This is a genomic window from Kumtagia ephedrae, assembly GCF_003012745.1.
Taxonomy (GTDB): Bacteria; Pseudomonadota; Alphaproteobacteria; order Rhizobiales; family Rhizobiaceae; genus Kumtagia; species Kumtagia ephedrae.
The window spans coordinates 55,190-168,108 of sequence record NZ_PXYK01000012.1 but is presented as its reverse complement, the minus strand read 5'-3'; the positions used below and the strand labels follow the sequence as shown (position 1 = coordinate 168,108).

Annotated in this window: 106 protein-coding genes (2 of these 106 running past the window's edge); 57 read left to right on the top strand and 49 right to left on the bottom strand. The window is 66.5% G+C overall.

From position 1 onward, the window contains the following. Positions 1-77 carry the 5' end (the start) of a TIGR02300 family protein gene (locus C7I84_RS14260; protein ID WP_106772858.1) on the bottom strand. It extends 304 nt beyond the left edge of the window, so 77 of the gene's 381 nt are visible here — the first part of the coding sequence; it begins with the start codon at positions 75-77; its stop codon lies off the left edge, out of view. A 208-nt stretch (positions 78-285) separates the two neighbouring features. On the opposite strand from C7I84_RS14260, the gene aroA reads away from it, so the two are divergent. After that, positions 286-1,635: a 3-phosphoshikimate 1-carboxyvinyltransferase gene (aroA, locus tag C7I84_RS14255; protein ID WP_106772857.1), complete on the top strand. Its 1,350-nt coding sequence runs from the start codon at positions 286-288 to the stop codon at positions 1,633-1,635. Positions 1,636-1,679: 44 nt separating this feature from the next. Here aroA and C7I84_RS14250 read toward each other — a convergent pair whose 3' ends face one another. Further along, positions 1,680-2,189 (bottom strand): hypothetical protein, encoded by a 510-nt coding sequence (locus C7I84_RS14250; RefSeq protein ID WP_106772856.1) that lies wholly within the window; start codon positions 2,187-2,189, stop codon positions 1,680-1,682. Between the two features lie 100 nt (positions 2,190-2,289). Between C7I84_RS14250 and C7I84_RS14245 the strand changes: the two genes are divergently transcribed. Further along, positions 2,290-3,810 (top strand): protein adenylyltransferase SelO, encoded by a 1,521-nt coding sequence (locus C7I84_RS14245; RefSeq protein WP_245428440.1) that lies wholly within the window; start codon positions 2,290-2,292, stop codon positions 3,808-3,810. A 92-nt stretch (positions 3,811-3,902) separates the two neighbouring features. Here the strand turns inward: C7I84_RS14245 and C7I84_RS30355 are convergent, their stop codons facing one another. Genes C7I84_RS30355 through C7I84_RS29695 form a run of 3 tightly spaced genes read right to left on the bottom strand, consistent with a single transcriptional unit; the run spans position 3,903 to position 5,064 of the window. Further along, positions 3,903-4,478: an alpha-ketoglutarate-dependent dioxygenase AlkB gene (locus C7I84_RS30355; RefSeq protein WP_207771003.1), complete on the bottom strand. Its 576-nt coding sequence runs from the start codon at positions 4,476-4,478 to the stop codon at positions 3,903-3,905. A 14-nt stretch (positions 4,479-4,492) separates the two neighbouring features. Then, positions 4,493-4,786, bottom strand: a complete 294-nt coding sequence (locus tag C7I84_RS30350; protein ID WP_207771002.1) for a hypothetical protein — start codon at positions 4,784-4,786, stop codon at positions 4,493-4,495. After that, a complete protein-coding gene (locus tag C7I84_RS29695; RefSeq protein WP_133170098.1) occupies positions 4,783-5,064 on the bottom strand; it encodes a hypothetical protein in 282 nt (93 codons plus the stop codon). The genes C7I84_RS30350 and C7I84_RS29695 overlap by 4 nt, the downstream gene beginning before the upstream one ends. A gap of 209 nt (positions 5,065-5,273) precedes the next feature. Here C7I84_RS29695 and C7I84_RS14235 point away from each other — a divergent pair, with 209 nt between their 5' ends. Further along, entirely contained in the window at positions 5,274-5,504 is a 231-nt protein-coding gene (locus tag C7I84_RS14235) for a hypothetical protein (RefSeq protein ID WP_106772855.1), read from the top strand. A gap of 61 nt (positions 5,505-5,565) precedes the next feature. On the opposite strand, the gene C7I84_RS14230 is transcribed toward C7I84_RS14235, so the two are convergent. The 5 genes from C7I84_RS14230 to C7I84_RS14210 form a co-directional block, all read right to left on the bottom strand. Further along, positions 5,566-6,486 (bottom strand): ABC transporter permease, encoded by a 921-nt coding sequence (locus tag C7I84_RS14230; RefSeq protein ID WP_106772854.1) that lies wholly within the window; start codon positions 6,484-6,486, stop codon positions 5,566-5,568. Continuing rightward, on the bottom strand, positions 6,486-7,553 hold the full coding sequence (locus C7I84_RS14225; RefSeq protein WP_207771001.1) for an ABC transporter permease: 1,068 nt from the start codon (positions 7,551-7,553) through the stop codon (positions 6,486-6,488). The genes C7I84_RS14230 and C7I84_RS14225 overlap by 1 nt, the downstream gene beginning before the upstream one ends. Then, positions 7,537-9,069: an ABC transporter ATP-binding protein gene (locus tag C7I84_RS14220; RefSeq protein WP_106772853.1), complete on the bottom strand. Its 1,533-nt coding sequence runs from the start codon at positions 9,067-9,069 to the stop codon at positions 7,537-7,539. Before C7I84_RS14220 ends, C7I84_RS14225 begins: the two co-directional genes overlap by 17 nt. Before the next feature lie 447 nt (positions 9,070-9,516). Further along, positions 9,517-10,611: a BMP family ABC transporter substrate-binding protein gene (locus tag C7I84_RS14215; RefSeq protein ID WP_106772852.1), complete on the bottom strand. Its 1,095-nt coding sequence runs from the start codon at positions 10,609-10,611 to the stop codon at positions 9,517-9,519. A gap of 53 nt (positions 10,612-10,664) precedes the next feature. After that, positions 10,665-11,441: a GntR family transcriptional regulator gene (locus C7I84_RS14210; protein ID WP_106772851.1), complete on the bottom strand. Its 777-nt coding sequence runs from the start codon at positions 11,439-11,441 to the stop codon at positions 10,665-10,667. A gap of 240 nt (positions 11,442-11,681) precedes the next feature. Between C7I84_RS14210 and C7I84_RS14205 the strand changes: the two genes are divergently transcribed. The 11 genes from C7I84_RS14205 (at position 11,682) to C7I84_RS14150 (ending at position 25,162) form a co-directional block, all read left to right on the top strand. Continuing rightward, a complete protein-coding gene (locus C7I84_RS14205) occupies positions 11,682-12,548 on the top strand; it encodes an aromatic ring-hydroxylating oxygenase subunit alpha (protein WP_106772850.1) in 867 nt (288 codons plus the stop codon). Positions 12,549-12,579: 31 nt separating this feature from the next. Next, on the top strand, positions 12,580-13,485 hold the full coding sequence (locus C7I84_RS14200; RefSeq protein ID WP_106772849.1) for an aromatic ring-hydroxylating oxygenase subunit alpha: 906 nt from the start codon (positions 12,580-12,582) through the stop codon (positions 13,483-13,485). 213 nt (positions 13,486-13,698) lie between these two features. Beyond that, complete coding sequence (locus tag C7I84_RS14195; protein WP_106772848.1) at positions 13,699-15,465, top strand: Rieske 2Fe-2S domain-containing protein; 1,767 nt, start codon at positions 13,699-13,701, stop codon at positions 15,463-15,465. 230 nt (positions 15,466-15,695) lie between these two features. Then, positions 15,696-16,343 carry a glutathione S-transferase family protein gene (locus C7I84_RS14185; protein ID WP_106772847.1) on the top strand — a complete coding sequence of 216 codons (648 nt, stop codon included), beginning with the start codon at positions 15,696-15,698 and terminating at the stop codon, positions 16,341-16,343. A gap of 333 nt (positions 16,344-16,676) precedes the next feature. Continuing rightward, positions 16,677-17,513 carry an S-formylglutathione hydrolase gene (fghA, locus tag C7I84_RS14180; RefSeq protein WP_106772846.1) on the top strand — a complete coding sequence of 279 codons (837 nt, stop codon included), beginning with the start codon at positions 16,677-16,679 and terminating at the stop codon, positions 17,511-17,513. A 247-nt stretch (positions 17,514-17,760) separates the two neighbouring features. Then, complete coding sequence (locus tag C7I84_RS14175) at positions 17,761-18,276, top strand: RNA polymerase sigma factor (protein ID WP_106772845.1); 516 nt, start codon at positions 17,761-17,763, stop codon at positions 18,274-18,276. A gap of 138 nt (positions 18,277-18,414) precedes the next feature. After that, on the top strand, positions 18,415-19,413 hold the full coding sequence (locus C7I84_RS14170) for a FecR family protein (RefSeq protein ID WP_106772844.1): 999 nt from the start codon (positions 18,415-18,417) through the stop codon (positions 19,411-19,413). A gap of 113 nt (positions 19,414-19,526) precedes the next feature. Continuing rightward, positions 19,527-22,151 carry a TonB-dependent receptor gene (locus tag C7I84_RS14165; protein WP_106772843.1) on the top strand — a complete coding sequence of 875 codons (2,625 nt, stop codon included), beginning with the start codon at positions 19,527-19,529 and terminating at the stop codon, positions 22,149-22,151. A gap of 378 nt (positions 22,152-22,529) precedes the next feature. Next, positions 22,530-23,129 (top strand): biliverdin-producing heme oxygenase, encoded by a 600-nt coding sequence (locus tag C7I84_RS14160; protein WP_106772842.1) that lies wholly within the window; start codon positions 22,530-22,532, stop codon positions 23,127-23,129. A gap of 154 nt (positions 23,130-23,283) precedes the next feature. Next, positions 23,284-24,198 (top strand): polyphosphate kinase 2 family protein, encoded by a 915-nt coding sequence (locus tag C7I84_RS14155; protein ID WP_245428438.1) that lies wholly within the window; start codon positions 23,284-23,286, stop codon positions 24,196-24,198. A gap of 157 nt (positions 24,199-24,355) precedes the next feature. Continuing rightward, the gene (locus C7I84_RS14150; RefSeq protein ID WP_106772840.1) at positions 24,356-25,162 is read left to right on the top strand and encodes a glycosyl transferase; all 807 of its coding nucleotides are present in this window, start codon (positions 24,356-24,358) and stop codon (positions 25,160-25,162) included. Between the two features lie 63 nt (positions 25,163-25,225). Here C7I84_RS14150 and C7I84_RS14145 read toward each other — a convergent pair whose 3' ends face one another. Next, entirely contained in the window at positions 25,226-26,218 is a 993-nt protein-coding gene (locus C7I84_RS14145; RefSeq protein WP_106772839.1) for an adenosine kinase, read from the bottom strand. Between the two features lie 145 nt (positions 26,219-26,363). Between C7I84_RS14145 and C7I84_RS14140 the strand changes: the two genes are divergently transcribed. Beyond that, positions 26,364-27,113 (top strand): sulfate transporter family protein, encoded by a 750-nt coding sequence (locus C7I84_RS14140; protein WP_106772838.1) that lies wholly within the window; start codon positions 26,364-26,366, stop codon positions 27,111-27,113. Positions 27,114-27,147: 34 nt separating this feature from the next. Here the strand turns inward: C7I84_RS14140 and C7I84_RS30865 are convergent, their stop codons facing one another. Both C7I84_RS30865 and C7I84_RS14135 read right to left on the bottom strand, forming a co-directional pair. Further along, positions 27,148-27,279, bottom strand: a complete 132-nt coding sequence (locus C7I84_RS30865; RefSeq protein ID WP_280954222.1) for a hypothetical protein — start codon at positions 27,277-27,279, stop codon at positions 27,148-27,150. An 82-nt stretch (positions 27,280-27,361) separates the two neighbouring features. Continuing rightward, positions 27,362-28,603, bottom strand: coding sequence for a DNA recombination protein RmuC (locus C7I84_RS14135; protein ID WP_106772889.1), 1,242 nt, complete (start codon positions 28,601-28,603; stop codon positions 27,362-27,364). A 101-nt stretch (positions 28,604-28,704) separates the two neighbouring features. On the opposite strand from C7I84_RS14135, the gene def reads away from it, so the two are divergent. The 7 genes from def (at position 28,705) to ptsN (ending at position 34,809) form a co-directional block, all read left to right on the top strand. Continuing rightward, a complete protein-coding gene (def, locus tag C7I84_RS14130; protein ID WP_106772888.1) occupies positions 28,705-29,235 on the top strand; it encodes a peptide deformylase in 531 nt (176 codons plus the stop codon). A gap of 394 nt (positions 29,236-29,629) precedes the next feature. After that, complete coding sequence (lptC, locus tag C7I84_RS14125) at positions 29,630-30,238, top strand: LPS export ABC transporter periplasmic protein LptC (protein ID WP_165816073.1); 609 nt, start codon at positions 29,630-29,632, stop codon at positions 30,236-30,238. Between the two features lie 13 nt (positions 30,239-30,251). Beyond that, positions 30,252-30,818, top strand: a complete 567-nt coding sequence (locus tag C7I84_RS14120; protein WP_106772836.1) for an LptA/OstA family protein — start codon at positions 30,252-30,254, stop codon at positions 30,816-30,818. Beyond that, positions 30,818-31,633: an LPS export ABC transporter ATP-binding protein gene (lptB, locus tag C7I84_RS14115; protein WP_106772835.1), complete on the top strand. Its 816-nt coding sequence runs from the start codon at positions 30,818-30,820 to the stop codon at positions 31,631-31,633. The genes C7I84_RS14120 and lptB overlap by 1 nt, the downstream gene beginning before the upstream one ends. A gap of 280 nt (positions 31,634-31,913) precedes the next feature. Next, complete coding sequence (gene rpoN, locus C7I84_RS14110) at positions 31,914-33,434, top strand: RNA polymerase factor sigma-54 (RefSeq protein ID WP_106772887.1); 1,521 nt, start codon at positions 31,914-31,916, stop codon at positions 33,432-33,434. A 268-nt stretch (positions 33,435-33,702) separates the two neighbouring features. Beyond that, on the top strand, positions 33,703-34,284 hold the full coding sequence (gene hpf / locus C7I84_RS14105) for a ribosome hibernation-promoting factor, HPF/YfiA family (protein ID WP_106772834.1): 582 nt from the start codon (positions 33,703-33,705) through the stop codon (positions 34,282-34,284). 60 nt (positions 34,285-34,344) lie between these two features. Beyond that, positions 34,345-34,809 carry a PTS IIA-like nitrogen regulatory protein PtsN gene (gene ptsN / locus C7I84_RS14100; protein WP_106772833.1) on the top strand — a complete coding sequence of 155 codons (465 nt, stop codon included), beginning with the start codon at positions 34,345-34,347 and terminating at the stop codon, positions 34,807-34,809. Positions 34,810-34,866: 57 nt separating this feature from the next. Here the strand turns inward: ptsN and C7I84_RS14095 are convergent, their stop codons facing one another. Next, on the bottom strand, positions 34,867-35,124 hold the full coding sequence (locus tag C7I84_RS14095) for a BQ00720 family protein (RefSeq protein WP_106772832.1): 258 nt from the start codon (positions 35,122-35,124) through the stop codon (positions 34,867-34,869). A 79-nt stretch (positions 35,125-35,203) separates the two neighbouring features. Further along, the gene (locus C7I84_RS14090) at positions 35,204-35,629 is read right to left on the bottom strand and encodes an Hsp20 family protein (protein WP_106772831.1); all 426 of its coding nucleotides are present in this window, start codon (positions 35,627-35,629) and stop codon (positions 35,204-35,206) included. Positions 35,630-35,757: 128 nt separating this feature from the next. On the opposite strand from C7I84_RS14090, the gene C7I84_RS14085 reads away from it, so the two are divergent. From C7I84_RS14085 to C7I84_RS14070, 4 genes are all read left to right on the top strand, one after another. Then, positions 35,758-36,702 carry a nucleoside hydrolase gene (locus C7I84_RS14085; protein WP_106772830.1) on the top strand — a complete coding sequence of 315 codons (945 nt, stop codon included), beginning with the start codon at positions 35,758-35,760 and terminating at the stop codon, positions 36,700-36,702. Between the two features lie 207 nt (positions 36,703-36,909). After that, complete coding sequence (gene trpS, locus C7I84_RS14080; RefSeq protein WP_106772829.1) at positions 36,910-37,977, top strand: tryptophan--tRNA ligase; 1,068 nt, start codon at positions 36,910-36,912, stop codon at positions 37,975-37,977. A 95-nt stretch (positions 37,978-38,072) separates the two neighbouring features. Next, positions 38,073-38,564, top strand: coding sequence for a universal stress protein (locus tag C7I84_RS14075; RefSeq protein ID WP_106772828.1), 492 nt, complete (start codon positions 38,073-38,075; stop codon positions 38,562-38,564). Positions 38,565-38,755: 191 nt separating this feature from the next. After that, entirely contained in the window at positions 38,756-39,334 is a 579-nt protein-coding gene (locus C7I84_RS14070) for a NifU family protein (protein WP_106772827.1), read from the top strand. 119 nt (positions 39,335-39,453) lie between these two features. Here the strand turns inward: C7I84_RS14070 and C7I84_RS14065 are convergent, their stop codons facing one another. Then, positions 39,454-40,077 carry a L,D-transpeptidase gene (locus C7I84_RS14065; RefSeq protein WP_106772826.1) on the bottom strand — a complete coding sequence of 208 codons (624 nt, stop codon included), beginning with the start codon at positions 40,075-40,077 and terminating at the stop codon, positions 39,454-39,456. Between the two features lie 280 nt (positions 40,078-40,357). Between C7I84_RS14065 and C7I84_RS14060 the strand changes: the two genes are divergently transcribed. Next, positions 40,358-40,858, top strand: coding sequence for an MmcB family DNA repair protein (locus C7I84_RS14060; protein WP_106772825.1), 501 nt, complete (start codon positions 40,358-40,360; stop codon positions 40,856-40,858). A 39-nt stretch (positions 40,859-40,897) separates the two neighbouring features. Here the strand turns inward: C7I84_RS14060 and hemA are convergent, their stop codons facing one another. The 5 genes from hemA to C7I84_RS14035 form a co-directional block, all read right to left on the bottom strand. Then, positions 40,898-42,112: a 5-aminolevulinate synthase gene (gene hemA, locus C7I84_RS14055; protein WP_106772824.1), complete on the bottom strand. Its 1,215-nt coding sequence runs from the start codon at positions 42,110-42,112 to the stop codon at positions 40,898-40,900. Between the two features lie 257 nt (positions 42,113-42,369). Then, on the bottom strand, positions 42,370-42,927 hold the full coding sequence (locus C7I84_RS14050; protein ID WP_106772823.1) for a thioredoxin family protein: 558 nt from the start codon (positions 42,925-42,927) through the stop codon (positions 42,370-42,372). Positions 42,928-42,993: 66 nt separating this feature from the next. Further along, positions 42,994-44,238 (bottom strand): TCR/Tet family MFS transporter, encoded by a 1,245-nt coding sequence (locus C7I84_RS14045; protein ID WP_106772822.1) that lies wholly within the window; start codon positions 44,236-44,238, stop codon positions 42,994-42,996. Between the two features lie 164 nt (positions 44,239-44,402). Then, positions 44,403-45,134 (bottom strand): glyoxalase superfamily protein, encoded by a 732-nt coding sequence (locus C7I84_RS14040; protein WP_133170097.1) that lies wholly within the window; start codon positions 45,132-45,134, stop codon positions 44,403-44,405. Positions 45,135-45,419: 285 nt separating this feature from the next. Beyond that, positions 45,420-46,667, bottom strand: coding sequence for an NAD(P)/FAD-dependent oxidoreductase (locus C7I84_RS14035; RefSeq protein ID WP_106772820.1), 1,248 nt, complete (start codon positions 46,665-46,667; stop codon positions 45,420-45,422). Positions 46,668-47,151: 484 nt separating this feature from the next. On the opposite strand from C7I84_RS14035, the gene C7I84_RS14030 reads away from it, so the two are divergent. The 14 genes from C7I84_RS14030 to C7I84_RS13965 all read left to right on the top strand — a co-directional run bounded on the left by C7I84_RS14030 (position 47,152) and on the right by C7I84_RS13965 (position 60,513). Next, positions 47,152-48,453 carry an imelysin family protein gene (locus tag C7I84_RS14030; RefSeq protein WP_106772819.1) on the top strand — a complete coding sequence of 434 codons (1,302 nt, stop codon included), beginning with the start codon at positions 47,152-47,154 and terminating at the stop codon, positions 48,451-48,453. Between the two features lie 69 nt (positions 48,454-48,522). Further along, positions 48,523-48,834, top strand: coding sequence for a bacterioferritin-associated ferredoxin (locus C7I84_RS14025; RefSeq protein WP_106772818.1), 312 nt, complete (start codon positions 48,523-48,525; stop codon positions 48,832-48,834). Then, complete coding sequence (gene bfr / locus C7I84_RS14020) at positions 48,800-49,285, top strand: bacterioferritin (protein WP_106772817.1); 486 nt, start codon at positions 48,800-48,802, stop codon at positions 49,283-49,285. The genes C7I84_RS14025 and bfr overlap by 35 nt, the downstream gene beginning before the upstream one ends. A gap of 169 nt (positions 49,286-49,454) precedes the next feature. Further along, positions 49,455-50,984: a di-heme oxidoreductase family protein gene (locus tag C7I84_RS14015; protein ID WP_106772886.1), complete on the top strand. Its 1,530-nt coding sequence runs from the start codon at positions 49,455-49,457 to the stop codon at positions 50,982-50,984. 401 nt (positions 50,985-51,385) lie between these two features. Then, complete coding sequence (locus tag C7I84_RS14010; protein ID WP_245428437.1) at positions 51,386-52,348, top strand: imelysin family protein; 963 nt, start codon at positions 51,386-51,388, stop codon at positions 52,346-52,348. Between the two features lie 3 nt (positions 52,349-52,351). Beyond that, positions 52,352-53,539 (top strand): DUF1513 domain-containing protein, encoded by a 1,188-nt coding sequence (locus tag C7I84_RS14005; RefSeq protein WP_106772815.1) that lies wholly within the window; start codon positions 52,352-52,354, stop codon positions 53,537-53,539. 90 nt (positions 53,540-53,629) lie between these two features. Continuing rightward, a complete protein-coding gene (locus tag C7I84_RS14000) occupies positions 53,630-55,144 on the top strand; it encodes a hypothetical protein (RefSeq protein ID WP_245428436.1) in 1,515 nt (504 codons plus the stop codon). A 113-nt stretch (positions 55,145-55,257) separates the two neighbouring features. Then, a complete protein-coding gene (locus C7I84_RS13995) occupies positions 55,258-56,559 on the top strand; it encodes an ABC transporter substrate-binding protein (protein WP_106772814.1) in 1,302 nt (433 codons plus the stop codon). 79 nt (positions 56,560-56,638) lie between these two features. Beyond that, positions 56,639-56,923: an antitoxin of toxin-antitoxin stability system gene (locus tag C7I84_RS13990; RefSeq protein ID WP_106772813.1), complete on the top strand. Its 285-nt coding sequence runs from the start codon at positions 56,639-56,641 to the stop codon at positions 56,921-56,923. After that, positions 56,920-57,213 (top strand): type II toxin-antitoxin system RelE/ParE family toxin, encoded by a 294-nt coding sequence (locus C7I84_RS13985; RefSeq protein ID WP_106772812.1) that lies wholly within the window; start codon positions 56,920-56,922, stop codon positions 57,211-57,213. The genes C7I84_RS13990 and C7I84_RS13985 overlap by 4 nt, the downstream gene beginning before the upstream one ends. Next, positions 57,214-58,095 carry a branched-chain amino acid ABC transporter permease gene (locus C7I84_RS13980; RefSeq protein ID WP_106772811.1) on the top strand — a complete coding sequence of 294 codons (882 nt, stop codon included), beginning with the start codon at positions 57,214-57,216 and terminating at the stop codon, positions 58,093-58,095. Beyond that, positions 58,092-59,081 carry a branched-chain amino acid ABC transporter permease gene (locus C7I84_RS13975; protein WP_106772810.1) on the top strand — a complete coding sequence of 330 codons (990 nt, stop codon included), beginning with the start codon at positions 58,092-58,094 and terminating at the stop codon, positions 59,079-59,081. Before C7I84_RS13980 ends, C7I84_RS13975 begins: the two co-directional genes overlap by 4 nt. Next, a complete protein-coding gene (locus C7I84_RS13970; protein WP_106772884.1) occupies positions 59,078-59,806 on the top strand; it encodes an ABC transporter ATP-binding protein in 729 nt (242 codons plus the stop codon). Before C7I84_RS13975 ends, C7I84_RS13970 begins: the two co-directional genes overlap by 4 nt. Then, entirely contained in the window at positions 59,806-60,513 is a 708-nt protein-coding gene (locus C7I84_RS13965; protein WP_165816076.1) for an ABC transporter ATP-binding protein, read from the top strand. Before C7I84_RS13970 ends, C7I84_RS13965 begins: the two co-directional genes overlap by 1 nt. 130 nt (positions 60,514-60,643) lie before the next feature. Here C7I84_RS13965 and polA read toward each other — a convergent pair whose 3' ends face one another. After that, positions 60,644-63,649, bottom strand: coding sequence for a DNA polymerase I (polA, locus tag C7I84_RS13960; RefSeq protein ID WP_106772808.1), 3,006 nt, complete (start codon positions 63,647-63,649; stop codon positions 60,644-60,646). Positions 63,650-63,726: 77 nt separating this feature from the next. After that, positions 63,727-64,122 carry a winged helix-turn-helix transcriptional regulator gene (locus tag C7I84_RS13955; protein WP_106772807.1) on the bottom strand — a complete coding sequence of 132 codons (396 nt, stop codon included), beginning with the start codon at positions 64,120-64,122 and terminating at the stop codon, positions 63,727-63,729. A gap of 121 nt (positions 64,123-64,243) precedes the next feature. Here C7I84_RS13955 and gstA point away from each other — a divergent pair, with 121 nt between their 5' ends. The 4 genes from gstA to C7I84_RS13935 all read left to right on the top strand — a co-directional run bounded on the left by gstA (position 64,244) and on the right by C7I84_RS13935 (position 67,845). After that, entirely contained in the window at positions 64,244-64,858 is a 615-nt protein-coding gene (gene gstA / locus C7I84_RS13950; protein WP_106772806.1) for a glutathione transferase GstA, read from the top strand. Continuing rightward, complete coding sequence (locus tag C7I84_RS13945; RefSeq protein ID WP_106772805.1) at positions 64,855-65,244, top strand: nuclear transport factor 2 family protein; 390 nt, start codon at positions 64,855-64,857, stop codon at positions 65,242-65,244. Before gstA ends, C7I84_RS13945 begins: the two co-directional genes overlap by 4 nt. 407 nt (positions 65,245-65,651) lie before the next feature. Then, a complete protein-coding gene (locus tag C7I84_RS13940; RefSeq protein ID WP_106772804.1) occupies positions 65,652-67,037 on the top strand; it encodes a M20/M25/M40 family metallo-hydrolase in 1,386 nt (461 codons plus the stop codon). A 190-nt stretch (positions 67,038-67,227) separates the two neighbouring features. Then, a complete protein-coding gene (locus tag C7I84_RS13935) occupies positions 67,228-67,845 on the top strand; it encodes a ribonuclease D (protein WP_106772803.1) in 618 nt (205 codons plus the stop codon). Positions 67,846-68,013: 168 nt separating this feature from the next. Here C7I84_RS13935 and C7I84_RS13930 read toward each other — a convergent pair whose 3' ends face one another. From C7I84_RS13930 to pncB, 5 genes are all read right to left on the bottom strand, one after another. Beyond that, a complete protein-coding gene (locus C7I84_RS13930) occupies positions 68,014-69,498 on the bottom strand; it encodes a DUF2793 domain-containing protein (protein ID WP_106772802.1) in 1,485 nt (494 codons plus the stop codon). 318 nt (positions 69,499-69,816) lie between these two features. Further along, positions 69,817-70,380 carry an ActR/PrrA/RegA family redox response regulator transcription factor gene (locus tag C7I84_RS13925; protein ID WP_106772801.1) on the bottom strand — a complete coding sequence of 188 codons (564 nt, stop codon included), beginning with the start codon at positions 70,378-70,380 and terminating at the stop codon, positions 69,817-69,819. Between the two features lie 68 nt (positions 70,381-70,448). Further along, entirely contained in the window at positions 70,449-71,774 is a 1,326-nt protein-coding gene (locus C7I84_RS13920; RefSeq protein WP_106772800.1) for an ActS/PrrB/RegB family redox-sensitive histidine kinase, read from the bottom strand. A 38-nt stretch (positions 71,775-71,812) separates the two neighbouring features. Further along, a complete protein-coding gene (gene hrpB / locus C7I84_RS13915; protein ID WP_106772883.1) occupies positions 71,813-74,437 on the bottom strand; it encodes an ATP-dependent helicase HrpB in 2,625 nt (874 codons plus the stop codon). Between the two features lie 86 nt (positions 74,438-74,523). Then, positions 74,524-75,828: a nicotinate phosphoribosyltransferase gene (gene pncB / locus C7I84_RS13910; protein WP_106772799.1), complete on the bottom strand. Its 1,305-nt coding sequence runs from the start codon at positions 75,826-75,828 to the stop codon at positions 74,524-74,526. A 240-nt stretch (positions 75,829-76,068) separates the two neighbouring features. On the opposite strand from pncB, the gene C7I84_RS13905 reads away from it, so the two are divergent. Further along, the gene (locus tag C7I84_RS13905; protein ID WP_165816072.1) at positions 76,069-77,079 is read left to right on the top strand and encodes a methyltransferase; all 1,011 of its coding nucleotides are present in this window, start codon (positions 76,069-76,071) and stop codon (positions 77,077-77,079) included. Positions 77,080-77,111: 32 nt separating this feature from the next. Here the strand turns inward: C7I84_RS13905 and gcvA are convergent, their stop codons facing one another. After that, positions 77,112-78,086: a transcriptional regulator GcvA gene (gcvA, locus tag C7I84_RS13900; RefSeq protein ID WP_106772797.1), complete on the bottom strand. Its 975-nt coding sequence runs from the start codon at positions 78,084-78,086 to the stop codon at positions 77,112-77,114. 190 nt (positions 78,087-78,276) lie between these two features. On the opposite strand from gcvA, the gene speB reads away from it, so the two are divergent. From speB to C7I84_RS13875, 5 genes are all read left to right on the top strand, one after another. Next, complete coding sequence (gene speB, locus C7I84_RS13895) at positions 78,277-79,347, top strand: agmatinase (protein ID WP_106772796.1); 1,071 nt, start codon at positions 78,277-78,279, stop codon at positions 79,345-79,347. A 124-nt stretch (positions 79,348-79,471) separates the two neighbouring features. Continuing rightward, positions 79,472-80,548 carry an ABC transporter substrate-binding protein gene (locus C7I84_RS13890; protein WP_106772795.1) on the top strand — a complete coding sequence of 359 codons (1,077 nt, stop codon included), beginning with the start codon at positions 79,472-79,474 and terminating at the stop codon, positions 80,546-80,548. Positions 80,549-80,945: 397 nt separating this feature from the next. After that, the gene (locus C7I84_RS13885) at positions 80,946-81,983 is read left to right on the top strand and encodes an ABC transporter ATP-binding protein (protein WP_106772794.1); all 1,038 of its coding nucleotides are present in this window, start codon (positions 80,946-80,948) and stop codon (positions 81,981-81,983) included. 277 nt (positions 81,984-82,260) lie between these two features. Next, a complete protein-coding gene (locus tag C7I84_RS13880; protein WP_106772793.1) occupies positions 82,261-83,115 on the top strand; it encodes an ABC transporter permease in 855 nt (284 codons plus the stop codon). Beyond that, positions 83,112-83,906: an ABC transporter permease gene (locus C7I84_RS13875; RefSeq protein WP_106772792.1), complete on the top strand. Its 795-nt coding sequence runs from the start codon at positions 83,112-83,114 to the stop codon at positions 83,904-83,906. Before C7I84_RS13880 ends, C7I84_RS13875 begins: the two co-directional genes overlap by 4 nt. A 299-nt stretch (positions 83,907-84,205) precedes the next feature. Here C7I84_RS13875 and C7I84_RS13870 read toward each other — a convergent pair whose 3' ends face one another. The 7 genes from C7I84_RS13870 to C7I84_RS13840 all read right to left on the bottom strand — a co-directional run bounded on the left by C7I84_RS13870 (position 84,206) and on the right by C7I84_RS13840 (position 92,097). Beyond that, the gene (locus C7I84_RS13870) at positions 84,206-85,609 is read right to left on the bottom strand and encodes an MATE family efflux transporter (RefSeq protein ID WP_425351343.1); all 1,404 of its coding nucleotides are present in this window, start codon (positions 85,607-85,609) and stop codon (positions 84,206-84,208) included. 364 nt (positions 85,610-85,973) lie between these two features. Beyond that, a complete protein-coding gene (locus C7I84_RS13865; protein WP_106772790.1) occupies positions 85,974-87,116 on the bottom strand; it encodes a Gfo/Idh/MocA family protein in 1,143 nt (380 codons plus the stop codon). Between the two features lie 11 nt (positions 87,117-87,127). Continuing rightward, positions 87,128-87,874, bottom strand: a complete 747-nt coding sequence (locus C7I84_RS13860; protein ID WP_106772789.1) for a sugar phosphate isomerase/epimerase family protein — start codon at positions 87,872-87,874, stop codon at positions 87,128-87,130. A 29-nt stretch (positions 87,875-87,903) separates the two neighbouring features. Next, positions 87,904-88,989, bottom strand: a complete 1,086-nt coding sequence (locus tag C7I84_RS13855; RefSeq protein ID WP_106772788.1) for an ABC transporter ATP-binding protein — start codon at positions 88,987-88,989, stop codon at positions 87,904-87,906. A gap of 2 nt (positions 88,990-88,991) precedes the next feature. Beyond that, positions 88,992-89,906, bottom strand: a complete 915-nt coding sequence (locus C7I84_RS13850; protein ID WP_245428435.1) for a carbohydrate ABC transporter permease — start codon at positions 89,904-89,906, stop codon at positions 88,992-88,994. Next, a complete protein-coding gene (locus C7I84_RS13845) occupies positions 89,899-90,792 on the bottom strand; it encodes a carbohydrate ABC transporter permease (RefSeq protein ID WP_106772786.1) in 894 nt (297 codons plus the stop codon). The genes C7I84_RS13850 and C7I84_RS13845 overlap by 8 nt, the downstream gene beginning before the upstream one ends. Before the next feature lie 66 nt (positions 90,793-90,858). Further along, entirely contained in the window at positions 90,859-92,097 is a 1,239-nt protein-coding gene (locus tag C7I84_RS13840) for an ABC transporter substrate-binding protein (RefSeq protein ID WP_106772785.1), read from the bottom strand. A gap of 396 nt (positions 92,098-92,493) precedes the next feature. Between C7I84_RS13840 and C7I84_RS13835 the strand changes: the two genes are divergently transcribed. The 3 genes from C7I84_RS13835 (at position 92,494) to C7I84_RS13825 (ending at position 96,722) form a co-directional block, all read left to right on the top strand. Then, the gene (locus tag C7I84_RS13835) at positions 92,494-93,510 is read left to right on the top strand and encodes a LacI family transcriptional regulator (protein ID WP_106772784.1); all 1,017 of its coding nucleotides are present in this window, start codon (positions 92,494-92,496) and stop codon (positions 93,508-93,510) included. Positions 93,511-93,759: 249 nt separating this feature from the next. Continuing rightward, positions 93,760-96,063, top strand: a complete 2,304-nt coding sequence (locus C7I84_RS13830) for a hybrid sensor histidine kinase/response regulator (RefSeq protein ID WP_133170095.1) — start codon at positions 93,760-93,762, stop codon at positions 96,061-96,063. 206 nt (positions 96,064-96,269) lie between these two features. Further along, entirely contained in the window at positions 96,270-96,722 is a 453-nt protein-coding gene (locus C7I84_RS13825; RefSeq protein ID WP_106772782.1) for a DoxX family protein, read from the top strand. 40 nt (positions 96,723-96,762) lie between these two features. Here the strand turns inward: C7I84_RS13825 and C7I84_RS13820 are convergent, their stop codons facing one another. From C7I84_RS13820 to C7I84_RS13785, 8 genes are all read right to left on the bottom strand, one after another. Continuing rightward, a complete protein-coding gene (locus C7I84_RS13820; RefSeq protein ID WP_106772781.1) occupies positions 96,763-98,391 on the bottom strand; it encodes an ABC transporter ATP-binding protein in 1,629 nt (542 codons plus the stop codon). Beyond that, positions 98,388-98,897, bottom strand: coding sequence for a type II toxin-antitoxin system VapC family toxin (locus tag C7I84_RS13815; protein ID WP_106772780.1), 510 nt, complete (start codon positions 98,895-98,897; stop codon positions 98,388-98,390). The genes C7I84_RS13820 and C7I84_RS13815 overlap by 4 nt, the downstream gene beginning before the upstream one ends. Beyond that, complete coding sequence (locus tag C7I84_RS29690) at positions 98,897-99,133, bottom strand: hypothetical protein (protein WP_133170094.1); 237 nt, start codon at positions 99,131-99,133, stop codon at positions 98,897-98,899. The genes C7I84_RS13815 and C7I84_RS29690 overlap by 1 nt, the downstream gene beginning before the upstream one ends. Before the next feature lie 88 nt (positions 99,134-99,221). Beyond that, the gene (locus C7I84_RS13810) at positions 99,222-100,373 is read right to left on the bottom strand and encodes an ABC transporter permease (RefSeq protein WP_106772779.1); all 1,152 of its coding nucleotides are present in this window, start codon (positions 100,371-100,373) and stop codon (positions 99,222-99,224) included. Continuing rightward, entirely contained in the window at positions 100,373-101,476 is a 1,104-nt protein-coding gene (locus C7I84_RS13805) for a microcin C ABC transporter permease YejB (protein WP_106772778.1), read from the bottom strand. Before C7I84_RS13805 ends, C7I84_RS13810 begins: the two co-directional genes overlap by 1 nt. Positions 101,477-101,734: 258 nt before the next feature. After that, positions 101,735-103,612 carry an extracellular solute-binding protein gene (locus C7I84_RS13795; RefSeq protein ID WP_106772777.1) on the bottom strand — a complete coding sequence of 626 codons (1,878 nt, stop codon included), beginning with the start codon at positions 103,610-103,612 and terminating at the stop codon, positions 101,735-101,737. Further along, positions 103,612-105,540, bottom strand: coding sequence for an extracellular solute-binding protein (locus C7I84_RS13790; RefSeq protein ID WP_106772776.1), 1,929 nt, complete (start codon positions 105,538-105,540; stop codon positions 103,612-103,614). The genes C7I84_RS13795 and C7I84_RS13790 overlap by 1 nt, the downstream gene beginning before the upstream one ends. 141 nt (positions 105,541-105,681) lie before the next feature. Next, a complete protein-coding gene (locus C7I84_RS13785) occupies positions 105,682-106,434 on the bottom strand; it encodes a c-type cytochrome (protein ID WP_106772775.1) in 753 nt (250 codons plus the stop codon). A gap of 197 nt (positions 106,435-106,631) precedes the next feature. Here C7I84_RS13785 and C7I84_RS13780 point away from each other — a divergent pair, with 197 nt between their 5' ends. Continuing rightward, complete coding sequence (locus C7I84_RS13780) at positions 106,632-107,366, top strand: 3-deoxy-manno-octulosonate cytidylyltransferase (RefSeq protein ID WP_106772774.1); 735 nt, start codon at positions 106,632-106,634, stop codon at positions 107,364-107,366. Between the two features lie 2 nt (positions 107,367-107,368). After that, positions 107,369-108,232 (top strand): prephenate dehydratase, encoded by an 864-nt coding sequence (locus C7I84_RS13775; RefSeq protein WP_106772773.1) that lies wholly within the window; start codon positions 107,369-107,371, stop codon positions 108,230-108,232. Positions 108,233-108,245: 13 nt separating this feature from the next. Here C7I84_RS13775 and C7I84_RS13770 read toward each other — a convergent pair whose 3' ends face one another. From C7I84_RS13770 to C7I84_RS13760, 3 genes are read right to left on the bottom strand one after another with little or no spacing between them, the layout of a single operon-like run. Continuing rightward, positions 108,246-108,539 (bottom strand): Dabb family protein, encoded by a 294-nt coding sequence (locus tag C7I84_RS13770; RefSeq protein WP_106772772.1) that lies wholly within the window; start codon positions 108,537-108,539, stop codon positions 108,246-108,248. A gap of 29 nt (positions 108,540-108,568) precedes the next feature. Continuing rightward, positions 108,569-109,510 (bottom strand): NAD(+) diphosphatase, encoded by a 942-nt coding sequence (nudC, locus tag C7I84_RS13765; protein WP_106772882.1) that lies wholly within the window; start codon positions 109,508-109,510, stop codon positions 108,569-108,571. Between the two features lie 31 nt (positions 109,511-109,541). Then, positions 109,542-109,961 (bottom strand): HIT domain-containing protein, encoded by a 420-nt coding sequence (locus C7I84_RS13760; protein ID WP_106772771.1) that lies wholly within the window; start codon positions 109,959-109,961, stop codon positions 109,542-109,544. Positions 109,962-110,321: 360 nt separating this feature from the next. On the opposite strand from C7I84_RS13760, the gene C7I84_RS29530 reads away from it, so the two are divergent. Beyond that, complete coding sequence (locus C7I84_RS29530) at positions 110,322-112,010, top strand: calcium-binding protein (protein WP_120785121.1); 1,689 nt, start codon at positions 110,322-110,324, stop codon at positions 112,008-112,010. 77 nt (positions 112,011-112,087) lie between these two features. On the opposite strand, the gene C7I84_RS13745 is transcribed toward C7I84_RS29530, so the two are convergent. Further along, positions 112,088-112,705 (bottom strand): TadE/TadG family type IV pilus assembly protein, encoded by a 618-nt coding sequence (locus tag C7I84_RS13745; protein ID WP_106772768.1) that lies wholly within the window; start codon positions 112,703-112,705, stop codon positions 112,088-112,090. Between the two features lie 28 nt (positions 112,706-112,733). Beyond that, positions 112,734-112,919 carry the 3' portion of a TadE/TadG family type IV pilus assembly protein gene (locus tag C7I84_RS13740; protein WP_106772881.1) on the bottom strand. Its footprint extends 375 nt past the window's final position, so only the last 186 of its 561 coding nucleotides appear in the window; its start codon lies off the right edge, out of view; the stop codon is at positions 112,734-112,736.

Sequence of the window (112,919 nt, the reverse complement as noted above, 5' to 3'; positions counted from 1 at the left end):
GGATCCTTGTTCAGATCGTAGAACTTCCGGCCCGTTTCCGGGTCTATGCGTTTTGTACCGAGTTCGGATTTTGCCACGGTTAGCCTCGTCAGAAAGAACGGACCCCATAACCGCAGTTCCTTGACCTGTCAAAGCCAAAAAATCTCCGGCTTTTCTCTGGAAAGCCTCGCTTTCGGGCGCATTCGGCGAGGGGATGACCATCGCGCCAGGCTGTGTTAGGAGACCGGCGCAAACCGAGCCACCCTCGCCGCCCCACGGGCGGTCCGCCGAACGAGGTCCAACACAATGTCCCACCATGGCAGCGCACGGCCGGCAACGGCCAGCAGATCGCCTGCGCTCAACGGCAGGGTCCGCATGCCCGGCGACAAGTCGATCTCGCATCGCTCCTTCATGTTCGGCGGCCTCGCCTCCGGCGAGACCCGCATCACCGGCCTGCTCGAGGGCGAGGACGTGATGCGCACCGGCGAGGCGATGAAGGCGATGGGCGCCGCGATCGAGAAGCGCGGCAACGAATGGATCATCCAGGGCACCGGCAATGGCTGCCTGCTCGAGCCGGCGGCGCCGCTCGACTTCGGCAATGCCGGCACCGGCTCGCGCCTCACCATGGGCCTGGTCGGCACCTACGACATGACGACAACCTTCATCGGCGACGCCTCGCTGTCGAAGCGGCCTATGGGCCGCGTGCTCGACCCGCTGCGCGAGATGGGCGTGCAGGTGATCGACGCCGCCCCGGGCGACCGCATGCCGCTCACCCTGCGCGGCCCGCGCCAGGCGGCGCCGATCGCCTATCGCGTGCCGATGGCCTCGGCGCAGGTGAAGTCGGCGGTGCTGCTCGCCGGTCTCAACACGCCGGGCGTGACCACCGTGATCGAGCCGGTGATGACGCGCGACCATACCGAGAAGATGCTGAAGGGTTTTGGCGCCAGCCTGGAGGTCGAGACCGACCGCGACGGCGTGCGCCACATCCGCATCGAGGGCCAGGGCAAGCTTTCCGGCCAGGTGATCGCGGTGCCGGGCGATCCGTCCTCAGCCGGCTTCCCGCTGGTTGCGGCCCTGATCGTGCCGGGCTCGGATATCATCATCGAGAACGTGCTGATGAACCCGACCCGCACCGGGCTGATCGCCACGCTGCTGGAGATGGGCGCCTCGATCGAGCTGGTGAACCCGCGCAACGCCGGCGGCGAGGACGTCGCCGACCTGCGCGTGCGCTCGTCCGAGTTGAAGGGCGTCACGGTGCCGGCCGAGCGCGCGCCATCGATGATCGACGAATATCCGGTGCTCGCCGTCGCAGCATCCTTCGCCGAGGGCGAGACCGTGATGCTCGGCCTCGAAGAGCTGCGCGTGAAGGAAAGCGACCGCCTCGCCGCGGTGGCGCGCGGGCTGGCGGCCAACGGCGTCGACTGCACCGAGGGCAAGGATACGCTTGCCGTACGTGGCGTGCCGGGTGGCAAAAATCTCGGCGGCGGCACGGTGACGACGCATCTCGACCACCGCATCGCCATGAGCTTCCTGGTCATGGGCCTTGCCGCCGAAAAGCCGGTGACGGTCGACGACCAGACCATGATCGCCACCAGCTTTCCGGAGTTCATGGGACTGATGACGGGATTGGGCGGCAAGATCGGCGAAGCAGACTGACGGTCGCCGTCACCGGCTCCTGGATCGTCGCCGTCCCGCCATCCTCATTCCGCTTTTCGTCGCCTCCCCCGCGACGCCAGGATCTCGCCCAGCGTCACCGGCCGGAAATCCCGGGCATCGACACCCACATCGTACTGGCGGGTGAGCGGTTTCAGCCGGCCGTGCGAATGGCCGTGCAGGTCGATCGACTTCCTGCCGATCTGGTTCCAGGTGCGGAAGGGATAGTGGCAGAGGATCAGGTGATGGCCGTCGATCCTGAGCTCGGCATAGTGCTGCACGCTCGCCCAGCCGGCCGCGCCGGTGGTCTCGGCGCCGTCATTGTTGCCGACGATCAGATGCTTGCGGCCGTTGAGCCGCGACAGCAGCGCATCGACGCGGCCCTTGCCGTCGAGGGCGAAGTCGCCGAGATGCCAGAGCTCGTCGTCCGGCCCCACGGTCTCGTTCCACAGCCCGACCAGCGCCTCGTCATGCGCGGCAAGCGAGGCGAACGGCCTGCGATCGATCCTGAGGATGCGCGGGTCGCCGAAATGCGTGTCGCTCGTGAAGAAGAGCATGTCTGCGCCTCATGGCCTATATTAGGAACAGGCGGATCGATTGAACGATCCGGGCAGGAGCCTGTTATCTAGAGGCACGGCTCAATTGGAAAGCAGGCCCATGGCGGAACCGATGGCGGCGAGACGGACCGAGGCACGGGCGCAAGCCGGTCCGCCCGTCTTCGACAACAGCTATGCGCGGCTGCCGGACCGGTTCTTCGCCCGTCCCGCCGACAATCCGGTATCGGCGCCGAAGCTGATCCGCGTCAACCGGCCCCTGGCGGCGGAACTCGGGCTCGATGCCGCCTGGCTGGAAAGCCCGGACGGAATCGGCATGCTGGCCGGCAACGGCTTCCCGGCGAGCGCCGAGCCGATCGCCCAGGCCTATGCCGGCCACCAGTTCGGCAATTTCGTGCCGCAGCTCGGCGACGGCCGGGCGCTGCTGATCGGCGAGGTCATCGACACGTCCGGCAAGCGGCGCGACCTGCAGCTCAAGGGTTCCGGACGGACGCTTTTCTCGCGCGGCGGCGACGGGCGCGCCGCCGTGGGCCCGGTGCTGCGCGAATATGTCGTCAGCGAGGCGATGGCGGCGCTCGGCATCCCGACGACGCGCACGCTTGCCGCCGTGGCGACCGGCGATCCGGTCTATCGCGAGACGCCGCTGCCCGGCGCGGTGCTGGCGCGCGTCGCGGCGAGCCATATCCGCATCGGCACGTTCCAGTATTTCGCCGTGCGGCAGGACGTGGAGGCGATCAGGATTCTGGCCGACCACGCCATCGGCCGGCATTTCCCGGACCTGGCGGAGCGCGAGCAGCCTTATCTCGCCCTGCTGGAGAAGGTGATCGCCGTGCAGGCCGACCTGGTCGCGCGCTGGATGCTGGTCGGCTTCATCCACGGCGTGATGAACACCGACAACATGACGATCTCCGGCGAGACGATCGATTACGGCCCGTGCGCCTTCATGGACGAGTACCATCCCGGCACGGTGTTCAGCTCGATCGACATGCAGGGCCGCTATGCCTATGCCAACCAGCCGCGTATCGCCGCCTGGAACCTGACACGCTTCGCCGAGACGCTGCTGCCGCTGCTCAACGACGACCAGGACGAGGCGGTCCGGATGGCCGAGGGCGCGCTGAAGACGTTCCAGTCGGCCTATGACGCGACCTTCCACCACGGCTGGCGGCTGAAGCTCGGACTGCTTGCCGACCAGGACGGCGACCTGCAACTCGTCAGCGATCTTCTGGCGATCATGGCGAGCAACCAGGCCGATTTCATGCTGACCTTCCGGGGACTGGCCGACGAGATCGACGGGTCTGCCGGCGAGGATTCCGTCGGACGCCTCTTCGCCGAGCCGAAGGAATTTCAGGACTGGGCCGAGCGCTGGCGGCAGCGGCTGGCGCAGGAACCGACGCAAACCGCCGAGCGCCGCAAGGTGATGCTGTCAACCAACCCGAAATACATCCCGCGCAACCACCGTGTCGAGGCGGTGATCAAGGCGGCCGTCGAGGGCGGCGACTTCCGGCCTTTCGAGGAACTGCTGGAAGTCATCATCCGGCCGTTCGACGAGCAGCCGGAACGCGCCGCCTACGCGCTGCCGCCGCAGCAGCACGAGCGGGTTTTGCAGACCTTCTGCGGAACCTGAGGATATCCGATATAAGAGCGTGATCACTGGCCGCCGGCTCGGCCGGTGAAGGGATGCACGCAACAGCCCGAACGGCGTGCTCAACCGTGCCATCAGCCTTCCGGCCGCTTCAGCGACCTGAATGTCACGGAATAGCGCAGTGCCTCGCCGGCCGGGATGCTGTGCTCCCACACCGTACGTGCCTCGCCGCGCAGCAGGTAGGCCGAGCGCGGCTCCAGCAGGACGGCGGCGCGCTGCCACCTGGCGCCGGCACGCCGCCGGAGCCGGAAGCGGCATGGCGAGACGAAGGAGATGCCGATCACGTCGCCGAAGACCGGCCGGTCCCTGTGCCATCCGATCGCGGCACCCGGCGCGTATTCTGTGACCAGCACATGCGGCAAGGCCGCCGGCGGAAGACCGGCGAAACCGGCGGCGCGCTCGCGCAGCGGCAGCAGGAAATCCGGGATGGGCGCGGCCTGTTGCAGCGCTCCCGCCTGGAAGTCGTAGCGCAGGCCGAAGGTGACGACGCGGCGGTTGCCGAGATAGCCCTGGAATTCGAACGGTTTCAGGTCGAGCCGGGCGAAGCCGGCGACGAGGTCGCCCTCCTCCGCCGCCGAAATCAGACCCGGCCGGTAGGCAAAGCCGTCAGGCAGGTCGTCGGCAAGAAAGCTCGGCTGGATGGCGCTCATTGCACGCCTTGACGTCACCGGCACGGCTGCCGGGCGGCCCAGCGCCGCTTCGCCTCCGCCATACGCCGCTCGACCCGCGGCCAGGCATCGTTGACCTCGTCGAGCGTCAGCCCGGCGGCGACGGCGTCGGTCAGAAAGCGCCGTTGCAGGACGTCCGCGTCCTCGGGATCCCGCGATGCATGGACGACATTCGCATCGATCCAGTTGTCGAGAAAGTTGCGGGTGCGCTCGTCCGGCAGGGCCGGCGGCGCATCGGCGAGCGCCGCAAGATGTTCGAGCTGCTGCTCCTTGTCCGGTGGGCGGGTCATGACTGGCGCCGGCGGAAGGCGAGCAGCTTGCCGGGCCGGCGGGACGAACCCTCCGCCTCGGTCTTGGCGGCATGTGCGGCAGGGCGGCGGCGCTCATCGATCGCCACGACGTTGTCTGCCGTCTCGATTGCGTCGAGGCGCTCGAAGAACGTCCGAAGTTCAGGTCGAAGCCCTTCGCCCCTGTCCTGAGCGATCCTGTCCAATTCCGTAAAAGGCCCAAGCATCGTAATCACCAACCACATCTTCGGCGAAAGCAACCCGGCGATGGAACCATCCATCTCGATCCATTGCTTCCGCCGTTTTGGCCAATTTCTACTTTGCAACGGAGGGGCGGCTTACTTGTTCCACACACGGCAGATTGCGCTCCAGTCCGGAACAAAGAAATCGCCAGACGGTTCTGCGTCCGGGCAGGTTTGGGGAAGTGACCACGCCGCTGCAAAGGCCAAGCGTATTTGGAAGAGATGCCACCCAGTGAAGGAGGCTCGACATGCCGAAGGACCGACATCCCGAACAGGATCCCGCCGAAGGCTCCCGCAAGATCGTCGAGAGGCAATTGGCTGGCAATGGCCGGCGCAAGCAGGTCGAGGACGACGCCGAGGGTCAGTTCGTCCGTTCGCACAAGGGTGCCGGGAACGACGGCATGAGCAGCGCCAATCCGCGCCCGCTGTCCGGCGACGAGCAAGGCGACGCGACCTTTCCGCTGAAGCGCAAGAAATGAGTGCTCCATGCCGCTCCGGCGTGGCGGCGCAATGTTGGGCTGGCGGACCCCTCCAGAAACGTCAGCTCGCCGGGCGGAACGGCTTTGCCAGAGACGCCGGAAAATGCTGGGCGAGCATCTGCCGGTTCTGCGAGATGATGACCAGCACGGCGATGGTGGCGAGGTAGGGCAGCGCCGACAGCAGCTCGGACGGCACCGCGATGCCGAGCGCCTGGCCCTGCAGCTGCAATATGGTCATGCCGCCGAAAAGCCAGGCGCCGAGCAGCACGCGCAGCGGCCGCCAGGTGGCGAACACCACCAGCGCCAGCGCGATCCAGCCTTTTCCGGCGGTCATGTTCTCGACCCAGAGCGGCGTGTAGGCGACCGACAGATAGGCGCCGCCGAGGCCGGCCATCAGCCCGCCGAACAGCACGGCGAGATAGCGGATGCGGATGACCGGGAAGCCGATGGCGTGCGCGGTCTCGGGCGACTCGCCGACGGTGCGCAGGATCAGTCCCGCCTTGGTGCGGTAGAGGAACCAGGTGATGACCAGGAAGCAGGCGATCGCGAAATAGACCATCGGGTCGAAGCGGAAGACCATCGGCCCGATCACCGGGATGTCGGAGAGGACGGGCACCTGGATGCGCTTCAGCGCGTCGATCGGCGCCGAGCCGAAATTGCGGCCGAGAAAGGCCGAGACGCCCGATCCGAAGATGGCGAGCGCCAGCCCGGCGGCATACTGGTTGGTGAGGAAGGTGAGCGCCAGCACGCCGAACAGCAGCGAGGCGGCCGCACCCGCCAGGCCGCCGGCGAGGATGGCAACCGGCATCGGCAGGCCGGCGATGACGGCCCAGAAGGCGAAGGCCGCCCCCATCAGCATCATGCCCTCGACGCCGAGATTGAGCACGCCGGATTTCTCCACCACCAGCTCGCCGAGCGCGGCGAAGATCAGCGGCGTGGCGGCGATGACGGTGCCGGCGAAGATGGCGACGAACAGGTCCATCAGGCATGCTCCGGAAGCCGGCGCAGCCGGTAGAAGATGAAGAAGTCGGTGGCGAGCAGGAAGAACAGCAATATGCCCTGGAAGATGCGCGTCAGCGCCGAGGGCAGGCCGAGATTCATCTGGATGGCCTCGCCGCCGAGGAAGAGCAGCGACATCAGCAGGCCGCCGAGCACGATGCCGAAGGCGTTGAGCCGGCCAAGAAAGGCGACGATGATCGCGGCGAAGCCATAGCCCGGGGAGATCTGCGGCGACAGCTGGCCGAGCGGGCCGGCGACCTCGGCCATGCCGGCGATGCCGGCCGCCGCACCGCCGGCGAGCAGGCCGATCCACACCGCCGAGGATTCGCGAAAGCCGGCATAGCGCGCGGCGAGCGGGGCGGCGCCGGAGACCGACATCTTGTAGCCCATGAAGCTGCGGTCGGCGAACAGCCACATCAGGAACACCGCGACCACGGTGAGGAAAATGGAGGGGTTCAGCCGGTAGGCGTAGTCGAAGGGCTCGAACATGGCGGCGGCCGGCAGCAGCGCCGTCTGCGGGTAGTTGAAGCCGGCCGGATCGCGCCACGGCCCGTGCACCAGCCACGACAGCAGCAGCGTCGCCACATAGGTGAGCATCAGCGTGACGAGGATCTCGTTGGTGTTCATCCGCGCCCTGAGGAAGGCGGGGATGGCCGCCCAGGCCATGCCGGCCAAGGCGCCGGCCAGCACCATCAGCGCCAGCAGCATCGGGCTTTCCGGATTGGGATAGAACAGGCCGACGCCGCAGGCGGCGATGGCGCCGGCGATGAGCTGGCCTTCGGCGCCGATGTTCCACACATTGGCGCGAAAGCCGACGGCCAGGCCGCAGGCGATCAGGATCAGCGGCGAGGCTTTCAGCAGCCATTCGGACAGCCCGTTGACCGAGCTGAGCGGAGCGACGAAGAAGGCGTGCAACGTCGCCAGCGGATCGTAGCCGAGCGCGGCGAAAAGCGCCGAGCCGACCGCCAGCGTCAGCACGACCGCGATCACCGGCGCGGCCACCCGCATCATCGCGGACGGCTCGGGCCTCTGCTCAATCCTGAAGCGCAAGGTCTTTCCCTTTCGTTCCGCTGGCGCGGTTGGTCATGAGCAGACCGACCTCCTCGCGGTTGGTTTGGCGCCGGATCAGCGGCGGCGATACCTTGCCCTGGCAGATGACGAGCAGGCGGTCGCAGATCTCGAAGAGCTCGTCGAGTTCCTCCGAAACCACTAGCACCGCCGCGCCGGCACGGCTCAGATCGACCAGCGTCTGGCGGATGAAGGCGGCCGCGCCGACGTCGACGCCCCAGGTCGGCTGCGACACCAGGAACAGCTTCGGCGCGAGCGCGATCTCGCGCCCGACGATGAATTTCTGCAGGTTGCCGCCGGACAGGCTCTGCGCGCTGGCCTGCGGGCCGTTTGCCTTGACCTTGAAGCGGTCGATGACGCCCTTGGCGAAGGCGGCGGCCTTGCCGCGGTCGACCAGCCCGTTGCGGACGATGCCGGTGCGGTGGCCGGTCAGCACGGCGTTCTGCCACAGCGCATGCGGCGGCACGGCGCCGCGCCCCAGCCGCTCCTCCGGCACGAAGGCCATGCCGAGCCTGCGTCTCTGGCCGGCGCCGAGATGCGCCGAGGGCTTGCCGCCGATGCGGATCGCGTCGGGGTCCGCGTGCGTCCGCTCGCCGCTGAGCAGTGCCACCAGCTCGGCCTGGCCGTTGCCGGAGATGCCGGCGAGGCCGACGATCTCGCCGCCATGGACGGCGAAGGAGACACCTTCCAAGGCGACGCCGTAGCGGTCGCGTGGCGCGGCGGTCAGGCCGCGGACCTCCAGCACCGGCGTCTCGCCCGGCATTGCCGGGCTGACATGCATCTCGGGCAGCTGCGAGCCGACCATCATGCGGGCGAGCTCCAGCGAGGTGGTCTGCTTCGGCTTCGCCGTGCCGGTCACTCGGCCGTTGCGCAGCACGGTGGCGGAATCGCAGAGCTCCTGGACCTCGTCGAGCTTGTGGCTGATGTAGACGATGGAGCAGCCTTCGGCGGCGAGCTGGCGCAGCGTCTCGAACAGTTTCACCACCGCCTGCGGGGTAAGAACGGAGGTCGGCTCGTCGAGGATGAGCAGCTTCGGCGAGCGCAGCAGGCAGCGCACGATCTCGACGCGCTGGCGCTCGCCGACGGACAGGTCGTGGACGCGCCGGCGCGGGTCGATCGGCATGCCGTAGCGCTGCGACAGGTCGGTAATCTGCGCGGCGAGCGCGTCGAGGTCGAAGCGGCCCGGCAGCGACAGCGCGATGTTCTCGACCACGGTGACGGATTCGAACAGCGCGAAATGCTGGTAGACCATCTCGATGCCGAGGGCGCGCGAGCTGGCCGGGTCGTGCGCCGCGATCAGCCTGCCGTCGCAATAGATTTCACCGGAATCGGCCTGGGCGGCGCCATAGATGATCTTCATCAGCGTCGACTTGCCGGCGCCGTTCTCGCCGAGCACGGCATGGATCTCGCCTGGCATGATCGACAGCGAGATGTCGTCATTGGCGACGACGCCGGGATAGCTCTTGCAGATGTTGCGCAGTTCGAGGCGCGGGATCATCGGGGACCTACCTTGCGGGTGGGTGGGGCTTTGCCGCGGGGGGCTTGCCCTCCCCCTTGCGGGGAGGGTCGGTGAGCGGTCGGAGCGAGGCGGAGAACCGCGAACCGGGGTGGGGTCGTTGCGGCAGTGCTCTCGACGGTCTCTTCGCGCCCCGCACTGCCTTGACCGACCCCCTCTGGCCGCTGCGCGGCCATCTCCCCCTCGAGGGCAGGGCTATCGCATATGGCAAACGGCGATGGATTTCGTCGCTTCTTACCCCCACCCCTGACACCTCCCCACAAGGGGGAGGGGGACTTTGCGGCCGCGATGCCATACGAAACCGTTGACGATTGGCACATAGCGGAGAGGTCAGCCGGTTCCCCTCCCCCTTGTGGGGAGGGGCTAGGGGTGGGGGTAAACTCATATATGCGATAGCCCTGCCCTCAAGGGAGAAGATGGCGCCCGCGCCTACCCCAGCTTGCCGATCATGCCCTGGACGAACCAGTTCATGCCGCGGATGTCGGGGTCCGGCAGCACCGAGCCGGCGGCGACCTTGACGGTGCCGTCCTGATCCTTCAGCTCGCCCGCATAGGGATGGATCTTGCCGGCGCCGACATCCGCCTCGAGCTGCTTCAGCTTGGCCACCACGTCGGCGGGGATCGCCTCGTTGTAGGGTGCCATCTTGACCACGCCGGCGGCCAGCCCGTCCCAATGCACCTCCGGCTTCCACTCGCCGGCGGCCACCGCCCTGGCGGCGCGCAGATAGTCGCTCGCCCAGTCGAGGGTGAAGGCGGTGAGCTGCTTGCCCGAGCCGAACTTGGCCATGTCGCTGGCGTAGCCGATGGACCAGGCGCCGCCCTCGCCGGCCACCTGCACGCCGGTGGCGGTGTCGGTCATCGAGCAGATGACGTCGCAGCCTTGCGACAGCAGCGTGTTGGCGGCCTCCTTCTCCTTGCCCGGATCGAACCAGGAATTGAGGAAGAGGGCGTTGCAGGTGATCTCCGGCTTGACGCTCTGGGCGCCGAGCAGCAGCGCGTTGGCGGGGCCGACGATGTCCGGGATCGGGAAACCGCCGATGAAGCCGATCTTGCCGGATTTGCTCATGTGGCCGGCGGCCGCGCCGGCGACGAAGGTCCCTTCGTAATACTTGGCCTCGAAGGTGCCGAGATTGGCGAGGTGGACGATGCCCGAGCAATGCTCGAAGGCAACCTTCGGGAAGCGCGGCGCCACCTTCTGCATCGGCGTGCCGTGCGAGAAGCTGGTGCCGAAGATGAGCTGGTTGCCGGAGGCGGCGAGCTCGCGGAACACGCGTTCGGCGTCCTGCGGCATGAAGATGTTGTCGAGCACGGTGATGGCGACCTTGTCGCCGAACTCCGCCTTGATGGCGTCGACGCCAAGGCTGTGCTGCTTGGTCCAGCCGATCTCGGCGATCGGCGAGACATAGACGACGCCGATCTTGAGCGGCTCCTGGGCGCTGGCGCCACCGGCGAGCCCGCCGGTGGCGAGTGCGGCGCCGGCCGCTCCGGAATAATGCAAAAACTGTCTTCTGGTTACGTTGGACATGGTGATAACCCTCTGTTGGTCATGCTGTCGGTGCCCGGCTTCGGCCGCCGGGCCTATCTGGACGCGTGGACGTGGCGATGCATCCCCGGTTCGTCCTTTTCTCCCGTCTTTATTTGCGTTTGCGATAGGGATTTCGGTGCTTCGCCGGTCTTGCCGTCGAGATAGGGTTCCAGCGCGTCGCGCGGCGTGAGCTCCGGAAAGACCTGCCGGTCCATGATGTAGCCGCGCACCACGCTGCGGTGATGCGCGTCGATCAGATCCATCGCCGGCTTCAGCCGTCCCTTCTCGAGCAGGTCGACGATGCGCGAATGGTCGTCGAGCAGGTTGCAGTAGTCGAAATCGGCGGTGATGAGCGAGCGCAGCAACGTGGTGCGGCGCACCAACTGGGCGTGGATCTCCTGCATCACCTTGTTGCGGCTGAGACGCACGAAGACGGTGTGGAATTCCTGGCCGAGCACGTCGGCCAGCGCGTCGTTGCCGGCGGCCACGGCCTGGCGCTGGCGCTCGACATGCTGGCGCAGCTCCGCCCAGCCGGCCGGGCCCAGCCGTTCGCTGAGCTGCGCGGCGACGCCCTGCTCGACCAGCGTCAGCGCGTCGTAGATCTCCATCGCCTCCTGCATGCTGGGGCGGGCGACGAAGGCGCCGCGATTGCGCTCGATCTGCGCCAGCCCGTCGTCGGCGAGGCGGATCAGCGCCTGGCGCACGACGATGCGGCTGACGTGGAATATTTCGGACAATTCCCGTTCGCCCAGCTTGCAACCGGGCACCAGCCGGTGATCAATGATCGCCCGGGTCAGTATGTCGGCAATCGCCTGCGAGCGGCTGCTCATGAACGGTTCCCCTCGCCGGGCCGTCATCCGCCCGGCGGCATTGCCTCGGCCCCGCTGCGGCGTGAATGCCTTTGCTATCCGGAGCCTCGATCCAGCTTATGGGTATTCAATCAATCCAAGCTGTCAATCAAAAATCTTACTTTGACAGACAGAATCTCATTGATTGATATCCAATCCTGTGGTTCCAATGAGACCATAACAGAGCTAGGTTCATGGGGAAGTGCTAGCCAGGAGGGTGCGATGAGCAACACCGCCCTTTGCAGCGACGACGTTCTTCTAAACGACTGGCATGTGGTGGCGGACCTGGCCAATCTGTCGGCCGAGGTGCCGTTCCGCACTCGCCTGCTGGGGATCGACCTCACCATCCAAGCGGGCCGTCGCCATGGCCGCGATGTCGTGCGCGACGACAGCGGGGAAGCCGTCGCGTCGGAAATCCGCTACGGCTTCCTGTGGGCCTGCCTGGGGACGCCGGACCGCGCGATCGTCGGCGTGCCGGAAGCGGGGGAGACGGACCGCCACCTCGTCACCGGCGGCTCGATCGCCGTAAAGGTGTCGGGCCTGCGGGCGGTCGAGAATTTTCTGGACATGGGCCACTTCCCGTTCGTGCATACGGGCTGGCTGGGCGACGAGCCGCACACCGAGGTGGCGCCCTACAAGGTCGAGGTCACGGAAGCGGACGAATTGCTGGCGACCGAATGCCGGTTCTACCAGCCGGTGGCCTCGCCGACCGCCAGCGAGGGCTTTGTCGTCGATTACGTCTACAAGGTGATCCGCCCGTACACGGTGGCGCTCTACAAGAGCAATCCGGTGCAGAAGGACCGCCTCGACGTCATCACGCTGTTTGTTCAGCCGGTCGACGAGGAGAACTGCGTCGCCCATCCCTTCCTCTGCTACCTGAAGGACGGCATCGACGCGGCGATCGTGCGCAGCTTCATGCAACTCATCTTCGCCCAGGACAAGCCGATCCTGGAGAACCAGATGCCGAAGCGCCTGCCGCTCGACCCGCGCGCCGAGACGCCGATCCGCGCCGACGCGGTCTCGGTCTTCTACCGGCGCTGGCTGCGCGACCATGCGGTGTCCTATGGTGCCATACCGGCGCGAACCTGACGGATAAGGACAGCTTCATGGAACGAGGACGATGACCCAGCCAAAATGCCAGGATCCGGTGATCCTCAACCTGTGGCACCCGCTCGCCGCGGTGTCGGAGACGCCGGCGGGCGTCGTGGCCGAGACCGTGCTGCTGGAGGAGCGCATCGGCTATGCCGTGGACGGCGCAGGCATCGGGGCCGCCTGGCGGTCGCGCCGGGATCTGCCGGCGGGCAGCAGCATCGATGTCGCCGCCGTCGCTGACACGCTGCCCGCAAAGATCGCCTACGGCTATATCTGGACCTCGCTGGGAAACCCGCCGGACGACCTGTTCCCGATCCCCGAATATGCCGAAGCCGACCGGCGCCGGCTCAACGCGGCGACCATGGGCGTCAACGTCTCGGCGCCGCGCGCCATCGAGAACTTCCTGGACATGGGCCACTTCCCCTATGTCCATACCGACATCCTCGGCGCCGAGCCGCATACCGAGGTGAAGGAATACGACGTCGAGATCTCGGTCGACCGCGACGAGATCCTCGCCACCCGCTGCCGCTTCTTCCAGCCCATGGCCTCGACCGTTTCCACCGGCGGGGCGGATGTCGACTACGTCTACCGCGTGCCGCACCCCTATTGCTCGGTGCTCTACAAATCGAGCCCGGTCGACGAGGCGCGCCTCGACGTCATCGCCATCTTCCTGCAGCCGGTCGACCAGGAGCATGTGCGCGCGCACATGATGCTGTGCGTGCTCGACGACGAGAACGAGGACAAAGTGATCAAGCGCTTCCAGCAGACCATCTTTGGCCAGGACAAGCCGATCCTGGAGAACCAGTTCCCGAAGCGGCTGCCGCTCGACCCGCGCGCCGAGACGCCGATCCGCGCCGACAAGTCGGCGATCGCCTACCGCCGCTGGCTGAGCCAGAAGGGCGTGACCTACGGCGTCATCCCGGCCGCCAGCTGACAGCAGCGCAGATATGGGAATCTCAGAAGCCTTGTCCTGCTTCGCACCCCCACCCCTCACGGGCGAGGAGGACTTTTCGGCCGCCACGCCACGCGAAACCGTTGGCGATTGTCGCCTGGCGGATACGCTAGCCGCTCCGCCTCCCCCTTGTGAGAAGGGGTACGGGGTGGGGGTAATTTCATATGCGATCGCCCTGCCCGAGAAAGAGTAGCCATGCTCGACACCGCCAAGACCAGATGGCATCCCATCGCCGCGTCCTCCGACCTGCCGTTCCGCCATGTCTTCCATGCCCAGCTGCTCGGCCGGGAATTCGCCGTGTGGCGGGCCGACGACGGCTATGTCAACGCCTGGGAGAACCGCTGCCTGCACCGCGGCGTGCGGCTGTCGATCGGCATCAATGACGGCCGCGAACTGAAGTGCCAGTATCACGGCTGGCGCTATTCCAACCGCACCGCCGGCTGCACCTACATCCCCGCGCATCCCGCCGACGCGCCGGCCCGCACCATCACCAACCGCACCTACCCGGCGGTCGAGCGCTACGGCCTGGTGTGGTCGGCCGAGGAGCCGGTGGACGAGGTGCCCGCCGTCTCCGGCCTCGCCGAGGGCGACCTGCTGGTGCTGCGCGGCATCCCGCTCAACGCCCCCGCCGATCTCGTCGCCGACAGGCTGAAGGATTACCGCTTCCAGCCGAGCGGCCGCCTCGACGGCGCGGAGGCCGATGTGACGGTCGAGGCCGCGGGCGCCTTCTCCGCCGCCCTGTGTTCGCGCGACGGCGATGCCGCGACGCTCGCCGTGTTCTTCGTGCAGCCGGTCGATTCCGGCCGCTCGGTCATCCGCGGCGTGCTCGATTCCAGGCTGGAGGGGGCCGAGCGCCTCGCGGTGCTGCGCCATCACAACGAGCTTCTGTCAAAACTGCGCGATACGCTGGAGCGCGATGCCGCGCAAATGCCGGCGCCGGCGCCGATCGAGCCGGTGATAGAGCGCGTGTCGCCGGAGCTGGCCGAGATGCCGGAAGCGACGCCGCATGGCCGCAAGGCGGCCATCCGGGTGCAGGTAGCGCGGAAATGGGCGGCGGCCGACGGTATCGCCGGCTTCGAGCTCAGGCCGATCAAGGGTCTGCTGCCGACCTTCCAGCCCGGCGCCCATATCGACGTGCACATGCCGAACGGGCTGATCCGCCAGTATTCGATCGTCAACGGGCCGGGCGAGAGCGACAGTTTTGGGATCGGCGTCAAGCTGGAGCGGGATTCGGCCGGCGGCTCCTCCTGCATGCACGAGACGGTGCGCGAAGGCGACGTTCTGGCGATCTCGGAGCCGCGCAACAATTTCCCGCTGCGCCGCGACGCGGTGAAGACCATCTTCGTCGCCGGCGGCATCGGCATCACGCCGCTGATCGCCATGGCGCAGGCGCTGAAGAACCAGGATCTCGCCTTCGACCTGCACTATTTCGCGCAGAATGAAGCGCAGCTCGCCTTTCCCGAGCGCACGGGCACGCTGGGCATGGCGCTGAAGCCGCATCTCGGGCTGTCACCGGAGCAGACCGGGGCGAAGCTGCGTGAGATTCTCAGCGGCTACAGGCCCGACACGCATCTCTATCTCTGCGGCCCTGGGCCGATGCTGGAGGCGGCGCGAACGATCGCCGCCGAGCTCGGCTGGCCGGAGACGGCGGTGCATTTCGAGTATTTCAAGAACACGAAGGTCATCGACGACAGCTCCAGCTTCGAGGTGGCGCTGGCGCGCTCCTGCATGACTCTGACGGTGCCGGCCGGCAGGACCATCCTCGACGTGGTGCGCGAGGCGGGCGTCGACATGCCGTCATCCTGCGAGCAGGGCGCCTGCGGCACCTGCCTGGCGACGGTGATCGAGGGCGAGCCGGACCACCAGGACGTCTATCTGAACGATGCCGAGAAGCGGTCGGGCACCAAGATCATGACCTGCGTGTCGCGCGCCAAGTCTGCGCGGCTGGTGCTGGATCTTTAGGAGGTTCGCATGCGCATTACTGCCTGTGCTGCATTGCCGGATACCCCCACCCCTAACCCCTCCCCACAAGGGGGAGGGGGACATTGCGGCCGCTATGCCGAGCGAAACCGCCACCGACTGGCGTCTAGCAGAGGCGCAGCAAGTTTCCCCTCCCCCTTGAGGGGAGGGGTTAGGGGTGGGGGTATCTCGCCCGCGCAGACCTCCGCAACCGAAGCCGGAGACACCCGCGCATGATCACGCTCTACGACTACGAACTCTCCGGCAATTGCTACAAGCTGCGGCTGCTGATGAGCATGCTCGGCATCGAATGGAAGACCGTGCCGGTCGATTTCTATCCCGGCCGCGAGCACAAGTCGGACTGGTTTTTGAAGCTCAACCCGCTCGGGCAGCTGCCGGTGATCGACGACGACGGTTTTGTGCTGCGCGACGCGCAGGCGATCCTGGTCTACCTCGCCTCCAGATACGACCCCGCCGGCACCTGGTATCCGCGCGAGGATCCAAAGCTGCTCGGCGAGATCGGCCAGTGGCTGGCCTTCGCCGACGGCATCACCGGCACGGCCTCGGCCGCGCGCCTGCATGACGGCCTGTTCTACGACTTCGACGTCGAGGCGGCGCGGGCCGGTGCGCACCGCCTGTTCCGCATCCTCGACGAGCATCTGTGGTTCGGCGAGCAGGAGGGACGCGACTGGATCTGCGCGGCTAACCATCCGACCATCGCCGACATCGCCTGCTTCCCTTACATCATGCTGTCGGAGGAAGGCGGCATCCCGCGCCAGGATTATCCCGCCATCCGCCGCTGGTGCGACCGGCTCAAGCGCATCAAGGGTTTCATCGTCATGTCCGGCGTATTTCCGGCGGGGCCGGCCAGGGCCGCCTGAACGGAAGGCCTTTGTCTCCGCATATGGAATTACCCCCACCCCTGACCCCTCCCCACAAGGGGGAGGGGGACCGGCTGGCGTCTCCGCCAGGCACCAATCGTCGACGATTTTGCGTTGCATAGCGGCCGCGAAGTCCCCCTCCCCCTTGTGGGGAGGGGTCAGGGGTGGGGGTGCGGGCCGAGCAGCAGTCGCAGAAATCCTATATGCGATAGCCCTGCCCTTGAGGGGGGTGGGGGTACCGGACCACAACCGCCGGCACAGCCTGCGTTGGTTGCGCTCGTCCGGCATGGCGGCTATGCCGGCCAAAATCGTTCGACGAGAAGGGCAGGTCCGATGAAGGTCGTTTCCGTTTCCAAGGCCCATGACGGCATCCAGGGCGTCTATACGCATGCGTCCGACGCCTGCGCCTGCGACATGACCTTCGCCGTGTTCGCGCCGCCGCAGGCCAAGGACGGCCGCGTGCCGGTGCTGTGGTATCTCTCCGGCCTCACCTGCACCCATGCCAACGTCATGGACAAGGGCGAGTACCGGCGCATGGCGGCCGAGCTCGGCCTGATGATCGTCTGCCCGGACACCAGCCCGCGCGGCGAAGGCGTGCCGGACGAGAAGGACAACTGGCAGTTCGGTTGCGGCGCCGGCTTCTATCTCGACGCCACGCAGCAGCCTTTCGCAAAGAACTACCGCATGTACAGTTACCTGACCGAGGAGCTGCCGAGGCTGGTCGCCGAGAATTTCCCGGCGGACATGGCGCGCCAGTCGATCTTCGGCCATTCGATGGGCGGGCATGGCGCGCTGACCATCGCGCTCAGGGATCCCGAGCGGTTCAAAAGCTGCTCGGCGTTCGCGCCGATCGCGCAGCCGATGACGGCCGGCTGGTCGCGTCCGGCGCTGGAAAAATATCTCGGCCCGGACGAGGCGGCGTGGCGCGCCTATGACGCGACGGCGCTGATCGAGGACGGCCGGCGGTTTCCGGAATTCCTGGTCGACCAGGGCACGGCCGATGGTTTCCTGCAGGACGGGCTGAGGCCGTGGCTGCTGGAGGATGCGTGCGGGAAGGCCGGCATCGCGCTGACGCTGCGCATGCAGGACGGCTACGACCATTCCTACAACTTCATCTCCACCTTCATGGACGACCACCTCAGGTGGCACGCGGCACGGCTGGCCGGTTGATACGCAGCGGGCCGGTAGCCAATCGCCAGGAGGCGCGGGGTGGCTCCACGCCTCGCATGTAAGAAACGCAATTCATTAATTACGGCAAGCGCGGGCGTCCTGTACGCCGGCAGTCGACGGCGTCGGGTCGGCAGATCCGGATTCTTGGCTGTTGCGCGGTATTTCCGATCGGGTTATGCACAGCCTCAGGTTGCCCCCGCTCGACGTCCGCAGGCGCGCGAGTCAAATCGCCAGACAGCGCCGGACGATGCCCGCAACCTTGACCTCGATCTTCCTACTGCACCGCCGGTCGCTGATCTGGAGCGTGCTGCGCATCGTGCGCGACCCGCATATCGCCGAGGACGTGGCGCAGGAGGCTTATCTGCGGACGCGCAAGGCGATCGAGCGCCAGCCGATCGAGCACGTCGAGGCGTTCCTGCACCAGACCGCGCGCAATTTGGCGCTCGACCACCAGCGCCGCAAAAGGACGCGCGGCGAGGTCGAGGCGGACGGTTTTGGCGAGCGCGAGATTGCCGACATACCCGCCGATCTGCCGTCGCAGGAAGACACCGTCATCGAGCGCCAGCGGCTCCAACTGTTCCAGGAGGCGCTCGCCGGCCTGCCCGAGCGGGCCCGCACCGTGATCGTGCTGAGCCGCATCGAGGAGTGGCCGAACCGCAAGATCGCCGCGTTTCTCGGCGTGTCGGAACGGACAGTGTTCAACGACCTGAAGCTGGCGATGGCGCATTGCCGCGCCGCGCTCGCCCGGCCCGACCGGTCCTGAGCGATGGTCGAGCGAGCAAGCGGCGCCGGCACGCCGCCGAACCACGGCCGCCCGTGACATCGTTCGCCATCAACCCATTTTGCCGGATTTCAGTGCGTGGAACGTCTCAGCTATAAGACCCCGGACGAGTGGCAGCGGATGGCTGGCGTGGCAGACGACGAACGAGCGGACCAGCAGCAGCCGGCACACGACGATCGCGTCGTCGACGAGGCGCTGGACTGGTTCGCGCGCCTGCGCAACGCCACGCCGGACCGGGAGACGCGGGCCGATTTCGACGCCTGGCTCGCCCGCAGCCCGCGACATGCCGAGGAATTCCGCGCACTCGAAGCGATCTGGGGCTCGGCGGCGTTCGGCAAGGCGGTCGCCGGCCTTGGGACACCCACGCGGCCGACGCGGACAGTGGCGGCGCCCCGCCGCCGACCGCGCTGGGCCGGCGGGCTGGCGGCCGCCGCCGTCCTGCTTGTCGCGCTGGGTCTGTGGCAATATCCGGCGATCATGCTGCGCTGGCAGGCGGATTACCTGACCGCGGTCGGCCAGCGGTCCACAATCACGCTGCCTGACGGCTCGACCATGATGCTGGACACGACCTCGGCGGCAGCGATCGATTTCGAGGACGGACGCCGCAACGTGCGGCTTCTGGGTGGCCAGGCCTTCTTCGACGTGCAAAGCGATCCCGCCCGGCCGTTCCGCGTCACCGGGCGCTTCGGCGCTGTCGAAGTCACGGGCACCGCCTTCTCGGTCCGCTCCGATGCCGGGCAGGATCGCGCCGTGCTCGAACGCGGCCGGGTCGAGGTCAGCCGCCTGTCCGGCGGCACCGAGCGCGTCGCGCTCGAACCGGGACAGATGGCGGTGGCGACGGCCGCGGCACTGTCGACGGCCATGCCGGTGGATGCCACCGAGGCGCTGGCCTGGCGCGAGGGTCGCGTCATCTTCGACGACCAGCCGCTTGCCAGCGTGCTGGACGAGCTGCGCCGCTACCATGGCGGGCCGGTCATCGTCGCCAATGCGGAACTGGGCCGCGTGCATGTCACCGGCAACTACCGCCTCGACGATATCGAAGGCGCCATCCGCACGCTGGCCGACGCCGCCGGGGCGTCGATGACCCGCCTTCCCGGCGGCATCATAATCCTTCGTTAAAAACTCAACTATTTTTTCCGACTCCGCCCTGCCGGAACGTCCTGTGTGGGAGGGGCGCGTTGCGGCACCGTGCCGGCGGCCCCTTGGTACGGGACAAGCGGGGCTTATCGGACATGGCAAGACGGGTCGGGGTGGCGTGCGTTCGGGTAGGCGCGGGCAGGACGGGCAATCGACATCGGCGCGTCCTGTCGGCGCTGCTGGCATCGAGCGTGCTGTGCTGGACGGCCGTCGCGGCTATCCCTGCCGCCCGCGCCCAGCAGGCTGCGCCTACTACCAGCCGGACCGTCGACTTTTCGATCCCGGCGCAGCCCCTGCCATCGGCCATCAATGCCTTCATCCGAGCCACGGGCTGGCAGATCAGCTATTCGTCGGCGCTGGCGCGCGGCAAGACCTCGAATCCCGTGTCGGGCGCGATGAGCCCGGCGGAGGCGCTGCGCCGGCTGGTCGCCGGCACGGGCGTGCAGGTGCGGATCGGCGCACCGGGATCGGCCGCGCTGGTGGAGGCTGGCGGGCCGGCGCTTCCCACTCCCGCAAGCGACGGATCGCTGGTGCTGGACCCCATCACCATCGCCGGGGGCAGCGGCAACGCGGCGGATGTTCCTTTCGAGACGCCCGGTTCCTCCAGCCATATCAGCGCCGAGCAGCTGGAGCGCGTGCCGCCCACCTCGCTCGGCGACGTCTTCCGCTCGGCGCCGGGCGTGATCGCCTCCGGAAACCGGGTCGGCGCGTCGGTCGACCTGAACATACGCGGCCTGCAGGGGCAGAACCGCGTCAACGTCATGGTGGACGGCACCCGCCAGACCGCCCACACCTATCGCGGCTATCGCGGCAGCCGCAACGAGGTCTATGTCGATCCCGACTTCCTGGGCGGCATCGACATCTCGAAAGGGCCTTCCGCTGGGGCGGGCGGCGTCGGCGCCATGGGCGGCGTCGTCAACATGCGGGTGATCGACGCGCACGACATCGTCAAGGACGGGCAGACCTACGGCTTCCGGGTGAAGGGCGGCCTCGGCTCCAACACCGAAAGCCCACAGTCCGCGGGCACAACCGCCATCCGCGACGGCGGGGGACCCGAGTTCTTCAACGGCGACAGCTGGTACGGCAGCGCCGTCGCGGCGACGATCACCGACGACTACGAGTTCGTGGCGGGCGTGTCGCGGCGCAAGGCGGGCAACTATTTCACCGGCAAGAACGGCAAGTCGACCTTCCTGGACGACCGGGTGGGCTACGCGACGCCGGTCGAGAAGCCGCTGTCGCCCTTCGCTCCCGGCGAGGAGGTCTTCAACACCTCGCAGGACATGACCTCGGCGCTGGCCAAGGGCAAGGTCAAGTGGGGCGACGGCCATTCGCTCGGCCTGAGCTACATCTACTACGGCAACACCTATGGCGAGATGGACGAGACGCTGCTGTCGTTCGCGATGCCCGGCGGTTTCTTCATCCCGGCCGAACAGCACGAACTCAGCAAGACGACGACGCATACGCTGAAGGCCAGCTACGCTTACGATCCCGAGGAAAACGACCTCATCGACTTCACCTCGAACCTGTGGATGTCGGACATCCGCAGCAAAAGCACGGTCATGCGCATGGCCGAGCCCGGCCGGGAGATCGAGGCGCATGTCACCACCTATGGCGGAGACCTCGCCAATATTTCGATCGCCGAGACTCCGCTCGGCCTGCTGACCACCCAGAACGGCGGCGAGTTCGTGTTCGAGCAGGCGCGCGAGAACGCCGGCTTCGTAACCTATCCGTGGGCCCCGGACGATCCGGACTATCTTGGCCGCAACCCGACCGGCGACAGGACGCTCGCCAGCCTATTCAACCGGTCGAGCCTCGAATTCACCGACTGGCTGACGGTATCGGCGGGGCTGCGCTACGACCATTACTGGAGCGAAGGCAAAGGCCCGGCCACGGACCGCTATCCGCCCCTGGACGAGGGCCGGCTGCTTCCGTCCGCCAGCGTCACGCTGACGCCCTTCGACGGCATCCAGGTCTACGGCAGCTACACGGAAGGGTGGCGGCCGCCGAGCCTGCGCGAAACCGCGGCGAGCCAGACGCAGTACCTCGTTCCCAATCCCGACCTGAAGCCGGAACTGTCGCGCAACTGGGAGATCGGGGTGAACGTGCTGCGCGACGACGTCCTGCTCGACGGCGACAAGCTGCGGGTGAAGGCGGGCTGGTTCCACAACACCTATGACGACTACATCATCCGGACACGCGGCGATCTGTACTATACCTGGGCCAATATCGACGAGGCGCGCTTCACCGGCTTCGAGGCCTCGGTCCAGTACGACACCGGGACCGTCTTCCTTGAAGGCGCCTTCACCAAATACACCGACGTAACCATGTGCGACGAACCGGTCTTGTACCGGCCGGAACGCTGCGCGCTGAATGTGGGCGGCTCCGACTACGGCCTGATGAACATCCCGCCCGAATATTCGGGCAGCGTCACCGCCGGCATGCGCCTGTTCGACCAGCGGCTGACGCTCGGCGGGCGCGCCTATTTCTTCAGCGAACGCTACGGCGGCTACAAGCAGATCGGCGGCGCCGTCAACGTCGCGTCGGTCTACCATGCCGCCACGATCTTCGATGCCTTCGGCAGCTACAAGTTCAACGACACCGCCACGCTTGACTTCAGCGTCGAGAACATCGGCGACCGCTACTACATCGATCCGCTGTCGACCGGCGTGGTGCCATCGCCGGGGCGCACGATCCGCATGGGCTTCACGACGCAGTTCTAGAGCGGAATCCGGTCAAGATGGACCGGAATTCCACTCTATCTGTTTGTTTTGTCGCATGATCTTTGTCCAAAAAGTCTGCAACTTTTCGGGATCATGCTCTAGAGCCGGAACGGCCGAATCGTACGGGATGATGCGATCCGTTGAGCCTGGTGCAGCAGCCCGGCCCGGGCCGCGGTTTCTACGCCTCGCTGACGCAAGCTTTCGCCGGCCGGTTCGCTTCCCGCTTGCCTTTCCACGAAAACTTGTGTGGAAAGGTCATCTATTTTGCCGGATCGGCATGGCCGAAACGTCATAGACAGGAGTGCGCCCTCCCGCAGGGCGTTTCCGTTTCGCAATACCGAACCGCGGGGCAGCGCGCTCCGGCGCTGGAGTCCAGACATGACGACGATCGACATCGAAAAGCCCCTCGAACTGTCCCGTGCCAAGCGGCTGAAGGCGGCGACGCACGACACGCATGAGCGGCTGGACAAGTCGATCATGGCGGGCGAACCCTTCGCCAGCCGCGAGCGCTACGGCCTGTTCGTGAAGGTGCAGCATCAGTTCCACCGCGACATCGACGCGCTCTACGTCAATCCGGTTTTCGACCGGCTTCTTCCCGACCTCGCCGGACGGCGCCGGCTCGGACTGATCGAGCAGGATCTGGCCGATCTCGCCGTCGCGGCGCCGGCCGCCAGCACGGTACCGGCTTTCGGTGCGGACGCCGACATTCCGGCAGCGCTCGGCTGGCTCTACGTGGCGGAGGGGTCGAACCTAGGCGCCGCCTTCCTGCTCAAGGCGGCCGAGAAGCTGGGGCTTTCGGAGACATTCGGGGCCCGGCATCTGGCCGGCGCTCCGGAGGGGCGGGGGCTGCATTGGCGGACCTTCACGGCGGCACTCGACGCGCTCGAACTCGACGGCGCGGAGGAGGCGGCCGTGATCGGTGGCGCGGAAGCCGCCTTCCGGCGCGTACACGGTCTCGTCGCCGAAATGTTCGGATGATCGGAACCAGGCGCCGGTGGCCCGGCGCGCGCTGCCGTCGCCAGACCGGGCGCCGCCAAGCGGTCGGAGACCGGCAACGACGATTGTGCAAGCGGGATTGGCGCGGCAGCAATCCTCCGGCACACTGCGGAAGCCTATGATTTGGGGGGACCGCATGCTGCCAGACGAAATCATCAAGACCTTCCGCATCAAGAAGGGCAAGAAATTCCAGCTCGCCGACATCGAGCCCGGCGATACCTGCGGGCTGGACATGGAGAAGGACGAGGCCAAGGACCTTCTCGCCACCGGAGTGAAGCGGCTGCGCGACCTGCAGGAGCGGCTCTATGCCGAAGGGCGCTGGTCGGTGCTGATCGTGTTGCAGGCGATGGATGCCGCCGGCAAGGACGGCGCCATCGAGCACGTCATGTCGGGGATCAACCCGCAGGGCTGCGACGTGACCTCCTTCAAGGTGCCGGGACCGGTGGAGCTGCGCCACGATTTCCTCTGGCGCACGGTGGCCAAGCTGCCCGAGCGCGGTCGGATCGGCATCTTCAACCGCTCCTACTACGAGGAAGTCCTCGTCGTGCGTGTGCATCCCGACATCCTGGCCGGTCAGAACCTGCCGCCGGAACTGATCACAGACGATATCTGGAAGGAGCGGTTCGAGGACATCAACACCTTCGAGAAGCATCTGGAGCGCAGCGGCACGATCGTCATCAAATTCTTCCTGCACGTCTCGAAGGACGAGCAGAAGCGGCGCTTCCTGGAGCGGGCGGACGACCCCGAAAAGCACTGGAAGTTCTCGGCCAAGGACGTGGACGAGCGCGGCTACTGGGACGACTACATGGCGGCCTATGAGGACATGATCCGCCACACGGCCACCAAGAGCGCGCCGTGGCATGTCGTGCCGGCCGACAACAAATGGTTCACCCGGCTGGTCATCGCCGCAACGCTCGTCGAGCGCCTGGAGCGGCTCGATCCGCAGTTTCCCAAGGTCGGCGAGGAAGACCTGCGGGACATGGAAGCGGCGCGCGCGAAACTGCTTTCCGAGGATGCCGCCGCACCGAAGAAGGCGAAGCCGGCGAGATAGTCAGGCGCCACGACCGGCAGGGGTGGTCCGCCCTTCCCCGGCCTTGCGCGGATTCCGCTTGACGCGCAAATCGGGATGGACTTTGTGGCGGCGGCCTTGAAGGGCGACGGAAAACGGCGGACGCCGTGTGCCGGATGAGCGGAGCGCCCGGACGGCGATGAAGAAACAGATCATCTGCATCAACTGGGGGACCAAATACGGTCCGCCCTACATAAACCGCCTGTACGCGATGGTGGCGCGCAACATCACGCCGCCCTTCACCTTCACCTGCTTCACCGACAGCAGCGAGGGCGTTCGCCCCGAGGTCCGCTGCGAGCCGCTGCCGCCGCTCGATGCACCTCTGCCGGCGAAATCGCCGGGGATCTGGAACAAGGCGCGGCTGTGGAGCGCCGAACTGGCCGACCTGACGGGTCCGGTGCTGTTTCTCGATCTCGACCTGCTCGTCACCGGATCGCTCGACGGCTTCTTCGAGCATGGCGAGGAGGACGACGTTATCCTCGCCGTCAATCCCGTGCGCCCGCTCGAGCGGCTGGGCCAGACCTCCATCTACCGGTTTCCCGTCGGCAAGCTGCTGCCGCTCAAGCAGGCCTTCGAAGCCGACCCGGAAGGCATCGCCGGGCGCTTCCGCTACGAGCAGCGCTTCGTTACGCGCACCGCGCCGGGCGGCATCAAGTTCTGGCCGCGCCGCTGGGTGCTGCTGTTCCGGCACGACCTGATTCCCGTATTTCCGATCAACTTCTTCAGGCCGCCGCGCCTGCCGAAGGACGCCCGGGTCGTGCTGTTCGCCGGCCATCTCAATCCGCCGGAGGCGATCGAGGGACGCTGGAAGTCGGGGCGGGCGACCAAGACGCCGCTGCAGCACTTGGCCGCGCTCTTCACCGGCAAGCGCCGCGGGGGCATCCGCCAGCATCTCAGCCACTACTATCTGCCGGCTGACTGGGTCGCCGAGCACTGGCGGGAGTGAGCGGCAGGCTCCGACACATCTGCCGCAACAGCGGCGGCAGCTGCCGCCGCGCTGGCGTTATGATCAGAGCAGGCCGGCGTTGATCGCCTCCTCGCGCAAATTCTGGCGCGGGCGCGGCCCGATCTGCTGGATGACCAGGCCGGCCGCCAGCGAGCCGAGATCGCCGCAGTCCTGCAGGCTGCGGCCCTTGGTGTAGCCGTAGAGGAAGCCCGCCGCGTAGAGGTCGCCGGCGCCGGTCGTGTCGACGATCTCGCCGACGGCGGTCGGCTTGACCGTCACCGTCTCGTCGCCGCGCACGATCATCGAGCCCTTTTCGGAGCGGGTCACCGCCGCGATCCTGCAATCCTTGCGGATCATGTCGAGCGCCGTCTCGAAGGAGCTCGTCTGGTAGAGCGACTTGATCTCGTGGCTGTTGGCGAAGACGATGTCGACCATCCCCGACCGCATCAGGTCGAGGAACTCGTCGCGGTAGCGGTCGACGCAGAAGGAATCGGACAGCGTCATAGAAACCTGCCGGCCGGCTTCGTGCGCGAGACGGGCCGTGAGCCGGATCGCATCCTTGGCGCGCGGCGGATCCCACAGATAGCCTTCGAAATAGGTTACCAGCGCGCCCTGCGCCTTTTCCGGCTCTACGTCCTCGGGACCGAGCTCGACGCAGGCGCCGAGATAGGTGTTCATCGAGCGTTCGCCGTCGGGGGTGACGAAGATCATCGAGCGCGCCGTCGGCGGCGGCCCCTTCAGCGGCTGGGTGTCGAAGGCGACGCCGTGGGCGCGGATGTCGTGGTAGTAGATGTCGCCGAGCGTATCCTCGGCGACCTTGCCGAAGAAGGCGGCGCGCCCGCCGAAGCTGGCTATGCCCGCCGCCGTGTTGCCGGCGCTGCCGCCGGAGGCCTCGATCGCCGGCCCCATGCGCTGGTAGAGCAGGTTGGCGCGATCCGCGTCGATGAGGTTCATCGCCGCCTTGATGATGCCGTTCTCCACCAGGAACGCCTCGTCGGCCTGGGCGATGATGTCGACGATCGCGTTGCCGATGCACAGCACATCGAATTGGCTCATGAACAAACTCCGATGGACAAATCCCCGTCTTCTTGCACGTCCGATACGAAATGGTCCAGAGACCATGTGGCGCCGCACAAAAATCTTGCCGGGCCGCCCGATAGTCCCCATGTGCTTGGCGAACCGCAACCGGAGGGAACCCGGCATGATCCTCGACGCCGCGCGCGCCGCGGCCGGCCATCTGTTCAGCCGGCCTTTCCGCGGCGTCTTCTTCAAGACGCTCGGGCTGACCCTGCTCGCCCTGGTGGCGGCGTGGTTCGGGCTGAAGGAAGCCGTCGAATGGCTCGCCTTGCCCTGGCTCGAGGCGCTGCTGCCCGGGCTGCCTGGATGGGCCGGCTGGCTCGGCCTGTTGGCGGCGATCGCCGCCGGGCTCGGGCTCGCCTTCGTCCTGGCGCTGCTGATCGCGCCGGTGACGGCGATCGTCGCCGGCCTCTTCCTGGATGACGTCGCCGAATTGGTCGAGCGATCCGACTACCCGGCCGACCCGCCTGGCCAGGCGCTGCCGGTGCTGGCCAGCCTCATGCTGTCGCTGAAGTTCTTCGGCATCGTCGTGCTCGGCAACCTGCTCGCGCTGGCGCTGCTGCTCGTGCCCGGCGTCAACATCGGCGCCTTCTTCGTCGTCAACGGCTATCTGATCGGCCGCGAGTTCTTCGAATTCGCGGCGATGCGCTTCCGGCCGGAAGCCGAGGCCAAGGATCTGCGGCGGCGCAATGCCGGCACGGTCTTCCTGGCGGGACTGGTCATCGCCGGCTTCATGGCCGTGCCGCTGCTCAACCTTCTGTCGCCGCTGTTCGCCTGCGCCATGATGGTGCATCTCCACAAGGCGGTGGCCGCCCGGGAGAATGCCGCCGCGACCGGCGGAGCCGCACGACGGCAGACCCGCGCCGCGCCCTGATGTCGCGGCACCGATCCGTCCGGTACGCGCAAGGCTATTTCTTCTTTTCCTTGAGCTTCAAGGCCGGCACTGGCGGCGCCTGTATCGCGCCGGCGGTCCCTGCCTTCTTGGCATCCTTCTTCGGCTTTCGGGTTTCCTTGCCCGGTCGCATCTGACCTTTTGCCATGACCGATCCTCTTGTTGAGACTGCCGGAGTGAATCAGGAGTCCGGCCGTCGCGCAAGATGCCGCGCAACGGCAAGGGCGGCATCAGTCGCGGTCGTCGACAACCCTGAGCCGCAACTGGCCGGTCTTGCTCTCGGCGCCGCGCGCTGGCTGCGCCTCGGCCTGCGGCGCATCTCCGAACTCCAGCGCCTCGATCTTCTGGCCGCGCTTGGCTACCTTCGAGGCCGAGATCAGGATGTCGTCGATGTCCTTGCTGGCCTGGCCGAAATGCACCTGCAGCTTTCGCACGCGCTCGTCCATGCGGGAGAGGTCCTCCATCAACCTGACCACCTCCCCCTGGATCAGATGCGCCTGCTCGCGCATCGAGGCGTCCTTGAGGATCGACTGGATCACCTGGATCGACAGCATCAGCAGCGACGGCGACACGATGACGACGCGGGCCCGATGCGCCCGCTGGATCACCGGCTCGAAATTCTCGTGGATCTCGGCGAAGATCGATTCCGACGGCACGAACATGAAGGCGGTGTCGTGGGTCTCGCCGGCAAGCAGATATTTTTCGGATATCGCCCGGATATGGACGTCGAGGTCGCGGCGGAAGGCCTGCTGCGCCCCGCGCTGCGCCTCTCCGGTCTGGTCGGCTTCGGCGGCCGCGCGGATGGCGTTCCAGGCCTCCAGCGGGAATTTCGCGTCGATGACCAGCGGCGGGGCGCCGTTCGGCATCTTCACCACGCAGTCCGGCCGGCTGCCGTTCGACAGCGTTTCCTGGAAGGTGTAGCCGCCCATCGGCAGCCCGTCGGCGACGATCGCCTCCATGCGCGCCTGGCCGAAGGCGCCGCGCGTCTGCTTGTTCGACAGGATCGCCTGAAGCTGGACGACCTGGCCGGCCAGCGAACGGATGTTGTTCTGGGCCGTATCGATGACGGCGAGCCGCTCCTGCAGCCGCGCCAGGTTCTCGTGGGTGGAGCGCGTCTGCTCGGCCATGGTCTGGCCGATGCGCCCGGTGAGGGAATCGAGGCGCTGGCCGATCGTCTGGTTCAGTTCCGCCTGGCGGGCGCCGAGCGTGTCGGCGACGGCGCTCATGCGCCCCTGCATCTCGGCCTGCGCCTGGAGGATGCCGGCCATGCGCGCCTCGGTCTCGCGCGCATGCTCGGCCGCCTCGCCGGCGGCGAGCGCGCGCGCCGAGGCGGAGCGCCACAATGAGACGACCAGCGCCACCAGCAGCAGGAGGAAGAGCACGGCAAGGCCGGCGAGGACCTGGCCCAGGGTGAAAACGGTCGCGCCGATCCGGGCGATCGGTTCGGCGAGGATGGTTGCGAGATCGCTCATGGCGGCGACCATAACCGATTCGCGCGACCCGCGCAGATCAAAACAGGAACAGGTGCGGCGATCCCGTTGACGCCCCCCGCGCCAGCCATTACCTGATGCGCATGTCGATCAAGCCGCTGATTATCCTCCCCGATCCCATACTGCGCCTGGTTTCCAAGCCGATCGAGCGCATCGACGAGCCCGTGAGGAAGCTCGCCGCCGACATGCTCGACACCATGTACGACGCGCCGGGCATCGGGCTGGCGGCGATCCAGGTGGGCGAGCCCCTGCGCATGCTGGTCATCGACCTCGCCAAGGAGGACGAGCCCAAGGCGCCGCAGGTCTTCATCAATCCGGAGATCGTCGAGCGCTCGGACGAGAGATCGGTCTACGAGGAAGGCTGCCTGTCGATCCCGGACTACTATGCCGAGGTGGAGCGGCCGGCCACCGTGCGGGTCAACTATCTAGATCTGGAGGGCAACGCCCGCGAAGCGGTCGCCGACGGCCTGCTGGCGACGTGCCTCCAGCACGAAATCGACCATCTCGACGGAGTGCTGTTCATCGACCACATCTCACGGCTGAAGCGCGACATCGTCGTGCGCAAGTTCCGCAAGCTGGCGAAGGACAAGCCGCCGACCCGCATGGCCGGCTGAGCGCGCCGGATGGCAGGAAGATGTCGAAGCTTGACCGTTCCGGTGCCGGGAGGGCTGACAATTCGCCCGAACAGCACCATATTGCACAAACGTTATGCTTGGCGCCGGTGATCACAGCGCCCAAATTGTAGCGGAAGGCGGGGTCTGCATCCGGTGTAGGCGATTTCCCCCGCGTCGACGACAGGCCGCGTGAGCGAAGGTGGCATTGCGCGGCCGCCATAAATTCGTGGCTTTCGGCACGTTCTTCGCGATCAGTCCAAATAGCGGTCCGGCATTGCGGCTAGGGCGGATCGCGGAATTCGAGACAGGTAACTGAATGTTGGCACGTTCGACAGATACGCCCGAGGCAGCGCCGCCGCATGTGCCTGGCCGGTCCGGGACCGATCGCCTCGCGATGTTCCGCACGGCGGCCCGCCATTCCCGCAACGTCCGCGCCCTGAAGATCGCGCTGCCGGCGCTGGCCCTGGTCATGGCGGCGCTGTTTCTGTTCCAGTCCTATCGCTCCAGTCCGGGCAGCGTCGAGATCGTCGCCGAGACCTCCGCCGTTTCGGAAGGCAAGCTGGTGATGGCCAATCCCAAGCTGGAAGGCTTCACCGAGGACAACCGGCCCTATTCGGTCAGCGCCCTGCGGGCGGTCCAGGACATCGCCAACGAGGCGATCGTCGAACTGCAGGGCATCGCCGCGACGCTGCCGCTCAACGACGAGATGTCGGCGACGATCGACGCCGCGCGCGGTGTGTTCGATCGCAACATGAACACTCTCGACGTGAACAGCGAGATCAATATAACGACGTCGGACGGTTCGCAGGCAAAGCTCGGATCGGCGCTCATCGATATCGCGGGCGGGCGGATGACGACCGACAAGCCGGTCGAGATCCGCTTCAAGAACGGTTCGATCAACTCCGATGCCCTTTCCGTCGAACAGAACGGCAAGCTTGTGGTATTCGATAAGCGCGTGCGCGTGAACATCGTGCCGCCAAAGGCCGAGACGGCCAGTCAATAGGGGTGGGACGCCGATGAGCGGGAACAGGTTCAGTCTAGCTGCCGGCATCGCGCTCCTCGCGCTGGCGCCGGCGATCGGGCAGTTGCATGCGCAGGAGAGCGCGACCGGCCGTCTGCAAGGACTGAGCATCTCGAGCGGCCTGCCCATCCAGATCGAGAGCGACCGCCTCGAGGTCGTCGACGGCGAGAGCAAGGCCGTATTCGTCGGCAACGTCAACGTCACGCAGGGCCCGACCATGCTGAAGGCCGGCAAGATGACGGTCTACTATGCCAGCGGCAGCACGGGCTCGCCGGCCACCGGGTCGGCCAACATCGACCGGCTGGAGGTCGAGGGCAAGGTCTACATCAAGTCGGACACGCAGGTGGCGACCGGCGACCGCGGCACCTTCGACATGACCAGCGAGGTGCTGACGCTCTCCGGCAGCGAAGTGGTGCTGTCGGAAGGCAAGAACGTGCTGGTCGGCTGCAAGCTCACCGTCAACATGAAATCCGGACGCGCCCAGGTCGACGGCTGCAAGTCGGAGACCAACAAGAGCGGCCGCGTCATGATGTCGATCCAGCCCGGGTCGCAGAATCGTTGATGGCTTCTGACGTGTCGTTCCTGTCCCGCCTGTCGGGTCGCGCGCGCGCGACCCCCGCCGCACCGGCGCTCAACAAGCGCGCGGCGGAGCTGAAGGGCACGCTGATCGCGACGGGCCTCGCCAAGAGCTACCGTGGCCGCCAGGTGGTCAACGGCGTCTCGCTCGGCGTGCGCGCCGGCGAGGCGGTCGGCCTGCTGGGACCCAACGGCGCCGGCAAGACCACCTGCTTCTACATGGTTACCGGCCTGGTGCCGGTCGACCGCGGCCGGATCGAGATCGACGGCTTCGACATCACCTCGATGCCGATGTACCGCCGCGCCCGTCTCGGCATCGGCTATCTGCCGCAGGAAGCCTCGATCTTCCGCGGCCTGAGCGTGGAGAACAACATCCGCGCCGTGCTCGAAGTGGTGGAGAAGAGCCGCAAGGAGCGGGAAAAGTCGCTCGACGCGCTGCTCGAGGAGTTCCACATCGCGCATCTCCGGAAGTCGCCGTCGATGGCGCTCTCCGGCGGCGAGCGGCGGCGGCTGGAGATCGCGCGCGCGCTGGCGAGCCGCCCGCACTACATGCTGCTCGACGAGCCGTTCGCCGGCATCGACCCGATCGCGGTCGCCGACATCCAGCAATTGGTGCGTCACCTGACCACCCGCGGCATCGGCGTGCTGGTCACCGACCACAATGTCCGCGAGACGCTGAAGCTGATCGACCGCGCCTATATCATCCACAATGGCGAGATCCTGAAGCATGGGACGGCCGACGCGATCATCGCCGACCCGAATGTGCGGCGCCTCTACCTCGGCGAGGGTTTCACGCTCTGAGCCGGGCTCGAAGGATGGCGGTTTTCGGCTGAGAGTCCTGCGCGGAAACGAGCTGGAAAGGATGGCCGGTTCCATTCTCATCGGTCCTGCCCCGGCACCTGCCGGCGTCATTTTTCCTCTCCCGTAACGATCTTCGGCCAAATCCGCCCGCGCAAGCACCGATAACGGCCAGTTCATGCCGCTTTGCCTTGACAAGCAAAAGCCGGGCCAGTTTCATTGCGGCTGTGCCCGGCCGCTGGTAAGTGCCGGCGGGCAATGTGTGGGGAGTATGCAACCGATCATGGCGCTGTCAGCCAAACTGCAGCTGCGACAGTCTCAGTCGCTGGTCATGACGCCGCAGCTGATGCAGTCGATCAAGCTGCTGCAGCTCACCCATGTCGAACTTGAGCGCTTCGTCGACGAGGAAATCGAGCGCAATCCGCTGCTGGAGCGCGTCGATCCGCAGGAGGACGCGGCGACGGACCAGGTCCACAAGAGCCGCGAGGAGGAAATCCGGACTGACGACTGGTACCAGCCCGACGGGTCGGCCACGTCGGAGACCATGTCGGCCCAGCTCGACACCTCGCTCGAGAATGTCTTTCCGGACGATCCCGGTGCCGCTCCGCGGCTAGGCCCCGACCTGGCGGCGCAGTGGAAATCGGCCGGATCGGGCGGGGGCGGTGATTCCGACGGCTTCGACCTCGAGGACATAGCCGCGGCGCGTCTCACGCTGCGCGACCATGTCAGCGAGCAGATCGCCTTCGCCTTCGCCAATGCGGCGTCGAGGCTGATCGCCCATGAGCTGGCGGACGGGCTCGACGACGCCGGCTATTTCCGTGGCGACGGCGCCGACATCGTCGAGCGGCTGGGAGCGCAGCCGCGGGAGGTCGAGGCCGTGCTCGCCACCTGCCGGACCTTCGATCCGCCCGGGCTGTTCGCCCGCGACCTCGCCGACTGCCTTGGCCTGCAGCTGGCGCGGGCGAACCGGCTCGATCCGGCGATGCGAACGCTGCTCGCCCATCTGGATCTGCTGGCGCGCCGCGATTTCCAGGCGTTGAAGCGGCTGTGCGGCGTCGACGAGGAGGATCTCCTCGACATGCTGGCCGAGATCCGCACGCTCGATCCGCGGCCGGGCACTGCATTTTCCGTGGGCGCGATCGACACGATCGTCGCCGATGTCGAAGTGAAACCGGCCGGCGACGGCAGCTGGGCGGTCGAGCTCAATCCGGAAACGCTGCCGCGCGTCCTGGTGGACCAGATCTATTTCGCCCAGGTGTCGAGCCAGACGAAGAACGCCGGCGAGCGCGACTTCCTCGCCGAATGCCTGCAGAATGCCAACTGGCTCACCCGCAGCCTCGACCAGCGCGCCAAGACCATCCTGAAGGTCGCATCCGAGATCGTGCGCCAGCAGGACGCCTTCCTGCTCCATGGCGTCAGGCACCTGCGCCCGCTCAACCTGCGCACGGTGGCCGATGCGATCGGCATGCACGAATCGACGGTGAGCCGGGTCACCAGCAACAAGTACATGCTCACCCCGCGCGGGGTGTTCGAGCTGCGCTATTTCTTCACCGCGTCGATCGCTTCCGCGGCGGGTGGCGATGCCCACTCGTCGGAAGCCGTGCGCGACCGCATTCGCCAGATGATAGAGGAGGAGGCATCCGAGGACGTGCTTTCGGACGATGCGATCGTCGATCGGCTGAAGGGAGAAGGGGTCGACATCGCCCGCCGCACCGTGGCCAAGTACCGGGAAGGCATGAACATTCCCTCCTCGGTGCAGCGGCGGCGCGAGAAGCGCGCCATGAGCAGTGTCGGCAGCCGCTAAGAGCAGCAGCGCCCGCGATCTGTCCACAGCCGGCCCCCAAGCTTCCGCAAGGGCTGCCGGCCGTTGATTGACAAGGCATTGCGAACTCACTAGAAGCCCGCGCCCATGGGCAGGGGCGGTGTCGGATCGAACGCCCCGTCGGGAGACGGCACGTGAAAACCTGAAAACCTGGGAAGGGCCGTCGCAAAGCACCGTCACGCTTGTGTGCTCCCGCAACGGGTATAAACTCACTCCGGTTGGAAGTCTGAACAGGAAGGCCGACGTTCTCATGAGCCTGCGCATCTCGGGAAAGCACATGGATATCGGCGATGCGTTCCGTACGCGCATCGAGGCCCGCATCGGCGACACGATCGACAAATATTTCGACGGGGGATTCGCCGGTCATGTCACCGTGGCCAAATCGGGCTCCCGCTTCACCGCCGACTGCATGATCCATCTGGACAGCGGCGCCGCACTTCAGGCCACCAGCGACGCCCAGGACCCGATCATCGCCTTCGACGGCGCCGCCGAAAGGCTGGAGAAGCGGCTGCGCCGCTACAAGCGGCGGCTGCGATCCAGGAGCTTCGGCAACGGCAGCGCCACCGACGTCGCCTATACGGTGATGGCGGCGATCGCCGAGGACGACGAGGACGAGGTGCCGGATGACTATTCGCCGGCGATCGTGGCGGAATCGACCATGGCGCTGAAGACCATGACCGTCGCATCCGCCGTCGTCGAACTCGACACCAAGGAAAGCCCCGTCTTCGTCTTCCGCAATGCCGGAAACGACCACGTCAACATCGTCTACCGCCGGGCGGACGGCAATATCGGCTGGATCGATCCGTCGACCCCGAAAGCCACGCAAGGTTGAGCGGTAATCCCGGCCCGAGAGCGCTCGCGCGTCCGGGTTGGGCCAGAAGAGGATTTTGGCATGGATCTCAGTGATCTCGTTCAGGCACCGGCCATCCTGCCGGTCCTGAGGGCGAATTCGAAGAAGCAGCTGCTGCAGTTGCTTGCCGAGAAGGCCGCCGCCGTCACCGGCATCCCCGAGCGCGAGATTTTCGACACCATCCTGCAGCGCGAGCGGCTGGGCTCCACCGGCGTCGGCAACGGCATCGCCATCCCGCATGGCAAGCTGGCCGGGGTCAAGCAGATCACCGGCGTGTTCGCCCGGCTGGAGCAGCCGGTCGACTTCGAGGCGCTCGACGACCAGCCGGTCGACCTCGTCTTCCTGCTGCTCGCCCCGGAAGGCGCTGGCGCCGACCATCTGAAGGCGCTGTCGCGCATCGCCCGCGTGCTGCGCGACAGCGATACCGTCGCCAAGGTGCGCGGCACGCGCGACGCGGCGGCGATCCACGCTTTGCTGGCGTCGGCACCAGCCTCGCACGCCGCCTGAGACGGCAATTTCAAGTCGGGAATCTCGGGACGACGGTGGCCGCCCGAGACGATTCGATCAGTGCAGGGCGACCGGCACCAGGTCGTTGGCCAATGCGCCCGCCAGCGCGCGGTCGCGTTCGTCGGAGAGCAGGATAGGGCGGCCGTCGGCAGCGAAGAGTGCCCAAAGCCGCAGGCCTGGCTCGATGTCCGGCAGGCCGGGGAACTTGCCCTTCAGTTCGTCCGAGCCCATTTCGCGCAGATAAGCGACTGTTCCCTCACCGAGATGGGCAAGGTCGGCCTTCGTCACGACAGGTCTGGTGTCAACGTTCGTCATATCAGCCTCCTTTGCGCGGGGCGTCGTCATGACCAACCCGCCCGAGAGCTTTCGGTTCCGGCGATCTCCAAGCGGCAGATCAGTCTTTCACCGAAATGTTTATTTTCCGTACCAGCCGTTCCGGCTGCGGGCGATCGAGGTCGATCGAGAGCAGTCCGTTCTTCAGTTCCGCCGCGATCACCCGCATGCCGTCGGCCAGCACGAAGGTGCGCTGGAACTGGCGTGCCGCGATGCCGCGGTGGATATAGTCCCGCTCGGCGTCGTCGCGTTGCTTGCCGCGCACGACGAGCTGGCTTTCCTCGGTCAGCACCTCTAGATCCTCGTCGCAGAAGCCGGCGACGGCGAGCGTGATGCGCAGCCGTTCGGCGCCCGTTTCGGAGGCATGGATCCGCTCGATGTTGTAGGGCGGGTAGCTGTCGCCGGACTTGGCGAGACGTTCGATCGTCTTTTCCATGGCATCGAACCCCAGAAGAAGCGGGCTCGAAAACGGCGGCATCCGGCTCATGTTACACTGTCCTCATCGAGCGACATCGCCAGGAAAAATCCAGATGGCATTTCTCCTGTCGATCTACGATATGGTTTAAGCTGCGGCCGACTTCAAGCCTCACGCAAGCCTTCAGAACAGGACTGGAAATGCCCGACAAGCGGAAAATCATCATCGATACGGATCCCGGCCAGGACGACGCATTGGCCATCCTGCTGGCGCTGGGAAGCCCGGAGCTCGAGGTGCTGGGACTGACCGCCGTGGCGGGCAACGTGCCGCTCCACCTGACCGAGAAGAACGCGCTCAAGATCTGCGAATTGGCCGGCCGGCCGCAGACGCGGGTGTTTTCGGGCGCCCCGCGTCCGCTGATGCGGCGGCTGGTGACCGCCGAGCACGTGCATGGCCGCACCGGCCTGAACGGCCCCGACCTGCCCGAGCCGCGCATGGCGCTGCAGGAACAGCACGCGGTCGACTTCATCGTCGAGACGCTGATGACGGAGGAACCGGGCACGGTGACGCTCTGCCCGCTCGGGCCGCTCACCAACATCGCCCTGGCGCTGTCGCGCGAACCCAGGATCGCGCCGCGCATCCAGGAGATCGTGCTGATGGGCGGCGGCTTCTTCGAAGGCGGCAACACGACGCCGGCGGCCGAGTTCAACATCTATGTCGACCCGCAGGCCGCAGACATCGTGCTCAACTGCGGGGCGCCGACGGTCATGATGTCGCTCGACGTCACCCACAAGGCGCTGACGACGCGCCAGCGCATCGCCGCCATCCGCGCGATCGGCACGCGGGTCGGCATCGCCACGGCCGAGCTGCTGGAGTTCTTCGAGCGCTTCGACGAGGAGAAATACGGGACGGACGGCGGACCGCTGCACGATCCCTGCGTGGTCGCCTACCTGCTCAGGCCCGAGCTGTTCAAGGGCCGGCTCATCAACGTCTCGGTCGAGACCGCGTCCGAGCTGACCATGGGCATGACCGTCGCCGACTGGTGGGGAGTCACCAAGCGCGAGCGGAACGTGACGTTCATGCGCGACATCGACGCCGACGGCTTCTTCGCGCTGCTGACGGAGCGCCTGGCGCGGCTCGACTAGGCTCGCCCCATCCGGCCGTTCGGCGATCTTTCGATCGAGAGGGGAGGGAGTGGCGCCAAGCTCGCCACCCTCCGAGGCTTGCCCGATAGACAGTTTCCTCCCACGCGAAAGCGGCTCTTGCCCTGCGGCGCGCCTTCCGCCATAAGCGCGCTTCCGCAAAATTTCGCCGCGCGCGAAACGGCCCTCCACAAGCCAAGAGGAACGTTCATGTCCGCCTTCAAGCCGCTCGTCTTCTCGGGCGTCCAGCCAACCGGCAATCTGCATCTCGGCAACTATCTCGGCGCCATCAAGAAGTTCGTCGCCCTGCAGGAGACATCCGACTGCATCTATTGCGTCGTCGACCTGCATTCGCTGACCGCCCAGCTCGTCCATGCCGACCTGCAGGACCAGACGCGCTCGATCACCGCCGCGTTCCTCGCCTCCGGCATCGACCCGAAGAAGCACATCGTCTTCAACCAGAGCCGCGTCATGCAGCACGCCGAGCTCGCCTGGATCTTCAACTGCGTCGCCCGCATCGGCTGGATGAACCGCATGACGCAGTTCAAGGACAAGGCCGGCAAGGACCGCGAGAACGCCTCGCTCGGCCTGCTCGCCTATCCCAGCCTGATGGCGGCCGACATCCTGCTCTACCGCGCCACCCATGTGCCGGTGGGCGAGGACCAGAAGCAGCACCTGGAGCTCACCCGCGACATCGCCCAGAAGTTCAACAACGACTTCTCCGCCCGCATCGCCGAGCTCGGCGTCGGCGTCGAGATACAGGTCGGCGAGGAGACGGTGAACGGCTTCTTCCCGATGACCGAGCCGTTGATCGGCGGCCCGGCGGCGCGCATCATGAGCCTGCGCGACGGGTCGAAGAAGATGTCGAAGTCGGACCCGTCCGACCTGTCGCGCATCAACCTGACCGACGACGCCGACACCATCTCCAAGAAGATCAAGAAGGCCAAGACCGATCCCGACGCGCTGCCGAGCGAGGTCGACGGGCTGGCGGGCCGGCCCGAGGCCGAAAACCTCGTCGGCATCTATGCCGGCCTCGCCGACATCGGCAAGGAGGCGGTGCTCGGGCAATTCGGCGGCCAGCAGTTTTCCGTCTTCAAGCCGGCGCTCGCCGACCTGGCGGTGGACAAGCTGGCGCCGGTCGCGGCCGAGATGCGCCGCATATCGGCCGACCACGCCTATGTCGACGGCGTGCTGCGCGACGGCGGCGAGCGGGCCGGCAACCTTGCCGAGACGACGATGAAGACGGTGCGCGACATCGTCGGGCTGCTGCAGGGCTGAACGCCGGACCGCTGGCGCGAAAGCCTCGCTTGCCGCGCCACGGCGGCAGTGGCAGATTGCGCCCGTTCGGCCGGACACCGGTGACAGGATAGCCCATGGTATCGAGACGTCTCAGCCGGGAAGCCGGCCATCGCCGCAAGTTCCTGGCGATCATCGACGAAACGCCGGAGTGCGAGCGCGCCGTCGCCTACGCCTCGATGCGCGCGAAATCCACCGGCGGCGTGGTGGTGCTGCTCTACGTGATCGAGCCGAGCGACTTCCAGCACTGGCTCGGCGTGGAGAAGATCATGCGCGAGGAGGCGCAGGCGACAGCCCGCGCGGCCCTCGACGTGCATGCCGCCAAGGTGCGCGCCACGCTCGGCATCGAGCCGGAGCTGGTGGTGCTCGAGGGCAAGCCGACCGAGCAGATCCATCAACTGATCGAGGACGACCAGGACATCGCCATCCTGGTGCTCGCCGCCGGCGCCGCCAAGGAAGGGCCGGGGCCGCTGGTCGCCTCCATCGCCGGCAAGGGCGCCGCCTTCCCGATCCCGGTGACGGTGGTGCCGCAGAACCTGTCGGACGAAGAGATCGCCAGTCTGGCGTAGGCGGTGAATGGTGAATGGTGAATGGTGAATGGTGAATGGTGAGCATTCTGCAGGCGAAGCCGCGTCAAGCCGCTGCACTTGATGACTCCGCCGCCATTCACCATTTCACCAGTCACCATTCACCGCTTGTAGCGGCCGATGAATAGGCCTATTTAGAACTATTCCAAACAAAGACGCGCGGAGATGCGGCGATGTTCATCCAGACCGAGGCGACCCCCAATCCCGCCACGCTCAAGTTCCTGCCCGGCCGCGAGGTGCTGGCCGAGGGCACAGCCGATTTCCGCGACGCCGAGGCGGCGCGCGAGGCTTCGCCGTTCGCCGGCCGGCTGTTCGACATCCACGGCGTCACCGGCGTGTTCTTCGGCTACGACTTCATCACCATCACCAAGGGCGACGGCCCGGACTGGCAGCATCTGAAGCCGGCGATCCTCGGCGCGATCATGGAGCAGTTCATGTCCGGCGCGCCGGTGATGACCCACGCCGCCCAGGCGCGTGGCGACGCCGCCGAGTCCGGTGACGAATTCTACGACAAGGCCGACGAGGAGATCGTCATTACGATCAAGGAGCTGCTGGAGACGCGCGTGCGCCCGGCGGTGGCGCAGGACGGCGGCGACATCACCTTCCGCGGCTACGAGAACGGCACCGTGTTCCTCAACATGAAAGGCGCCTGCGCCGGCTGCCCGTCCTCGACGGCGACGCTCAAGCACGGCATCCAGAACCTGCTGCGCCACTTCGTGCCGGAAGTGCAGCAGGTCGAGCAGGTGGTCTGAGCGGCGTCGCGGCCGCGCCGCCTACCGGCTCCCCGACAGACGCCACAAACAAAAAACCGGGCGAAAGCCCGGTTTTCTGCTTTGCGGTCGTCCGTGTTGCCGAGACGGTTCGCGAAATCCTACTTGACGATGACCTTGGCGCCAACCTGGGCGCGGTTGTAGAGGTCGATGATGTCCTGGTTGAGCAGCCGCACGCAGCCCGACGACATCGCCTTGCCGATCGACCACCATTCCGGCGTGCCGTGCAGGCGGTAGCCGGTATCGCCCTTGTTGAACAGGTAGAGCGCCCGCGCGCCCAGCGCGTTGGTCGGGCCGGGCGGCTGGCCGTTGCGCCATTTGGCGAGCTGCGGCTGGCGCCGGATCATCTCCGGCGGCGGCGTCCACACCGGCCACTCGCGCTTGGCGCCGACCCGCGCCGTGCCGCTCCATTCGAAACCCTCGCGCCCGACGCCGATGCCGTAGCGCACCGCGCGTCCTTCCGGCAGCACGAAATAGAGGAACTTTGCCCCGGTATCGACGATGATCGTGCCCGGCGCCTCGTCGGTCCGGTAGCTGACGATCTGGCGGTGGTACTGGCGGGGAACCTTGGTGATCGGGATCGGCGGGATGCGGTAGCCGGCGTCGGTGCGGGAACCGTAGTCCGCGGTGAATATCTGGAACGAGCCGAGACCGACCGACGTGCAGCCCGACAGGGCGGTCGCCACGGCCAGACCGGCCACCACTGTGAGTGCCTTCAGCCGCATTGCCTGATCCGCTACCCCTTTCGAACGATTACGGCTGATTCGGCCGCTTTTTCGCCATCATCACTAGGGAGCTTTGCCGCGGGCTGCCAAGCGGGGAGTGATGCTTTTCGCCGCCGCCATGCATGTAAGCGCGCAGCTATTGCATTTTCGCAACATTCGTTCACGCAAGCGTGAATTTCCGCCAGATTCCGTGATCTTTCAGGCTCAATGGGCGATGATCTTGCGCCTTCTTCCACCATAAGCCCTTGCAGCTTCGTTCCGGTTTTGTACTATTGGCGTCATGCCGATCGTGTCGCCGCTCCCCGCCAATCCGCTCGTCGACGGACGCCAGTCCGAACGGGCGATGGTCGTGCGCCGCGGCGTGCAGCGGCTGCTGACGCAGATGGGCGCGCATGTGCTGCCGGAACTGTCGCTGGCCACCGGCCGCCGCGCCGACCTGGTGGCGCTGACCAGGCAGGGCGACATCTGGATCATCGAGATCAAATCCTCGGTCGAGGATTTCCGCGTCGACCGCAAATGGCCGCAATACCGGCTGCATTCCGACCGCTTCTTCTTCGCCACCCACCCGGAGGTGCCGGCCGCGATCTTCCCGCAGGACTGCGGCTTCATCCTGTCGGACGGTTATGGCGCCGAAATTTTGCGCGAGGCGCCGGAGCACCGTCTGGCGGCGGCCACCCGCAAGGCGCTGATGCTGCGCATCGCGCGCGCCGGTGCAGCGCGGCTGCTGGCGGCGGAGATGGCCGGCGTCGCAGTGCCGGCACTGGACGGTGAGAGCGAGTAGCAGAAAACGAGAGGGCGCCCGGGCGACGATCGGGCGGCTTTACGCCACCTGCCGCGCCAGGGCGCATTGCGACCACAGGTCCGACAGCGAGTGCACGAGGTGCTCGATGTCGGCGTCGGTGTGCAGCGGCGACGGCGTGATGCGCAGCCGCTCCGTCTTGCGCGCCACCGTCGGGTAGTTGATCGGCTGCACGTAGATGCCGTAGCGGTCGAGCAGGATGTCGCTGATCCACTTGCACTTGGCGGCGTCGCCCACCTTCACCGGCACGATGTGGCTGGGGTTCTGCATGTAGGGGATGCCGATGCGGTCGAGGCCGGCGCGCACCTTCCTCACCCGGTCCTGGTGGCGGACGCGCTCGATCTGGCTGGTCTTGAGGTGCCGGATCGAGGTCAGCGCGCCGGCCGCCACATGCGGCGGCAGTGCCGTGGTGAAGATGAAGCCCGAGCCGAAGGAGCGGACGAAGTCGATCAGCTTCGCGGACGCCGTAATGTAGCCGCCGACCACGCCGAAAGCCTTGCCCAGCGTGCCCTCGATGACGGTGATGCGGTCCATCAGGCCGTCGCGCTCGGCGACGCCGCCGCCGCGCGGGCCGTACATGCCGACCGCATGCACCTCGTCGAGATAGGTCATGGCGCCGTGCTTCTCGGCCACCTCGACGATCTCGCGGATCGGCGCGATGTCGCCGTCCATCGAATAGACGCTCTCGAAGGCGACGATCTTCGGCACGTCGGCGCCGTATTCGGACAGGATGCGGTCGAGATCGGCCGGATCGTTGTGCTTGAAGATGCGCTTTTCGGCCTTGGAATGGCGGATGCCCTCGATCATCGAGGCATGGTTGCCCTCGTCCGAGAAGATGACGCAGCCGGGGACGTTGGCGCCGAGCGTCGACAGCGTCGTCCAGTTGGAAACATAGCCCGACGTGAACAGCAGCGCCGCTTCCTTGCCGTGCAGGTCGGCCAGCTCGCGCTCCAGCAGTACGTGGTAGTGGTTGGTGCCGGAGATGTTGCGCGTGCCGCCGGCGCCGGCGCCGCACTTGTCCAGCGCCTCGTGCATGGCGGCGATGACGGCCGGGTGCTGGCCCATGCCGAGATAGTCGTTGGAGCACCAGACGGTGACTTCGCGGGCGTCGTCGCCGGAATAGCGCAGCGCCCGCGGGAACAGGCCGGCACGTCGCTCCAGGTCGGCGAAAATGCGGTAGCGGCCTTCCTTGTGCAGGCCGTCCAGCTTGTCCGCGAAGAAAGTCTCGAAATCCATCAGTCCAGGCTCCCTGGGGATCGTCCCTCGGTACGTGGGCGCGACCGGTATCGCGCGGCCCTGCCTCTATTTCAACAATCCAGGCGGCCGGGCGTCGAAATGCCGCAAAGCGGCGCTTCCGACCGTCTTCAAGCCGCCCATGTTGCGGCATCCTCCTCCACTATTCGCGTATACGTATCAGAGCGGCGTTTCCATCCGCAGTCGCAAAGATTTGAAACCGTATCAAAAAACTGGGGCTTCGTCGTCCCCCGGCAAGGTCACGCCGCATTCTTCCATTTGATCGAGCAGCCGATGGAGGCGATCTGGTCGCGCGGGCCGTTGCCCGTGCGGGCGACCTCGACCATCGCCTCGTAGAGATCGCGGCGCAGGTCCGGCGGTCCGACCTCGCGGCGCGACGCATCGAGGCGGCCGCGATACTGCAATTCGAGATCGCGATTGAAACCGAAGAAATCCGGCGTGCAGGCCGCATCGTAGGCGCGCGCCAGCGACTGGTCGGTGTCGTGCAGATAGGGAAAGCCGAAACGGTGCGCCTCGGCGAAACGCGCCATGTTGTCGAAGGAATCCTGCGGATAGGCGTCCGAATCGTTGGAATTCACCGCGACGAAGCCGATGCCGTGCTGCCTGAGACCGGCCGCGTCGCGGACGATGCGGTCGATGACCGCCCGCACATAGGGGCAATGGTTGCAGATGAAGGCGACGACGAGACCGTTCGGCCCGGCAAGGTCGAACAGCCGGTGCCGCTTGCCGTCGGTGCCGGGAAGCTCGGTGTCGACGGCCTTCCAGCCGAAATCGCAGACGGGGGGGTGCGCGGCCATGATGGTCTCCTCATGCTGTTCCGGGACGCTTCTATCCCGTTCGACGGCCGGGTTGAAGCCGGCGGGTCAGGCCGCGGCGCGCGCCTCTGCGGCGATGGCACGGCGCGCCACCCGCCAGCCGAGCGCCCCGCCGAGCAGCAGGACGGCGGCGGCGATGAGGAACGACAGGCCGGGCATGGGCTCGAAGGAGACGGGCTGCACCGTCGCCGCATAGACGGCGCCGAAGAACAGCGGCGAGGCGACGCCGGCGATCGAGCCAAGGCTCATGGTGGCGCCCTGCAACTGGCCCTGCTCCGACTCCGAGACCAGCCGCGTCATCAGCGACTGCAGGGTCGGCATGGCGAGGCCCCAGAAGGCGTTCGGCACCATGGCGGCGGCGAACAGCCAGCCGGTGGGCGCCAGTCCCATGCAGGCAAGGCCGATGCCGCCGCCGACCAGGCCCATGACCATCACCTTGCGGTCGCCCAGGCGCTTGACCAACGGGCCGACCAGCAGGCCCTGCACGGCCATGTCGAGCGCGCCGACGAAGGCCAGCACCAGCCCGACCTGCCACGGACCCCAGCCGTAGCGATCGCCGGCGTAGAGCACGAAGACTGCGGAGAAGACGTGGTGCGAGAAGTGCAGCAGGAAGTTGACTGACGCGAGCCCGAACAGCTCGGTATGCGAGCGCAGGAGTTGCAGCGCGCCGAAAGGATTCGCCCGCTTCCACGAGAAAGCCATGCGCTTTTCCGGGGCGAGCGATTCCGGCAGGACGAACAGGCCGTAGAGGAAGGCTATGCCCGACATGGCGGCGGCGAACCAGAACGGTGCGCGCGGCGAGATCTCGCCGAGGAAGCCGCCCAGCACAGGGCCGAGCACGAAGCCGCCGCTGAAGGCCGCGCCGATCAGCCCGTAGGCGCGCGCCCGGCCCTCGGGCGGCGTGATGTCGGCCATGTAGGCGAACACCGTGGTGAAGCTCGACGAGGTCAGGCCGGCGACGATGCGGCCGACCGCCAGCCACCACAGGTCGGGCGCCAGCGCCATCAGCACGTAATCGGCGGAAAGCCCGGCAGCCGACAGCAGGATGACCGGCCGGCGGCCGTAGCGGTCGGAGATCGAGCCGACGATCGGCGAGCAGACGAACTGCACGCCGGCCCACAGCGCCACGAACACACCGTTGATCCAGCCCGCCTGGGCGTTCGATCCGGCGAACTCCTCGATCAGCGGCGGCAGCACCGGGATGACGATGCCCATGGCGACGATGTCGAGCACCGCGGTGACGAAGATGAAGGCAAGCGTCGCCTGTCGGCGACGACCGGTGATGGCGAGCATGGCGGGTCGATCCTTCGGGAGCGGCCTTATAGGCCGATCCGCCGGTCAAGGCCATTGGGCCAGTCGTTGCTGCTGGCAGCGGATGGTAACGGCGCCGGCGTTCGAACGCAGGCGCCGTCCTCTATCCGGGTGTTTTTCCCCATAAAAAGGGGACAAGCACCGGCCTACCGGCTCCCGGGCGAAAGCCGCGAGAAGTCGAGGTTGGTGGGGCCGGCAAGATAGGCGCCGCCGCCCCCGGTCGCGGCGACGTCCTCGCCGACCTCGACCAGCGTGACGTTGCGGAGCCAGGTTCGGCCGGTGCCGCGCAGATAGAAACCGAAATGGATGCTTTCGGCATCGTCGGGAACGTCGAGCACGATCTGACGCGGTGTCCAGCCGGTGGTTCCGGCGAGAACGCCCTGGTCCGACCGGCTCTCCATATTGTCGAAGCGGGCCGTCTGGCCGGGCGCGCGGTCGATGCGCATCCAGATCGTCCCCGCTCCCGAGACCTCCTCGGTCCTCAGTTCGGCATTCAGGCGAAGCCGCTTGCCGAGATAGCCTGCGGCGGCGACGCTCTGCATCAGCGTGCCGAAGCCTTTCTCGGCGGACAGATAGGCCGGATCGTCCGCCTCGTACTTGCAGCGGATGAGCGCCGGCGATCCCGGCATGCCGGAATCGACCCCCATCTCGTAGTGCTCCGGCTTGGAGCCGCCGGCGATCCAGCCTTCGGGCAGGCGCAGCGCCACCTGCGGCGTGCCGCCGTCGGAAATCCGTGCCGCCAGGATGTTCCAGTCCTGGAAGCCGAACTGGCGGGCGACCAGTTCCAGGCAGTCGCTGTGGGTGAGGGCGATGCCGCGTTCGTTCAGGCCCTGGCGGAGCGCCTTGGCCATAGTCTTTGCGTCACGGAAGGTACGCATGATCCGATCCTCTGCCGGGCGAACCGCAAAGTCAGTGCTCGCATTGCTGACGGGCTCGCCCTTGCATGGGGTCGGAACCGGATCGTCGTGCATTCACCATCCCAGGCGGGAGCGAGCGGCGGGCTGCACTGGCCGATTCGCAGGAAACCGAAAGGGACGATTGCTGTCAATCCGGGTAATTGTGAGGGAATCGCTGACGCTCGTTTTTGCGCCGCGGACGGCCGCGATGACCCCACCCGGCCGCTTCGCGGCCACCCTCCCCTCGAGGGGGAGGGAAGGCCTTCGCTACTCCGCTGCCGCCCCCGCTGCCGTCTGCTGCCAGCGGGCAATAATCTCCTTGAGCTCGCCGCCGGCCGCCTGCTCCGGTGTCGGCGAGAAGCCTGCCGCCAGCATTTTCCGACCGAGCATATGGTCGGCCGGCCGGTTGACCGATTCGATCGCCGTCAGCACTGGCCCCTGATAGTGGAAGACGGAAAAGCGGTTCTCCGCCGCGTCGCCGGCAACCACGGTGCGGTCGCCTGCGCCGGGCAGGCCGACCATCTGCAGCTTCATGTCGCCGATGTCGGACCAGAACCACGGCACCGCCATGTACGGCTCCTCGCGGCCGGTGATGGTGCGCGCCGCCAGCCGCGCCTGATCCGTGGCATTCTGCACCGATTCCAGCCTCACGTCGGTGCCGGACTGCCAGTGGCGATAGTTGACGGCGTCGCCGATCGCCAGAATCTCCGGGACCGAGCTGCGCATCTGCGCATCGACGCGGATTCCGTTGCCGGTCGCAAGGCCGGCGCTCTCGGCGAGTTCGGTGACCGGCACGGCGCCGACGCCGACCAGCACCATCTCGGCGGCGACGCGCTCGCCGGCCGAGGTCACCACCGCGGCGACGCGACCGGCCGACCCCTCCAGCCGCTCGACCGTGGTCTGCATCAGCAGCCGCACACCGCCGGCAGCGAGCCGGCCGGCGACATGAGCGGAAATGAACGGCGCCACCGCGCGGCCGAGCAGGCGGGCCTGCGCCTCGACCACCGTCACCCGCCGCCCGCCGGCGGCGAGCGTCGCGGCGATCTCCAGGCCGATGAAGCCGCCGCCCAGCACGACGACGTCGGCGGCGCCTGCCGCATGCTCGCGGATGGCGCGGGCGTCGGCGACGGTGCGCAGCGAAAAGATGCCGGCAAGATCGCCGCCGGCGAGCGGCAGGCTGCGCGGCCGCGATCCCGTGGCCAGGATCAGCCGGTCGAAACCGAGACGGCCGCCACCGGCAAGCTCCAGCCTGCGCGCCGCCCGGTCGATCCCCACGACCCGCTCGCCGAAGCGCAGCGCGATGCCGGCGCCCGTATAAAAAGCCTCGGCGCGCAGCACCTGCGGCTTCGCTTCGGCCTCCTTGAGGAAGGCCTTCGACAGCGGCGGCTTGTGATAGGGCAGCTCGTTCTCGTCGCCGACCAGCGTCACCGGTCCGGCAAAGCCTTCCTCGCGCAGGCTGGCGGCCGCCTGCACGCCCGCATGCCCCGCGCCAACGATGACGACCCCGTCGCTCATGTTCTCACCATTCCCCGCGAATTCTAAGGACCGCGCCGGAGCGGCAAATGTCCGGCGCCGACATCGGGCTGCGGCGGGGCGTCGCACTTTGGCCAGCCGGCTGTCAATCCCGCCGGGCCGCCTCGAATCAGCACACCTGTGCAAGTACCTGTCCCCTCTACGAAAAAGGTGATCAGTTTAGAATAGTTCTAACATATTGATTTATTGTCGCTTTTCTAAGGACGGGATTGACTCGGACAGATGACGGGCAGTAAGGGGACAGCATGCGCGACAAGTGCATGCCTTTGATGTTTGGGCCTTGACCCCATGCGATTGGAGGGTTTCGTGTTTGTTTCCCGAGCCTTGCGCCACTGCGAGGTGACCGGTGCCACGGCACCGGCGCAGGCCTGCGTCTGCCTTTCCGGGCTCGCCGAACCCTCCACGCTCGCGGGTCCGCGGCCCGCTTCCGCCTTCATTCCCTGCTTCCGCTGAGGAGATCGGCACGATGCGCGCATTCCCCACGACCCGGCATTCCACCCGGCTTGCCGCGCTGGCGGCGACGGTGGCGCTGACGGCGGCGATCTTCGTCCTGCCGGCCAAGGCCGACACCGATCCGAAGGCGGTGCTCTCGACCTATGCCGACATCGCGCTTGCCGGCTACGAGGATGCGCTGACCACCGCCAAGGCACTGGATGCCGCGGTCGACGCGCTGATCGCCAAGCCGTCCGCCGAGACGCTTGCCGCCGCCAAGGACGCATGGAAGGCGGCGCGCATCCCCTATCAGCAGACCGAGGCCTACCGCTTCGGCAACGCCATCGTCGACGACTGGGAAGGCCGGGTGAACGCCTGGCCTCTCGACGAGGGGCTGATCGACTACGTCGACAAGAGCTACGGCACCGAGTCCGACGAGAACACGCTCTATACGGCGAATGTCATCGCCAGCAAGGAAATCGAGATCAACGGCGAGAAGGTCGACGCCACCGCCATCACGCCGGAGTTCCTGTCCGGCACGCTGCAGGAGGCCGGCGACATCGAGGCCAACGTCGCCACCGGTTATCATGCGATCGAGTTCCTGCTGTGGGGCCAGGACCTGAACGGCACCGGGCCGGGCGCCGGCAACCGTCCCTTCACCGATTACGACACCGCCAACTGCACCGGCGGCAATTGCGACCGGCGCGGCCAGTATCTGGCCGCCGCCAGCGATCTCCTGGTCAGCGATCTGCAGGAGATGGTCGACAACTGGAAGGCCGACGGCGCGGCGCGCAAGGCGCTGACCGACGGCGATCCCAAGGCCGGCATCGCCACCATCCTCACCGGCATGGGCTCGCTGTCCTATGGCGAGCTTGCCGGCGAGCGCATGAAGCTCGGCCTTTTGCTGCACGATCCGGAGGAGGAGCACGACTGCTTCTCCGACAACACCCATATCTCGCATCTCTACGACGCGGTCGGCGTCCGCAACGTCTATACCGGCAGCTACACCCGCGTCGACGGAAGCAAGGTGGAAGGCCCGTCGATCTCGGCGCTGGTGAAGGAGGCCGATCCGGCCGTCGACGCCGAGCTGGTCGGCAAGCTGGACACCACGGTCGGGAAGATGGAGGCGATCGAGGCGCGCGCCGAGGGCGGCGAGGCCTATGACCAGCAGATCGGCGAAGGCAACGCGGAGGGCAACGCCACCGTGCAGGCGGCGATCGACGCGCTGGTCGACCAGACCAAATCGATCGAGCGCGCCGTCGCGGCGCTCAAGCTCGACTCCATCGCTTTCGAGGGTTCCGACAGTCTCGACGCGCCGGACAAGGTGTTCCAGTAACGCCCGCGGCCGACGCCACACAGCCAAACGGCGCGGGCTGCCGCGCCGCCAGCCAGACCAGAGTTCGACATGCTGATTTGCCACTGCAACCTCATCACCGAAAGGGAGATCGAAGAAGCAATCCTTGAACTGCTCGAGCAGGATCCGTGGACGCTCATCGTGCCGGCGAAGGTTTATCACAGCCTCCGCAAGCGAGGGCGCTGTTGCGGCTGCTTCCCAAATGTGGTGGAAACGATCATTCGGGTAACCGAGGCCTACCATCTCCGCTCGGAGGCGAACGGGGTGGACGTCGTTTCACACCTAGACCGCGTCAGAGGACTGCGGTCTGAATACGGGAGCAGGCGCCATGAAGGGCGAACAACAGGTCATCGAGCGGCTTAACGAGGCTCTCTTTCTGGAGCTCGGCGCCGTCAATCAGTACTGGCTCCACTACCGGCTCCTCGAGGACTGGGGATACCAGAAGCTCGCCAAGAAGGAGCGGGCGGAATCGATCGAGGAAATGCATCACGCAGACAAGATCATCGCCCGCATCATCTTCCTCGAAGGGCATCCGAACCTGCAGACGGTAGCGCCGCTCAGGATCGGCCAGAACGTCAAGGAAGTGCTGGAGGCGGATCTTGCCGGGGAGTACGACGCCCGCACCTCCTACAAGAAGTCCCGCGAAATCAGCCACGACCTCGGCGACTACGTCACCATGGAGCTGTTCGAGGAACTGCTGAAGGACGAGGAAGGCCATATCGACTTCCTCGAGACGCAGCTCGACCTGCTCGCCTCGATCGGCGAGGAGAAATACGGCCTTCTCAACGCCGAACCGGCGAACGACGCCCACTGAGCATGCGAATATGCGGCGCCTAGGGTTTTCCAAGCGCCGCAGCGCATTCGAGCGGTTTCGGTATGTCCTTCGAGGCTCGCCCGCGAAGGACGCACCCGGGGGACAGTTTACTTTTTTCCGCCCGCGCCAGCTTTGCAGCGCCGCGGCCTTTCCGCGGAAAGAAAGTAAACTGTCCCCGGCATTTCTTCTTGCCGCCGTCCTGTTCTCCATAGTTTCCTCTCCCTCAGCCGTTGCCGGCGATGTCCCCGGCGATCTCCCCACCACCCGCGACGACATCCCGGCAAAAGACCTTGCGCGCGTGAAGGCGGTCACTGCCCCGGCAACGGACTTCTCCAAGCCGGAATCCTTCGAACTGCTGCCCGGCGGGGCGGCCACGACGAGGAAGCGACCCAACCAGGACGCTTTTTCCCAATCCTCGGCCAACATCACCTTCGCGCAGGAGGGCGACTTCAAGCTCGGCAACGGGCTGTTCCGCAAGGTCTGGGTGTCCTCGCCGTCCTCCACCCAGGCCTCCGACGGGCTGGGACCGCTGTTCAATGCCCGCGCCTGCCAGAGCTGCCACCTGAAGGACGGGCGCGGCCATCCGCCGGAGGGCGCCGCCGACGCCACCTCGATGTTCTTCCGCCTGGCGCGCGCCGCGGAGACCGAGGAGGAGAGGCAGGCGCTCGCCGGACGCAAGCTGCTCAATTTCCCCGACCCCGTCTATGGCGGCCAGCTGCAGGACCTTGCCGTGCCGGGGCTCAGGGGCGAAGGCAGGATGGCGATCTCCTATGCGGAGATGCCGGCGACGCTGTCCGACGGCACGATCGTGTCGCTGCGCAAGCCGACCTACGGCGTGACCGACCTTGCCCAAGGCCCGCTGCACGCCGGCACCACGCTGTCGCCGCGCGTCACCCCGCCGATGATCGGCCTCGGTCTGGTCGAGCAGATCCACCCGGCCGACATCCTCGCCAATGCCGATCCCGACGACCGCGACGGCGACGGGATTTCGGGAAGGCCCAACATCGTGCGCGACGAACTCAGCGGCGAACTGGTGCTCGGCCGCTTCGGCTGGAAGGCGCAGACGCCGTCGATCCGCCAGCAGTCGGCCGACGCCTTTGCCGGCGACATCGGCATCTCGACGCCGGAGGTGCCGAAGCACTGGGGCGACTGCACCGAGGCGCAAGCCGCGTGCCGGGCCATGCCGATCGGCGTGCAGGAGCGGCTCGGCCCGGTCGAGGCGCCGCCGCCGGTGATGGACCTCGTCACCTTCTATTCGCAGAACCTTGCCGTGCCGGCGCGCCGCGACATCGGTAAACCGGACGTGCTGGCGGGCAAGAAGGTGTTCTACGACCTCGGCTGCGCCTCCTGCCACACGCCGAAATTCGTGACGCGCCGCGACGCCCCGGACAAGGCCTTCTCCTTCCAATTGATCTGGCCCTACTCCGACTTCCTGCTGCACGACATGGGTGACAGCCTCGCCGACGGGCAGCAGGTGGGCGACGCCGGCGGAAGCGAGTGGCGCACGCCGCCGCTCTGGGGCATCGGGCTGACCGAGCGGGTCTCCGGCCACACCTTCTTCCTGCATGACGGGCGTGCGCGCAACCTGACGGAGGCGATCCTCTGGCACGGCGGCGAGGGCGGAAAGGCGCGCGACGCCTTCGCCGCGCTTGCCGCGCAGGACCGCGAGGCGCTGCTGGAATTCTTGGAGTCGCTGTGATGTCTCAAGCGAACAAAGGAGCGGTTGACGGACTACAGTCCTCTTCTACACCGCCGGAGCATTTTGCCACTGTTACGGCATGGATCCTAGGGTCTGCGCAGTTCGCTTCGCTCCTGCTCCGCCCTAGGATGACGAAGCCATCAGGGTTTGCGGCCAATCGCCTGTGTCGGAGACTGTCGAAGGCGGCTTCACAATTCGTCATCCTAGGGCGGAGCGCGAGCGGAGCGAAGCGCGCAGACCCTAGGATCCAAGCCGTACCGCTGGCGAAGCGCTCCGGCGGCGCAGAAAAGAGAAACGGCAGCGTTCTTCGAGGATCCTTTTCAGCTTTCGTCCTTGTTCTGGGTGGCGCCTCCCCCGCCCTCGCCGCCAACGCCACGATCGAAAAGGCGATCGACGGTTTCGTGCGGCCGGCCTACGCCGCCCTCGACGCAGCCGCGGCGAAGCAGGCCCGCGACATGCAGGCGTTGTGCGCCGATCCGGCGCCGGGCAGGCTGGCAACTGCGCGAAACGGCTTCAAAACCCTGGTGGGCGCGTGGGGCGAGGTCGAGACGATCCGCTTTGGCCCGGTGACGGAAGAAAACCGGCTCGACAAGATCCTGTTCTGGCCCGACCGCAAGAGCATCGGCCTGAAGCAGGTTCAGGCCGCGCTCGCCGACAAAGACCCCACCGCAGCCGATCCGGCGACGCTGAAGGGAAAGAGCGTCGCCATGCAGGGGCTGGGGGCGCTGGAATTCGTGCTGTTCGGCAGCGGCTCGGAGGCGCTGGAGCAGCCGGGCGATCCCTATCGCTGCGCCTACGGGCTGGCGGTGGCGCGCAACATCGAGGGCATGGCGGCGTCGATTGACGATGCCTGGCGGGCGCCGGACGGCATCGCCCGGCTCTGGGCCAACCCCGGCGCCGGCAATACGCTCTACCGCACGGACGACGAGGCGATGACGGAGCTGTTCGACGTCTTCGTCCACGGGCTGGAAATGACGCGCGACGTCCGCCTCAATGGCTTTCTCGGCCAGGTCTCCGAAGACGACAAGCCGCGGCAGGCCATCTTCTGGCGCTCCGGCGCGACGGCCCTGTCGCTCCAGGCCAACATGCGCGGCCTGCAGAAGCTGTTCGATGCTTCCGAACTCGCGGAACTGCTGCCGCCCGACTCCGCCTGGATCGCCCAGTCGATCGGCTTCGAATTCCGGACGGCCGCGCGGATGCTCGAGGCGGCCAAGGGCCCGGTCGCCGATGTCCTGGCCGCTCCCGAGCGCGGCAGCCTGCCGGCGTTCCGGCTGATCACCTCGCACCTCTCGGAGCTGTTCGGTGTCAACATGGCCGGCGCGCTCGGCCTGTCCGCCGGCTTCTCGTCGCTGGACGGGGATTGAGCAATGGCTTCGTCGAAGGAGAAGCATCCCCTCTCCGGCCCTCGGGGCCACCTCTCCCCGGAGAGGAACCCAAGCTGGACAAGGAGCGGTACGCGCACGCCGCTTCTCGATCGCCGCCACTTCCTGAAAGCAGCCGGCGCTTCATTCCTTGCCGGGCTGGCACCGGCGCCGGGCGCCGCCGCGACGTCCACCGACGCCGTGTTCGCCACCGCTTACCAAAGCCGCGACGGCCGCTACGGCGTCGGCGTGCTGACCGAGGACGGCAGGCTGCTGCATGCGCTCAACCTGCCGGAACGCGGCCACGACGTCACCTTCGACCCGGTATCGGGGCGTTCGGTGGTGTTCGCCCGCCAGCCGGGCACCTTCGCGGTGGTCTTCGATCCCAAGGGTCGCGACAGGCCCGCCACCATCGCCAGCCCCGAGGGCCGGCATTTCTATGGCCACGGCGTGTTCTCGCCGGACGGAAAATTGCTCTACGCCACCGAGAACGACTTCGACAACGCCGCCGGCATGGTCGGCGTCTACGACGCCACCGACGCCTTCCGCCGCGTCGGCGAGTTCCCGACCCATGGCGTCGGCCCGCACGAGCTGCTGCTTTGCCCGGACGGCAGGACGCTGGCGATCGCCAATGGCGGCATCGAGACGCATCCGGATTTCGGCCGCGCAAAGCTCAACATCGCGACCATGCAGCCATCGCTCGCCTTCGTCGACCGCGAGACCGGCGCGCTCGTCGAAAAGCATGCGCTCGACCCGAAGCTGCATCAGCTGTCGATCCGCCACATGGCCTTCGACGGAGGCGGTACGCTGTGGTTCGGTTGCCAGCACGAAGGGCCGATGAGCGAACGGCCGGCGCTGGTCGGCAGGGCACGCATGGGCGAGCGCTTCGATCTGGTCGAACTGCCCGAAAAGGTGCTGCTCGGCCTGCGGAACTATGTCGGGTCGGTCGCCGCCAATCCGGCCGCCGGCATGGTCGCCGTGTCGTCGCCGCAGGGCAACGCGCTGGTCGTCCTCGATGCGAAGGCCGGGACCGTGGTAGCCACGCGCGATCTGATCGAGGTGTGCGGCATCGCGCCGGACGGCGCCGGCTTCCTGGCCAGCACCGGCAAGGGCGACATCGTACCGCCGCGAGGCGATGCCAGTTCCGATACGCAACATGTGTGGGACAACCACATGCTGCGGATCAATCTGTAAGCGACAGCTTACGATATGCCCTGCCGTCTGCCGGCAAGCCTCGAAGAAAAGTCATGACTGTTTATCAGGCGATGAGCTAGAGGCGGGGCCATGCACTGCGCGTCGCACCCTCGCTCCGTCCTGCCGGACATCTCCCCCTCCAGGGGGAAGATCGGCGGCAGGACAGAGGGGCGCGCGAAGAGCCTCACGCTCGTTTGGACCACGCCATTTCCGGCGATCCGGCTCAGCCTTTCCCTTCTTGCACTTCTTCTCACCCCCGTCCCCGCCTTCGCCCACGCCTCGGAGCGCGGCTACGTGCTGCTGCTGCCGACGGGCTACTATCTGGTCAGCGGCGCCATAGCCGTGGCGGCGAGTTTTGTGGCGCTGCTGGCCGTGCCGCGGCGGCCGCTGGAGAAGCTGGCGGCGTGGCGGCTGCCGCTGGTTTCGATCCCAGAGGGGCTGCGTTCCTGGACCGGCCTCGCGAGCTTTCTCGTCCTCGCGGCGCTGATCGCCGCCGGCACCTTCGGCAGCCGCGATCCGCTGTCCAATCCGCTGCCGCTGGTCGTGTGGACGCTGCTGTGGGTCGGCCTCACGCTCGTCCAGGGTTTTTTCGGCAATCTCTGGCACTGGCTTGATCCGTGGTACGCGCCGGTGCGACTGGCGCGGGCCGTGCTGCCGGCGCCGCGCGCCTATCCCGAAAGGCTTGGCTACTGGCCGGCGCTCATGCTGTTCGGCGGCTTCGCCTGGTTCGAACTGATCGACGTGGCGCCGGACGATCCCTTTCGGCTGGCGATCGCGGCCGGCGGCTACTGGCTGCTCACCTTCTCCGCCATGCTCGTCTTCGGCCATGACGCGTGGAGCCGGCAGGGCGAGTTCCTCTCCGTCTTCTTCCGCCTTGTGTCGCGGCTCGGCATCCTCGACGCACCGCGCATCCCCAACGGCCGCAGGCTGAACATCTGCCTGCCCGCCGCGAAGCTGTGGAGGGAAAGCCCGTTGCCGCTCTCCGGCACGCTGCTGCTGCTGGCGGTGCTGGCCTCCGTCTCCTTCGACGGATTGTCGAAAACCTTCCTGTGGCTCGGCGCCAACGGCATCAACCCGCTGGAATTCCCCGGCCGCTCGGCCATGCAAGGCATCAACGGCGCCGGGCTGCTGATGACGTTCGCGGCCCTGTCGGCGCTGTTCCTGATCTGCGTGGCCATCGGCCGGTGGCTCGACGGAAAGGGCCGAAGCGCGGAAGCGGCCGGGCTGCTCGTCTGGTCGATCGTGCCGATCGCGCTCGCCTATCATTTTTCGCACTACCTGACGGCGCTGCTGGTCAACGGCCAGTATGCGCTGGTGGCGCTGTCCGACCCGTTCGGGCTGGGCTGGAACCTGTTCGGCACGGCCTACTGGCCGGTCTCGGCCGGCGTGGTCATGGGCTACGAGCAGGCGCGGCTCGTTTGGAACCTGCAGGCCTTCGCCATCATCGGCGGCCATGTGCTGGCGGTGGCGCTGGCGCACGGGCTGGCCTGGCGGCTGTCCGGCGGCTCGGGCAGGGCGGGGCTGTCGCAAGTGCCGCTGACGCTGCTGATGATCGGCTACACCGTCTTCGGCCTGTGGCTGCTGTCGACGCCGACGGCGGGATGAGCGCCTGCCCTTGCGGCACCTCGGGATTGGTGTTTAGTTTGTATGCGAATGAGTTGGGGCGCCGGGCGTCGCGGGTGACGGTCGGAGCGGACCCCACGACCAGGGGAACCACCATGATCAGGATCAAGGCCTCCGGCATCGCCGGAACGCGTCTCAGCCGCCGCACGGCCCTCAAGGGCATCGCCGCTTCCGCCGGCCTCGCCGCCGCGCCCGGCTTCGTCCGCTATGCGCAGGCGCAGAGTTCCGCCCCGATCAAGATCGGCTTCCAGTCGCATCGCACCGGCATCGGCGCCGCCTACGGCCGCTGGTACGAGAAGACGACGGCGGCCGCCGTAAAGCTGATCAACGACGCCGGCGGCATCAACGGCCGGCCGGTCGAGGTGATCATCGAGGACGACGGCACCGACCCCGGCCGCGGCGCCGAGGTGGTGGGCAAGTTCGCCACCCAGCACAAGGTCGATGTCGCCTACGGCACGCTGTTCAGCCACGTCGTCATCGGCTCGGCTCCGGCCGCGGGCGAGGCGAAGCTGCCCTATTTCGTCGTCAGCGAAGGCCACCACGTCGCCTCGACGAAGCTCAACCGCTACGTCTTCCAGCCCGGCATCACCGACGTGAAAAGCCAAATCCAGGCAATGGCCCCGTGGATCGCCGGCAATGTCGGCAAGAAGGTCACGCAGATTTTTCCGGACTTCGCCTTCGGCTACGACCATCGCGACTATCTGCCGCCCGCGCTGAAGGCGCAGGGCGCGGAGGTGCTGGCGCAGATCGCCATCCCGCCGACGGAAAGCTCCTTCACCAAGTATTTCCCGCAGATCCCGGCCGACACCGAGGTGCTCTACCACGTCATGGTCGGCCCGGCGGTGCTGACCTTCGTGAAAGAGCTCGGCGAGTTTTACGGCTCCAGCGGCCCGCAGCTCTTCGGCTTCATCGACAGCCTCGAGGCGGTCGACATCAACAGCCCCGGCCTGGAATTCCTGGACGGCAGCCATTTCTGGGAAGGCTCGCCGCGCTATGCGCAGGAGAATGATTCGGAGGCGCAGAAAGCCTACCGCGCCGCCGTCGGCATCGACGAGAATGGCGCGGCGGTGGGCGACCCCAAGGACGTGTCGACGGCCGCCCACATGTTCGGCTGCTGGGAGACGCTCTACGTCATCAAGAAGGCGATGGAGGATTCCGGCTACAAGGGGCCGGAGGACCGCGCCAAGCTGGTCGAGGCGACCGAGGCGCTGACCGCTTTCGCCGAGGGCCCCGAGCACCCGCAGGGCGACAAGACCTTCAACGGCAAGATCCACCAGTGCTTCGGGCACCAGAACATCTCCAGGGTGGAAGGCGGCAAGCTCAAGGTCGTGCACCGCACCTCGATCGAGGACGGCCTCTACGAGCCGGAAGGGGATTACACGACGCAGCCGCTGTAAGGGCGGGGCCTGTCGATGCATTTGGCCGAGAGATACTGACGTGGTATATACGGCGTCAGTATCTCGATAGGAGTCGATCATGGCCAAGGAAGCCGTCTTCACGATGAAGCTCGAGTCCGAGCTGCGCGATGCGTTCATGGCGGCCGCCAAGCGGGACGACCGTCCGGCTTCGCAGCTGGTGCGCGAGTTCATGCGCGACTATGTGCAGCAGGATCGGGAGTATGTGGAGTTCCTGCGGCGCAAGGTGGAGCGCTCGCGCGCCTCTATCGCCGCTGGCAAATGGCGTTCGGGAGAAGAGGTGGAAGCGGATTTCCGGCGGCGTCGCCAAGAAATCCTGCGAAACGCAAATGAGGGTGATGCGTGAAGGTTCGCTGGTCCGAAGATGCTGAACAGGACCGCAACGAAATCTTCGATTTCATCGAAGCCGACAATCCGATCGCCGCTGCGAAAATGGACCTTCTTTTCGAGAATGCGGCCGAAAGAGCGGCCAAATTCCCTCATATGGGCCGGCCGGGTGAGTTGCCGGGAACACGCGAACTGATTCCCCATCCGAGTTACCGTCTTGTCTACGAAATCCAGGATGACGCGATCTATGTTCACGCCATCCTCCACACCGCCCGCCAATGGCCGCCCGTCCTCGGCGAGGACAACTGAATGGGCTTCGGACCTCACCTCCTGCTGGCCACGCTCGAAGGCCTCGTGACCAGCGCCGTTCTGGCGCTGACCGCACTCGGGCTGTCGCTGGTCTTCGGCGTCATGCGCGTGGTCAATGTCGCACATGGCGAGTTCTACATGCTCGGCGCGGTAGTCGCCTGGTGGATCGCCTCGCTGGTCACGGGCCACCCCGCGCTCGGCTTCCTGGCGGCGCTGGTCGTCAGCCCGCTGATCGTCGGCGCGATGGCGCTGGTGTGCGAGCGGCTGGTGCTGCGAAAACTCGCCTACAATCCCGAATCCACCATCGTCGCCACCATCGGCATCCTCTACATCATCCAGCAGTTGGCGCTCACCTTCTACGGCGCCGACGCCCGGCCGGTGCCGCCGCCCTTCAATGTGCGCGTCCAGCTGCCCTGGTTCGGCTATTCCGGCTACAAGCTCTCGGTGATCGCCGCCTCCGCCGCGCTGCTGCTGGCCACCTGGTTCGTGCTGACCAGGACCCGCATCGGCCTGGTCATGCGCGCCACTCAGTACGACGGCGAGACGGCGCGCGCCTTCGGCATACCGGTGGAGACGGTCTATGCCGGCGTGTTCGCGCTGGGCGCCATGCTCGCGGCGATCGCCGCCGTGCTGATCGTGCCGATCAGCCAGGCGCATTACCTGATGGGCCGCGACCCGCTGCTGCTCTCCTTCATCGTCGTCATCATCGGCGGGCTGGGCTCGCTGCGCGGCACGGTGCTTGCGGCGGTGCTGATCGGGCTCGCCGACGGCATCATCTCCGTCTTCTTCTCGCCGACGCTCGCCAAGATCATCGCCACGCTGCTTGTCGCCATGGTGCTGGTCTTCCGCCCGCAGGGCCTGTTCGGAACGGCGGCGCGATGACGCGGGAGGAGACGTCGATCCGAACCTGGCTGCTGCACGCGCTGGTCGTGGCGGCGCTGTTCGCGCTCAATTTCGTGCTGCCCGACTACCATCACGGCGTGCTTGCCCGTGTCATGGTGCTCGCCGTCTTCGCCATGGGCTACAACCTCCTGTTCGGTTATGTCGGCCTGCTCAGTCTCGGCCATGCCATGTTCTTCGCCGCCGGCCTCTACGGTGCCGGGCTCCCCATGGTGCATCTCGGCTGGGGCGCCGGGGCAGGCTTTGCCACGGGCCTCGCCGCCGGCCTCGCGCTGTCGCTGGCGATCGGATTTTTGGCGCTGCGGACCACCGGCGTCGCGTTCATGATCGTCACCATGATGTTCTCGCAGGTGGTCTACCTGCTCACCTTCTATTTCGGATCCTGGACGCGCGGCGACGAGGGCCTGGTGATTCAGCAGGCGGAGCGGCGGCTTTCCTTTGCCGGCTTCGATCTCGACCTCACCAGCCCGGCGACCCGCTACATGGCGGCACTCATCCTGTTCGCCGTCGTGCTCGCCTTGACGCTGGCGATCGTGCGTTCCTCCTTCGGCCGGGTGCTGGTGGCGATCCGCGAGAACGAGGAGCGCACCCGCATGCTGGGCTTCGACGTCTTTGCCGGCAAGCTGGCGGCGACCGTGGTCTCCGGCACGATCTGCGCGGCGGCGGGCGCGGCCTATGCGATCCTGTTCGGCTATGTCGGCGCCAGCTTCGCCTCGGTGCAGTATTCCATCCTGCCGCTGCTGTGGGTGCTGCTCGGCGGCGCGGCGACGACGCTGGGGCCGCTGCTCGGCACGCTGCTGATGTATTACCTGATCGACGGCTCCGGCGACCTGCTGAAGGCCTGGCTGCCCGGCTGGAACGTCAGCCATCTCGGCATCGTCGGGCTGGCCCTGGTGGTGCTCGTCCTGTTCTTCCCTAGGGGCATCCTTGGTACGATACGCGGACGGTGGGTGAGATGGCTGCCGTGACGCCGCTGCTCACCACGACCGACCTCTGCAAGGCCTTCGGCGGGCTGCGCGCCGTCGACCATGTCGATTTCTCGGTTGCGCCCGGCGAGGTTCGCGCCGTCATCGGCCCGAACGGCGCCGGCAAGACCACCTTCGTCAGCCTGGTCTGCGGCCGCATCGCCCCGACCTCCGGGACGATCGTCTTCGACGGCCGCGATATCACGGCGATGCCGGCGCATGAGCGGGTGCGGGCCGGCATCGCCTACACCTTCCAGATCACCAGCGTCTTCCCCAACCTGACGGCGTTCGACAATGTCGCGCTGCCGGTGCAGCGCACGCTGGCCGACGGCCGCGGATCGGGCCGGCTGCGCGACGGCGTCATGGCGGCCCTGTCGCGCACCGGGCTCGCCGCCCGCGCCGGCACGCCGGCCGGCGCCCTGTCCTACGGCCACCAGCGATTGCTCGAAGTGGCGATGGGCCTGGCGCTGAAGCCGCGGCTGCTCATCCTCGACGAGCCGACGCAGGGGCTTTCCGATGGCGAGATCGACAGCTTCGTCGGGCTGGTGCGCGAGATCGCGCGCGACGCGACGGTGCTTTTGATCGAGCACAACATGCCGGTGGTGATGGCGCTCGCCGACCGCATCACCGTGCTTGATGCAGGAAAGGTGCTGGCGGAAGGCACGCCGGACGAGATCAGGGCGAATGCGCAGGTGCAGGCCGCCTATCTCGGCACGGAGGCGGCATGATGCCGGCCGCGCTGGAGATCAAAAACCTCGACTGCTTCCACGGCGACGTGCAGGTGCTGCACGGCCTGTCGCTGGAGCTGAAAGCCGGCGAGGTGCACTGCCTGCTCGGCCGCAACGGCGCCGGCAAGACGACCACGCTGAAGGCGATCATGGGGCTGCTGCCGGCACGGGCCGGCAGCATCGCGCTGAACGGCACGGAGCTGACGCGCCTGCCGGCGCATGAGGTTCCGAAGGCCGGCATCGCCTATGTGCCGCAGGGCCGCCGGCTGTTCGCCGAGATGACCGTGGCCGAGAACCTCGAGATCGGCCTGATGGCGCGTGGCAGGGGGGGCGCCACCCGCGAGGCGGTGCTCGACTTATTCCCGCTGCTGCGCGAGCGGCTGAAGCAGCGCTCCGGCACGCTGTCGGGCGGCGAGCAGCAGATGCTGGCGATGGCGCGAGCGCTCTGCCTGGAACCGGACGTGCTGCTGCTCGACGAGCCGACCGAAGGCCTGATGCCGTCGATGATCGCAAGAATCCGCGAGACGGTGTCGCGGCTGCGCGAGCGCGGCGTCTCCACGCTGCTGGTCGAGCAGCGCATCGACGCCGTCCTGCCGGTCGCCGACCGCGTCACCTTTGTCGAGAACGGCCGCGTCCGCGCCACGGTGGACGTGCAAGCCGTGCGCGCCGATCCGGCGATGGTGAACCGCTATGTGGGCGTGGGGTAGGAATTCCACCGGCTGCGAAGAGAAGATGCCGGCAGGCAGATACCAAACGAGCTGGCTTGACGGACAGGGCAAACAACGGCGGGTATGATAGGCTGTTCCGTAGGCGATGGGCTGCGCGATTGGCAGGAACTCAATGCGCCTCGTCCCAGTTGTCGGCCGCCCGCGCATCGACCCTCAGCGGCACGGCGAGCGAGACGGCCGGCATGGCCGAATTCTCCATCACCTGTTGCACGACCGGCAAAGTCGCCTCGACCTCCTCGATCGCCGTCTCGAAGATCAGCTCGTCATGCACCTGCAGCAGCATGCGCGCCGACAGGCCGGCCTGGCGCAGCGCATCCTCCATGCGGATCATGGCGCGGCGGATGATGTCGGCGGCCGATCCCTGGATCGGCGCGTTGATCGAGGCGCGCTCGTTGAAGGAGCGCACCGAGGGGTTGGATGAGCGGATCTCGGGATAGTGGATGCGCCGGCCGAAGATCGTCTCGACATAACCCTTGTCGCGCGCCATCTGCTTGCGGCTGTCCATGTAGTCGCGGATCCCGGGAAAGCGCTCGAAATACTTCTTGATGTAGTCGCCCGCCTCCGAGCGTTCGATCGACAGCTGGTTGGCCAGGCCGAAGGCCGAGATGCCGTAGATGATGCCGAAATTGATCGCCTTGGCGCGCCGGCGTATTTCCGACGGCATGCCCTCGACCGGCACGCCGAACATTTCCGAAGCAGTCATGGCATGGATGTCGACGCCGTCTGCAAAAGCCTGGCGGAGCTGCGGGATGTCGGCGATGTGGGCGAGCACCCTGAGCTCGATCTGCGAATAGTCGGCGGAGACCAGCTTGTTGCCCTTGTCGGCGATGAAGGCGGTGCGGATGCGCCGGCCTTCGGCCGTGCGGATCGGGATGTTCTGGAGATTGGGTTCCGACGACGAGATGCGGCCCGTCGGCGTGGAGGCAAGCGCGTAGGAGGTGTGCAGCCGCCGCGTCTCGGGGTGAATGTATTCCGGCAGGGCGTCGGTATAGGTCGACTTCAGCTTGGTGAGCTGGCGCCAGTCGACGATGCGCCGCGGCAGCTCGTAGCCTTCCGCCGCCAGCTCCTCCAGCAACTGCGCCGTGGTCGACCACTGGCCGGACTTTGTCTTGGAGCCGCCGGGAATGCCCATCTTGCCGAACAGGATGTCGCCGAGCTGTTTCGGCGAGCCGGTGGTGAAGCGCTCGCCGGCGGCCTGGTAGACGGCCTCCTCTAGCGCGGCGGCGCGTTGCGCGAACTCGCCCGACAGCCGCGACAGCATCTGCCGGTCGACCAGGATGCCGCGCTCCTCCATGCGCGCCAGCACCGGCACCAGCGGCCGCTCCAGCCGCTCGTAGACCGACACCAGCCCCTTGGCGACGAGGCGCGGCTTCAGCAGGGTCCACAGCCTCAGCGCGATGTCGACGCCCTCGGTCGAATAGACGGTGGCGCGCTCGATCGCGACGAAGTCGAAGCTGACCAGCTTCTTGCCCGAGCCGACCAGGTCCTTGAAAGGAATGACGTCGAGGCCGAGCCATTTGTCGGCCAGCGACGCCAGGTCGTGGCCGCCGCCGCTGCCGCCGTCTGTCACATAGGAGAGCAGCATGGTGTCGTCGCAGGGCGCCATGTCGATGCCGTGGCGGTGCAGCACGAACCAGTCGTATTTGAGGTTGTGCCCGACCTTCATCACCGACGGATCGGTGAGCAGCGGCGCGAGCGCGGCGAGCGCTTCCCGGACGGGGATCTGGTCCGAGATCGGGCCGCTGGCCAGCAGGTCGTCGCCGGACTTGTGCGCCAGCGGGACATAGGCTGCGCGGTTCGGGCCGAGCGCCAGCGAGACGCCCACCAGCTCGGCGCGCATCGGATCGAGCGACGTTGCCTCGACGCGGAAGGCAAGCACGCCGGCGGCGCGCGCCTCGGCGATCCATTGCTGCAGCGTGGCGAGGTCGCGGATGCAGGCATAGGCCTTCTGGTCGACCTTCGACGAGGCGGCCTGCTGGGCGCGCAGGGCGCTCAGCGCAGCGGGAGTCGCCTCCCCCCTCGAGGGGGAGGTGGCGGCGAAGCCGCCGGAGGGGGTTGTTGCGGCAGTGCTCGACGTTGCGGCGGTGCCTTCCGAGGCAAGCCCTTCCGGCGGCTTCGCCGCCATCTCCCCCTCGAGGGAGGAGAGAGCGCCCGCGCCGACATCCGGCCCGTGCAGATCGGCCATATCGACCTTGACGCTGGCGGCCTCGACCTCGGCGGCGTCCGTACCCGTCGCCTCGGCGACGCGCCGTGTCAGCGTGGTGAACTCCATCGCCTTGAGGAAGGCGATCAGCTTCGGCCCGTGCGGCGGCTGCAGGCCGAACGCCTCCAGTCCCTCCGTCACCGGCACATCGTCCTTCAGCCGCACCAGCTCGCGCGAGATGCGCGCCTTGTCGGCGTTGGCGATGATGTTTTCCCGCCGCTTCTCCTGCTTGATCTCGCCGGCGCGGGCGAGCAGCGTGTCGAGATCGCCGTAGATGTCCAGCAATTGTGCCGCGGTTTTCGGTCCGATGCCCGGAATTCCCGGCACATTGTCGACGGAATCACCGGTCATCGCCTGCAAATCGATCATCTTTTCGGGCGGAACGCCCCATTTTTCGATGACTTCCGGAATGCCGATGCGGCGATCCTTCATCGGATCGTACATCTTCACCGTCGGCCCGACGAGCTGCATCAGGTCCTTGTCGGAGGAGACGATGGTGGTGTCGCCGCCCACTTCGCAGGCAAGCCGCGCATAGGTGGCGATCAGGTCGTCCGCCTCGAAACCTTCCATCTCGATGCAGGGCAGGTCGAAGGCGCGCGTCGCCTCGCGGATCAGCCCGAACTGCGGGATGAGGTCGTCCGGCGGGGCGGAGCGGTTGGCCTTGTATTCGGCGTAGAGCTCGTTGCGGAAGGTTTTTGCCGAATAGTCGAAAATGACGGCGAAATGCGTCGGCGCCGTACCGACATCGGTGTTGCGCGCATCCTGGACCAGCTTCCACACCATGTTGCAGAAGCCGAGCACGGCGCTGGTCGGCAGTCCGTCCGACTTGCGGTTGAGCGGCGGCAGCGCGTGATAGGCGCGGAAGATGTAACCGGAGCCGTCGACGAGGAAGAGATGATCGCCTTTTTTCATGGGCGATAGGGGTAGCCCGCCGGCCGATGCCTGTCCATGGGCCAACGGCCGTTGCGAACGCCTCCTGACATGCCCGATCAGACGGCGTCGGCCGCCGCCCGCGGGCCGTCCCTGCCCCGCCAATGTGAGGCGTGGCCGTCCCTCAGCCTGCAACTGATCTCCACGATCGCCGAGATCGCCGGCATCATCTCGTTGCCGAGCTCGGTGAGCCCATATTCGACCGAGGGCGGCGACGTCGGCATCACCTTGCGCCACAGGACGCCCTTGCGCTCGAGGTCGCGCAGCCGGGCGGTCAGCACCTTGGCCGAGACCGTCGGCATGTCGGCCCGCAATTCGCCGAAGCGCCGCGGACCGGCCGAGAGATACCAGATGATGTGCGGCGTCCAGGCGCCGCCGAGCAGCGCCATGCATTCGGCCAGCGGGCAGTCGGACGGCGGCGTCGGCGCCTTGTTCTTGCGGACCTTCAGGGGCACGGTGCGCTCCGGTTACCGCTGGGATACCTGAAAAGCATGCTTACCACAAGTTATGTGGTTCCGTTTTGTTACTGCCTCTGCTACCAGCCATGCCGCCAACTCCTGGCAAGGGAACCAGTTCATGAAGCTCTACTACGCCCCCGGCGCCTGCTCGCTCACCAGCCACATCGTGCTGCGCGAGCTCGGCCACGATTTCGAGCTCGAGCGCGTCGACATCCTTACGAAGACCACCGAGACCGGCGCCGACTTCCGCGCCATCAATCCGAAGGGCTACGTGCCGGCGCTGCGGCTGGCCGACGGCGAGGTGCTGACGGAAGGCGCGGCGATCGTCCAGCATCTCGCCGATGCCAGCAAGGCGCGCGACCTCGCCCCCGAGCCGGGCACGCTTGCCCGGACGCGGCTGCAGGAGCATCTGAACTTCGTTTCGGCGGAGCTGCACAAGGCGTACAGCCCGCTGTTCAATCCGGCCGCCTCGGACGAGGCCAAGGCGACGGCGCGCGCCAATGTCGGCAGCCGCCTAGACTATCTTGAAAGGTTCTTCGCCGACGGCCGCGACTACCTGCTCGGCAAGAGCTTCTCGGTGGCGGACGCCTATCTCTTCGTGGTGGCGAACTGGTCCGCCCGCACCGGTGTCGATCTCGGCAAATGGCCGAAACTCGCCGCCTTCGTCGAGCGGGTTCGCGCCCGTCCGACCGTGCAGGCCGCTCTCGCCGCCGAGCGGCTTGTGGCAGCATGAGCGAACCCCATTCGCGCGCCTATGCCGAGATCGCCGAGGCGCTGGCCGATTATTTCGACGGGCTCTACCATAGCGACACGACGCGGCTGGCGAAGATCTTCCACCCCAAGGCGATCTACGCCTGCGCCAGCGAAGGCGAGCTGCTGCATCTGACGATGGACGAGTATTTTCCCGTCGTCGACAAGCGGCCGTCGCCGGCAAGCCGGAACGAGCCGCGCGCCGACCGCATCCTGTCGATCGAGCTGGCCGGGCCGGTTACCGCCTTCGTGCGGCTCAACTGCGCGATCGGGCCGAAATTCTTCACCGACCTGCTCACGCTGGTCAGGCTGGATGGCCGCTGGCAGATCATGGCGAAGGTGTTTCACTACGACCTGCGCCACGGTTGACGACGAAAAGGCAAGGGCAGAGCCGGCGGAGGGCACCGCCGGCGATCGTTCAAGGGCAGGGCGGCCGATCACGATTATATTACGAACTTGTAACATTGCCGGCCCTTGAAACACCACTTTTGCCTCCCCAAATACGATCCATCGGCAGTTAATGCCGGGTCCGGTCAAGGCCCGTCCCCCGCCTACCCGGACTGTGCGGCAGCCCCTTCCCCCTCTCCGGGCTGCCGCATGTTTCAGTAAGGCCGCCGTGGTTCCCCTCCACCACGGCGGCATTTTTCTGTCCGGGGCTCCCCTTTGCGTAGCAATATCTGCCATTGGCTGCACGCTGTCCCTGGCCCACCATCCCCGCTCTTTCCGTTCTCCCGTCCTGTCGTTAGGGTGCGCCGCCAATCGAAAGAGGTACGCCCATGTCCGCGCTGGTCCCCGTCCTTGACCGTCTCGATGCCGATCTCGACAAGAGCCTCGAGCGGCTGTTCGCGCTGCTGCGCATCAGGTCGATCTCGACCGACCCGGACTTCAAGGCCGACTGCCGCAAGGCGGCGGAGTGGCTGGTCGCCGACCTGAAGACCATCGGCTTCGACGCCAGCGTGCGCGACACGTCCGGCCATCCTATGGTCGTCGCCCATCACGACGGACCGGCCGGCGCGCCGCACATACTGTTCTACGGCCATTACGACGTGCAGCCGGTCGATCCGCTGGACCTGTGGCACGACGATCCCTTCGACCCAAAGGTCAAGGAGCTGGAGCCAGGCCGGAAGGTCATCACCGGCCGCGGCTCCTCCGACGACAAGGGCCAGCTCATGCTGTTCGTCGAGGCCTGCCGCGCCTGGAAGGCGGTGCACGGCACGCTGCCCTGCCGCGTCACGCTCCTGTTCGAGGGCGAGGAGGAGTCGGGCTCGCCGTCGCTGAAGCCGTTCCTGGAAGCCAGCGCCGCCGAGCTGCGGGCCGACTTCGCCCTGGTCTGCGACACCGACATGTGGGACCGGCAGACGCCCTCCATCTGCACCTCGCTGCGCGGGCTGGTGGGCGAGGAGGTGGTCGTCAAGGCCGCCGACCGCGACCTGCATTCCGGCATGTATGGCGGGCCGGCCGCCAATCCGGTCCGCGTCCTCGCCCGCATCCTCGCCGACATCCATGACGAGACCGGCCGCGTCACCATCCCGGGCTTCTACGACGGCGTGGAGGAGACGCCCCGGCAGGTGCTGCAGTCGTGGCAGGCGCTGGGGGAGACGGCCGAGAACTTCCTCGGCCCCATCGGCCTGTCCGAGCCGGCCGGCGAGACGGGCCGCTCGGTGCTGGAGCTGGTGTGGGCACGGCCGACCGCCGAATTCAACGGCATCTCCGGCGGCTACACCGGAAAAGGCTTCAAGACCGTGATCGCCGCCGAGGCGTTTGCAAAGGTCTCCTTCCGCCTGGTCCACAAGCAGGACCCGGTGAAGATCCGCGAGGCCTTTCGCGCTTTCGTGCGCGAACGGCTTCCGGCCGACTGCTCGGTCGAGTTCCATCCGCATGGCGGCTCGCCGGCGATCCAGCTGTCCTACGAGTCGCCCTTCCTCACCAAGGCGCAGCAGGCGCTGACCGACGAATGGAGCAAGGCCGCGGTGCTGGTCGGCAGCGGCGGCTCCATTCCCGTCGTCGGCGACTTCCAGACGATTCTCGGCATGGAGTCGCTGCTGGTCGGCTTCGCCCAATCCGACGACCGCATTCATTCGCCCAACGAGAAATACGACCTCGCCTCCTTCCACAAGGGCCAGCGCTCCTGGGCACGCATCCTTGACGCGCTGACGCGGTAAGCTGGGCACCTTTCCTCGCCCCCACGAAGTGGGGGAGAGGTGGCGCGCCCGAAGGGCGAGACGGAGAGGGGGACTTTGCCGCAACCGCGGATCGGCCTATCGGGCGGGGAGCAACCGACGTAAGCAGTCGGTCCCTGTTGATTTTTCTCGCGATCGCGGCGAGGAGTGAGCGCCACGACCGGAGACGACGATGACCATCCGCTTCCACAAGCACGACCTGCCCGACCTCGCCAACTACAATGTCGAGGCGGTCGCGATCGACACGGAAACGCTCGGTCTCAACCCGCATCGCGACCGGCTGTGCGTGGTTCAGATCTCGCCCGGCGACGGAACCGCCGACGTCATCCAGATCGCCCCCGGGCAGAAGAAGGCGCCGAACCTTGTCGCGCTCCTGCGCGACAAGCGCGTCACAAAGCTCTTCCACTATGCCCGCTTCGACCTTGCCGTGCTCAGCCACGCCTTCGGTGCCATGCCGGAGCCGGTGTTCTGCACCAAGATCGCCTCGCGGCTGACCCGCACCTACACCGACCGCCACGGGCTGAAGGACATCTGCTACGAGCTGCTCGGGGTCAACCTGTCCAAGGCGCAGCAGTCGTCCGACTGGGCCGCCGAGACGCTGTCGCCGGAGCAGCTCGAATACGCTGCCTCCGACGTTCTCCACCTGCACCGGCTGCGCGAGATCCTGGTCACCCGGCTGATGCGCGAGAACCGCACCAAGGTCGCCGACGCCTGCTTCCGCTTCCTGCCCGCCCGCGCCCGCCTCGACCTGATGGGCTGGGGCGAGGAGGATATCTTCGCACATAGCTGAGCCTCCCTCTCCCTTGAGGGGAGGGTGCCGAGCGAAGCGAGGCGGGTGGGGTGCGAGCGGCCGTGCGATGCCTTTTCTACCACGAAGAAGATGGCGTAGAGCACTGCCGCTCGCACCCCACCCGGCCGCTTCGCGGCCACCCTCCCCTCAAGGGGGAGGGAAAAACCTTCACAACCCTCCATACGCCGCCAGATACCAGGCTGAGCCGTCATGCACCGCCTCGGCCCACGTATTGGCCGCCAGGTTCTTCAGTCCGCCGAAGGACAGGCTGAACGCGCCGCCGCCGGTACGCGCCAGGCGGAAGCGGGCGCCGGCATAGGCGTTGGTCGCCGACAGCGTCACCGCACGATCGGCGGAGAGCGTGCCGGTATGGCGCTGCTCCTCGGCATTGGCCAGCACGGCAAGCGTGAAATCGGCATCGCTCGCCACCGCCTGCTGGCCGCCGCGCGACACGCGCCGCCAGGCCGCGCCGTCGGAATTGAGCTGCCCGCCGCCGCCGCCCAGGTCCGAGCAATGGATCATCTGCCCGGCGGGCGAAGCTGACGGCAAGCTTGCGATCGTATAGGAGCGCAGCCGGAAATGGCGATTGGCGTCGATCACCGGCACCGAGAACAGCGAGAGGCCCGACGCATGGTCGAGCGCCCCGGCCTCCGCGACCGACGTGCTGCCGTTGGGCGTCAGCTCGATCGTCCAGCGCGTGCCGCGCGCCGCGGCGCTGTGGTTCTCCGAGGCGCGGAAGGCGAGGCGGCCTGAGGTCACCGTGCCGATGGCGGTCCCGTCCCACGGGCGGACGATGAATTCCGCCATCAGCCCGGTATTGGTCATGAAGGCCGGCGATGCCAAGCTGCCGCGCGCCACATCCGCGGCAAAGGTCGCGTGGGTGGCATTGGTGTCGCGGTAGCTGATCAGCCTGAGCAGAGTCGCCGCAGCGTCCCGCGTGATGGTCAGCGACGCCCCGGACATCGACAGCGAGGCGTTCAGATTGAGCTGGTTGCCGATGGCAAGCTGGCCGGTCGCCTTGTCGACCGTCAGCGCCGTTGTCCAGGCCGTGCCGTCGGGCGAGACTTTCAGCGACAGATTGTCGTCGCCGATCAGCCCGAACTCGGCCCGGCCGGAGAAGCCAGTCTGCATCAGCAGCGACAGGACGTCGGCCGCGGTCTCCTTGTTCAGCGTGTAGCGAAGATCGCCGTCGCCACCCTCCGCGGCTGTCCTCGCCGCCCACAGCGCCTTGTTGAGTTTTGCCGAAAAGGGATTGGCCGCGTCCGCCGTGGTGCCGATGCCGAGCAGGGAAAGCGACTGCAGGACATCGATCGCCGCCGGATAGTCTGCCCAGGTCGAACCGGTCCAATGGACGAGCTTCGCCTCGTCCACGACGAAAACGAGCCAACCGGGTCGCGGAGCGTAGAAGGCCCAGACGCCGTCGAGGCGATGCGCGATGCTGCCGGCCCGGCCGGTCCAGTCGCCCGACGCGCCGCTTGCCACGATGTACCGGTCGCCGTTGGCGGGCGACGCCGGCGGCGCCGCGAGGTCGCGGTCGAGCACGCCCGGCTGCACCAGCGCGTCGAGCATGGCGATCGCCTCGTTGTGGGTGACGTGCTTCTGCGCCTGCGACGGCAGGATGTAGGGGAGAGCGAGATTGTCGGAAGTGTCCATGTCGGCGCCTCGTTGAACTCGGCACAAGCATGGGACGGGTTGCGGAGGAGGGGGCAGCGCGGCGATGCGCCGGGCTGTTTTCGGCACGGCCACATGTCGCCGCGCCAGCCGGTCATACCGGCCAAGCGGTTGAAATCAAAATCAATCCTGCCGAAGCAGTAATCGCCTGGACGTGTGCCCTCGCGGATTTTTTGTTCGCAAGGTCGATTTTTTGTCCCCTCTTTCGGGAACAAGCGGGCCTGTCCCGGGCGCTCTTATCCGGCGGCGAGCCTCACCTCCGCTACGGCATGAGGACTCCGCCTCCGGGCGCAGCCGCGCTCAGCGCGGCGCGCGCTTGGCGAGGATGCGCTGCAGGGTGCGGCGGTGCATGTTGAGGCGCCGCGCCGTTTCCGAGACGTTGCGGTCGCACATCTCGTAGACGCGCTGGATGTGCTCCCAGCGCACGCGGTCGGCCGACATCGGGTTTTCCGGCGGGGCGGCGCGCTCGCCGCCGCTGCGGGTCAGCGCCGCGTAGATGTCGTCGGCGTCGGCCGGCTTGGACAGGTAGTCGATGGCGCCGAGCTTCACCGCCGTCACGGCGGTGGCGATGTTGCCGTAGCCGGTGAGGATGACGGCGCGCGCGTCGGCGCGGCTCTCGCGGATCGCCGCAACCACGTCTAGCCCGTTGCCGTCGCCCAGCCTCATGTCGACGACCGCATAGGCGGGCGCGCCGGCCTTCGCCTTGGCGACCGCCTCCTCGACGCTTTCGGCCGTGTCGACCGAGAAGCCGCGCGCCTCCATGGCGCGCGCCAGCCGGGTCAGGAACGGCTTGTCGTCGTCGACCAGCAGCAGCGATGCGTCCTGCCCGATGCCGGTATCGGTGATCGTCTCTTCGGCCATCATCGGCGCCTTACCCTTTCATCTGTCTTGTTCTCGCGACGATATAGCCATTCGGGGCCCGGAATGCCACATCAGGCGGTATCGTGCATGATGTCGGGGGCGGGACGCCGGCTGACGAACTGGTCGCGCCGCCACGAGACCTGCGCCACCGCGCCCATGCCGCGCTCGTTGGCGTTGAAGAAGGAGAGGCCGGCGCCGGAGCGCTCCAGCAGCGTCTTGGCGATGAACAGGCCGAGGCCGAGGCCGCCGCCGGGCTCCGGCCCCTGCCGCGTCGACATGTAAGGCTCGCCGATGCGGTCTAGGATCTCCGGGCGGAAGCCGGGGCCGTCGTCGACGACGTCGATCGTCACCGCCTCGTCGTTCCAGCGCCAGCGCACCGTGACGGTACTCGCCGCGAAGTCGACGGCGTTCTCGACCAGATTGCCGAGCCCGTAGATGACGCCGGGATTGCGGTGGCCGACCGGCTCCTGGCCGATGCGCTCGCCCGGCTCCAGCCGGATGGCGATGCCGAAGTCGCGATGCGGGGCGATCACCTCCTCGATGAGCGAGGTCAGCGGCAGGCGGGCCATGTGGCCCTCGCTCTCCGACGACAGGCTGGTCAGCCGCTTGAGGATCTCGCGGCAGCGCTCGCTCTGCGAGCGCAGCAGCGTGACGTCCTCGCGGAACTTGGGATCGTTGCCGAGCGCCCGCTCCATCTCCTTGGCGACCACGGTGATGGTGGCGAGCGGCGTGCCGAGCTCGTGCGCGGCGGCAGCCGCCAGCCCGTCCAGCGCCGACAGATGCTGCTCGCGCTGCAGCACCAGTTCGGTGGCGGCGAGCGCATTGGCGAGCAGCCGCGCCTCCTCGGCGACCCGCCAGGCATAGACGGCGGTGAAGGTGATCGAGGAGAACAGCGCCACCCACATGCCGGCGACATAGACGAAGGGCATCGCCAGCCGCTCGCCCTCCACCCAGGGCAGCGGCATGTGGCGGAACACCAGCACAGTCGCCATCGCCATCACCAGGGCACCGAGCGCCGCGGTCATCTTCAGCGGCAGGGTGGTGGCCGAGATGACCACGGGCACGGTGAGCAGCAGCGAGAACGGGTTGGTGAGCCCGCCGGTGACATAGAGCAGGCCGGCGAGCTGCAGGGAATCGAACAGCAGCGTGGCCAGGGCCGAATTGGGGGGCAGCCGATGCGTCGACGGAAAGCGGAAGGTGAGGAACAGGTTGAGCCAGGCCGAGCAGGCGATCAGCGCGAAGCACAGGCTGACCGGCAGAGGGAACTGCAGCCAGTAGGCGACCACGATGACCGCGACGCTCTGGCCGGCGATCGCCAGCCAGCGCAGCCGGATCAGCGTGTTCAGCCTGAGCCGGTGCGTCTGCTCGAAGTCGGGGGTGGTGAAGGGTTTGATCATGCCGGTTTATCGCGCCGGAAGGGCGCTCGCGCCAAGCGCTATTTGACGCGGGGCTTTGCCCGGGCGGTAGCCATGGCGCTGGCAGGTTCCTCCGGCCAGACATGCTTGGGATAGCGGCCGCGCATGTCGGCGCGCACGTCGGCCCACGAGCCGCGCCAGAAGGCGGGCAGGTCGCGCGTCGTCTGGATCGGCCGGTGCGCCGGCGACAAGAGTTCCAGCGTCAGCGGCACGCGGCCGTCGCCGATCGTCGGATGCGCGGTCAGGCCGAACAGTTCCTGCACGCGGATCGACAGCACCGGTATCTCGCCGTCGTAGCGGATCGGCACCCGGCTGCCCGAAGGAGCATCGAAATGCGTCGGCGCGGCCTTGTCGAGCCGCCGCTGCAACTCGTGCGGAACGAGCGCTATCAGCGCTGCGGAAACGGCGCCGGGATCGATGCGGGAGAAGGCGGCCTCGCCGGTCAGGAACGGCAGCAGCCACTCTTCCAGCGAAGCGAGCAGGGCGCCGTCCGATACGTCCGGCCAGGGCGCGCCGACCGCCCGGTGCAGCCAGGAAAGGCGGCTGCGCAGGGTCTCGGCGTCCTTGCCCCACGGCAGCAGCGCCAGCCCGTGCGCGCGCAGCGCATCGAGGATAGCGCGGTCGGCGTCGGCGCCTTTCGGCGGCGGCAGCATCCGCTCGGACAGCACCACGGCGCCGAGACGCACCGCCTCGCGGCTGCGCACCGCGCCGCGCTCGCGGTCGAACTCGGTGACGCGCCGCCGCTCCAGCCGGTCGCCGAGCACGGCGCGGATGGCGTCCTCGCCGACCGCAGCCGCCGCGGTGATGCGCGCGTTCTGCGCCTTGCCCTGCACGTCGGCCACCACCAGGAACGTCTCGCCGGCCAGCGGGTCCGCCGCGTCGAGCATCGCCCCGCCGCCGTTCGACAGCACGAAGCGGCCGCGCTCGCCGCGCGCCCTGGCGACCCTGTCCGGCCAGGCATGGAGGAGAAGCGCGCCGGCACTTTCCTTCCCTTTCGAGGGGGAGGTGCCGCCAAAGGCGGCGGATGGGGTCGGGTGAGGCAGCGCGCCAGCTCCACCCTCCCCCTTGCGGGGAGGATCGGCGCGAAGCGCCGGGGTGGGGACCGACCGCGCGGTGGGTGCCGGTTCACCCCCACCCCGCCCTTCGGGCGACCCTCCCCTCAAGGGGGAGGGTAAGCTCCGAGCCAGCCTCTCCGCCAGCTGCCGTGCCGCCGTTGCCCGTGGCGACTTCTCCGTCCGGAACCGCGCCAGCCGCCGCTCCAGGTCGGCGCTGTCGCCGCCCAGCCCGCGCTCGGTCAGCAGCACCGCGATTTCGGCCGCCTCACGGGCCGCCCCGTGCCGCGCCGCCTCCGCCACCATATGCGCCAGCCGCACCGGCAGCGCGAGCTTTCGCATCGTCGCGCCCGCCTCGGTGAGCCGGCCGTCGGCGTCGAGCGCATGCAGCGCTGCGAGCAAGGCGCGCGCCTCGGCCAGGGCCGGCGCGGGCGGCGGATCGAGAAAGGCGAGCGCGCGCGGATCGGCGACGCCGAAGGCGGCGCAGTCGAGCAACAGCGACGACAGGTCGGCCTCAAGGATTTCCGGCGTATTGTAGGGCGCAAGCGCCGCCGTCTGCTCGGCCCGCCACAAGCGGATGGCGACACCCGGCTGCGTGCGCCCGGCGCGCCCCGCCCGCTGGTCGGCCGACGCCTTGCTGACGCGCACCGTCTCCAGCCGCGTCAGCCCGGAGGCCGGCTCGTAGCGCGGCACGCGCGACAGACCGGAATCGACGACCACCCGCACCCCGTCGATGGTGATCGAGGTCTCGGCGATCGAAGTCGCCAGCACCACCTTGCGCCGCCCCGCCGGCGCCGGCCTTATCGCCGCGTCCTGGGCGCGCGCGTCGAGTTGGCCGTAGAGCGGCACGATGTCGACATTCTCCGCGATACGTCCCTCCAGCCGCTCCGCCGTGCGAAGTATCTCGCGTTGGCCGGGCAGGAAGGCGAGCACGCTGCCCTCCTCGGCCGCCAGCGCCTCGCGCACCGCCGCGGCGACGCCATCCTCGACCGCCGTGCCGGGCGCCCGCTCGGCGTGGCGGATGTCGACGGGAAAGCTGCGGCCGGCGCTTTCGATCACCGGCGCATCGCCGAGCAGTTTTGCCACACGCGCGCCGTCCACGGTGGCCGACATCACCAGCAGCCTGAGGTCGGGCCGCAGTGCCCCCTGCACGTCGAGCGCCAGGGCCAGCCCGAAATCGCCGTCGAGCGAGCGCTCGTGGAATTCGTCGAACAGGATGGCGGCGATGCCCGGCAGTTCCGGATCGTCGAGGATCATGCGTGCGAGAATGCCCTCGGTGACGACGAGGATGCGCGTCCTGGCGGAGACCTTGCGTTCCATGCGCATGGCGTAGCCGACGGTGCCGCCCGGCTCCTCGCCGAGGATTTGCGCCATGCGCCGCGCCGCCGCCCGGGCCGCCAGCCGGCGCGGCTCGAGCAGCAGGATGGTGCCGTCGCCGCGCCAGGGTGCCGACAGCAGCGCCGGCGGCACCAGCGTGGTCTTGCCGGCGCCGGGCGGCGCCACCAGCACGGCGCCGTTGCCCGTCTCCAGCGCGGCGAGCAGCGTCGGCAGCGCCTCGGTGACGGGCAGAACGGGGAGGTCGGCGATGTTCATGCGGATGCCAATCGGAAACTCACCGCGCATCGCACGCTCGGACCTGTCCAACTACGGCCCGTTCCATCCACTCCCGGCCCGCCCTCTCACACCTTCACCGCCTGCCGCACCCTTTCCTTGTCGCCGAACACGCGCAGGTAGCGGTCGATCTCGCGCGGGTCGCCGGTCGCCTTGGCGGGATTGTCGGAGAGCTTCACCGCCGGCCGGCCGTCGGCGCTGGTCACCTTGCACACCAGCGAGATGGCGTTGAGCCCGTCGGTCGGGATCGGCGCGCAGCCTTCGAAGTCGTTGGTGAGATTGGTGCCCCAGCCGAACGACATGCGTACCTTGCCCTCGAAATGACGATAGGTCTCGATGATGGACTCGACCTCCAGCCCGTCGGAGAAGATCAGCAGTTTTGTGCGCGGGTCTTTCCCCTTCTGCCGCCACCACGCCATGATGCGCTCGCCGCCCTCGATCGGTGGGGCGCTGTCGGGGCGGAAGCCGGTCCAGTCGGCCACCCAGTCGGGCGCATCGCGCAGGAAGGAGGCCGTGCCGAAGGCGTCGGGCAGCACGATCAGCAAATTGCCGCCATAATAGCGCTGCCAGTCCTGCAGCACGTGATAGGGCGAGCGCCTCAGCTCCTCCTCGCTGTCGGTGAGCGCGGCCAGCACCATCGGCAGCTCGTGTGCGTTGGTGCCCAGCGCCTCCAGGTCGGTGTCCATGGCGAGCTTGACGTTGCTGGTGCCGGTGAAGGCTTCGCCGATACCCTCTTTCAGCGCCTCCACGCACCAGCGCTGCCACAGGAAGGAGTGGCGCCGCCGCGTGCCGAAATCGGAGATACGGATGTCGGGCAGCTTCTTCAGCCGCTCGGTCTTGTCCCACATCTTGGCCTTGGCGCGGGCATAGAGCACGTCGAGCGCGAACGGCGCGAAGGACTTCATGGCGGCGCGCGAGCGCAGCTCGTTGATGATCGCCAGCGCCGGGATCTCCCACATGGTGGTGTACATCCACGGGCCGGGGAACTCGAGCTCGAACTGGCCGTCCTTCTTGCGCAGCTCGTATTCCGGAAGCTGGAAACCCTCCAGCCAGGCCAGGAACTCCGGCGAGAAAATCTGCTTGCGGCCGTAGAAGGTGTTGCCGCCCAGCCAGATCATCTCCTTCTTGGAGAAGCGCAGCGTGCGGGCGTGGTCGAGCTGCGCCCGCAGTTCCTGCTCGTCGATCTCGTCGGCAAGACGCACCGTAGTCTTCCGGTTGATCAGCGAGAAGGTGGCGTCCACCTTCGGGTACATGCCCCAGATCATCTGCAGCATCAGAAGCTTGTAGAAATCCGTGTCGAGCAGGCTGCGCACGATCGGATCGAGCTTCCAAGTGTGGTTGTAGACGCGCCGGGCGATATCGGTCCTGGTCATAGGCCCTCTCGAACTCTCCTCCGCAGCCTTCACGGCTCACGCGCGCTATAGCATCGAAAAGTCCGGCATGCTTCAGGATATGTTTGGTCCTGCATATCAGAACACCGGCGATGCAGGCGATTGCCCGGGCGACGGGGCATTGACGCGGACTGCCGCAGCAGCGTTCAATGCCGTCACGCAATACAAAAAACCTCGCCTATCGGAATGACGACAATCCCTGCCGGCCGATGGAGGGATCGCATGGCGAACGGGGATGGCTATTCACGAGTCCTCGGCCTCGTCCGAGGCCTGCAGGTCTCGAAGATGATCGAGATCGCCTGCTCGCTCGGCCTGGCCGATCGCATCGATGCCAAGGCACGCCCGGTCGCCGAGCTCGCGGCCGAATGCGGCGCGGATCCGGAACGGCTCGCCCGCCTGTTGCGCGCGCTCGCCGCCTTCGGCCTGTTCTCGATCTCCGAAGACGGCGCGGTCGCCCACACCGACGACTCCCGCTATCTGCGCAAGGATTCCGCCCCTACGCTTCATTATGCATCGCGCTACTACGCCATGCCGAGTTCCTGGGCCGTCTGGGGCGCCGCGGCGCGCGCCATGACCGGCGACACGCCGTTCGAGGCCGAATTCCGAAAACCCTACTTCAGCCATTTGGCCGACAACCCGACGGAAGCCGCGATCTTCGACGCCTTCATGCGGCACAGCCCCGACGATCGGCATGCCGCGGTCGTCGCGGCCTATGATTTTTCGCAAGCCGAGCGGGTGGTGGATGTCGGCGGCGGCAGTGGGGCGCTTCTGAAGGCGATCCTGGCCGCCCATCCGGCGCCAAGCGGCGTGCTGTTCGACCAGGCGGGAGCAGTGGCTGGCGCCGCCGGGGTGCTCGGCGAGCTTGCCGGCCGTTGCACGGTGGAGGCCGGCAGCTTCTTCGATCATGTTCCCGCCGGCGGCCACATCTACACGCTGTCCCAGATCCTGCATGACTGGAACGACGAGCGCTGCGTCGAAATCCTCTCCCGGTGCCGGGCGGCGATCAGGCCGGACGGCCGCCTGCTGGTGATCGAGCGGGTGCTCGAAGCGCCTCCCGGCGAAGCCGATTCGATGAATTATCTCGCCGACATGCACATGATGATGCTGTTTCCCGGCGCGAAGGAGCGGTCTCTGGCCGAATATACCGCGCTGTTCCGCAAGGCCGGCTTCGGCGGGCCGCGGCTGATCCGCACGCGCTCGGCGTTCTCGATCGTCGAGACGGCCCCGGCGTGAGGAGAGGTGCCCGAAGGGCCGATGAGGGTGCTTCATTGGTCGGCTAACCCCGCCTGCACCTTGCCGGACACGCGCCGCTTGCGGATGCTGATCTGGCCGGCGACCGCGACCCCGCCGGCGGCCATGCTCATGTCGCGCTCGGCGAACAGCCAGTCGATGAAGGTCTGCGCGGCCGGCGCGGCGCGTACGCCGCTGCGGCAGGCGACGTAGAAGGAATCCACCGCCGGCACCGACAGGTTGAACGGCGTGACCAGCAGCCCGCGCGCCAGAAGCCCGCTCGCCGTCACCGAATCGCCCAGCGCCACGCCGTGCCCATGCTGCGCCGCCTCGGTCGAAAGCCGCGCATCGCTGAAATGCAGCTGCGGCCCGCGCGCCAGATCGAGGGCGTCTGCCGCCGCCAGCCAGGTATGCCATTCGCGCCCGTCGTCGCCATGCAGCAGCACGTGGTCGGCGAGGTCGCGCACCGAACGGATCGGCCGGTTGTTGATCAGCGACGGGCTGGCGACGGGGAAAAGCTCGAGGTCCGACCATTTCCGGAACCAGCAGCCGCTCCAGTCACGGTCGCCATAGTGGACACACACGTCGATGTCGGGCGAACGCAGGTCGAGCGGATCGTTGGAGGCGTTCAGCTTCAGCCGGATGTTCGGATACTGCGCCACGAACCCGCCGAGGCGCGGGATGAGCCACAGCGACAGCAGCGCCGGCACGCAGCTCACCGTCAGCGCGCCGGCGCCGGTCGGGCGCGCCATGCGCGCCGTCGCCGCAGCGATGCCGTCGAAGGCGCTGGTGACCGAGGGCAGTAGCTCGGCGCCCTGGAGCGTCAGTTTCAGGCGCTGGCCGGCGCGCTCGAACAACTGCACCTTGAGCATTGCCTCCAGCGCCTTGATCTGGTGACTCACGGCGCCATGGGTGACGTTGAGCTCGGACGCCGCCTTGGTCAGCGATCCGTGCCGGGCGGTGGCCTCGAAGGCCCGCAACGGATTGAGCGGAGGCAGCCGGCGCGCCATGCCGTGTCGTTCCTGTGAGAAATTCTCACACACAAGGCTATAACAATATCAATTGATCTTTCAATCGCGTTGACGCAACCTAGCGGGAAAAGCAGAAAACCAGGGGAACGCGAGGACGAGCATCCGGCGACGGAAGCATGGATGCCCTCGGCATTCCGGCGTTCCCGCCATCGCGAACGAGGAGGAGGCCATGGGCTTCTCGGAAAGCAAGCTGGAGGCGCTGCGCCGCAAGTATGGCGAGAGCCACGGCGGCGAATTGTTCAACCCGCAGTTCCGGCGCGTGGCCGACAAGATCTTCACCAAGAGCGGCACGCGGCTCGCCCCCTATTCCGGCATCCCAACCTTCCTCACCGCGCCCTACATGCCGGTCGACAACGACCAGCCGGATTTCGGCGACCTGCAGGTGGCGATCCTCGGCGTGCCGATGGATCTCGGCGTCACCAACCGGCCGGGCTCGCGCTTCGGGCCGCGGGCGCTGCGCGCCATCGAGCGCATCGGACCCTACAACCACGTGCTCGACTGCGCCCCTGTGCAGGACCTGCGCGTCGCCGACATCGGCGATATCGCCTTCCAGAGCCGCTACCGGCTGGAGCTCAGCCACGAGGACATCGAACGGCGCGCCCGGCAGATCGTCGAGGCCGGCGTGATCCCGCTGTCGGTCGGCGGCGACCACTCGATCACCCACCCGATCCTCAAGGCCGTCGGCGCCAAACAGCCGGTCGGCATGATCCACATCGACGCCCATTGCGACACGGGCGGCGCCTTCGACCAGACGAAGTTCCATCACGGCGGTCCGTTCCGCAACGCGGTGCTGGACGGCGTGCTCGACCCGACCCGCACCATCCAGATCGGCATCCGCGGCTCGGCCGAGTATCTGTGGGAGTTCACCTACGAGTCCGGCATGACGGTGATCCACGCCGAGGAGGTGTCGGGCCTCGGCATCCCCGCCGTCATCGAGAAGGCCAGGAAGATCGTCGGCGACGGCCCGACCTACCTCTCCTTCGACGTCGACAGCCTCGACCCCGCCTTCGCGCCCGGCACCGGGACGCCCGAGGTCGGCGGCCTGACGACGCGCGAGGTGCTGGAGATCCTTCGCGGCCTCAAGGGGGTCAATCTGGTCGGCGGCGACGTCGTCGAAGTGGCCCCGCAATACGACTCCACCACCAACACCGCGCATGCCGGCGCGCAGGTGCTGTTCGAGATCCTGTCGCTGATGGTGTTCAGCCCGGCGATAACCGGTTCGCGTGACAGCGACGGTTGAAGAGGAGCCGCAGGGGGCAGTTTACGCTCCCGGATGTCCTCCCCCGCGACACAGCGCGGAACAACCACTAGACTGCAGACAAGGAACATGCCGGAAAACCGGCCGAAACAGAGGAGAACCAGAGATGAAGATCGAACTCACCCGGCGGACCGTGCTCGGCGCAGCGATCGCCGGCGCCAGCGCGCTCGCCATGCCTTCGGTCCTGTGCGCGCAGGACAAGTCGCTGAAGGTCGGCGTCTATGGCGGCTATTTCAAGAAATCCTTCGATGAGCACATCTTCCCGGAATTCACCAAGGCGAGCGGCATCGCGGTGGAATCGGTGGCCGAGCCGACCGGCGAGGCCTGGCTGGTGCAGCTTGAGCAGGCGGCCAAGGCCGGGCAGGCGCCGGCCGACGTGTCGATGATGTCGCAGACCTCGACGCTCAAGGGCCAGTCGACCGAATTGTGGACGCCGATCGACGACAAGAAGATCAAGAATTTCGCCGACCTGCTGCCGCAGTTCGTCAACAAATATCCGGACGGCCGCGTCGCCGGCATCGGTGCCGTCGCCTGGTACATCACGCTGGTCACCAACACCGATGCATATCCGACCGCCCCCGATTCCTGGGCGGCCTTCTGGGATCCGGCCAATGCCGACAAGCTCGGCCTGCTGGCGCTGGTCTCCAACTCCTTCCTGCTGGAAGTTACAGCCGCAACCTTCTTCGGCGGTACCAACGCGCTCGACACCGAGGAAGGCCTGCTCAAGGCCTTTGACAAGCTCGCCGAGGTCAAGCCGAACGTGCGGCTCTGGTACCGCGACGAGGCGCAGTTCGAGCAGGCGCTGAAGTCGGGCGAGATCCCGATGGGCCAGTATTACCACGACGTCACCGGCCTCGCCGCGGCCGACGGCCAGCCGGTGCGCTCGACCTTCCCGAAAGAGGGCGGCATCCAGGACAGCGGCAACTGGGTCATCTCGCGCGCCTCGGAGAAAGCCGAGGAGGCGCATGTGTTCATCGACTATATGAGCCAGCCGTCGATCCAGGGCCTGATGTCGCGCAAGGTCGGCACGGCGCCGACGCTGAAGAAGGACAAGCTCGACCTGACCGCCGAGGAATTCGCCGCCGTGTCGTCGGAGATCCAGCCGATCCTGCCGCGCTACGACCTCTACACCACCAAGGCCGACTGGCTGAACCAGAAGTGGACGGAGATGATCGCGAGCTGAGCTGGGGGCGGAGCTTGTCTCGATGCGCCGCTGACGCTATCTTGCTGGAGTGGGAGCCAGGCTTTCGCCCGGCCCCCGTTTCCTAGCTTCTGAAGCGGACCCGGATCGAGATTTGCCAGCCCGTCCGGGTCCATTTCAGTTCCAGGGTGGCGCTATATGGCCGAAACCACATGGCGCACCTCCAGTTCGAGAGCGAGGCCCGTCGCCCCCTTCGACAAGCTCAGGAGTTGGGGTGGCCCATCCTCCCCAATGCGCCGGCTGGCTCGGCGCCCCTGCTTCCGCCCCCGAATTCTTTGCCGGCATCGATCTAAGCGCGAAATCGCGCTGCTTGCCACCGATTTGACTATTTGCAGGTCCTGAGGCGCAGCGAAGCCGCCTCATCCATCGGGATGCACCCATGTCCGGATTAGCGATCCAGTCCGTCACCAAACGCTTCGGCGACTTCAACGCCGTCGACGACGTCAGCCTGTCGGTGCCGCACGGCACCTTCGTCTGCCTGCTCGGCCCGTCCGGCTGCGGTAAGACCACGCTGCTCAGGATGATTGCCGGCTTGGAGGAGCCGACCGCCGGCGCCATCCTGCTCGACGGCGCGGACATCACCGGAGTGCCCACCCACAAGCGCAGTTTCGGCATGGTCTTCCAGTCGCTGGCGCTGTTCCCGCATCTGTCGGTCGGCGACAACATCGCCTATGCGCTACGCATCCGCGGCGCGCCGAAGGACGAGCAGAAGAAGCGAGCCGACGAGCTGCTGAAGCTGGTGCACCTGCCCGGCTTCGCCGACCGGCCGGTGGCGAAGCTCTCCGGCGGCCAGCGCCAGCGCGTCGCCATCGCCCGGGCGCTGGCACTGTCGCCAAAACTGTTCCTGCTCGACGAGCCGATGTCGGCACTCGACGCGAAGCTGCGCGAATCCATGCAGGTGGAATTGCGCCAGTTGCAGCAGCGCCTCGGCATCACCACCATCGTCGTCACCCACGACCAGCGCGAGGCCATGACCATGGCCGACCTCGTCGTCGTCATGGGCGAGGGCCGCATCCGCCAGGCCGCGGCGCCGATCGAGATCTACCGCAAGCCCGCCGACGCCTTCGTCGCCGACTTCATCGGCTCGACCAACCTCTTGCAGGCCAGCGCCGATTCCGCCGGTCGCGCCACCATCCTCGGCAGCGCCGTTGCCGGCCTCGCCCTGCCCTCGGGTGTGGCGAAAGCGTCCGTGTCGATCCGGCCGGAGGACGTGCGGCTCGGCGCGCCAGGCTCCGGCGCCGTCGACGGTACGGTGACCTTCGTGCGCGACCTCGGCGCCACCATCGAGACCTACGTGGAAACGGCTGGCACCACCATCGTCGCCGTCACCACCCCGCGTGAGCGCGTCGACGTCGCGGCGGGAGACAAGGTTGGCGTCATCCTGCCTGCCGAAAGCTGCGTGGTGGTGAAGTCATGAGCGCCGCGTTGGAACAACGCCCCTTATCGCATTTGGCAAACGGCAAGGAATTCGGTCGCCTCGTACCCCCACCCCTAACCCCTCCCCACAAGGGGGAGGGGGACTTTGCTGCTGCTCCATGCGAAACGGTCGACGATTGGCGCCTGGCGGAAATGCTGGCCAGTTCCCCTCCCCCTTGTGGGGAGGGGTTAGGGGTGGGGGTGTTTTCATATGCGATTGCGCGGCCTCGAGAGGAAGAGGTTAGGGGTGGGGGTATCTTCCGTTCGGAGCGCCTGCCATGAAACGCGAGCCCCCAAAAACCCTCGCAGACTACACGCCGCTTTTCTTCCCGGCGGTGATGCTGATCGTCTTCTTCGTCATCCCCTTCTCGACGATGATCGCCGTCAGCTTCTTCCGGCGTGACCCGGCCGGCTTCTACAAGCCGGATTTCGTGTTCGACAACTACGCCCGCTTCCTGTCGCTGTTTTTCGCCAACATCCTCGGCTTCTCGCTGATGCTGGCGGTGCTGGTGGCGATCGTCTGCGTCGTCGTCGCCTTCCCCTTCACCTATCTGCTGACGAAACAGTCGCGCAAGGTGCAGACCATCTGGCTGGTCTGCCTGCTCTCGGTGCTGTCGCTGTCGGAGGTCATCATCGGCTTCGCCTGGTCGACGCTGTTCTCGCGCACCGCCGGTATCACCAACCTCGCCGTCTGGCTGGGGCTGATGGACAAACCCGTGGCGCTGCTGCCCTCCTTCGGCGTGGTGCTCACCGGCATGGTCTACCAGGCGCTGCCCTACACCATCCTGGTGCTCTACCCCGCCCTCGTGCGGCTCGACCCGACGCTCACCGAGGCGGCGCGCACGCTCGGCTCCTCGCCGGTGCGCGCCTTCCTCAACGTGGTGCTGCCGGCGCTGCGCAACACGGTGGTGGCCACACTCATCATGGTGTTCGTCTTCGCGCTCGGCTCGTACCTGTTGCCGCAGCTGCTCGGCCGGCCGCAGCACTGGACGCTGTCGGTGCACATCACCGACCAGGCGATCTACCAGTCGAACATGCCGTTCGCCGCGGCGATGGCGGTGTTCCTGGTGCTGATCTCGCTGGCGCTGGTCGGCCTGACGCTGCTCGCGGGGCGCAGGGAGAACGCGCTATGACCGGGACCATCCTGCGCCGGCTCGGCTTCTTCGCCGTCGCCCTGTTCATGGCCCTGCCGCTGATCGTCGTGGCGGGCGTCTCCGTCAACGAGAAGCAGGACCTCACCTTCCCGCCGGTCGGCTTCTCGCTTTCCTGGTACGGACAGATTTTCGCCGACCCGGAATGGCGGCGGGCGCTGATCTCGTCGCTGCTGCTTGCCGTCAGCGCTGCGGCGATCGCGGTTGCCATCGCGCTGCCGCTCGCCTGGTTCCTGTGGCGCCGCATCGCGCCGTGGGCCAACATCTTCCAGCTTCTCGGCGTCGCGCCCTTCATCCTGCCGCCGGTCATCACCGCGCTCGGGCTGCTGACCTTCTGGGCCACCAGCGGCCTCTACGGCCAGCCTTGGACGGCGGCGATCAGCCACGGCATCTTCTTCGTCACCCTGCCGCTGGTGACGCTGTCGCTGGGTTTCGCCTCGATCGACCGCGCGCTGGTCGAGGCCGCCTCCACGATGGGCGCCGACGACCGCACGGTGCTGAGAACCGTCGTGCTGCCGCTGATCCTGCCCTACCTGGTCTCGGGCTACGCCTTCGCCTTCGTGCTGTCGCTCAACGAATATATCGTCGCCTACATGACCGTCGGCTTCACCGTCGAGACGCTGCCGATCAAGATCTTCAACGCGTTGCGCTACGGCTACACGCCGACCATGGCGGCCGTGTCGATCTTCTTCGTGGCCATCGCGGCGATCGTCTTCGGACTGATCGGCCGCTTCGGCGACATCCGAAAACTGCTCGGCGCGATGGGCGGATAGCGCATTCCCCCGTTCTACGCAGGGCAATGGCCATGGCACTACCCCCACCCCTAACCCCTCCCCACAAGGGGGAGGGGACCGGCTTGCACTTCCGCCATGCACCTGTCGTCAACTGTTTCGCGTGGCATGGCGGCCGCAAAGTCCCCCTCCCCCTTGTGGGGAGGGGTCAGGGGTGGGGGTACGGGGCGGCCGAATTTCTCGCCGCCATATGTGATTGTCCTGCCGTTCTACGGGGAGAAGGTCCCGGCAGGGAGATGAGGGCAGGAGCCGGTATCGTGCGGCTTGGCGCCGGGAAAACCCTACCCGAACGCCCTTTGCTCATCCGCCAGCCCAAGCCTTTCGCGCCGCAGCCAGCGCGACAGCAGCAGCACCGCGACCACGGCCAGGCCGACGCACAGCCCGACCCAGATGCCGGTGCCGGCGAACCCGAGCGGGAAGGCGAGCAGCACGCCGAGCGGCAGGCCGATGCCCCAATAGCCGAGCGCCGCGAACAGCATCGGCACCTTGGTGTCGTGCAGGCCGCGCAGCATGCCGGCGCCGACCGCCTGGGCGCCGTCGGCTACCTGGAACAGCGCCGCGAAGGCGAGGAAGGTGACCGCGAGTGCCACCACCTCCGCATTGCCCGGGTCGCCGGCATCGATGAAGGCGCCGATCAGCGGGCGCGGGACGGTGACCATGATCAACGCCATCAGCGCCATAAAGCCGACGCCCATGACGAAGGCGGTCCAGCCGGCGCGGCCGATGCCGTCGGGATCGCGCGCGCCGAAGGCGAGGCCGACGCGCACCGTAACCGCCTGGCTCAGCCCGAGCGGCACCATGAAGGAGATCGAGGCGAGCTGGATGGCGATGGCATGGGCGGCGAGAGCGGCCGACGAGATCAGCCCCATCAGCAGTGCCGCCGCGTTGAAGATGGTCACCTCGAAGGCGAGGATGCCGCCGATCGGCAGACCGAGCTTGAGCAGCGCCATGAAGCGCGGCCAGTCGGCCCGCCAGAAGCGGCCGAACAGCCGGTAGCGGCGGAACCGCCGCTCGATCGTCACCACCGCCGCCATGCCCAGAAACATCAGCAGGCTCGACAGCGTCGTCGCCGCTCCCGCGCCGGCGATGCCCATCGTCGGGAAGCCGAGATTGCCGAACATCAGGCACCAGTTGGCGAGCACGTTGAAGGCGACCGCCGCGAAGACGATGACCAGCGCCCAGCCCGGCCGCTCCAGCGCCGAGATGAAGGAGCGCAGCACGATGTAGCCGTAGAAGGGCAGCACCGCCCATTGCAGCCAGACCATGTATTGGCCGGCCAGCTCCGCCAGCGCCGGGTCCTGCCCCATCCAGACGAGCATGGCTTCCGTGTTCCACAGGAACAGCCAGATCGGGATCGATACGAGCCCGGCCAGCCACAGCCCCTGCCGCACGGTGCGGCGCACGTCGCGCACCGAGTGGCGCTTGCGGCCGAGCTCGGTGGCGATCATCGGCGACGTCGCCAGGATCAGGCCGAGCCCGAAGATCAGCGGCATGAAATAGAGATTGGAGCCGAGCGCGCCGGCTGCCAGCGCCTGCGGGCCGAGCCGCCCCATCATCATCACGTCGGTGGCGTTCATCGCCGTCTGGCCGAGATTGGTCAGGATCATCGGCCAGGCCAGCGACAGCATCGCGCGCGCTTCGCCGCGCCAGGGGCTTTCCGGCGCTTTCACGCCGGCCTGCGTCATCGTCATTGCTCTTACTTTCACAGCGTCGGGCGCGACGAGATCGTCAAGCGCCACGCATCCCGCGAAACGGCGGGCTATCCTAGTGAACGCGCCTGTGACCGATATTTGTGGCGAAGGCAAGGTCCGCCGGCATGGGTTCGATTGAGCCAAGGGCGTTATGCGCCGCCGGATCCTGCTTGCGGTGCGTCCGTCGAGGCTCGCCCTTCGATATTTCGGCCCCCAAAAGCCTCCGCCCCGCGGGCTCGCACCTCAGGTGCGAGCCCGGACGATCCTCGAATGCGTCTACCGGCCACGGCGGGCGAGCCTCGAAGGACGCACCCTGGCGAAAAAGCGTGGCCGGACAAATCGCTTCAGAAATCCTCCCTTACTTCTTCTTCGCCAGCAATGCCTTCGCCGCCTTCGGTCCGAGCGCCGCGGGTCGCTCGCAGGTCGTCGTCATCTCCACGAATTTTCCGGTCTCGCCGGCCTTGAGGATGCCGGTCATCACCTCGACGGCGTGCAGCGCCAGCTCCATCGAGCAGCGGTGCGGCCGGCCTTCGGCAATGGCGATGGCCATGTCGGCGAGGCCGACGGTGCGATAGTTGGCCATCATGCCGATCGAATGCTTCTGGTTGGGCACGCCGAGCGGATGCTCCCATTTCGGCATCTTCTTGATCGCCGAGGCCTGCCTGGTGAAGGTGACCTGGCCGCCGAAGAAGTTGGGATCGGGCACATGGATGGTGCCTTCCTCGCCATAGAGTTCCATCGGCTTGTGGCTGTGGTTCCATACGTCCCAACTGGAATTCAGCGTCACCACCGCGCCATTCTCGAATTCCGCGAGGGCATGGATGGTCGTCGGCGTCGTCACCTTGATCTTCTCGCCGAAGCGCGGCTTCGAGGTGATGGTGCGCTCCGGCGAGGGCGTCGAGGAGATGGCGGCGACGCGTTTCACCGGGCCGATGAGCTGGATCAGGTTGGTGACGTAGTAGGGGCCGACGTCGAGCACCGGGCCGGCGCCGGGCTGGAAGAAGAAGTCCGGGTTCGGGTGCCAGTGCTCCATGCCGTGGCTCATCACGAAGGCGGTACCGCTGGTGATCCTGCCGACCTTGCCGCTGTCGATGATATCGCGGGCGAGCTGGTGCGCGCCGCCGAGGAAGGTGTCCGGCGCCGAGCCGATGCGCAGCTTCTTCTTCTCGGCGCGCGTCTTGAGGTCGGTACCCTCCTTGACGGTCAGCACGAACGGCTTTTCGGAATAGACGTGCTTGCCGGCGTCAAGGATCTCCTTCGATACCGCGTAGTGGACCGCCGGCACCGTCAGGTTGACGACGATGTCGATGTCATCGGCCTTGAGCAGGTCCTCCACCGTCTCGGCGCGCACCTTGAACTCCTTGGCGCGCGCCTTGGCCACGTCCATGTTGATGTCGGCGCAGGCCTTCATGGTGAAGCCGCGGAAGAGCGGCGCGAGCGAGAAATAGGCCGCGGAGATGTTGCCGCAGCCGATCACCCCCACTCCAAGCTTTTTTGCCATATGCGTGTCCCTCAAAAACTGCTGACCGCCGCGATCGACCGGCTGGCGAAGCGCCGGAAGTCGTTCGGGTTGTCCTGTTCCATGATGTAATATTTTGCCGGCGTCCTGGCCTTCAGCGTCGCCAGCAGGCCTTTCCAGTCCACCGTGCCGTGGCCGACATCCGACCAGCCGTCCTCGTCGGCGTTCTCGCCGGCCGGGGCGATGTCCTTGACGTGCACGGCGACGATGCGCTGGCCATGCTCGCCGATCCATTTCAACGGGTCGGCGCCGCCGCGGATCACCCAGGCAACGTCGATCTCCCAGCCGAGATCGGGCGCGCCCTCGAAAATCCGGTCCTGCGGGGTCGAGCCGTCGGCAAGCGGCTGGAACTCGAAGTCGTGATTGTGCCAGGCGAAGGCCAAGCCGGCGTCCTCAGCCCGCTTGGCAACCGCCGCCAGCCGCTTGCCGAAGCCGCGCCAGCCTTCGGCGTCAGCCGGCCGATCGGGCGCCTGCAGATAGGGGCAGGCGATCAGCTTCATGCCGAGCGTCCTGGCGATCGTCTCCGCCATGCCGAAATCGGTCTCCAGCATGTCGATCGGGAAATGCCCGCTCGGCATGGCAAGACCGTTCCTGTCGAGATCGGCGCGGAAGGCCGACGGCTCGGCATAGACGCCACCGAAACCCTCGACCTGCTTGTAGCCGAGTTCGCCGAGCGTCTTCAATACGTCCGACCAGGGCTGGAAGTTGCGGGCGCTGTAGAGTTGGAAGGACCAGGTCATCGGAACATTCCCATTGCTGTCGAAGGGTGTCAGAGGCGGACGCCGGTATCGGCGTCGAAGAGCGAGGCGCGCAGCGGATCGAAGCCGATCACGATCTGATCGCCGACGGTCGGCGCACGCTCGGAGGAGACGCGCACGGTAAAATTCTGGCTGGCAAGCCTGGCCCATACTAGCGTGTCGGAGCCCATCGGCTCGACCACCTCGACCGTCGTGGCGGAGGAGAACGGCCAGCCGGTGCCGCTGTTGAGGCCGACATGCTCGGGCCGCATGCCGAACACCGCCGGGCCGGGGCGGAAGCCGGCCGCGTCGAAGGCGTAGGTCGCGAGCGGGATATCCAGCCCGTCGGCGACGAAGCGCGGCTGGCCGTCGCGCGGCTCCAGCCGGCCTTCCAGGAAATTCATGCCGGGCGAGCCGATGAAGCCGGCGACGAAGCGGTTGACCGGCTTGCCGTAGATCGCCTGCGGCGCGTCGAGCTGCTGGATCAGCCCGCCCTTCATCACCGCGATGCGGTCGGCCAGCGTCATCGCCTCGATCTGGTCGTGGGTGACGTAGATCATGGTGTTGCCGAGCTTCTGGTGCAGCCGCTTGATCTCGACCCTCAGCTCCGAGCGCAGCTTTGCGTCGAGGTTGCTGAGCGGCTCGTCGAACAGGAAGACGTCGACGTCGCGCACCAGCGCCCGGCCGATCGCCACGCGCTGGCGCTGGCCGCCCGACAGCGCCGCCGGCCGGCGCTTGAGCAGCGGCTCGATCTGCAGGATGGAGGCGGCGCGGGCGATGCGCCTGGCGATCTCGTCCTTCGGCAGGCCGGCATTCTTAAGGCCGAAGGAGAGATTCCCCTCCACCGACATCTGCGGGTAGAGGGCGTAGGACTGGAACACCATGCCGATGCCGCGGTCCTTCGGCTCCTCCCAGGTGACGTTCTTGCCGTTGATGAAAATCTGCCCGGCCGACACGTCGAGCAGCCCGGCGATGCAGTTGAGCAGGGTCGACTTGCCGCAGCCCGACGGCCCGAGCAGCACGATGAACTCGCCTTCGGTCACGTCGAGATTGAGGGATTTCAGCACCTCGACGGCGCCGAAGTTGAGCGAGACGTCTTTGACCAGGACGCTCGTCATGCTCAGCCCTTCACCGCGCCGGCGGCGATGCCGCGCACGAACAGCTTTCCGGAGATGAAGTAGATGACCAGCGGCACGAGGCCGGTGAGCAGGGTCGCTGCCATGTTGACGTTGTACTCCTTCACGCCCTGGACGGAATTGACGATGTTGTTGAGCTGGACCGTCATCGGATAGGTATCGGGGCGCGTGTAGACGACGCCGAACAGGAAGTCGTTCCAGATGCCGGTGATCTGGATGATCAGCGCCACCACGAAGATCGGCAGCGACATCGGCAGCATGATCTTGAGATAGATGCCCCAGAACCCGGCGCCATCGACGCGCGCGGCCTTGAACAGCTCCTCCGGGACCGAGGTGAAGTAGTTGCGGAAGAGCAGGGTCAGGATCGGCATGCCGAAGATGCAATGCACGATGACGAGGCCCCAGAGGCTGCCATAGAGACCGATCTCGCGCAGGATGATGACGATGGGATAGAGCATCACCTGGTAGGGGATGAAGGCGCCGAAGATCAGGATGGCGAAGAACGTCTCCGAGCCCTTGAAGCGCCAGTTGGCCAGCGCGTAGCCGTTCACCGAGGCGATGGCGATCGAGATGATCACCGACGGTACGGTGATGCGCACCGAATTCCAGAAGCCGCGGGAAAGGCCGTCGCAATTCAGCCCGGTGCAGGCCGTCGCCCACGCCTTGACCCAGGGCTCGAAGGTGATTTCGACGGGCGGCGAGAAGATGTTGCCGAGCCGGATTTCCGGCATGCCCTTGAGCGAGGTGACCACCATCACATAGAGCGGCAGCAGGTAGTAGATCGCCACGACGAGCAGCGTGCCGTAGACGATGACGTTGCGGCGCGAGATGGCGCGGCGGGGGCGGGGGCCGTGCGGCTCCACTCCGGCCGAGGACGCGAAGACGGCAGGACTAGCCACGGCGCTTGCCTCCGAATTCGAGATAGGCCCACGGGATGATGATGATGGCGACGCTGAGCAGCATCATCGTCGAGGCGGCGAAGCCCTGGCCGAGGTTCTGGGCCCGGAACATGAACTCATAGACGTATTTGGCGGGAACCTCCGAGGCGTTGCCGGGTCCGCCGCCGGTCTGCGCGACCACCAGGTCGTAGAGCTTGACGATGCCCGAGGTGATGATGACGAGCGTGGTGATGAAGACCGGCCGCATCATCGGGATGACGATGAAGAGATAGGTCTTCCACATCGGGATGCCGTCCACGCGCGCGGCCTTCCAGATGTCCTCGTCTATGCCGCGCAGGCCGGCAAGCATCAGGCACATGACCAGCCCGGTCCCCTGCCACAGGCCGGCGATCAGGATGCCGTACATGACGATGTCGGCGTTATAGAGCGGATCGAAAGTGAAGCTCTCGAAGCCGAGGCTCCTCACGATGTGCTGGATGCCGAACTGCGGATTGAGAATCCACTGCCAGACCAGCCCGGTGACGACGAAGCTGAGCGCGAACGGATAAAGAAAGATCGTCCGGAACGTGTTCTCGAAGCGGATCTTCTGGTCGAGCAGGGCGGCGAGGACGAAGCCGATCACCAGGCTGAGAATCAGCGACAGGACGCCGTAGACGGCCAGGTTCTCGATCGACACCAGCCAGCGCGGCGCCGACCACAGCCGTTCGTACTGATCGAGGCCGACAAAGCGCAGGCGCGGCAGCAGCTTCGAATCCGTGAACGAATAGACGACCGTCCAAAGCGTGCCGCCGAGGAACACGCAAAGCGCCGTCAGGATCATCGGGATCGAGGCGATCTTAGCGTTGACGTTCTTGAAAAGCCCGCTGGGACGGGTCCGGTCTGCCATCAGCTTCCCTCGGGATGGAATGGCCGGAGACGCCGGCCGCAGTGGGCCGGCGCCGCGGAAGCCGCCTCAGTCGGCGGCGCCGATGATCTCGGCAAAGCGCGCCTGGGCGGCTTCGGCCGTCAGGCTCGGCGTGCTGAAGAACTCGGACATGAGGTCGTTCATCTGCTGGGTCGTGTCCGGGCTGATCAGTTCGTCGGTCCACTGCATGGTCTTGCCGGCGGCGAGGATCTCGAGGCCTTTCTTCATGCAGTCATTGGCCGTCGTCAGATCGACGTCGCCGCGCACCGGCAGCGAGCCCTTCTTGAGGTTGAAGGCGACCTGCGCTTCCTTGGACATCAGCACCGAAGCCAGCGCCTCCTGCGCCTTCGACTTTTCCGGATCGTCGAGCTTGGGGAAGTAGAAGGCGTCGCCGCCGGTGGCGATGACGGCATTGAGGCCGAGGCCGGGCAGGCAGGTATAATCCTTGCCCGCCACCTGGCCGGCCACCTGGAACTCGCCCTGCGCCCAGTCGCCCATGATCTGCCCGCCGGCCTGGCCGCCGATGACCATGGCGGTCGCCTCGTTCCAGTTCTGCACGTTCGACTTCGCGGCCAGCTTGCGCGCGTCGTCGGCAGCCTTGAACACTTTTGCGATCTCGGGACCTCCGGCCACGTCGGCGCTCTTGTCCTTGTAGACCTTGAGGAAGGTTTCCGGTCCGACGATCGCCGCCATCAGCACGTTGAGCGCGCCGGACTGCTGCCAGGCTTGCTTGCCCATCGCCAGCGGAATCTTGCCCGCCTTTTCGAGCGCCGGACCGGCAGCGACGAACTCGTCCCAGTTCTTCGGCACCGGCACGCCGGCATCGGCGAACGCCTTGTTGGACAGCCAGATCCACTGCCAGGAGTGGATGTTGACCGGCACGCAGTAGATCTTGCCGTCGAGCGTGCAGTTCTGCAGCAGCGTCGGCGGGTTGATCAATCCGGTCCAGTTCTCCTTGGCGGCGAGTTCGGTGAAGTCGCGCATCAGGCCTTCCTGGACCAGTTCCTCGGCCTGGCGGCCGTGGTTGAACTGTGTAGCGCCCATCGGATCGCCGCCGGTGATGCGGCTGATCATGACCGGCCGGGCGGTGTCGCCGGAACCGGCGATGGCACCGTCGACCCATTTGTTGCCGGTTGCGTCGAAGGCCTTGGCGAATTCGGCGACGGCAGCCGCTTCGCCGCCCGAGGTCCACCAATGGGTGACTTCGAGATCGGTCGCGTGAGCCGGTACGGTTGCTAGGAACGCTACGCCGGCAGCGAGCACGGCACGCGAAAATCGATAACGCATCGGTATTCCTCCCTGAAACTGAAACGTTACAGATTTTTCTGTATTGGATTTGTCAGGAGCACGCAACCCGACTTCTGGCTGACACGCCAAGTTTTTTCGACGCCCGAAATTATGATCTCCTGCAATCGGATCGTTGCGGTGCAAAACATCTGTATTGCGATGCACAAGTGCACGGGAATGCCGAAACGGCCCAAACCGGGCGTTTACAATGGTGCGTTTTCCTGGCCCACAGCGGCCGCCTTTTGCCCCATACGTGAATGCAGCATTGAAATCTGCAACGTTTCAGATTATCCGGGCGATATCGACCGCCGGCAGCATTTGCCGCAGGCCGCAATTGCCGTGGAACCGTGGGCCTGATAGGCGGACGCCATGCGGGGCACGGGCAGAGAGGGGCAGATGAGCGAGCGAACGGTGGAGGCCCCGCGGCCGACGCTGAAGACGATCGCCTTCATGACCGGGCTCGGCGTCACCACCGTGTCGCGGGCACTGAAGGACGCTCCCGACATCGGGGAGGAGACGAAGCGGCGGGTACAGCTCGTCGCCCGTCAGATCGGCTACCGGCCGAACCGGGCCGGCGTTCGCCTGCGCACCGGCAAGACCAATGTCATCAGCCTAGTGCTGGACACCGACCAGCAGATCATGAGCTTCGTGTCGGACATCATCTACGGAATCTCCGAAGTGATCGCCGACACGCCCTACCACCTCATCGTCACGCCCTATTCCCGCTCGCGGGACCCGCTTGAGCCGGTGCGCTACGTCGTGGAAACCGGGTCGGCGGACGGTGTCATCATCTCGCGCACCCAGCCCAACGATCCGCGCGCCCGCTACCTGCTCGAGCACGGCATGCCCTTCGCCACGCATGGGCGCACCGACATGGGCCTTGTGCACCCGTTTCACGACTTCGACAATTACGCCTTCGCCCAGATCGCTGTGCGCCAACTGGCCGCGATGGGCCGGCGCCGACTGGCCCTGCTGGCACCGCCCACCGGCCTGACCTACTACGCCCACACCGTCGACGGCTTCGCCGACGCGCTGAACGAGGTCGGTGCTACCGAAGTGTCCTTCAACGCGGTGTCGATCGATCACACGCTCGAGCATATCCGCGGCCGTACCACGCAGATCATGCGCCGGAGCGACCGTCCGGACGGTTTCGTCAGCAGCGCCGCGGCGGCGACGCTGGCGATCGTCGCCGGCATCGAGGATGCCGGGCTGAAACTCGGCCGCGACGTGGACGTGGTGTCGAAGCAGTCTTCGGACCTGCTGCATCTGTTCCGGCCGGAACTGCTGGTGGTCAACGAGGATTTCCGCCTCGCCGGCGAGGAACTCGCCCGCTCCGTTCTCGGCTGGATCGGCGGCAAGGATCCCAGCTCGCTGCAGACGTTGTCCGTTCCCGGAGCGGTGGACACGCGATAGGGTCTGAGGGCGAGGCACGGCAGCCCCGTCGACCGCTCCTCGTCTGCGGCTGTTCTTCGCGGCGTGGCGCGCGATTTCGCTTTCATGCGCAGAAGCTTTAGTAGTTCAGTCCGCGGCCTTCCGGTGCTAATTGATGATATTTCGGGACGTTCGCCAACTGAAGGCGAACATTGATGTGACGCCATCGGGATAGAGCGGCGTTTGCAATACAAAGGTCGGCATGTGAGACCTTTCGAAGAAAAGCCTCGCGTGGAACAGGCTGACGCCACGGCCGCCTCCGCCGACGCGATCCTGGCTGCGGCGATCCGTTCGTCGCTGGACTGCATCGTCGTCACCGACGAGACCGGCCGCGTCATCGAATTCAACGCGGCGGCGGAGACGACATTCGGCTGTCGCCGCGCCGTTGCCATCGGCGCCACGATCTACGACCTCATCGTCCCGCCGCGCCTGCGCGACGCGCATCCCATTGGTCGCAACGCCTTTTTGGCGGAAGGCGTCCCACGCCTGCTCGGGCAGCGTTCAGAACAGATCGCGGTGCGCGCCGACGGCAGCGAGTTTCCGGTGGAGCTTGCGATCACGGAGGCGCGCAGCGGCAGCCGGCGCTTCTTCGTCGCGACCCTGCGCGATCTCTCAGCGCGCCACGCCAGGGACGCCGCGCTGCTCGGCAGCCAGGCGCGGCTGGAGGCGTTCATGCGGCATGCGCCCATCGGCATGTACCTCAAGGATGTCGACGGCCGCTACCTGATCGCCAATCCCGAAATGGGAAAGGTGTTCGGGCGGCCGGCCGAAGAAGCGATCGGGCTTTCGGCCGTGGATATATTCGGGCACGAGGAAGCCGCGATGATCGCGGAGAACGACCGCCGCGTTCTGGAAGCGGGACAGGCGATCGCCGTCGAGGAATTCCTGAGCCAGGCGACGGACTATGCCTGGAGCCTGGTGGTACGCTTTCCCGTCCAGTGGGAAGACCAGCAGCAGGCGCGCATCGGCGGCTTCGATATCGACATCACCGAACTCAAGCGCTCGGCGGAGCGGCTGGCGGAGAGCGAAAAACGCTTCCGCGCCGTGACCCACCACCATCCGGTTCCGGTCGTCTTCATCGATGAGGCCAACCAGCTGATCGTCGCCAACCCGGCCTTTCGCGAGATGATGGGGGTCGGCCCGGGAGACGAGGACCGGTTCCTGCAACATCGCTGGTTCGCGACCCGCGAGGACTATCGCCGCATCAACGCCATGTCGCGCGAGGTGGCGCGCGTCGACGGCGTGGAAGCGCATTTTTGCAGGCTCGACGGATCGGTTTTCCCGGTTTCGCTTAGCTGGCGCCATGTCGAGATGGACGGTCGGCTGGTGATCGTCGGCAGCATTCTCGACCTCACCGCGAGGAAGGCGGCGGAAGCCGAACTGGCGCGCTCGCGCGAGGCGCTCGCTCAGAGCGAACGGTTGAATGCGCTGGGGTCGCTGCTTGCCGGCGTCTCGCACGAGCTCAACAATCCGCTGGCGGTCGTGTTCGCGCAGGCGGCCATGCTGGAGGAGCAGCTGGCGGGCACGGCCCATGCCGACCGGGCCGGCAAGATCAAGCGCGCGGCGGAACGCTGCGCCCGCATCGTCAAGACCTTCCTCGCAATGGCGCGGGAACGCCATCCCGAGCGCCGCAGCGTCGACGTCAACGAGTTGATCCGCGCCGCGCTCGACATAGCGAGCTACGGCCTGCGCACGGCCGGCGTCGAGGTCGACACGCGGCTCTCCGACGACCTGCCGCTGCTCGAAGTCGATCCCGATCAGCTGCACCAGGTGCTGCTCAACCTGATCATCAATGCGCAGCAGGCGCTGCAGGAGATTCCCGAGCCGCGCCACATCGAGATCGCCACGGCGATGATCGGCGGCGAGATCGAGATCCTCGTGTCGGACAACGGGCCCGGCGTTTCGGCGGAAGTCCGCAGCCGGATATTCGATCCGTTCTTCACCACCAAGCCGCAGGGCGTGGGAACCGGGATCGGGCTGGCGTTTTCGCTGGGCGTCGTGCAGGCCCACAACGGCCGGCTGGAGCTTCTCGACGGTCCGGCGGGCGCGCATTTCCGCCTGCGACTGCCGGTCGAGCCCTGCGCCGGCAGCCAGCCGGACCGGCGCGAGCCGCAGATTACGAAAGGCGGCATCGGCCGCACCGCGCTCGTCGTCGACGACGAGCCCGACGTCGCCGAGATGGTCGGGCTGTTCCTGGAGACGGAAGGCTTTTCGGTCACCGTCGTAGGGGATGGTGCCCACGCCAAGCATGCCATGGCGGCGACTCCGTTCGACGCGATCTTCTGTGACCTCAGAATGCCGAACACCGACGGCCCCGCTCTGTACGACTGGGCGCGGGAGACGGTGCCCGCCGCTGCCGACCGCTTCGTCTTCGTCACCGGAGATACGCTCGGCCTGTCGGCGGCGCATTTCCTCGAACGGGCGAGCAGGCCGGTCGTCGAAAAGCCGTTCACGCGCGAGACCATCCGGCAGGCCATCGCCGCGCTCGCCACAACGGCCCGCACCTCGGGGCCATCGCATGGCAGGGATTCCTGATTTTGACTCTTTGTTTGATCCTTCACCTCCGCCTGCCTGTGCCGCTGGGCGGGACGGCTGACGGAAGGTGCCGCATGTCGAGCGGCAAGATCGCGACTCGGTGACGGAAACCTTCTCTATAGGATCAACTTTTTGTCAGCTCGATTGAGTTGACCGGCGATCTCCCCTACGCGTTCTGCTGCAACGCAGCAAATTCGGAGAACCCGATGACGGACGCCAGCCTACCGACACGCCGCCGCCTGATCATTCCTGCCCTCGGCCGCCTCTATGGCAGCCTGCACGATGGTGCCGAGACGCTGCTGCGCGTCGTCGCTGGTCTGGCGCTGGTCACCCATGGCGTGCCGAAGATCGTCAACCCTTTCGGCGCGGCCGGGATGGTCGAGAGCCTCGGCTTCTATCCGGGTGTCTTCTGGTCGCCGCTGCTTGCCGCTGCCGAATTCTTCGGCGGCATCCTCATCGCGCTCGGCCTGCTCACCCGGCCGGCGTCGGTCGCCGCCACCATCGTGCTGCTGGTGACCGTCTACGTTCACTGGATCGTCCGGGCGGAAGGCTATTCCGGCGCCGAAAAGTCGATCCTGTGGGCGGCGATCTTCATCTTCTTCGCCATCCGCGGCGGCAACCGGCATTCGGTCGACGCCAGGCTCGGCCGCGAGTTCTGAGGTCGACCATTTCGCGAGGCCCGCGGCGGCCGACGGTCGGCTACTCGCTGACGACGTCCGCCTTGGCCGTCTCGATACGAAAGGCGGCCGAGATCAGCGCCCGGGTGTAGTCAGTCTGCGGTCGCTCGAAGAGCTGGCTGGCCGGGCCGTGCTCGACCACTCGACCGTTGCGCATGACGATGACCTCGTTGGCGAGCGCGCGCACCACCTTCAGATCGTGGCTGATGAACAGATAGGCGAGATCGTGCTTGGCCTGCAATGCCCGCAGGAGATCGACCACCTGCGCCTGCACGCTCATGTCGAGGGCCGATGTCGGCTCGTCCAGCATCACGAATTTCGGGTTGAGCACCATGGCCCGGGCGATCGCGATGCGCTGCCGCTGCCCGCCGGAAAATTCGTGCGGGTAGCGGAAGCGGGTTTCCGCGTCGAGGCCGACTTCCTTCAGCACGGCGACCACACGTTCGTCCCGGGCATCGGCGGAAAGCCCGGGCTCGTGAATCAGCAGACCCTCGGCGATGATCTCGGCCACCGACATGCGCGGGCTGAGCGAGCCGAAGGGATCCTGGAAGACGATCTGCAACTCGCGGCGTAAAGGCCGCATCTCGGCGAAGGTCATCGCGTCGATGTCGCGCTCCTGGAAGCGGATGCGACCCTGCGAGGAGATCATGCGGCAGAGCGCCAGCCCCAGCGTCGTCTTGCCCGATCCGGATTCGCCGACCACCCCCACCGTCTGGCCGGCGCGCACCGTGACGTCGATGCCGTCGACCGCCTTCACGTGGTCCACGGTGCGCCGGAAGAACCCCTCCTTGATCGGGAACCAGACCTTTACGTCCTTGCCCGCCATCACCGTCTTTGCGTCCGCGTCGGCTGCCGGCGGTCGGCCCTTGGGCTCGGCCGCCAGCAGGTGGCGCGTGTAGTCATGTTGCGGATTGGCGAAGATCTCCGCGGTCGGGCCGGTCTCGACGATCTTGCCTTTCGTCATCACGCAGACCCGGTCGGCGATCTTGCGCACGATGCCGAGGTCGTGGGTGATGAACAGCATCGACATGCCGTTCTTTTGCTTGAGCTGGGCCAGCAGCTCCAGGATCTGCGCCTGCACCGTGACGTCGAGTGCCGTGGTCGGCTCGTCGGCGATCAGCAGCTCCGGCTCGTTGGCCAGCGCCATGGCGATCATCACACGCTGGCGCTGGCCGCCGGAAAGCTGGTGCGGATAGGCGCCGAGACGCTTTTCCGGATCGCGTATGCCGACCTCGTGGAACAGCTCCAGCGTGCGCGCCCGCGCCTGCCTGTCGCCCATGCCCTGGTGCAGCGACAGCACCTCGACGATCTGCTGCTCGATCGTGTGCAGCGGATTGAGCGAGGTCATCGGTTCCTGGAAGATCATGGTGATCTTGTTGCCGCGCACCTTTCGCAGCGCCTGCTCGTCCTTGACGAGCAGGTCGTCGCCCTGGAACAGGATCTGCCCGCCCGGATGGGCGGCGGGCGGATAGGGCAGGAGCTTAAGCACCGACAGCGCCGAGACCGACTTGCCGGAACCGGATTCGCCGACCAGCGCCACCGTCTCGCCCTTGGCGATGTCGAAGGAGATGCGGTCGACGGCAGTCGTCGTCCGCCCCCCCTGCGTGAAGGTGACGGAGAGATCGCGGACGGAGAGGAGGGGGGCGGTCAACTTGGAATCCGACTTTCGAGTATAGCTTTCAGCGTGCCGGCGTCCGGTCGCACAACATCCAGAACGGCGGGACCACGGCGGATGCCCCTTCGCTCATGAAAGAGTTCGACTCTGTTCTGGATTCGGGTGTCGGCAGTGAGGAAATGGCTGCACTCGAAACCGATCGCTGTGGCCAAATGGATTGCATCAGGCAGTTTGAGCGATCGGTAGGAGGCCCGCAGGACGGCCGAGTACCACAGAGTTTGATGATCGACGGGACCGACCTGAACCCAAGGATTTTGCCGTTGAATCCAATTGTCGTAGAGTTGGATTAGCGTTTCATCCTGCTCGCGATATGGCCTGACAAGCAGTTCCGCCAAACTCAATTCGGAAGTGCAAAGAAATGGTTGCTCGTCAGGAGCTTGGCTGTCGACCAGAGAGTAAAGAAGGTTGGAGATATCGTCCGTGCCTTCGCCGAGCGCGATAAGTATGTTCGTGTCCAGGTAGAGACGCTTGATGATTTCCATCAATCGTCCCACTCGTCCCGCAATTCGCGCACGCGAGCGACGGCCTCTTCGAGCGTTACGCCTTTCGCCTTGGCACGAGCAGTCAGCAGCGAATTTCGGAGTTCTTCCCGGTTCATCGGTTTTCGAACGGCTTCTTCTTCGACGGTAATCTTCACCGTTGCCGCAAGGTCTATTCCTTCACGCAACTCCTGGGGCAATTTTGAAGCCGGATAATGTTCGAGTACGATCTTGTTCACGGAACGAATTCCAACTCTCGAGGACCGCTGCCATAGCGTCGCGGTCTGCGCTGTAGAAGACCGACGACCTTATACCATGCCGCTTGTCTCACCTGAACGTCTTCCGCGGATCGAAGGCGTCGCGTGTGGCTTCGCCGATGAAGATCAGCAGCGACAGCATCAGCGAAATCACCACGAAGCCGGACAGGCCGAGCCATGGTGCGTTGAGGTTGCGCTGCCCCTGCTTCAGCAGTTCGCCCAGCGACGGCGAGCCTGGCGGCAGGCCGAAGCCGAGGAAGTCGAGCGAGGTCAGCGTGGTGATGGAGCCGTTGAGGATGAAAGGCAGGAAGGTCAGCGTCGCCACCATGGCGTTGGGCAGGAGGTGGCGGAGCATGATGGTGCGGTCCGGCACCCCGAGGGCGCGGGCCGCATTCACATATTCGAAGTTGCGGGCGCGCAGGAACTCCGCCCGCACCACGCCAACGAAGCCGACCCAGGTGAACACCAGCATCAGCCCGAGCAGGATGAAGAAGCCGGGCGGCAGGATCGCGGCGATGATCAGGAGCAGGTAGAGCACCGGGATGGCCGACCAGATTTCGATGAAGCGCTGGAAGATCAGATCCGTCCAGCCGCCGAAATAGCCCTGGACCGCGCCGGCCGACACGCCGATCACGGCCGAGCCGAACGTCAGGATCAGGCCGAACAGCACCGAGATGCGGAAGCCGTAGATGACGCGGGCGAAGACGTCGCGGGCCTGATCGTCGGTGCCGAGCCAGTTCCAGTTGCCGAGCGTGCAGTTCGGGTCTTCGACGCCGGCCGGGTAGCGCTCGCAGCGTTTTTCCTTCGAATACATCCAGGATGGCTTCGAGGGTGCCGGTTCGGCGATCTCGTTGTTGACCGTGCGGTAGGAATAGCGGATCGGCGGCCAGACCGCCCAGCCATTGGCGTTGATCTCGTCCTGGATCACCGGATCGCGGTAGTCGGTGACCGCGTAGAAGCCGCCGAACATCTCTTCGGGATAGTCGACCAGCACCGGGAACAGGATCTCGCCCTTGTAGGAGGCGATCAGCGGCTTGTCGTTGGCGATCAGCTCGGCGACCAGCGACAGCACGAACAGCACCAGGAAAATCCACAGCGACCAGAAACCGCGGCGGTTGGCCTTGAAGTTCTGCCAGCGCCGCCGGTTGAGCGGCGACAGCCGTGGCCGTTTGACCTGATGGCGAACGCCTTCGACCGTCGCCTTGGCGAGCACGTCCGACATCAGACGTCCCTCCGCTCGAAATCGATGCGCGGGTCGATCCATGTGTAGGTGAGGTCGGAGAGCAGCGAGACGAACAGGCCGATCAGCGAGAAGATGTAGAGGTTGGCGAACACCACCGGATAGTCGCGGTCGAGCAGCGATTTGTAGCCGAGCAGGCCGAGTCCATCGAGCGAGAAGATGTTCTCGATCAGCAGCGAGCCGGTGAAGAAGGCCGAGATGAAGGCGCCGGGAAAACCGGCGATCACGATCAGCATGGCGTTGCGGAAGACGTGGCCATAGAGGATGCGCCGCTGCGACAGGCCCTTGGCGCGTGCCGTGACCACATATTGCTTGCGGATCTCGTCGAGGAAGGAGTTTTTCGTCAGCAGCGTCGTGGTGGCGAAGGCCGACAGCACCATCGCCGTCAGCGGCAGCGTCAGGTGCCAGAAATAGTCGACGATCTTCTCCGGCCAGGACAGCTGGTCGAAATTGTCGGAGGTCAGATTGCGCAGCGGGAACCAGTCGAAGAACGACCCGCCGGCGAACAGCACCATCAGCAGGATGGCGAACAGGAAGGCGGGGATGGCGTAGCCAACGATGACCACCGCGCTGGTCCAGGTGTCGAACGCCGAGCCGTCCTTCACCGCCTTGCGGATGCCGAGCGGGATGGAGATGAGATAGGAGAGAAGCGTCAGCCACAGCCCGAGCGAGATCGAGACCGGCATCTTCTCCAGGATCAGGTCGATCACCGAAATCTTGCGGAAATAGCTCTCGCCGAAATCGAAGCGGGCATAGTTCCACAGCATCAGACCGAAGCGCTCGAGCGGCGGCTTGTCGAAGCCGAACTGCTGCTCCAGCTTGGCGATGAACTCGGGGTCGAGCCCCTGCGCGCCGCGGTAGCGCGACGATGCCTCGCCGCCGGCGTCGAAATTGGTGGCCGCCATGTCACCGCCGCCGCCGCCGGAGATGCGGTCCATGGCATCGCCGCCCTGGCCGGTCAGCCGTGCGATGACCTGCTCGACCGGGCCGCCCGGCGCGAACTGCACCACGATGAAGGAGATCGCCATGATGCCGAACAGGGTCGGTACCATCAGCAGGAGACGGCGGAGGATATAGGCGGCCATCAGTAGCTTCCCGTCAGTCTGGCGTGACGATGGCGTTCTACGTTGCCCCCCTCTGTCCTGCCGGACATCTCCCCCACAAGGGGGGAGATTGGCAGTCGCCACTCCTTCAGCCAACCTTCAGCGTTGCAGAAGGAGCGCCAAGCGAAGCGGCCAGCCGATCTCCCCCCTTGTGGGGGAGATGTCCGACAGGACAGAGGGGGGCAACGTAGAACGCAATCCGCCCGAGACTGGCCCTGTGTGCCACGTATTTGATCCAACTCACCCCTTGCCAATCGCCGCCGCCTTGTCCTTGTCGTGCCACCACAGCGCCTCGGCCGGGAAGCCGTAGTCCGGCTTCGGCTCCTTGAAGCCGAACACGTCCCAGAACGCGGCGCGGTGATTCGCCAGATACCAGCATGGAATCCAGTCCTGGCGTGCGCGCAAGACCCGGTCGAGCGCCCGCATGGCGACAATGTGGCTCTGCCGGTCGGTCGCGCGGCCGACCGCCGCGATCAGTGCATCCACCGCCGGGTCCGCGGTGCCGGGCAGGTTGCGCGAGCTGGCCAGCTTGGCCGAGCGGGAATGGAACGCTGTCGCCAACCCATCCTCGGTTGGCGTGCCGTCCCATGACAGCGCCATCATCACCAGATCGAAATCGAAGTCGGCCTGGCGCGCCTGCATCTGCGCCGAATCCACCACCCGCATCGAGGCGTCGATGCCGATCGCCTTCAGGTTCTCGACCCAGGGGGCGATGATGCGCAGCAGGCTGTCGTCGTCGTCGAGGAACTCGAGGGTCAGCCGCTCGCCCCTGGCATTGACCAGCACGTTGCCCTCACGCTTCCAACCGGCCTCGGCGAGCAGCTTCGAGGCGGCGCCGAGCAGCTTGCGGTCGCGCCCCGAGGCATTGGAGACCGGCTGCATGACGGCCTCGCCGAACACCTCGGGCGGAAGCTGCCCGCGCAAGGGTTCCAGCAGGGCAAGCTCCTCCGGCGAAGGCATGCCCTCCGCCTTGTAGTCCGAGCGTTCGAAGCTCGACTGCGAGCGGTCGTAGGAATCGTAGAACAGGGTGCGCTTCGTCCAGTCGAAGTCGAAGCACATGTTGATCGCCCGGCGCACTCGCACGTCCTGGAAGCGCTCGCGGCGTAGGTTGATCGCCACCGCCTGCATGGACGGCCGCTTCTCGCCCGGAAATTCCCGCCTGATCACGCGCTTCTGCGCGATTGCCGGAAAATCATAGTCGGTCGCCCACACCCGCGCTGTGAATTCCTGCCGGTAGAGCACGTCGCCCTTTTTGAAGGCCTCGAAGCCGGCTTGCCTGTTGCGGTAGAAATCGATGCGGATGCGGTCGAAGTTATAGGCTCCGCGGTTTACGGGGAGATCCCTGCCCCAATAGTCGGCGACCCGCTCGTATTCGATCGTCTGCCCAGCTGAAACGCGGCCGACCTTGTACGGTCCCGACCCCAGCGGCGGCTTGAGGTCGCCGCCCTCGAAACTGTTTGCCGTGTAGTAGGCCTTCGACAGGATTGGAAAGATCACCGCGTCGAGGATCGTGCGCTCCGAGTGTTTGCCGGAGAAGCTCAGCCTCAGGCGATGCCGGTCGAGCGCCACCGCCTCGGTCATCTCGGTGAGCACCAGGAGCAGGCTGGGGTGTCCATCCTCCTTGAACAGCTTGTAGGTGAAGGCCGCATCCTCGGCGGTGAGCGGCGAGCCGTCGTGAAAGCGCGCCTCGGGCCGCAGTGCGAACTCGAAGCTCTTGCGGTCCTCCGATATGGTCACGCTTTCGGCAAGCAGCCCGTAGACGGCGTCCGGCTCGTCAAGCGCCGTCGTCGACTTGTTAGTCATCAGCGAATCGAAGCACAGCTCCATACGCGGCGGCGCGTCGCCGCGTGGCACAAAACTGTTCAGCGTGTTGAAGGTCTGCGGGTTCTGGTTGAAAAGCCAGTTCGGCGGCGAGAAGCTGAACAGGCCGCCCTTCGGCGCGTCGGGATTCACATAGTCGAAATGCGTGAAATCGGGACCATATTTCAGGTCGCCGAAGGCGGAAAGGCCGTGCAGCGGCGTTCCTGCGAGGCTCACCGCGAAGAGTTTGCGCGGCAGGAGCGGCACCGCCAGCGCGGCGCCGGTTCCGGCGAGGAACCCGCGACGGTTGGCGTGCATCAATTGACGCCCTTGTACTTCGCCGCCAGTGCCTTCTCCTTCTCCGTGTCGATCCACCAGGAGTTGGTGTCGGGGCCGATATAGTCGGGCTGCTTTTCGGGAATGCCGAACTTGTTCCAGTAGGCGAGCCAGGTCACGGCCCGCGTATATTGCGGTACCACGTAGAAGTTCCACAGCAGCACGCGGTCGAGCGCGTTGGTCGCCGCGACCAGCTCGTCGCGGTCGGTCGCGAAGATCACCTTTTCGACCAGCGCATCGACGACCGGATTCTTGATGCCGGACAGGTTGCGCGAGCCCGGCGTGTCGGCTGCCCTGGACGACCAGAAGTCCCGCTGTTCGTTGCCGGGGGAACTCGACTGAGCCGGAACCGTCGTCACCATGTCGAAATCGAAGTTGTTGAGGCGATTGATGTACTGGCTGGTGTCGACGACGCGCAGCGTTGCCTCGATACCGACCTTGCGCAGCATGTTGATGTAGGGCGTGGCGATCACCCCGTCCGTCTCGCTGTTGCCGAGGATTTCGAACTTGAACGGCTCGCCGGTCTTCTCATTCGTCATGCGGCCGTTCTGGATTTTCCAGCCGGCTTCGCCGAACAGCCTGACGACATCCCGCAGGTGTTGGCGCTCGGGCTCGGGCTGACTCGCGGGAGTCGGCTGCGGCCGGTCGCCGGGTTGGGATTTCGGCTGCTCGTAGACGGGAAGCTTGAACTCCTGGGTGAACATTTCGGGCGGAAGCTGGTCCCTGAACGGCTCCAGGATTTCGAGCTCCTTGCCTCGTGGCAGGCCGGAGGAGGCCAGTTCGCTGCCGATGAAATAGCTGTTGACCCGGGTGTTGAAGCCGAAGAAGACGGTCCTGTTCATCGTCTCGAAATCGAACGCATAGGTCAGCGCCTCGCGGACCTTGCGGTCCTGGAACAGCGGCCGGCGCATGTTCATGGCAAAGCCTTGCATGTTTGCGCGCGCCGTCGCCTTGAACTCCTTCTTGATCACATCGCCGGCCTCGAAGGCCGGAAAGTTGTAGAAGGTCGCCCAGCGCCGTGAGCTCATCTCCATCTGGATGTCTTCGAAGCCTCCCTTGGTGAAGGCCTGCCACATGGCGTTGTCATCCTGGAAATAGACGTAGCGCAGTCTGTCGAAGTTCTCGCGGCCGACCTTCACCGGCAGCGTCTGCCCCCAATAGTCCTTGACGCGCTCCCAGATGATCTCCGAGCCCGGCCTGAAGCTGGCGATCTTGTAGGCGGAGGAACCGAGCGGCGGCTCCAGCGTCGGCTGGGTGATGTCGCGCTTCTTGCCGCTCGCGTCCGTGCCCTCCCACCAGTGTTTGGGCAGTACAGCCAACTGGCCGATGATTTTCGGCAGCTCCCGATTGCCCTTCTGGTCGAAGCGGAACTCGACCTCGCGATCGTTGAGCGCTACGGCCTCGGTCACGTTCTCATAGTAGCGGTTGTACATCGGGCTGTTGGCCTTCAGCACGTTGAACGACCAGATCACGTCCTCGACGGTGATCGGTTGGCCGTCGTGCCATTTGGCACGCGGATCGAGCCTGTAGGTGGCGGAGGAGTAGTCGTCCGGATATTTAAAGGCATCGGCAATCAGCGGATGGCCGACATTCGGTTCATCGGTCGCATCCTCCATCAGCGTGTCGTAAAGCAGGCCGCCACCGAAGCCGGCACCCAGGCCGGCCGCAGGCGTGCCGCGAACGATGAAGGGGTTGAAGCTGTCGAAGGTGCCGAGCACCGTCGCGTTCAGCGTGCCGCCCTTGGGCGCGTCGGGATTGACGTAGTCGTAGTGCTTGAAATCCTGGCCGTATTTGGATTCGCCTGTCAGCGATGAGGTGGTCTGCCATTCCTGGGCTTGGCCCGCCGTTACCGCCATCAACAGGGCGGCGATCGCCGGGATCAGCTTTTGCGCGCGGGACAGACCCTTCATCCAGACCTCCTGATCGTCTTTTCCGAATAACTTAGTCCGCTGAGCCGCGATGAAAACCGACCGGCGACATGGCTGGCTCCTTGATAACAAAAAAGCCGGGCTGAACCCGGCTTTTTCATGAAGTCTTCGATTACAAATTTGTCATTGTGCCGGGGCAGGCGCCGGTTCGGTCGGCTGCGGGGCAGCGCCCGGAGCCGTGTTCTCGGCCGGCGCGGCGGCACCGCCTTCCGCCGGGGCGGCACCCTCGGCGGGGGCAGCACCTTCAGCCGGCTTCGGCGCGGCGTTTTCGGCCGCCGGTGCCGCATCGGCGGGAGCGGATGCGTTTTCTGCGGCCGGTGCGGCGGAAGCCTCCGGCAGCGGCGCCTGGCTGTCGGCCGTGGTGCGCAGATAGGCGATGACCGCGGCGCGCTCCTCGACCTTCTTCAGGCCGGCGAAGCCCATGGCGGTGCCTTTGACCAGGGCCTTCGGCGACAGCAGGAAATGGTCGAGGTGCTCGTAGTCCCAGACCACGGAGCCGCCCTGCGCAAACTCCTTCATGGCCGCCGAATATGAGAAGCCGGCATGCGAGGCGACCGGGCGGTTGACGACGCCCCAGAGATTCGGGCCGACCTTGTTGGCGCCGCCGCTGTCGTCGGTGTGGCAGGCGATGCACTTCTTGAAGATGGCCGCGCCCTGTTCGACGTTGGCGCCGGCGATCAGCGGCAGGGCCGATTCCTGCGCCGGGGCTTCGCCGCCGCCGGAGGCTGGCGCCTCTTCCGTCGCTTCGATGTGGTAGCCGGGCTTTTCGAGCGTGGGAGCGGCAAAAATCGAGTCGGAAATCAGGGATACAGAGAAGATCACGAAGACGGCCGCCAGCAGCGCGCCGACGATCTTGTTGAATTCGAAAGAGTCCATACGCTCCTGGCTCCTGAGTCCGCCCTTGGTCTCCGTGCGCTTCCGGTCCGCGGGCAAGGGTGCCGCGACCGGGAGCCGCCGGTCAGGTGGCGCGGAAACTAGGTCTTTTGCTTGGTCGTTGCAACTCCTATAAGGGCGCCGCCCATGAGACGTTTTGCCACTTTCGAAACCCCTGTTTTGCGACCCGCCCGAGCCAAATGACCACACTCATCCTGATCCCCGCCCGCATGGCTTCCACACGCCTGCCGGGAAAACCGCTCGCCGATATCGCCGGCCTGCCGATGATCGTGCATGTGGCGGCGCGCGCCGCCGAGAGCGGTCTCGGCCGCGTCGTGGTGGCGACCGACACCGAGGCCGTCGCCCAGGCGGTGCGGGCGAACGGCTTCGAGGCGGTGATGACGCGCGTCGATCATCAGTCGGGCTCCGATCGCATCTTCGAGGCGCTGTCCGCGCTCGACCCCGAGGCGCGCGTGGAGACCGTCATCAACGTCCAGGGCGACCTGCCGACCGTCGAGCCGGCGACGATCGCGGCCGCGCTGGCACCCCTGGCCGACCCAGCCGTCGACATCGGCACGCTCGGCGTGGAAATCTCGCGCGAGGAGGAGCGGACGAATCCGAACGTGGTCAAGGTCGTCGGCTCTCCCCTGTCGCGGGGCCGGCTGCGGGCGCTGTACTTCACCCGCGCCACCGCGCCCTGGGGCGAAGGCCCGCACTATCATCACATCGGCCTCTATGCCTATCGCCGCTCGGCGCTTGCCCGCTTCGTGGCGCTGCCGCCTTCCCCGCTGGAGCAGCGCGAGCGACTGGAGCAGTTGCGTGCGCTCGAGGCCGGTATGCGCATCGACGTCGAGCTGGTCGCCTCGGTGCCGCTCGGCGTCGACACGCCCGAGGATCTCGAGCGCGCCCGCGAAATCCTGAGCAGGAAAGCCTGACGATGGCCGACAAGACCAACCGCATCTCTTTCCAGGGCGAGCCGGGCGCCAATTCCGACACCGCCTGCCGCAACATGGTTCCCGACATGGAGCCGCTGCCCTGCCCGACTTTCGAGGACGCCTTCAACGCCGTGGAGACCGGCAAGGCCGACCTCGCCATGATTCCGATCGAGAACACGATCGCCGGCCGCGTCGCCGACATCCATCACCTGCTGCCCGAATCGAGGCTGCACATCATCGCCGAGTATTTCCTGCCGATCCATTTCCAGCTGATGGTCCTGCCAGGCGTCGCCCGCAAGGAAATCAAGAGCGTGCACAGCCACATCCACGCGCTCGGCCAGTGCCGGAAATTTATCCGCAAGAACGGCTGGAAGCCTGTTGTCGCCGGCGATACGGCGGGCGCAGCCAAGCTGGTCGGCGAAATGGGCGACCGCGGCATGGCGGCTCTGGCGCCGCGGCTCGCGGCCGACCTCTACGGCCTCGACATCATCGAGGAGAACGTCGAGGACACCGACAGCAACGTCACCCGTTTCGTCGTGCTGACGAAGGATAAGAAATGGGCCGAACGGCCGTCGCCCGACGCAAGGATGATGACGACCTTCATCTTCCGGGTGCGCAACGTGCCGGCCGCGCTCTACAAGGCGATGGGCGGCTTCGCCACCAATGGCGTCAACATGACCAAGCTTGAGAGCTACCAGCTCGGCGCCTTCACGGCGACGCTGTTTTACGCCGACATCGAAGGCCATCCGGACGATCCGGGCGTGAAGAACGCGCTCGACGAATTGCGGTTTTTCTCGAAGGAGGTGCGCATCCTCGGCGTCTATCCGCGCAGCGATTCGCGTGAGGAGTGGAACGTCGCGGATTGAGGCCGAGCGGCCCTCAATCCAGCGGCGCGTAGTCGATTTCCAGGAAGGCTTCCACCTCCGGTATCCAGCGGTCGCGGACGAAAGCGACGTGGAACGGGTGGTCGTTGTAGCCCGAATAGGCGGCCTGGTCGGAAAACTCCATCGAGAAGCCGAAGCGAAAATCGTTCTTTGGGCTGACCTGGCGCAATTGCTCGAACTTTTCGACGCCGGGAATGTCGGCCAGCCTGCGCGCCTCGGTGAGGAAATCGCGCTCCCCGGCCGATCCCGGCTCGTGCCTGAGCGTGAACACGACGGTGTGCCGGATCATGTCGTCTCCTTGCGTGTGAACGGCGGCGCCTACGGGTTTTCGGCCCAGAAGCGAATGAGATGATGGGCGATCGCGCCTGGCGGCGGTACGAACACCCCGCCGGGATGGTTTTTGGCCAGCGCGGCAAGCACCTCGTCGCGCGAGAACCAGCGGCAGTCCTCCAGCTCGGCCTCGTCGCGCCGGATGTCCTCGTCGAGCGCCTCGCCGAAGCACCCGATCATCAGCGAATAGGGAAACGGCCAGGGTTGGCTGGCATGGTAGACGACGCGGCCGAGCCGGATGCCGGATTCCTCGAGAGTCTCGCGGCGCACCGCCGCTTCGATCGTCTCGCCGGGTTCGATGAAGCCGGCCAGAGCCGAATACATGCCCGGGGCGAAATGCCGCCCCCGTCCGAGCAGGCATTTGCCGCGCGTCACCGTGAGCATGATCGCCACGGGATCGGTACGCGGAAAATGCTCCGTGCCACAGGCCGGGCACTGGCGCTTGTAGCCGCCGGCGCGCATCTCCGTCCGGGTTCCGCAGCGGCCACAGAACTGGTGGCTGGCATGCCAGGCGAGCAGGGCCGCCCCCTGTGCAAGCGCGCCGAGCTCGGCCAGGCCGAGCAGTCCCTGCATATAGACGGAGCGGTAGTCGATCGCCTTGACGGATTCGGGAAGCATCTCGGGCTCGACACCGGCCGCCGCGGCGAGCACCGGCCCGGCCTCGTCGAAGCCGAGCAGGACCATATCCGCCGGCGACGCACCGAAGCTTTCCGCCTCCGAGAGCGCGAAGAAGCTGCCAAAGGCCTCGCCGTTCGGCCTCAGGTAGGCGCGTCCGGCGTGCACCAGCAGGACCCGAGCCCCAGGCTCCGTGAGGGCAAGCTGAGCCGCGTCGTCGCCGCGCTTCTCGGCGCGCCGGTCGAGACGGTTGCCGGCGAAACCGACGAACTGGCTGGGTTCGCGCTCGGGCGCGTCGAAGAGGCGGAAGGGCATGGGCATGGGCGCTTGAGTCGGGAGGCCGACCCTACAGCGCCGCTCTTATCTTGTCGATGAAACTGCGCATGGCGTCGACCTTGTAGGGCTCGCGCGGGCCGAAACCCCAGACCGGACCGGGCCAGCCGGGATCGCCCTCCGAGCGCGCCACCACATGCACATGCAGCTGCCGTACGATGTTGCCGAGCGCGCCGGAGTTGATCTTGGTGCAGCCGGTGACCTGTTTCAGCCCTTGCGCGACCATGTTGGTCTCGAAGGTGAGCATCGCCTGGTCGAGCGGGGTGAGGTCGTGCAGCTCCTCGATGCCGGGGCGCTGCGGGATCAGCAGCACCCACGGCCAGCGCCGGTCGTTCATCAGACGGAGCTCGCACAGCCCGAGCCATAACAGCGACACGCTGTCGGCTTCGAGCCGGGCATCGAGTTCGAAACCGGCCTTGATGCCAGGCAGCATCGGCGTTCCCTCGGTGTTTTTCCGAAGGCTAGAGGCAGCGCGCCGCCGCTGCAAGCGAATCGTGGAACCGGCAGGACGGGGAGGCGCTTCATGAGCGAATACATTCAGCTCAAACTCAAGAATAATAACTTGAGCGAATAAGTATATTTATGACTTATACGATATTTTCTATAAGTAGTTTATTATAGAATATACAGTACAATCAGCATTAAATAAAGCAATTACCCGATTAAATTGTAGATAAAAGCGATCCTAATAGGATTATTGCTTGTCAAGAATCAGTATATAGTCTCTCCCGCTGCGGGGAAGCGCCTGCATAGATTGCAGGTTGGTTCGTTCCCTGCACAAGTGGAGGTAGAAATGGCTAAGTTCGAAGGCGACGACAATCCTAACGTCCTTCCGGGGCTTCTTGGGATTGTGACAGGTCTTGGCGATGATGAGATCTACGGCAAGGGAGGGGACGATACCTGTATCGGCTACGCCGGCAACGACATCATCGAAGGAGGCGCGGGGGCTGACAACATTATTGGCGGCGTGCTCAACGTCGTGCTGAACGTCGGCACCATCAGCCTGTCCGGCAACGACACCGCGATCTACGATACCTCGACCGCAGGCGTGACGATCAACCTGAGCACGACGTCGACGATCGACGTGAATGTTCTCGGCGTGAAGATCGCGCTTACCAATGCGACCGTGGGGTCAGGCGGGCATGCCGAGGGCGATATCCTGACCGGCATCACCAACCTGCGCGGGTCAAACTTCAAGGACACCCTCATCGGCAATGCCGATGCCAACGTCCTTACCGGACTGGACGGCGACGACACGCTGACCGGCGCGCTCGGCAACGACACGCTGGTCGGCGGCAACGGCGCCGATACGCTGAATGGCGGTCTCGGCAACGACAAGATGACCGGCGGGCTGGGCAACGACACTTATATCGTCAACAGCCTGTCGGACGTGGTGGACGAAGTCGCGGGCGGCGGCACTGCCGACCGGGTGGCGTCCAACATCGACTGGGTCCTCGCGGCAGGTCAGGAAATCGAGGTGCTGACGACGACCAAATCGACCGGTACTTCGAGCATCGATCTGCGCGGCAACGCGCTTGCTCAGAGAATCGTCGGCAATGACGGCAACAACCGGCTGCACGACGGCGGTACCGGTCCGGGCGCAAGCGACAGCCAACCCGATACCCTGATCGGGCGGGACGGCAACGACACCTATATCGTCTATAATTCGAATGCCGTCGTTGTTGAACGAGCGGCCGAAGGCACCGACCGGGTCGCCGCCGGGGTCGACTACCAGCTCGGTAATGGCGTGCATGTCGAATCGCTGGTGACCACCTCGCAGACCGCCACCGATGCGATCGACCTGACCGGCAACAAGTTCGCGCAGACCATCATCGGCAACGATGGCGACAACGTCCTGAACGACGGCGGCGCCGGCGCGGCCGACGTGATGCGCGGACGCGACGGTGACGACACATACTTCGTCTACAACTCCGGCGATACGATCATCGAGGCCGGTGGCGAAGGACAAGACACGGTCGCCACCTTCGTAGACTTCGTGCTGGCGGCAGGTGTCGAGGTCGAGGTGATGAAAACCACGAACTCGAAGGGCTTTGCCGGTGTCGATCTGACCGGCAATGAGTTCGCGCAGGAGATCTTCGGCAATGCCGGTGCGAACCGCCTCGACGGCAAGGGCGGATCGGACACGTTGACTGGCAGCGCCGGGCCCGACACCTACGTGTTCTCAAGCGCACTCGGCGCTGGCAATGTCGACACCATCGTCGGCTACAACGTGGCGTCCGACACGATCGAGCTCGCCAGCGCGATCTTCACGGTCCTTGGAGCAGGACCGCTGGCGGCGGAAGCTTTCGTCGCCAATGCGGCCGGTGCGGCGACAGCCGCGGCCCATCGCATCATCTACGATACCGACAGCGGCGCCCTGCTCTACGACGCCGATGGCAATGCCGGCGGCTCGTCCGCGGTGCAGTTCGCCAGCCTGGCCCCTGGCCTCTCGCTCACCAGCGCCGACTTCGTCGTCGCCTAAGCGCTGACGCAATAATGCTTCGGGCGCCGCGATGCGGCGCCCGATTTTTTTTGGCGGATGAATGGATGGTCTGCGGCTCAGCAACTGGTGCACGGAATGGTCGTGCTCATGCGCGGCCGCAGGAAATAGGTCTCTTTCATCTTGATGTCGTCGAACAGCCCGCCTAGCCCGAGCGCCGTCTTCTGGCCGTCGCCCCATGCGATCATCGGCAGGTAGGACAAATCGGCCTCGACCTTGATGGCGAAGGTGCCGGGAACGTTCAGCGCGTCCGGTACCGTGGCCGCCGAACCGGTTGTGAACGGCTTGCTATAGGACCCGCCGGCGAGCTTGCTGGACCAGGCGACCTGCACCTTGGAGTCGGGATTGGCCGTGATCTGGATCGCCGTAACCGTGATCGTTGCCCCCGAGCGGGAATAAGGCTGAATGATCGACCCGCCGATCTTCATGATCGCCTCGAGCTCGCTTTTGGTGATCTCGGGCTGCTGCGTGATCAGGTCGCCGACCATGCTGGCGATACGTCCGACCTTGCGGTTGCCGTCGATCGCCTGAGCGACCTCGATGGTGACGAAATACATCGCCATCAGAATGGGTACGAGAAGGGCGAATTCCACCGCCGCCACGCCGCGGCGGTCGCCCGCCAGCCTCGCGCAGGCGCGACGAAGGGAAGGGCGAAGTGTCCAAAGACGCGCGTTCATGGTCCTGACTTTCCGCTTGGCCGCGGCCTCAATCGTTGAAGGGTTCGTTCTGCCAGACCGCGACGGCGAAGTGCATCGTGGTGCCGTCCTTGTCCTTCGATCCCATGAGTTGCAGGAGATCGGTGATCAGCGGCCATCTGTAATAGGCGCGGAGCATGTTCTTCGAGCCCGCCAGCCCAGGCGTTGCCACGTCCTTGTCCGGATAGGCGATCGG

Bases quoted from the DNA above. Each gene is read 5' to 3' on its own strand.
- aroA (WP_106772857.1), top strand. From the start codon at position 286: ATGTCCCACCATGGCAGCGCACGGCCGGCAACGGCCAGCAGATCGCCT.
- C7I84_RS14250 (WP_106772856.1), bottom strand. From the start codon at position 2,189: ATGCTCTTCTTCACGAGCGACACGCATTTCGGCGACCCGCGCATCCTC.
- C7I84_RS14245 (WP_245428440.1), top strand. From the start codon at position 2,290: ATGGCGGAACCGATGGCGGCGAGACGGACCGAGGCACGGGCGCAAGCC.
- C7I84_RS30355 (WP_207771003.1), bottom strand. From the start codon at position 4,478: ATGAGCGCCATCCAGCCGAGCTTTCTTGCCGACGACCTGCCTGACGGC.
- C7I84_RS30350 (WP_207771002.1), bottom strand. From the start codon at position 4,786: ATGACCCGCCCACCGGACAAGGAGCAGCAGCTCGAACATCTTGCGGCG.
- C7I84_RS29695 (WP_133170098.1), bottom strand. From the start codon at position 5,064: ATGGATGGTTCCATCGCCGGGTTGCTTTCGCCGAAGATGTGGTTGGTG.
- C7I84_RS14235 (WP_106772855.1), top strand. From the start codon at position 5,274: ATGCCGAAGGACCGACATCCCGAACAGGATCCCGCCGAAGGCTCCCGC.
- C7I84_RS14230 (WP_106772854.1), bottom strand. From the start codon at position 6,486: ATGGACCTGTTCGTCGCCATCTTCGCCGGCACCGTCATCGCCGCCACG.
- C7I84_RS14220 (WP_106772853.1), bottom strand. From the start codon at position 9,069: ATGATCCCGCGCCTCGAACTGCGCAACATCTGCAAGAGCTATCCCGGC.
- C7I84_RS14215 (WP_106772852.1), bottom strand. From the start codon at position 10,611: ATGTCCAACGTAACCAGAAGACAGTTTTTGCATTATTCCGGAGCGGCC.
- C7I84_RS14210 (WP_106772851.1), bottom strand. From the start codon at position 11,441: ATGAGCAGCCGCTCGCAGGCGATTGCCGACATACTGACCCGGGCGATC.
- C7I84_RS14205 (WP_106772850.1), top strand. From the start codon at position 11,682: ATGAGCAACACCGCCCTTTGCAGCGACGACGTTCTTCTAAACGACTGG.
- C7I84_RS14200 (WP_106772849.1), top strand. From the start codon at position 12,580: ATGACCCAGCCAAAATGCCAGGATCCGGTGATCCTCAACCTGTGGCAC.
- C7I84_RS14195 (WP_106772848.1), top strand. From the start codon at position 13,699: ATGCTCGACACCGCCAAGACCAGATGGCATCCCATCGCCGCGTCCTCC.
- C7I84_RS14185 (WP_106772847.1), top strand. From the start codon at position 15,696: ATGATCACGCTCTACGACTACGAACTCTCCGGCAATTGCTACAAGCTG.
- fghA (WP_106772846.1), top strand. From the start codon at position 16,677: ATGAAGGTCGTTTCCGTTTCCAAGGCCCATGACGGCATCCAGGGCGTC.
- C7I84_RS14175 (WP_106772845.1), top strand. From the start codon at position 17,761: ATGCCCGCAACCTTGACCTCGATCTTCCTACTGCACCGCCGGTCGCTG.
- C7I84_RS14170 (WP_106772844.1), top strand. From the start codon at position 18,415: ATGGCTGGCGTGGCAGACGACGAACGAGCGGACCAGCAGCAGCCGGCA.
- C7I84_RS14165 (WP_106772843.1), top strand. From the start codon at position 19,527: ATGGCAAGACGGGTCGGGGTGGCGTGCGTTCGGGTAGGCGCGGGCAGG.
- C7I84_RS14160 (WP_106772842.1), top strand. From the start codon at position 22,530: ATGACGACGATCGACATCGAAAAGCCCCTCGAACTGTCCCGTGCCAAG.
- C7I84_RS14155 (WP_245428438.1), top strand. From the start codon at position 23,284: ATGCTGCCAGACGAAATCATCAAGACCTTCCGCATCAAGAAGGGCAAG.
- C7I84_RS14150 (WP_106772840.1), top strand. From the start codon at position 24,356: ATGAAGAAACAGATCATCTGCATCAACTGGGGGACCAAATACGGTCCG.
- C7I84_RS14145 (WP_106772839.1), bottom strand. From the start codon at position 26,218: ATGAGCCAATTCGATGTGCTGTGCATCGGCAACGCGATCGTCGACATC.
- C7I84_RS14140 (WP_106772838.1), top strand. From the start codon at position 26,364: ATGATCCTCGACGCCGCGCGCGCCGCGGCCGGCCATCTGTTCAGCCGG.
- C7I84_RS30865 (WP_280954222.1), bottom strand. From the start codon at position 27,279: ATGGCAAAAGGTCAGATGCGACCGGGCAAGGAAACCCGAAAGCCGAAG.
- C7I84_RS14135 (WP_106772889.1), bottom strand. From the start codon at position 28,603: ATGAGCGATCTCGCAACCATCCTCGCCGAACCGATCGCCCGGATCGGC.
- def (WP_106772888.1), top strand. From the start codon at position 28,705: ATGTCGATCAAGCCGCTGATTATCCTCCCCGATCCCATACTGCGCCTG.
- lptC (WP_165816073.1), top strand. From the start codon at position 29,630: ATGTTCCGCACGGCGGCCCGCCATTCCCGCAACGTCCGCGCCCTGAAG.
- C7I84_RS14120 (WP_106772836.1), top strand. From the start codon at position 30,252: ATGAGCGGGAACAGGTTCAGTCTAGCTGCCGGCATCGCGCTCCTCGCG.
- lptB (WP_106772835.1), top strand. From the start codon at position 30,818: ATGGCTTCTGACGTGTCGTTCCTGTCCCGCCTGTCGGGTCGCGCGCGC.
- rpoN (WP_106772887.1), top strand. From the start codon at position 31,914: ATGGCGCTGTCAGCCAAACTGCAGCTGCGACAGTCTCAGTCGCTGGTC.
- hpf (WP_106772834.1), top strand. From the start codon at position 33,703: ATGAGCCTGCGCATCTCGGGAAAGCACATGGATATCGGCGATGCGTTC.
- ptsN (WP_106772833.1), top strand. From the start codon at position 34,345: ATGGATCTCAGTGATCTCGTTCAGGCACCGGCCATCCTGCCGGTCCTG.
- C7I84_RS14095 (WP_106772832.1), bottom strand. From the start codon at position 35,124: ATGACGAACGTTGACACCAGACCTGTCGTGACGAAGGCCGACCTTGCC.
- C7I84_RS14090 (WP_106772831.1), bottom strand. From the start codon at position 35,629: ATGAGCCGGATGCCGCCGTTTTCGAGCCCGCTTCTTCTGGGGTTCGAT.
- C7I84_RS14085 (WP_106772830.1), top strand. From the start codon at position 35,758: ATGCCCGACAAGCGGAAAATCATCATCGATACGGATCCCGGCCAGGAC.
- trpS (WP_106772829.1), top strand. From the start codon at position 36,910: ATGTCCGCCTTCAAGCCGCTCGTCTTCTCGGGCGTCCAGCCAACCGGC.
- C7I84_RS14075 (WP_106772828.1), top strand. From the start codon at position 38,073: ATGGTATCGAGACGTCTCAGCCGGGAAGCCGGCCATCGCCGCAAGTTC.
- C7I84_RS14070 (WP_106772827.1), top strand. From the start codon at position 38,756: ATGTTCATCCAGACCGAGGCGACCCCCAATCCCGCCACGCTCAAGTTC.
- C7I84_RS14065 (WP_106772826.1), bottom strand. From the start codon at position 40,077: ATGCGGCTGAAGGCACTCACAGTGGTGGCCGGTCTGGCCGTGGCGACC.
- C7I84_RS14060 (WP_106772825.1), top strand. From the start codon at position 40,358: ATGCCGATCGTGTCGCCGCTCCCCGCCAATCCGCTCGTCGACGGACGC.
- hemA (WP_106772824.1), bottom strand. From the start codon at position 42,112: ATGGATTTCGAGACTTTCTTCGCGGACAAGCTGGACGGCCTGCACAAG.
- C7I84_RS14050 (WP_106772823.1), bottom strand. From the start codon at position 42,927: ATGGCCGCGCACCCCCCCGTCTGCGATTTCGGCTGGAAGGCCGTCGAC.
- C7I84_RS14045 (WP_106772822.1), bottom strand. From the start codon at position 44,238: ATGCTCGCCATCACCGGTCGTCGCCGACAGGCGACGCTTGCCTTCATC.
- C7I84_RS14040 (WP_133170097.1), bottom strand. From the start codon at position 45,134: ATGCGTACCTTCCGTGACGCAAAGACTATGGCCAAGGCGCTCCGCCAG.
- C7I84_RS14035 (WP_106772820.1), bottom strand. From the start codon at position 46,667: ATGAGCGACGGGGTCGTCATCGTTGGCGCGGGGCATGCGGGCGTGCAG.
- C7I84_RS14030 (WP_106772819.1), top strand. From the start codon at position 47,152: ATGCGCGCATTCCCCACGACCCGGCATTCCACCCGGCTTGCCGCGCTG.
- C7I84_RS14025 (WP_106772818.1), top strand. From the start codon at position 48,523: ATGCTGATTTGCCACTGCAACCTCATCACCGAAAGGGAGATCGAAGAA.
- bfr (WP_106772817.1), top strand. From the start codon at position 48,800: ATGAAGGGCGAACAACAGGTCATCGAGCGGCTTAACGAGGCTCTCTTT.
- C7I84_RS14005 (WP_106772815.1), top strand. From the start codon at position 52,352: ATGGCTTCGTCGAAGGAGAAGCATCCCCTCTCCGGCCCTCGGGGCCAC.
- C7I84_RS14000 (WP_245428436.1), top strand. From the start codon at position 53,630: ATGCACTGCGCGTCGCACCCTCGCTCCGTCCTGCCGGACATCTCCCCC.
- C7I84_RS13995 (WP_106772814.1), top strand. From the start codon at position 55,258: ATGATCAGGATCAAGGCCTCCGGCATCGCCGGAACGCGTCTCAGCCGC.
- C7I84_RS13990 (WP_106772813.1), top strand. From the start codon at position 56,639: ATGGCCAAGGAAGCCGTCTTCACGATGAAGCTCGAGTCCGAGCTGCGC.
- C7I84_RS13980 (WP_106772811.1), top strand. From the start codon at position 57,214: ATGGGCTTCGGACCTCACCTCCTGCTGGCCACGCTCGAAGGCCTCGTG.
- C7I84_RS13975 (WP_106772810.1), top strand. From the start codon at position 58,092: ATGACGCGGGAGGAGACGTCGATCCGAACCTGGCTGCTGCACGCGCTG.
- C7I84_RS13965 (WP_165816076.1), top strand. From the start codon at position 59,806: ATGCCGGCCGCGCTGGAGATCAAAAACCTCGACTGCTTCCACGGCGAC.
- polA (WP_106772808.1), bottom strand. From the start codon at position 63,649: ATGAAAAAAGGCGATCATCTCTTCCTCGTCGACGGCTCCGGTTACATC.
- gstA (WP_106772806.1), top strand. From the start codon at position 64,244: ATGAAGCTCTACTACGCCCCCGGCGCCTGCTCGCTCACCAGCCACATC.
- C7I84_RS13945 (WP_106772805.1), top strand. From the start codon at position 64,855: ATGAGCGAACCCCATTCGCGCGCCTATGCCGAGATCGCCGAGGCGCTG.
- C7I84_RS13940 (WP_106772804.1), top strand. From the start codon at position 65,652: ATGTCCGCGCTGGTCCCCGTCCTTGACCGTCTCGATGCCGATCTCGAC.
- C7I84_RS13935 (WP_106772803.1), top strand. From the start codon at position 67,228: ATGACCATCCGCTTCCACAAGCACGACCTGCCCGACCTCGCCAACTAC.
- C7I84_RS13930 (WP_106772802.1), bottom strand. From the start codon at position 69,498: ATGGACACTTCCGACAATCTCGCTCTCCCCTACATCCTGCCGTCGCAG.
- C7I84_RS13925 (WP_106772801.1), bottom strand. From the start codon at position 70,380: ATGATGGCCGAAGAGACGATCACCGATACCGGCATCGGGCAGGACGCA.
- C7I84_RS13920 (WP_106772800.1), bottom strand. From the start codon at position 71,774: ATGATCAAACCCTTCACCACCCCCGACTTCGAGCAGACGCACCGGCTC.
- hrpB (WP_106772883.1), bottom strand. From the start codon at position 74,437: ATGAACATCGCCGACCTCCCCGTTCTGCCCGTCACCGAGGCGCTGCCG.
- pncB (WP_106772799.1), bottom strand. From the start codon at position 75,828: ATGACCAGGACCGATATCGCCCGGCGCGTCTACAACCACACTTGGAAG.
- C7I84_RS13905 (WP_165816072.1), top strand. From the start codon at position 76,069: ATGGCGAACGGGGATGGCTATTCACGAGTCCTCGGCCTCGTCCGAGGC.
- gcvA (WP_106772797.1), bottom strand. From the start codon at position 78,086: ATGGCGCGCCGGCTGCCTCCGCTCAATCCGTTGCGGGCCTTCGAGGCC.
- speB (WP_106772796.1), top strand. From the start codon at position 78,277: ATGGGCTTCTCGGAAAGCAAGCTGGAGGCGCTGCGCCGCAAGTATGGC.
- C7I84_RS13890 (WP_106772795.1), top strand. From the start codon at position 79,472: ATGAAGATCGAACTCACCCGGCGGACCGTGCTCGGCGCAGCGATCGCC.
- C7I84_RS13885 (WP_106772794.1), top strand. From the start codon at position 80,946: ATGTCCGGATTAGCGATCCAGTCCGTCACCAAACGCTTCGGCGACTTC.
- C7I84_RS13880 (WP_106772793.1), top strand. From the start codon at position 82,261: ATGAAACGCGAGCCCCCAAAAACCCTCGCAGACTACACGCCGCTTTTC.
- C7I84_RS13875 (WP_106772792.1), top strand. From the start codon at position 83,112: ATGACCGGGACCATCCTGCGCCGGCTCGGCTTCTTCGCCGTCGCCCTG.
- C7I84_RS13870 (WP_425351343.1), bottom strand. From the start codon at position 85,609: ATGACGCAGGCCGGCGTGAAAGCGCCGGAAAGCCCCTGGCGCGGCGAA.
- C7I84_RS13865 (WP_106772790.1), bottom strand. From the start codon at position 87,116: ATGGCAAAAAAGCTTGGAGTGGGGGTGATCGGCTGCGGCAACATCTCC.
- C7I84_RS13860 (WP_106772789.1), bottom strand. From the start codon at position 87,874: ATGACCTGGTCCTTCCAACTCTACAGCGCCCGCAACTTCCAGCCCTGG.
- C7I84_RS13855 (WP_106772788.1), bottom strand. From the start codon at position 88,989: ATGACGAGCGTCCTGGTCAAAGACGTCTCGCTCAACTTCGGCGCCGTC.
- C7I84_RS13845 (WP_106772786.1), bottom strand. From the start codon at position 90,792: ATGGCAGACCGGACCCGTCCCAGCGGGCTTTTCAAGAACGTCAACGCT.
- C7I84_RS13840 (WP_106772785.1), bottom strand. From the start codon at position 92,097: ATGCGTTATCGATTTTCGCGTGCCGTGCTCGCTGCCGGCGTAGCGTTC.
- C7I84_RS13835 (WP_106772784.1), top strand. From the start codon at position 92,494: ATGAGCGAGCGAACGGTGGAGGCCCCGCGGCCGACGCTGAAGACGATC.
- C7I84_RS13825 (WP_106772782.1), top strand. From the start codon at position 96,270: ATGACGGACGCCAGCCTACCGACACGCCGCCGCCTGATCATTCCTGCC.
- C7I84_RS13815 (WP_106772780.1), bottom strand. From the start codon at position 98,897: ATGGAAATCATCAAGCGTCTCTACCTGGACACGAACATACTTATCGCG.
- C7I84_RS13810 (WP_106772779.1), bottom strand. From the start codon at position 100,373: ATGTCGGACGTGCTCGCCAAGGCGACGGTCGAAGGCGTTCGCCATCAG.
- C7I84_RS13805 (WP_106772778.1), bottom strand. From the start codon at position 101,476: ATGGCCGCCTATATCCTCCGCCGTCTCCTGCTGATGGTACCGACCCTG.
- C7I84_RS13795 (WP_106772777.1), bottom strand. From the start codon at position 103,612: ATGCACGCCAACCGTCGCGGGTTCCTCGCCGGAACCGGCGCCGCGCTG.
- C7I84_RS13790 (WP_106772776.1), bottom strand. From the start codon at position 105,540: ATGAAGGGTCTGTCCCGCGCGCAAAAGCTGATCCCGGCGATCGCCGCC.
- C7I84_RS13785 (WP_106772775.1), bottom strand. From the start codon at position 106,434: ATGGACTCTTTCGAATTCAACAAGATCGTCGGCGCGCTGCTGGCGGCC.
- C7I84_RS13780 (WP_106772774.1), top strand. From the start codon at position 106,632: ATGACCACACTCATCCTGATCCCCGCCCGCATGGCTTCCACACGCCTG.
- C7I84_RS13775 (WP_106772773.1), top strand. From the start codon at position 107,369: ATGGCCGACAAGACCAACCGCATCTCTTTCCAGGGCGAGCCGGGCGCC.
- C7I84_RS13770 (WP_106772772.1), bottom strand. From the start codon at position 108,539: ATGATCCGGCACACCGTCGTGTTCACGCTCAGGCACGAGCCGGGATCG.
- nudC (WP_106772882.1), bottom strand. From the start codon at position 109,510: ATGCCCTTCCGCCTCTTCGACGCGCCCGAGCGCGAACCCAGCCAGTTC.
- C7I84_RS13760 (WP_106772771.1), bottom strand. From the start codon at position 109,961: ATGCTGCCTGGCATCAAGGCCGGTTTCGAACTCGATGCCCGGCTCGAA.
- C7I84_RS29530 (WP_120785121.1), top strand. From the start codon at position 110,322: ATGGCTAAGTTCGAAGGCGACGACAATCCTAACGTCCTTCCGGGGCTT.
- C7I84_RS13745 (WP_106772768.1), bottom strand. From the start codon at position 112,705: ATGAACGCGCGTCTTTGGACACTTCGCCCTTCCCTTCGTCGCGCCTGC.